Below are 115,343 nucleotides of genomic sequence, written 5' to 3' on the forward strand. Positions count from 1 at the left end.
AAACGCCCGGTTACATTTCGAACCCGGAAGCTAAGCCTTACAGCGCCGATGGTACTGCAGGGGGGACCCTGTGGGAGAGTAGGACGCCGCCGAACAATCATTCAAAGGGTTGGACCCTGAACTTCGGTTCAGGGTCCAACCCTTTTTTGTTCTGCGTCACTTGAAGTTCACGTTGTGCAACAACCATCCGCAGCATGGGTACTGCTGCAATGCTCAGGGCCGCCGGCGTAGGGCTCGGTGACGAGGTCGTCGTACCGGCCTTCGGGAACGTCGAGGTCGCTCAGGCCGTCACCATGGCCGGAGCGCTGCCGGTGTTCGCCGACATAGATCCGGTGACGTACTGCATCGATCCGTCCGCCGTCGAGGCGGCTGTAACTTCGCGGACGGCGGCGGTCGTTGTCGTCCACCGCTTCGGCCGGCCGGCCGATATCGCTCGGCTGCACGGAGTGGGGCAGCGGCGCGGGCTCCTGGTGCTGGAACAGGGGGAGTCCGAGGTGCCGTACGACGAAGTGGCTCAGCGCAGGGAGCGGGCGGCTTATCTCGACGCCAAGTTGAGGGGTGTGCGCACGCCCGACGGTGGTGACGGGCATACGTACCAGCAGTACATCGTGCGGGTGCCGGGCAATGGGCGGCCGGACCGGGACGCGTTCGCCCGGGCCGTGCGGGCCAGGGGAGTTGAGGCTCGGGTGCCGGTGAAGACGCCTGTGCACCGGCTGCCGGAATTCCGCCGCTGTGTGGCCTTGCCGGAGACCGAGCGGGCCGCCGACGAGACGCTCGCGCTGCCGGTGGACGCCGGGTTGACGAAGCGGGACATGCAGCGGATCGTCGGTGCGTGCAACGCGCTGGGCGGACTGCTTCAGCCTGCCTTCTGAGCAGGTGTGCGGGACGGGATCAGGCGGTTGGGAGCACCCGTCCCTACGGGGTATGATCTATTCCGTTGCCGCGGGGGGAACCCCGAAAAGGTGACAGGCCCCTATAGCTCAGTCGGTAGAGCGTCTCCATGGTAAGGAGAAGGTCAACGGTTCGATTCCGTTTGGGGGCTCCAGTCGAAAGGCCCCGCCCAATTGGGCGGGGCCTTTTCCGTGTTCGGGGACCGTTCAGTCCTTGTGCAGGCCCGGTACCCGCATCGCCAGGATGGCCATGTCGTCGGACGGTGCGTCGGAGGCGAAGCGCTCGACCGCGCGCATGATCCGGGCCGCGACCGCGCCGGCCGTCAGGCCCGTGCAGGTTGTGAGCACGTCTGCGAGGCCGTCGTCGCCCAGCATGCGGGTGCCCTCGCGGCGCTCCGTGACGCCGTCCGTGACGCAGAGGAGGACGTCGCCCGGGTCGAGGGTGACCGTCTGCTCGTAGAGCTCGAGGTCGTCCATGACGCCGAGCAGCGGCTGGGGTTCGGCGGCCGGTTCGACCGTGCCGTCCTGGCGCAGGCGCAGCGGGAGCGGGTGGCCGGCGCAGACCACCTTGAGCTGTGCGCTGCCGTCCTCCTGCGGCCTCAACTCGCCGTAGAGGAGCGTCAGGAAGCGGCTGCGGGCGCCCTCGTCGAGAATGGCCGAGTTCAGTCGCTCCAGGACCGCCGGGCCGCTGAGGCCCTCGCGGGCCAGCAGGCGCAGGGCGTGCCGGGCGAGGCCCGTGACGGCGGCCGCGTTGGGGCCCGTGCCGCAGACGTCGCCGATGGCGAAGCCGTAGGCGCCGTCGCTGATCGGGAAGAGGTCGTAGAAGTCGCCGCCGACCTCGTTGCCCTCGCCGGCCGCGCGGTAGATGACCTCGACCTCGACGCCGCCGATCTCGGGGAGCTCGGGCGGCAGGAGGCTGCGCTGGAGGGACTGGCTGATGGCGGTGCGCTCCGAGTACAGGCGGGCGTTGTCCAGCGCCAGGGCCGCTCGGCGGCTCAAGTCCTCGGCCAGTTCCAGGATTTCCTGACGGAAGTGCTCGTCGGTGGGCTTGCCGAGGGTCAGCATGCCGATGACGCGGTTGCGCGCCACCAGCGGGAGGACGACGGTCTCGCCGCCCACGGCGGAGGCCGTGGCGAGCGTGGGGCCGATGCCTGAGGCGATCTGGTGGGTCGGGCCGCCGCTGAGGCCCAGGCTGCGCATGGAGCTGCGCAGGGCCGCCCGGTGGGCGACCTCGCCGGGGGCCGTCCAGACGCGGGCGCCGGGGGTCGGCACCGGGTCGGGTGCCGGGACCTTGGAGAGCAACGACTTGATGCCGTCGATGAGTTCCTCGTCCTCGTGCAGGACGTACGACAGGTACGGCTCGGAGGCTTGGTCGGCGATCGTGTAGACGGCGCACCAGGTGGCGAGGGTGGGGACCGTCATCTGCGCCATCAGCGCGAGGGTCTGGTCGCGGTCCAGGGTGCCGGCGAGGAGGTCGGAGGCCTCGACGAGGAAGCTCAGGGAGCCTCGGCGAAGGCGTTCCAGCTCGCCGAGGCGGGCCGACTCGACGGCCAACGCGATGCGGTCGGCGGCGAATTGGAGGCGCAGGGCCTCCTCGTTGGAGTATCTGCCCGCGCTCTCGGCGGCCACGCCCAGGGAGCCGGTGAGTCGTCCCTCGACCTTCAGGGGGACCGTGACGACCGAGCGCATGCCGGTGCCGCTGAGGAGCGGGACCGCTCCGGGGACGGCCGAGAGGTCGTCGTGGACGGCCGGCATGCGGGCCGAGCCGTAGCGGCCGGGGCCCGCCTCGACGGGCACGCGCGCGAAGCGCTGGCGGGCGGAGGGCAGGCCCGTGGAGGCGCGGACCTCCAACTCCGTTTCGTCGTCGGTCGCGAGGAGCAGGAAGGCGGAGTCGGCGTCGAGCATGTCGCGGGCGCGCTCGACCGTGCGTTGCAGGAGGCCGTCGAGGTCGTCGGGGGCGGGGGAGCCGATGAAGACCTCGAAGGGGTCGTTGCTCTGGCCCTCGCCGCCGGCGACGTTGTCCGACGGCGGCATGCGCAACGGGGTCTGGAGAACGGCCCGTTCGTGGTCCCGGACGAGGAGGCAGACCGTGGACGGTTCGCCGCCCGTGTCACGGACACGGAGGTGTGAGGCGTACACCGGGAGGACGCGGCCGCCGGCATCTCTTATGCCGTAACTGCCCTCCCAGCGCGAGAGTTGGAGCGCCTCAGCGATGCCCGTGCTGGTGCCCGGGGTGTGCGGCCAGGCGGCGAGGTCGGTGAGGGGCTTGCCGGTGACCTGTTCGGCCGGGTAGCCGAAGAGCTCCTCCGCGTCCTCGTTCCAGGCCGTGATGGAGCCGGTGCGGTCGATCTGGACGACCGCGACGCGGACCCGGCCGTCGGCGACCGGGAGGAGGGCGGAGGGCAGGGACGGGCCCGCGGCGCGGGTGCCGACCGCGCGCTCGGGGAGGTCCAGCTGGAACCAGACCTGCTTGTGCGTGGGCGTGTACTCGACGCCCCAGCGGCCGGCCAGCGCCGCGCAGAGCTGGAGGCCGCGGCCTCCCTCGCGGTCCGGGCTGCCCATGGTGACGGGGGAGCCCTGGAGGGGGATCTCGCGCTCCGGGTAGTGGTCGGCGACCTCGATCCGTACACCTTCGTCGCTGCGCAGACACAGAACGTCGGCGGAGGTGCCCGCGTGCACGACGGCGTTCGTCACGAGTTCGCTGGTCAGGACCACAGCGTCGTCGACGATGTCGGCGAAGCCCCAGCCCTGGAGAGTGTCGCGGACGAACGATCGGGCGGTCGCGACCGATCGCCCGACGGGCTCGAAGCTGGCGGCCGCACGCGCGGTGATCACAGAACTCCTCGTCCGGTTGTCGACGGGCAGGGCTGCCTGGCCGACCGGCTCGTGCCGCTGATGCGGCAGACCGCCCGTCGGCCGGGGGTCCGGGGGCTGTTCCCCCGGGATCAGTCCGGTGGTCATGTTGTGCGGCCGCCCTCCGATGCCCGCTCGTGCTCGTGCCACCGCCCAGGCCGGACGGACCGGCGTGGCTGGACAGCCGCATGCAAGGTTACTTACCTTCGCCGTCCATGCGGATGCCGGTCTGCAGTGTTTCCGCCCAGAGGGTGTGCGGACGATGTGCGAAGCTGCCGAACTGTTATGGCCGGGTTCAAGCAGGGTGAAACACTGGGCAAGCTTCTTGTGAAGGTCCGGGCAGGCCGAGTGACTTCCGCGCGCAGTGGGCAGCAGCCCGGGGTGTGGCCTGGTATATCCGGCAGGAATACGCAGCAGTAACTGGTACGTCGAACGGAAGTACCGGAGCACAGCAGTAACGGTCGACCCCTGCGGGAGGGACACAGTGGAGTCTGGCGCAGCGACGCGGGGCACTAAAACGCGCGCGAAAGGCGGACAGTCCCTGAGCAATCAACGCAAACCGCGCGGCGGCACCACTTCGGTGGACTCGGCGTCCCTGAACCGGCTGATGGCGGCTCTTGTGGCGATGCGCGACGGGAACTTCCGAAAGCGGCTCACGGTGTCCGGGGACGGCGTGATGTCGGAGATTGCTGCGGTTTTCAACGAGGTCGCCGACCGCAATCTGCATCTGACCGGTGAGCTGTCGCGGGTGCGGCGCATGGTGGGCCGCGAGGGCAAGCTCACGGAGCGGCTGGAGACGGGCGCCTACGAGGGTTCCTGGGCCGCCGCCATCGAGGCGTCCAACGCCCTCGTGGACGACCTCGTACGGCCCGTCTCCGAGGTCGGACGGGTGCTCACCGCGGTGGCCGACGGTGACCTGTCGCCGCGTATGGAGCTGCGGACGCAGGCGCCGGATGGGACCGGGCATCCGCTGCGCGGGGAGTTCCTCAAGGTCGGCCGTACGGTCAACAATCTCGTCGACCAGCTGTCGACGTTCACCGACGAGGTCACGCGCGTGGCCAGCGAGGTGGGCACCGAGGGCAAGCTGGGCGGCCAGGCACGCGTGCGTGGCATGTCGGGTTCGTGGAAGGACCTCACGGACTCCGTCAACACCATGGCGTACCGCCTGACGGCCCAGGTGCGGGACATCGCCCTGGTGACGACCGCGGTGGCCAAGGGCGACCTGTCGCGGAAGGTCACCGTTCATGTCGCCGGCGAGATGCTGGAGCTGAAGAACACCGTCAACACGATGGTCGACCAGCTGTCGTCGTTCTCCTCCGAGGTGACGCGGGTCGCGCGCGAGGTGGGCACCGAGGGCGAGCTCGGTGGCCAGGCGCAGGTGCCGGGTGTGGCCGGTGTGTGGAAGGACCTCACCGATTCGGTGAACCTCATGGCCGGCAACCTCACGGCCCAGGTGCGCGGGATCTCCCAGGTGACCACCGCGGTCGCGAACGGCGATCTGTCGCAGAAGGTCACCGTGTCGGCACGTGGCGAGGTCGCGCAGCTCGCGGACACGATCAACCAGATGACCGAGACGCTGCGGATCTTCGCGGACGAGGTCACGCGCGTGGCCAACGAGGTCGGTGCCGCGGGGCAGCTGGGCGGTCAGGCGAACGTGCCGGGCGCCGCGGGCACCTGGAAGGACCTGACGGACTCCGTCAACACGGTCTTCCGGAACCTCACGATCCAGGTGCGGGACATCGCCGCGGTGACGACCGCCGTGGCCAACGGTGATCTCTCCCAGAAGGTCACCGTCGACGTGGCCGGCGAGATGCTCGAGCTGAAGAACACCGTCAACGGGATGGTGGACCAGCTGTCGTCCTTCGGTTCCGAGGTCACGCGCGTGGCGCGCGAGGTCGGTGTCGAGGGTGAGCTGGGCGGACAGGCGCAGGTGCCGGGTGCTGCCGGTACCTGGAAGGACTTGACCGACTCCGTCAACACTGCATTCCGCAACCTCACCGGGCAGGTCCGCAACATCGCCCAGGTGACGACGGCCGTGGCCAACGGTGATCTGTCGCAGAAGGTCACCGTGGACGTCTCCGGCGAGATGCTCCAGCTGAAGAACACCGTGAACACGATGGTGGACCAGCTGTCGTCCTTCGCCGACCAGGTGACGCGGATGGCCCGGGACGTGGGCACGGAGGGCCGCCTCGGCGGTCAGGCGGTCGTACCGGGCGTCGCCGGTACGTGGAAGGAGCTCACCGACTCCGTCAACGGCATGGCCGGGAACCTGACGGCCCAGGTGCGCAACATCGCCCAGGTCACGACCGCGGTGGCGCAAGGTGACCTGTCGCAGAAGATCGACGTGGACGCGCGCGGGGAGATCCTGGAGCTGAAGAACACCATCAACACGATGGTCGACCAGCTCTCCGGGTTCGCCGACCAGGTGACCCGGGTGGCGCGCGAGGTGGGCACGGAGGGCCGCCTCGGCGGTCAGGCGCAGGTGCCCGGCGTCGCCGGCGTGTGGCGGGACCTGACGGATTCCGTGAACGGCATGGCCGGGAACCTCACGGCCCAGGTGCGCAACATCGCCCAGGTCGCCACCGCGGTGGCCCGAGGTGACCTGTCGCAGAAGATCACCGTGGACGCGCGCGGGGAGATCCTGGAGCTGAAGAACACCCTGAACACGATGGTCGACCAGCTGTCGTCGTTCGCGGAGGAGGTCACCCGGGTCGCCCGCGAGGTGGGCACGGAGGGCCAGCTCGGCGGTCAGGCCGAGGTCCAGGGTGTCTCCGGCACCTGGAAGGACCTCACGCAGTCCGTGAACTTCATGGCGAACAACCTGACCATCCAGGTGCGCAACATCGCCGAGGTCACCACGGCGGTCGCCAAGGGCGACCTGTCGAAGAAGATCACTGTTGACGCCAAGGGCGAGATCCTTGAACTCGTCACGACGGTCAACACGATGGTCGACCAGCTGTCCAGCTTCGCCGAGCAGGTGACCCGGGTGGCCCGTGAGGTGGGCACCGAGGGCATCCTCGGCGGCCAGGCGCACGTGCCGGGCGTCGTCGGCATCTGGAAGGACCTCAGCGACAACGTCAACCTCATGGCCAAGAACCTGACCGTGCAGGTGCGCAACATCTCCCAGGTCGCGGCGGCGGTCGCCAACGGCGATCTGACGCGGACGGTGACGATCGAGGCGCGCGGCGAGGTCGCGCAGCTCGCCGACACCTTCAACACCATGGTGAAGACGCTGAGTTCGTTCGCCGACCAGGTCACCAAGGTGGCCCGTGAGGTGGGCACGGACGGCATCCTCGGCGGCCAGGCGCACGTACCGGGTGTGTCCGGCACGTGGAAGGACCTCACCGAGTCCGTGAACCAGATGGCGTCCAACCTGACCGGCCAGGTGCGCAACATCGCCATGGTCACCACGGCCATCGCCAAGGGTGACCTGACCAAGAAGATCGACATCGACGCCCGCGGCGAGATCCTCGAGCTCAAGACGACGATCAACACGATGGTCGACCAGCTGTCCAGCTTCGCCGAGGAGGTCACCCGGGTCGCCCGCGAGGTGGGTACGGAGGGTGCGCTCGGCGGTCAGGCACGCGTGCGTGACGTCGACGGCACCTGGCGCGACCTCACCGAGTCCGTGAACGAGATGGCCGGGAACCTCACCCGGCAGGTGCGCGCCATCGCGCGCGTGGCGACCGCGGTGACCCGCGGCGACCTGAACCTGAAGATCGACGTCGACGCGTCCGGCGAGATCCAGGAACTGCAGGACTACATCAACAAGATGATCGCCAACCTGCGCGACACCACGATCGCCAACAAGGAGCAGGACTGGCTCAAGGGCAACCTCGCCCGCATCTCCGCGCTGATGCAGGGCCGGCGCGACCTGCAGGACGTGGCCTCGCTGATCATGAGCGAGCTGACGCCGGTGGTCTCCGCGCAGCACGGCGCGTTCTTCGTGGCGATGCCGCTGGTCGACGGCAAGGACCTCAGCGCCGAGAGCGAGGACGCGTACGAACTGCGCATGCTGGGGTCGTACGGCTACTCGATGGGCTCCATGCCGACGTCGTTCCGGCCGGGCGAGGCGCTGATCGGGACGGCCGCCGAGGAGAAGCGCACCATCCTGGTGGAGAACGCGCCCAGCGGCTATCTGAAGATCTCCTCCGGCCTCGGCGAGGCGCCGCCCGCGCAGGTGATCGTCCTTCCGGTGCTGTTCGAGGGCAAGGTGCTCGGCATCATCGAGCTGGCCTCGTTCACGCCGTTCACGCAGATCCAGAAGGACTTCCTGAACCAGATCGCGGAGATGATCGCGACCAGCGTCAACACCATTTCGGTCAACACCAAGACCGAGCAGCTGCTGAAGCAGTCGCAGGAACTGACCGAGCAACTGCGGGAGCGTTCCGCCGAGTTGGAGAACCGGCAGAAAGCCCTCCAGGCGTCCAACGCCGAACTGGAGGAGAAGGCCGAGCTGCTGGCCCAGCAGAACCGTGACATCGAGGTGAAGAACACCGAGATCGAGGAGGCTCGGCAGGTCCTGGAGGAGCGCGCCGAGCAGCTCGCGGTCTCCATGCGCTACAAGAGCGAGTTCCTCGCCAACATGTCGCACGAGCTGCGTACGCCGCTCAACTCCCTGCTGATTCTGGCCAAGTTGCTCGCCGACAACGCGGACGCGAACCTCACGCCGAAGCAGGTCGAGTTCGCCGAGACCATCCACGGCGCCGGGTCCGACCTGCTCCAGCTGATCAACGACATCCTCGACCTGTCGAAGGTCGAGGCGGGCAAGATGGACGTCTCCCCGACGCGTATCGCGCTCGTCCAGCTCGTCGACTACGTGGAGGCCACCTTCCGGCCGCTGACCGCCGAGAAGGGCCTGGACCTGTCCGTACGGGTCTCTCCCGAGCTGCCCGCCACGCTGCACACCGACGAGCAGCGGCTGCTCCAGGTGCTGCGGAACCTGCTGTCGAACGCGGTGAAGTTCACCGACTCCGGCTCGGTCGAGCTGGTGATCCGGCCGGCCGGCCGGGACGTCCCGGTGAGGATCAAGGAGCAGCTGCTCGAGACCGGCTCGCTGAGCGATCCGGACGCGGGCCTGATCGCGTTCTCGGTGACCGACACCGGTATCGGCATCGCCGCCAGCAAGATGCGGGTGATCTTCGAGGCGTTCAAGCAGGCGGACGGCACGACGAGCCGCAAGTACGGCGGCACCGGCCTGGGGCTGTCGATCTCGCGGGAGATCGCCCAGCTGCTCGGCGGCGAGATCCACGCACAGAGCGAACCGGGACGCGGTTCGACGTTCACGCTGTATTTGCCACTGCATCCGAGCGAACTGCCGCCGCAGGGCTACCAGCAGGCACTGCCGGCCCTGGAGGCGGGCGATCTGGTGTCCGCCTCGGACCTGGCCCAGCTCGCGCAGGCGGAGATCGAGACGCCGGCCGAGGTGAAGTCGTACCGCGAGACGCAGAACGGCGCCGCCGCGCTCTTCCGGCGCCGCCGCAGGAGCGGCCTCGACGCGGAGCGGATCACCGCTTCCCCGGAGCAGTGGTCGGCCGAGCAGATGACCACCACGCCGCAGCCGCACCGCGGCGTCCGGTTCGGCGGCCAGAAGGTGCTCATCGTCGACGACGACATCCGTAATGTGTTCGCGTTGACCAGCGTCCTGGAGCAGCACGGACTCTCGGTGCTGTACGCCGAGAACGGCCGTGAGGGCATCGAGGTCCTGGAACAGCACGACGATGTCGCGGTCGTCCTGATGGACATCATGATGCCCGAGATGGACGGGTACGCGACGACGACGGCGATCCGCAGGATGCCGCAGTTCGCGGGCCTGCCGATCATCGCGCTGACGGCGAAGGCGATGAAGGGCGACCGGGAGAAGGCGATCGAGTCGGGCGCTTCCGACTACGTGACCAAACCGGTCGATCCCGATCACCTGCTGTCGGTGATGGAACAGTGGATGCGAGAGGAGTGACGGGAACCATCGATGTTCACTCGGAGTTGCTGACTCAGTGTGGCCGACGCCGTGTAGAAGTACGGGATTCGGGGAACCTTCTGATCTCCCGCTACGTTTCTGCTACGTGCACAGTGACATCGCGGTGACAGGGTGTGGCGACGAGCGGGGTGCGGCTACGATGACCGGCACAAGGACGGGCGGCGAAAGGGAGTCGTCCCCAGGGGCGGCGCCCGGTGCACAGCCGGGGCGAGGAGGGCGGGCCATGGTGCAGAAGGCCAAGATCCTCCTGGTCGATGACCGGCCGGAGAATCTGCTGGCGCTGGAGGCCATCCTCTCTGCGCTCGATCAGACGCTGGTGCGGGCATCGTCCGGGGAGGAAGCGCTCAAAGCACTGCTCACGGACGACTTCGCGGTCATTTTGCTGGACGTCCAGATGCCGGGCATGGACGGCTTCGAAACAGCCGCGCACATCAAGCGGCGAGAACGGACCCGGGACATCCCGATCATCTTCCTCACCGCGATCAACCACGGCCCCCACCACACCTTCCGGGGGTACGCGGCCGGCGCGGTGGACTACATCTCGAAGCCGTTCGACCCCTGGGTGCTGCGCGCCAAGGTCTCCGTCTTCGTCGAGCTGTACATGAAGAACTGCCAGCTGCGGGAGCAGGCGGCGCTGCTTCGGCTCCAGTTGGAGGGCGGCGGCAAGGCCGCGGTCGGTGAGGCCAAGGAGCCGGCCGGTCTGCTCGCCGAGCTGTCGGCGCGGCTCGCGGCGGTCGAGGAGCAGGCCGAGGCCCTGTCCAAGCAGCTCGACGACGAGTCGGCGGATGCGGCGGCGGTGGCCACCGCAGCCCATCTCGAACGCAAACTCACGGGTTTGCGGCGGGCACTGGACGCCCTGGAACCGGGTGCCGGCAGCGCCTCGTCGGTGTCCTCGCAGAACTGACGTTCCGGCGCGGACCAGTTGCGTATGAGGACGCGTCAGTTCCGCGCCCGCTTCAGGGCGACACGAACGGGTGAAGCAGTGGGCACACGTGTCGGTTGGCGTCTCCACCGGTAACCTCACACCTATGGCCTCACGTCCCTCCGCTGCCAAGAAGCAGCCCGCGAAGAAGGCGGCGGCTCCGGCGAAGAAGGCCGCCGCGAAGAAGGCTCCGGCGAAGAAGGCGACCGCCAGGAAACCCGCCGCGAGGAAGGCGGCGCCGCCCCCGAGGCCGGCACCGAGTCCGACCGGCGGCGTCTACAGGCTGGTGCGCGCCCTCTGGCTGGGCCTCGCGCACGCCGTCGGCGCCGTGTTCCGCGGCATAGGGAACGGCGCCAAGAACCTCGACCCGGCGCACCGCAAGGATGGCGTCGCGCTGCTGCTGTTCGGCATCGCGCTGATCGTCGCCGCGGGCACCTGGGCCGATCTGCGCGGCCCGGTCGGCGATCTCGTCGAGATCCTGGTGACGGGTTCCTTCGGCCGTCTCGATCTGCTCGTGCCGATACTGCTCGCGGTCATCGCCGTGCGCTTCATCCGGCATCCCGAACAGCCCGAGGCCAACGGCCGCATCGTGATCGGCCTGTCCGCGCTCGTCATCGGCGTGCTCGGTCAGGTCCACATCGCCTGCGGCGCGCCCGCCCGCAGCGACGGCATGCAGGCCATAAGGGACGCCGGCGGCCTCATCGGCTGGGGCGCGGCGACCCCGCTGACGTACACGATGGGCGAGGTGCTCGCCGTACCGCTGCTGGTGCTGCTGACGATCTTCGGTCTGCTCGTCGTCACGGCCACTCCCGTCAACGCCATCCCGCAGCGGCTGCGGCTGCTCGGCGTGAAGCTCGGCGTCCTGCACGACCCTGAGGACGACGACTTCGCCGAGGACGACGAGCGCTACGACGACCAGTGGCGCGACGGGCTGCCCGCGCGCCCGCGCAGGCGCGGTCCGGCCCCGAAGTCCTACGACCCCGACACGGCGGAGCAGGACGCCCTCTCCAAGCGCCGTGGCCGGCCCAGGCGCTCCGCGGTGCCGCAGCCCGACATGGCGCGCCCCATGGACGCCGTGGACGTCGCCGCGGCGGCCGCCGCCGCGCTCGACGGCGCGGTCATGCACGGGATGCCCCCCTCGCCGATCGTCGCCGACCTCACCCAGGGCGTGAGCGTCGGGGACCGCGAGGAGAGCACGCCGACACCGGCTCCGGTTCCGGCTCCCAAGGCCGTGCCGGCGGCCCGTCCCAAGCAGGAGAGGCTGAAGGTCGAGGTCGCGGACCTCACCAAACCCGCGCCCTCGGAGCCCGGCGACCTGCCGCCGCGCGCCGAGCAGCTCCAGCTGTCCGGGGACATCACCTACTCTCTGCCCTCGCTCGACCTCCTCGAGCGCGGCGGCCCCGGCAAGTCGCGCAGCGCCGCCAACGACGCGGTGGTCGCCTCGCTCACCAACGTCTTCACCGAGTTCAAGGTCGACGCCTCCGTCACCGGTTTCACCCGCGGGCCGACGGTCACGCGCTACGAGGTCGAACTCGGCCCCGCCGTGAAGGTCGAGCGGATCACCGCGCTGACGAAGAACATCGCCTACGCCGTCGCCAGCCCGGACGTGCGGATCATCAGCCCGATCCCGGGCAAGTCCGCGGTCGGCATCGAAATCCCCAACACCGACCGGGAGATGGTCAACCTCGGCGACGTGCTGCGCCTCGCGGCGGCCGCCGAGGACGACCACCCGATGCTGGTCGCGCTCGGCAAGGACGTCGAGGGCGGCTACGTGATGGCCAACCTGGCGAAGATGCCGCACGTGCTGGTGGCCGGAGCCACTGGTTCCGGCAAGTCGTCGTGCATCAACTGCCTGATCACCTCCATCATGGTCCGCGCCACTCCCGAGGACGTCCGTATGGTCCTCGTCGACCCCAAGCGGGTCGAACTGACCGCCTACGAAGGCATTCCGCACCTGATCACGCCGATCATCACCAACCCGAAGCGGGCCGCCGAGGCGCTCCAGTGGGTCGTACGGGAGATGGACCTCCGGTACGACGACCTGGCCGCGTACGGCTTCCGGCACATCGACGACTTCAACGAGGCCGTGCGCAACGGCAAGGTGAAGCCGCCGGAGGGCAGTGAGCGCGAGCTCCAGCCGTACCCGTATCTGCTGGTGATCGTCGACGAGCTCGCCGACCTGATGATGGTCGCCCCGCGCGACGTCGAGGACGCGATCGTGCGCATCACACAGCTCGCGCGTGCGGCCGGCATCCACCTGGTGCTGGCCACGCAGCGGCCGTCGGTCGACGTCGTGACCGGTCTGATCAAGGCGAACGTGCCCTCGCGGCTCGCCTTCGCCACCTCCTCGCTCGCCGACAGCCGCGTCATCCTCGACCAGCCCGGCGCCGAGAAGCTGATCGGCAAGGGCGACGGGCTGTTCCTGCCGATGGGTGCGAACAAGCCGACGCGTATGCAGGGCGCCTTCGTGACCGAGGAGGAGGTCGCGGCCGTCGTCCAGCACTGCAAGGACCAGATGGCGCCGGTCTTCCGGGACGACGTCACGGTGGGCACCAAGCAGAAGAAGGAGATCGACGAGGAGATCGGCGACGACCTCGACCTGCTGTGCCAGGCGGCCGAACTGGTGGTCTCCACGCAGTTCGGCTCGACGTCCATGCTCCAGCGCAAGCTGCGCGTCGGCTTCGCCAAGGCCGGGCGGCTCATGGACCTCATGGAGTCGAGGAACATCGTGGGGCCCAGCGAGGGTTCGAAGGCTCGTGACGTTCTTGTGAAGCCTGACGAGCTGGACGGCGTGCTCGCGGTGATCCGCGGGGAGGCTTGAGAGAAAGGCGCGATCGAAGGGGCGAGCGATGTCGGATCGTGACTCACCCGTAAGGGATCATTGAGCAACCGTTTCCCTTCGGCGTACGTCAAGTTGAGGGAAGCGGCAAGTGTGTACACCGCCATCGGCGTGTCCGGCCATACCGATGGGCTAACAAGCTCCTCCGCCCGGTTGCCCCACCCATTTGTACCCCCCCTAGACTGAACCTCCAGCACAGGTGGCTAACGCTCGAAAGGCGCCCCCGTGTCCATCGGCAACTCTCCTGAAGACGAGCGTCCGTTCGAAGACGAGCGCGAGGAAGCCCGCCTCTCCATCGGTCATGCTCTCCGGCAGGCCCGTATCGCGGCCGGGCTGACCGTCGACGACGTCACCAACGCCACCCGGGTCCGGATCTCGATCGTGCACGCCATCGAGGCGGACGACTTCGCACCCTGCGGCGGAGACGTCTACGCCCGGGGTCACATCCGGACCCTGGCCAAGGCCGTCCATCTCGATCCGGCCCTGCTGCTCGCGCAGTACGACGCCGAGCACGGCGGCCGTCCGGCGCCGACCCCGGCGGCCCCCCTCTTCGAGGCGGAACGCATCCGCCCCGAGCGGCGCGGGCCCAACTGGACCGCGGCCATGGTCGCCGCCATCGTCGCCGTGGTCGGCTTCGTCGGGTTCACCGCGTTCAAGGGCGGCGACAACGGCGGTGGCAAGGCGCAGGTCGCCGAGGGATCGACGCCCTCGACCAGCAAGTCCGCCTCGCCCACGCCGAAGAAGAGCAAGTCCGACAACCCGAAGACGAATCCCTCGGACAGCGCCATCGCGGCCGCGCCCCTGGACAAGGTGACCGTCCAGGTGAGCGCCGCCGACGGCCGCAGCTGGATCTCGGCCAAGGACCACAACGGCCGGCTCCTGTTCGACGGGCTCCTCAAGCAGGGCGACTCCAAGACCTTCCAGGACAGCCAGAAGATCAACCTCGTCCTCGGCGACGCGGGCGCGATCCAGCTCTTCGTCAACGGCAAGAAGATCGACAACAGCTTCCAGCCCGGTGCGGTGGAGCGTCTGACGTACACGAAGGGCGACCCACAGGTCGGCTAGCTGATGCGGTGCCGCGGGGCCGGCGAAGATCGCCAGCCCCGTCGACGTGGGCTGTCGGAGAGACAAAGTAGTCTTGAGCGCATGCCTGAACGCCGTACCGTCGCACTCGTCACCCTTGGCTGCGCCCGTAACGAGGTGGACTCGGAGGAGCTCGCAGGCCGCTTGGAGGCGGACGGCTGGGACCTCGTGGAGGACGCCGCGGACGCGGACGTCGCGGTCGTCAACACCTGTGGCTTCGTGGAAGCCGCCAAGAAGGACTCCGTCGACGCCCTCCTGGAGGCCAACGACCTCAAGGGACAGGGCAGAACCCAGGCCGTCGTGGCGGTGGGCTGCATGGCCGAGCGGTACGGCAAGGAGCTCGCCGAGGCCCTGCCCGAAGCCGACGGCGTGCTCGGCTTCGACGACTACACGGACATCTCCGACCGCCTGCGGACCATCCTCGGCGGCGGCATCCACGCCTCACACACCCCGCGCGACCGGCGCAAGCTGCTGCCGATCAGCCCCGCCGAGCGCCAGGAGTCCGCGGCCGAGGTCGCGCTGCCCGGGCACGGCCCCGTGGACCTGCCGGAGGGGCTGGCGCCCGCCTCCGGCCCGCGCGCGCCCCTGCGCCGCCGGCTGGACGGCTCCCCGGTCGCCTCGGTGAAGCTCGCCTCCGGCTGCGACCGGCGCTGCTCCTTCTGCGCCATCCCGTCCTTCCGCGGCTCCTTCATCTCCCGCCGCCCGAGCGACGTGCTGAACGAGACGCGCTGGCTGGCCGAGCAGGGCGTGAAGGAGATCATGCTGGTCTCCGAGAACAACACCTCCTACGGCAAGGACCTGGGCGACATCCGCCTGCTGGAGTCGCTGCTGCCGGACCTGGCGGAGGTGGACGGCATCGAGCGCGTGCGCGTCAGCTACCTCCAGCCGGCCGAGATGCGACCGGGCCTGATCGACGTGCTGACCTCCACGCCGAAGGTCGCCCCCTACTTCGACCTCTCCTTCCAGCACTCCGCGCCCGGAGTGCTGCGCGCCATGCGCCGCTTCGGCGACACGGACCGCTTCCTGGAACTGCTCGACACCATCCGCGGCAAGGCGCCCCAGGCGGGCGTCCGCTCGAACTTCATCGTCGGCTTCCCGGGCGAGAGCGAGGCCGACCTGGCCGAGCTGGAGCGGTTCCTGAACGGCGCGCGGCTGGACGCCATCGGCGTCTTCGGCTACTCCGACGAGGAGGGCACGGAGGCGGCGACGTACGAGAACAAGCTGGACGAGGACGTCGTGGCGGAGCGGCTGGCACAGGTTTCCCGGCTGGCCGAGGAACTCGTCTCGCAGCGCTCCGAGGAACGCCTGGGCGAGACGGTGCACGTGCTCGTGGAGTCCGTGGACGAGGACGGCGTACACGGGCGCGGGGCGCACCAGGCGCCGGAGACGGACGGGCAGGTGCTGCTCACGAGCGGCGCGGGTCTCGAGCCCGGCCGTATCGTCGAGGCCAAGGTGGTCGGTACGGAGGGCGTCGACCTGGTGGCCGAGCCGCTGACGGGTCCGTTCGGATGTAGTGAGGAGGCGGGCAGATGACCGGAGTACCGGCATCGGCGGCGAACGGCCCCTCCAAGGCGGAGCCCTCGCCGCCCGGCCCCGCCGCCTCCGACCGGCAGAACGACAGGTCCCCGAGGGGCGGGAAGCTGGCGGCCGCGGCCGTGAACCAGGCCAGCGTCTGGAACGTCGCCAACCTGCTCACCATGCTCCGGCTGCTGCTGGTGCCCGGCTTCGTCGCGCTGATGCTGGCCGACGGCGGGTACGACCCGGCGTGGCGCTCGCTCGCCTGGGCGGCCTTCGCCGTCGCCATGATCACCGACCTGTTCGACGGCCATCTGGCGCGCACCTACAACCTCGTCACCGACTTCGGGAAGATCGCCGACCCCATCGCCGACAAGGCGATCATGGGGGCGGCGCTGATCTGTCTCTCCGCCCTGGGCGACCTGCCGTGGTGGGTGACGATCGTCATCCTCGGCCGGGAACTCGGCATCACGCTGCTGCGTTTCCTCGTCATTCGGTACGGCGTCATCCCGGCCAGCCGCGGTGGCAAGCTCAAGACGCTCGTCCAGGGCGTGGCCGTCGGGATGTACGTCCTGGCGCTGACCGGCTGGCTGGCCACCCTGAGGTGGTGGGTGATGGCGGCCGCCGTCGTGCTGACCGTGGCGACCGGGTTCGACTATGTGAGACAGGCCATTGTGCTGCGCAGGCAGGGAATCGCGGAGCGCAAGGCCGCGTTGGAGGAGACGGAAGGGTGAGTCCTGCGGCTGCCGACGTGGTGCGACTACTGACAGTGAGGGGCGAGACCCTCGCGGTCGCCGAGTCGCTCACCGGCGGGCTGGTCGCGGCGGACATCACGACGGTGCCCGGGGCCTCCAAGGCGTTCCGCGGTTCGGTGACCGCCTACGCCACCGAGCTCAAGCACGAGCTGCTGGGCGTCGACGCCGCTCTGCTCGCACAGCGCGGGGCGGTGGATCCGCAGGTCGCGGCCCAGATGGCGGCGGGAGTGCGCAAGGCGCTCGGCGCCGACTGGGGCCTCGCGACCACCGGTGTGGCGGGCCCGGAACCGCAGGACGGCAAGCCCGTCGGGACGGTGTTCGTGGCCGTGGCCGGCCCCTTGGGAAGCCATTCTCATTCTGCCGGTGGCGGAAAAGTGGAGGCCCTGCGGTTGAACGGCGACCGGGCGGAAATTCGTATGGAGAGTGTACGGAGCGTACTCGCACTGCTTCTGAAGGAGCTTGCGGGCGAACAGACCGGGAATGAGCTGGCACAGGATACGGAACAGAACGGGGGGTTTTGATGTTTGCAGCCCTGAGTGAACACGACATCGCTCCCCGCACGGCCGCAGCGCGAGGCGGTACGGTGGGGCGTGAAGGATGCGGTTACGCGGTCCGAGGAGGGAGCCACCGATGATTCTGCTCCGTCGCCTGCTGGGTGACGTGCTGCGTCGGCAGCGCCAGCGCCAGGGCCGTACTCTGCGCGAAGTCTCCTCGTCCGCCCGAGTTTCACTCGGCTATCTCTCCGAGGTGGAGCGGGGGCAGAAGGAGGCTTCCTCCGAGCTGCTCTCCGCCATCTGCGACGCGCTGGACGTACGGATGTCCGAGCTCATGAGGGAAGTGAGCGACGAGCTCGCCCTCGCCGAGCTGGCCCAGTCTGCTGCGGCCACCGAGTCTGTCCCCACGCCGGTTCGTCCGATGCTGGGTTCCGTTTCGGTGACCGGTGTGCCACCGGAACGGGTGACCATCAAGGCGCCCGCCGAGGCGGTGGACGTGGTCGCCGCGTGACGATCACGCGCGTGCCTGCGTGAACCGACGTGCATATGCAAGGCCCCGGCCGGGGTCTCTCCAGGGGGAACTGGAGAGGAGCGGTCGGGGTTTTCGCGTTTCCGGGAGCTCTCCTACGGCCCTGCCGGTCCGTTTGCCGGTGCGGCCGGGGGCGGTCATGGTGGAGGCTCGCAGTGCGTTGCGCCCGTATGCCGCCGGTGCGCCCTCCCTGGGGGTGACGGCGGTCTGGCTTCGGGGCTGGAGGTGGCGTCCATGGCACGGCCGATAGTGCGCCGGGGGGCGGTTCTCGGGCTCGGGGTGTTGTGGTGGTGGGCCGTGCTGCGGCTGGCGTTCGCGCCCGGCGCCGGAGTGCTGGAGGGGGCGGTGGCCGCCGGGGGATGGGGACTGAGCCTGCTGCCGGTGCACTGCGTGCCGAAAGCGCGGGCGGCCGGGGCTGTGGGGCCGGAGTGCTGGCGGGACGCCTGGCGGGCGGCCCGGGCTACCACGGCATCGCCACCCCGCCGTTCGGGCGCAGGATCTGGCCCGTGGTGAAGGACGACGCGTCGGAGGCCAGGTACAGCACGGTGTGGGCCACGTCCGCCGGCTCGCCGACCCGGCCCAGCGGCGCCATGCGGGCCATCATCGCCTCGGTCTGCGCCTGGGCCTCGGCCTCGTGGCGGTCGGTCATGGGTGTACGGATCCAGCCCGGCGCGACCGCGTTGACCCGGATCCCGTGCCGGCCGACCTCGTTCGCCAGCGTCTTCGTCAGCTGGACGACGGCCGCCTTGGCCACGCCGTAGCAGAGCAGTCCGGGGCGGCCGGTGTCCACGGCGCCCGAGGCCATGGTGACGATGCTGCCGCCGGTCCCCGCTTCGAGCATCAGGCGTGCGGCCTCCTGGCAGGCGTACAGCACCCCCTTGAAGTTGACGCTCAGCACCCGGTCGAGGTCCTCGTCCCGGGTCTCCAGGACCGGGCTGGTGTGCATGATCCCGGCGATCGCGGCCATCACGTCCAGGCGCCCGCAGGACTCGACGGCCCCTCTCAGCTGCGCCCGGTCGGTGACGTCGAGCTGGTGGGTACGGGCGGTCCCGCCGCTGTCCTTGATGAGCGTCGCCGTCCCGTGCAGGCCCTCCGCGTCGCGATCGGCGCAGTGGACGGTGGCGCCGGCCTCGGCGAGCAGCACGGCCGATGCGCGGCCGATGCCGCCGGCGGCCCCGGTGACGAATGCGGTGCGTCCGGTGAGGTCGTACGCCTTGACGGGCATGCAGGGACCGTACGAGGGTTTCTGACGATCCGTCAATTAGTCGTACGGCGTGGAGTTCTGGAGCTTCGGGACGTGCTCGGGGCCGGTCCTGTCTGGCAGTTGGGGCACCAGTAGGTGGGGCGTTCGCGGGAACCGTCGCCCTGCTCGGCGACGCGGATCGACGTGCGGCAGCGCAGGCAGGGGCGGGGTGCGCGGCCGTAGACGAACAGGTCCTGGCCGCGGCGGCCCGTCGTCGTGCGGACCGGGCGTTCGCGGTTCGCCTCGAGGAGCTTCCTGGCCAGCTCGGGCAGCTTCGCGGCGCGGTCGGCGGGCAGCGCGCCGACGGGGAGCCACGGGGTGACGCCGAGCAGGAAGCAGAGCTCGCTCTTGTAGACGTTGCCGATCCCGGCGAGATTGCGCTGGTCGAGCAGGGCCTCGCCGAGGGGGCGGGCGGGGTCGGCGAGAAGATTGGCGAGGGCCTGCTGCGGGTCCCAGTCTGGGCCGAGGAGGTCAGGGCCGAGGTGGCCGACGACCCGCTGTTCGTCGGGGGTCCTTATGAGCTCGAGGACGGGGAGGCGGTAGCCGACCGCTGTGAGTTCCGTGTTGCCCAGGATGGCGCGGATCTGGTGGGAGGGGCCGCCGGTCCAGCGCCGGCCGTTCGCGAACACCTTCCAGGAGCCGTCCATCTTCAGGTGTGAGTGGAGCGTCAGACCGCCCTCGATACGGGTCAGCAGGTGCTTGCCGCGCGGAGTGACGTCCAGGACGGTACGGCCCGTGAGGTCCGCCGTGGCGAACCTGGGCACCCGGAGGTCGCTGCGGGTCAGCACCTTGCCCGCGAGGGCGACGTGCAACCGCCTCGCGGCCTGCCAGACGGTGTCTCCTTCGGGCATGGGTCAAGGGTTGCACGGTGTGCGCCCGTGCGGTGATCGGTGATCGGTGGGCGGAGTCTGCCGACTCATGCGCGAAGCCGCAGGCCGCGCGGGGTGGCGATGAAGCCCGATCCTTCCAGGAGGGTGCCGATGGGGGACGTCAGGGCCGAGGCGCCGTTCACCCGCTCCACGGTGACCGTGCCGAGCGAGCCCGCCTTCGCGGCGGCGGCCAGGGCCTGGGCGGCTGCCTGGAGGCGGGGGTCGTCGGTCGCCTTGCCGTCGGGGTCGGCGGGCCAGGCCAGCAGGGTCTTGCCGCCGCGCTCCATGTAGAGCGTCAGCTCGCCGTCGACGAGGACCACCAGGGAGCCCGCCTTCCGGCCGGGCTTGTGACCCGCTCCGGTCGGGGGCTCCGGCCACGGGAGGGCTGCGCCGTACGCGTTCGCCGGGTCGGCGGCGGCCAGGACGACGGCCCGGGAGTCGGAGGCGGGGGTGCGGCGGCCGGAGCCGTACGCCGTGTGTCCGAAGCCGGGCCGTGAGCCGCGCGGGCCTGCCGCGGCGAAATCGCGGGGCGAGGTGTATTCGTGGGCGGCGGTACGGGGGGTGTCGGGGGCGAAGCCGTCGGCGGGGGATGCCTCGAACTCGGTGCCGAACGGGTCGTTGAACTCGACGCCGAATCGGGCGTTGAAGTCGGTGCTGATGTCGGTGCCGAACTCATTGCCGAACGGTGCGTCGGCTCCGTCGGGCGAGGGCTGCGGCGGCAGGGCCTCGCCGCGGTCGCGGGCGTTCGACACCGCGCGCAGGCGGTCCACCGCGCCGTCCATCGCGAACTGCGCCGCGCCGAGCCCCTCCACCACATAGCCGCGCCGGGCCTGACCGCTCTCCTCGAAGACGGACAGGATGCGGTACGTCGCCGAGAAGCCGCCCTCGACGCCCTCCGCGGCGACGGCGCCCCGGGTGACCACGCCGTGCCGGTCGAGGAGGGTGCGGGCGAGGGCGTGGGCGCGCACCGTGGGGTCGGCCTCGGGTGCCGGGAGCAGGGACCAGCGACCGGCGACGGTGGGCGGGCCGCTGCGGGAGGCCGAGCGGGCGGCTGCGGTGAGGGAGCCGTAGCGCCCGCGCGGGACGTTGCGCTTGGCGCGGTGGGCCGTGGAGCCCGCGGTGCGGCCCGAGCCGAGCAGGGAGCGCATGGGGGACAGCGTGTCGTTGGTGAGGCGGCCGGACCAGGCCAGGTCCCAGACGGTGTCGGCCAGTTGGGGATCGGTGGCGTCGGGGTGGGTGGTCGCGCGGACCTGGTCGGCGATCTGGCGGAAGAACAGGCCGTAGCCCCCGGAGAGGGCGTCCAGGACCGACTGATGGAGTGCCGTCAGCTCCAGGGGGTGCGGCGGAGGCGCGAGCAGCGGTGCGGCGTCCGCGAGGTACAGGGAGACCCAGCCGTCCTTGCCGGGGAGGGCGCCCGCGCCGGCCCAGACGAGTTCCCCGGCGGAGGTGAGCTCGTCGAGCATCGCGGGCGTGTAGTTGGCCACGCGGGACGGCAGGACCAGCTTCTCCAGGGCCGACGCGGGTACGGACGCGCCCTGCAACTGCTCGACGGCACGCACCAGTCCGTCGATGCCGCGCAGCCCGTGCCCCTTGCCGATGTGCTGCCACTGCGGGAGGAACTGGGCGAGGGCGGCCGGCGCCACCGGCTCCAGCTCGTGCCGCAGGGCGGCCAGGGAGCGGCGGCGCAGTCGGCGCAGCACGGCGGCGTCGCACCACTCCTGGCCGATCCCGGCGGGGTGGAACTCCCCTTGCACGACACGGCCGTTCGCGGCGAGGCGCTGCAGCGCGCCCTCCGTGACCGCCACGCCCAGGCCGAAGCGGGCGGCCGCGGTGGTCGACGTGAAGGGGCCGTGGGTGCGCGCGTACCGGGCGAGGAGGTCGCCGAGCGGGTCCTTGACGGGCTCTGTGAAGGCTTCCGGGACGCCGACCGGCAGAGCGGTGCCGAGGGCGTCACGCAGGCGGCCCGCGTCCTCGATCGCCGCCCAGTGGTCGGCGCCGCCGATGCGGACCTTGATCGCGCGGCGGGCGCCGGCCAGCTCCTGGGCCCACTGAGCCTCGGCGCCCCGCTCGGCCAGCTCGGCGCCGGTGAGGGGCCCGAGCAGGCGCAGGAGGTCCGCGACGCCCTCGGCGTCCTTGACGCGGCGGTCCTCGGTGAGCCACTGCAGCTCGCGCTCCAGCTCGGTCAGCACCTCGGCGTCGAGCAGCTCGCGCAGCTCCGCCTGCCCCAGCAGCTCGGCCAGCAGCCGCGAGTCCAGGGAGAGCGCGGCGGCACGGCGCTCGGCGAGCGGGGAGTCCCCCTCGTACAGGAACTGGGCGACGTACCCGAACAGGAGGGAGCGGGCGAAGGGGGACGGCTCGGGGGTGGTGACCTCGACCAGGCGCACCTTGCGGGACTCGAGGTCGCCCATCAGCTCGACGAGCCCGGGGACGTCGAAGACGTCCTGGAGGCACTCGCGGACCGCCTCCAGGACGATCGGGAACGAGCCGAACTCGCTGGCCACCTGGAGCAGTTGGGCGGCGCGCTGGCGCTGCTGCCACAGGGGCGTGCGCTTGCCGGGGCTGCGCCGGGGCAGCAGCAGCGCGCGGGCGGCGCACTCGCGGAAACGGGAGGCGAACAGGGCCGAGCCGCCGACCTGGTCGGTCACGACCTGGTCGACCTCGCCCTTGTCGAAGACGACGTCCGCCGCGCCGACGGGTGCCTGGTCGGCGTCGACCGCCGTGAAGTGAGCGCCCGGCTTCGCCGGTTCCTGGTCGAGCAGGTCCAGGCCCATGAGGTCGGCGTCCGGCAGGCGCAGCACGATGCCGTCGTCGGCGTGCATGACCTGGGCGTCCATGCCGTACCGCTCGGAGAGCTTGGCGCCGAGGGCGAGGGCCCACGGGGCGTGCACCTGGGCGCCGAAGGGGGAGTGCACGACCACGCGCCAGTCGCCGAGCTCGTCGCGGAAGCGCTCGACGACGATGGTGCGGTCGTCGGGGATGTGGCCGCAGGCCTCCCGCTGCTCGTCCAGGTACGACAGGACGTTGTCCGCGGCCCAGGCGTCCAGGCCCGCCGCGAGCAGGCGGAGCCGGGCGTCCTCCTTGGGGAGCGAGCCGACCTCGCGCAGGAACTGGCCCACCGCGCGGCCCAGTTCGAGCGGGCGGCCCAGCTGGTCGCCCTTCCAGAAGGGGAGCCGTCCCGGTACGCCCGGCGCGGGGGAGACCAGGACGCGGTCGCGGGTGATGTCCTCGATGCGCCAGGAGCTGGTGCCGAGCGTGAAGACGTCGCCCACGCGCGACTCGTAGACCATCTCCTCGTCGAGCTCGCCGACGCGGCCGCCGCCCTTCTTGGGGTCGGCACCCGCGAGGAACACACCGAAGAGGCCGCGGTCCGGGATCGTGCCCCCGGAGGTGACGGCGAGGCGTTGGGCTCCGGGCCGGCCGGTGACCGTGCCGGCGACGCGGTCCCACACCACGCGCGGGCGCAGTTCGGCGAAGGCGTCGGACGGATAGCGGCCCGCGAGCATGTCCAGGACCGCTGTGAACGCCGACTCGGGGAGGGACGCGAAGGGGGCGGCGCGGCGGACCGTGGCAAGCAGGTCGTCGACCTGCCAGGTGTCCAGCGCCGTCATGGCCACGAGCTGCTGGGCCAGGACGTCCAGGGGGTTGGCGGGGACCCTCAGGGACTCGATGGAGCCGGTGCGCATGCGCTCGGTGACCACCGCGGCCTGGACGAGGTCGCCGCGGTACTTCGGGAAGACCACGCCGGTGGAGACCGCGCCCACCTGGTGTCCCGCGCGGCCGACGCGCTGCAGGCCGGAGGCGACGGAGGGCGGGGACTCCACCTGCACGACGAGGTCCACCGCACCCATGTCGATGCCCAGCTCGAGGCTGGAGGTGGCGACCACGGCGGGCAGCCGGCCCGCCTTGAGGTCCTCCTCGACGAGCGCGCGCTGCTCCTTGGAGACCGAGCCGTGGTGGGCACGCGCGATGACGGGCGGGGCGCCCTGGGCCGCTCCGGAGCCGCCCATGAGCTCGGCCGGGGCGTGGTGCTCGTCCATGGGTTCGCCGGTGGCGCGCTCGTAGGCGATCTCGTTGAGCCTGTTGCACAGGCGCTCCGCCAGGCGGCGGGAGTTGGCGAACACGATCGTGGAGCGGTGGGCCTGGACCAGGTCGGTGATCCGCTCCTCGACGTGAGGCCAGATCGACGGCCGCTCCGTGCCCTCGGAGCCGTCGGCGACCGGGGAGCCGCCCAGTTCGCCCAGGTCCTCGACCGGGACGACCACCGAGAGGTCGAACTCCTTGCCCGACGTCGGCTGGACGATCTCCACCTTGCGGCGCGGCGAGAGGTACCGCGCGATCTCGTCCACCGGGCGGACGGTCGCCGAGAGGCCGATGCGGCGGGCCGGCTTCGGCAGCAGCTCGTCCAGGCGCTCCAGGGAGAGCGCGAGGTGGGCGCCGCGCTTGGTGCCCGCCACGGCGTGCACCTCGTCGAGGATCACCGTCTCGATGCCGGTCAGCGCGTCGCGCGTGGCCGACGTCAGCATCAGGAACAGGGACTCAGGGGTCGTGATCAGGATGTCCGGGGGGCGGGTGGACAGGGCGCGGCGCTCGGCGGCGGGGGTGTCGCCGGAGCGGATGCCCACCTTCACCTCGGGCTCGGGCAGGCCCAGGCGCACGGATTCCTGGCGGATGCCGGTCAGCGGACTGCGGAGGTTGCGCTCGACGTCGACCGCGAGGGCCTTCAGCGGCGACACGTACAGGACGCGGCAGCGCTTCCTCGGGTCGGCCGGCGGGGGCGTCGAGGCCAGCTGGTCCAAGGCGGCGAGGAAGGCGGCCAGGGTCTTGCCGGAACCGGTCGGGGCGACCACCAGCACGTCCGAACCCGCACCGATGGCCTGCCACGCGCCCGCCTGGGCCGCCGTGGGCGCGGAGAAGGCCCCCGTGAACCAGCCGCGGGTCGCGGGGGAGAAGCCGTCGAGGGCCCGGTGTGCGGAGCTGACCATGCGTCCATCCTGCACCCGTCCACTGACAATGGCTCTGACCTGCGGTGACGTGCCGCCGTGGAGGGGCTGGGGCAAGCCGTCCCCGGCCTCGCGGAGAATGGGGGCATGGCAGGTTCGGGGAAGGAGGCCGCGCGGCACTGGCAGTACGCCGAGCTGCCCGGGGTCGATCTGCTGCGCGCCCGGTACATCCGCAAGACGTTCGTGCGGCACACTCACGAGAACTTCGTCATCGCCGCCATCGCGGACGGGGTCGAGGTCTTCCATCACCGTGGCGCCGACCAGTACGCCGGAGCCGGGGCACTCGCGCTCGTCAACCCGGACACCACGCACACCGGGCGGGCCGGAGTGCCCGAGGGATGGCGTTACGGCGCTGTCTACCCGTCGCCGCAGGTCGTGGCCGAGATCGCGGCGGAGACCACCCTCATACGCGGGACACCGGGATTCGTCAGCCCGGTGCTCGACGATCCCCGCACCGTGCAGCTCGTGCACCGGGTGCTGCGGGCCACGGAGGACGGCAACGCGCTCGCCGCCGACACCCTGCTGCGCCTCACCGTCACCAGGCTGCTCCGGCTGAACGGCGGGCCGCTGCCGCAGCGGGAGGTGCGGACGGCGGGGGCGAGGATCGCGGCACGCGCGCGTGCCGCGCTCGAGGAGCGGATGGCCGGCCCGCCGACCCTCGAAAAGCTCGCGGCCGACCTCGGCACCAGCCCGTTCGCTCTGCTGCGGGCCTTCCGGGACGCCTACGGGATGCCGCCCCACACCTGGCTCACCGACGCCCGGGTGCGGCAGGCGCGACGGCTGCTGGACGCCGGTACGACGCCCGCCGAGGCAGCCGTCGCCGTGGGGTTCACCGATCAGCCCCACCTGAACCGGCACTTCACCCGCATCGTCGGCGTACCGCCAGGGGCGTACCGGCGGGAGCGCAAGAACGTACAAGACGCGCGAGGGCGACTGCTTCTACCGTCCGAGGCGTGGCAGAACAGACAGCTCTCGCAGACATACGCCCCGAGGACGACGGGAAGGCCGATGCCGCCGTCGTCCGGGACGCCCTCGGCGTAGGCGTCGCCGTAGGACTCTCCGGCTTCGCCTTCGGGGTGACCTCGGCCGGCAGCGGGCTCACACTGCTGCAGACCTGCGCGCTCAGCCTCCTGGTGTTCACCGGCGCGTCCCAGTTCGCCCTGGTGGGCGCGCTCGCCGCCGGCGGCAACCCGCTCACGGCGGCGGCGGGCGCCTTCTTCCTGGGCGTCCGCAACGCCTTCTACGGGCTGCGCCTGTCCCAGCTGCTGGCCCTCCCGCGCGCGGTGCGGCCGTTCGCCGCCCAGTGGGTCATCGACGAGACCACGGCGGTCGCGCTGGCCCAGCCCACGCGGCGGGCCACGCGGATCGGGTTCACCGTCACCGGGCTCAGCCTGTACGCGCTGTGGAACCTCACCACGCTGCTCGGCGCACTGGGCGCCCAGGCCATCGGGGACACCCGCGCATGGGGCCTCGACGCGGCCGGTCCCGCCGTCTTCCTGGCGCTGCTCGCGCCGATGCTCAGGACCGGCACCGAGCGCGCCGTCGCCGGCCTCGCCGTCCTCCTCGGGCTCGGCCTGCTGCCCGTACTGCCCGCCGGGGTGCCCGTCCTGCTGGCCGCCCTCGCGGCGCCCGCCGTCCTCTTCCTGGAGGGCCGCCGCAGGGGCACCTCCGGCACCTCCTCCGACCACGCACACGAGAACAACGACGTACCAGAGGAAGACCGTTGAACACCTGGATCGCGATCGGTGCGACCGCCGTCGGCTGCTACGCCGTCAAGCTCGCCGGACTGCTCGTGCCCGCGGGCGCTCTCGAGAAGCCGCTCGTCAGGCGGCTGGCCGCGCTGCTGCCGGTGGCGCTCCTGGCCGCGCTGACGGCCCAGCAGACCTTTGCCGACGGGCACGCGCTGGTACTCGACGCACGGGTCGCGGGGCTCGGCGCGGCCGCCGTGGCGCTGGTCCTGCGCGCCCCGTTCCTGCTCGTGGTGGCCGCCGCCGTGCTGGTGACCGCCGGGGTGCGGGCCATGGGCGGCTGACGACACCCTGGTCAGCCGATGGAACGCCCGTGCGCCCTCAGCGTGCGCAGCGCCTCGATGGTCACCATGGGGCGTGTCTCCAGGGCGATGCCCGGTGCCCACGCGCGCTGGGGATGCCATCCGCGCGTGGAGGAGTGGGGCAGGATCGGCCAGCCGCCGTCCTCCTGCTGCGCGTCCGCGAGGTGGTCCAGGGAGCGCGCCATCTCCGCGTCCGTGAACCACGCGCGCGCGAGGGAGCTCGGCGTCTTCGCGTAGTCGTGCGGGAAGTGCTGCTCGCCGGGCAAATAACCGGTGGCTACGGGATACGTGTCGAGGCGGTTCGGTTCCAGCGCCGCGAGCCGCTGTTCGCGCACCAGGCGGCCGAGGCGGGCGGCGGCCGCCTCCGCGCGCGTGCGGTCGCGAGCGGAGTCCAGGAAGGCCACGGCGGCCTGGACCTCGTAGGGGTGCGACTTGTCCAGGGAGTCGACCGCCTGCCAGCAGAAGTCCGTCGCCCTGAACAGCCAGGCGTGCCACACCGCGTTGCGGTGCAACAGGCCCACCACCGGCCCCGTGGTGAGGAGTTCGCTCGGCGGATCGTCCACGACCGGGAGGAACGGGGCCGCCGGATAGCCGCGCTGGCCGGGATGGATCGCCGGCAGCGCGCCGTCCGCCGTGGAGACGGCGGTCAGGTACCGGCACACGCGTTCCACGCGCTGCCCGCCGCAGCGCTCGATGGCGTCCAGGACGCGCAGCGCGTGCCCGGTGTGCAACGGCTGGCTGACCGGGCCGCGCAGATTCGGCTCCAGGGCGTGGCCGTACCCGCCGTCCTCGTTGCGGTAGGCGTCCAGCGCTGTCTCCACCGCGTCCGCGCCGCCGTTCAGGAAGTGGTGTGCGAAAAGACGCTGTTCCAGCACGCGCGCGGTGAGCCAGACGAAGTGCTCGGCGCGGAAGAGCGGGGAGCGCGCCGGGGACGTGGCGGGGAGTGGGGAGGCTCCTGTTTCGGACATGCGACAGACCGTAAAGCGGAAAGCGGTCTCGGCAACGGGTACCGGCCGAGGCCCACCCCCTGAGGCGGGATACTGGAGTCATGCGGTTGACGGTCTTCTGGCAGCGGATGGCGGATCACTTCGGTTCGGGGTACGCCGACACCTTCGCGCGCGACCACGTGATGGCGGAGCTCGGCGGCCGCACGGTGCACGAGGCGCTGGACGCGGGATGGGACGCCAAGGACGTGTGGCGAGCGGTCTGCACAGTCATGGACGTTCCGCGGGAGAAGCACTGATCGGTCACGAAGATCGCAGGACGCCAGTTGATTGTCGGACCGGTGGGCGAGACTTGATCCGTGGCACCCACTGACGAGACCGGGCAGACGCCCCGGCAGGCATCCCCCTTCGGCACGACGCCGCCCGGCCGGCCCCCGGCCGACCCCGCCGCCGATTCCGCCGCCGGGCCGGGCGTCGGCATGCCGCGCTGGCTGCCGCGCGCCGTGGTGCTCGTACTCGGCCTCTACGCCGCCTTCCAGCTGGGCACCTGGGCCTTCCACCAGCTCACCGGCCTGCTGATCAACATCCTCATCGCGTTCTTCCTGGCCCTCGCCATCGAGCCCGCGGTGAGCTGGATGGCCTCCCGCGGAATGCGCAGAGGGCTGGCCGCCGCCATCGTCTTCGTCGCCGTGATGATCGTGTCCGCGGGGTTCGTCGCACTGCTCGGCTCCATGCTGGCGGGCCAGATCATCAAGATCGTCGAGGAATTCCCGAACTACCTCGACTCCGTCATCAACTGGATCAACACCCACTTCCACACCGATTTGAAGCGGGTGGACGTCCAGGAGGGGCTGCTCCGATCCGACTGGCTGCGCAACTACGTGCAGCACAGCGCCACCGGCGTGCTGGACGTGTCCGCCCAGGTCCTCGGCGGTCTCTTCCAGTTGCTGACGATCGCCCTGTTCTCGTTCTACTTCGCCGCGGACGGCCCCCGGCTGCGGCGCGCGATCTGCTCCGTGCTGCCGCCCGCGCGGCAGGCCGAGGTGCTGCGCGCGTGGGAGATCGCCGTCAACAAGACCGGCGGCTACATCTACTCGCGCGGCCTGATGGCCCTGATCTCCGGCATAGCCCACTACATCCTGCTGCAGATCCTGGGCGTCCCCTACGCGCCCGTGCTCGGCGTCTGGGTGGGGCTGGTCTCGCAGTTCATCCCGACCATCGGCACCTACCTGGCGGGCGCCCTGCCCATGCTGATCGCGTTCACCGTCGATCCCTGGTACGCGCTGTGGGTGCTGATCTTCGTCGTGATCTACCAGCAGTTCGAGAACTACATGCTCCAGCCCAAGCTGACCTCGAAGACCGTCGACATCCACCCCGCCGTCGCCTTCGGCTCGGTCATCGCCGGCACCGCCCTCCTCGGCGCCGTCGGCGCGCTGATCGCCATTCCGGCGATCGCCACACTGCAGGCGTTCCTGGGGGCGTACGTGAAGCGGTACGCGGTCACCGACGACCCCCGGGTCCACGGGCACCGGCGAGGGGGACCGGGGACCGGCCTGCTCACGCGCGCGAGGCTGCTGTGGGGGCAGCGGACGGTGGCCACGAGGGAGGAGACGGGGGAGCCGGGGGATCCGGAAGAGGGTTCCTCTGAGGCGTTGACGCGCTGATGAGACGTTGTCGCGCTAAGGCGTTGACGCGCTGAGGCGTTGAGACCCGCCCTCACCAAGCTGGCCGGCACATGGTCGGTACTGACCGGCACTGGTCAGTACGTGAGAACCGCCCACACCCCGGCGCCGACGACAGCCACCACGTAGCACCCGGTCGCCGCCGCCACGATCCGCCGCCGGACCGGCTCGCTCCAGGACGTGCGGGACAGCAGCCAGGTCAGCGCCGGCAGAACCAGGACCGCATGCAGGCTGACCCCGTGCAGCGGCTTGAGCGGGGCCGTCGAGTGGTACGCGGCCTCCTGGTGGCCGGTACGGGTGAGTACGACACCGCGCGCGATCATCGCCGCCCCCGAGGCGAGTCCCACCAGCAGGATCGCAAAGCCGGAGCGAACCGCGAGGGCCATCCCCGCGGGGCCCGTGGGCCGCTGCCGGAACGAGGCGACGGCGAACACGGTGAGCAGCACCACGAGGACGCCGCCGCCCACCGCGAGCGTCATCGACACCGCCGTGTCGAAGGGCGTCTCCATGTCGAGGTGCGAGGGCACCCGGCGCCAGGCCTGAAGCGTGATGCCGCCGACCTCCACGACGCAGTCGGCGGTGAACACCGCGAGCAGCAGGGCACGCAGCCGCGCGCTGATGCGCAGAGACGACGTCACCCAGGTGACCGCGATCAGCGTCGCCCCGAAGGACAGCCCGAACGTGACGGGCTTGCGCCAGGAGACGGGCCCGTACCAGGGGCCGCCGTCGACGGCGAACACCCCCAGGTGCACCAGGCCGGAGAGGATCAGGGCGAGGCCGACGGAGCAGGCGACTCGGGTGCTCTTCTCGATCTCCATGCCCTCAGCCTCGCGAGAGACACCCTCCCCGTCGTCGTCCGGCCGAAGACATCCGGTGTACGCCGGGGGAAGTACCGGCGGGGCGTAGCGACCGCATGGGGCGGCGGGGGCGGTGCAGGGCGCCAACTCCGCCCGGACACGGTCCCGGTGTGCCGCGTGGTGCGCTTGACATGAAAATCGAACATCCATTCTTATGGAGACTCCGGCGAGGTTCTCGACGGGTGGTTCGACCCGGTTCGGACGGAGAAGTGCCCGAGTTATCCACAGGCCGGACGGGCGTCAGGGCGCATTGTCAGTGGCAGGCGTTAGCGTCTTTGACGTGAAGCGATCGACTCAAGCAAATCGGGTGGAACCCATGGCAGGAACCGACCGCGAGAAGGCCCTCGAAGCCGCTCTCGCACAGATTGAACGGCAGTTCGGCAAGGGCGCGGTCATGCGCATGGGCGAGCGGCCGAACGAGCCCATCGAGGTCATCCCCACCGGGTCGACCGCGCTCGACGTGGCGCTCGGCGTGGGCGGCATTCCGCGCGGCCGAGTGGTGGAGGTGTACGGACCGGAGTCCTCCGGCAAGACGACCCTGACGCTGCACGCGGTGGCGAACGCCCAGAAGGCCGGCGGACAGGTCGCCTTCGTGGACGCGGAGCACGCCCTCGACCCCGAGTACGCGAAGAAGCTCGGCGTCGACATCGACAACCTGATCCTCTCCCAGCCGGACAACGGCGAGCAGGCCCTGGAGATCGTGGACATGCTGGTCCGCTCCGGCGCTCTCGACCTCATCGTCATCGACTCCGTCGCCGCGCTCGTCCCGCGCGCGGAGATCGAGGGCGAGATGGGCGACAGTCACGTCGGTCTGCAGGCCCGTCTGATGAGCCAGGCCCTGCGGAAGATCACCAGTGCGCTCAACCAGTCCAAGACCACCGCGATCTTCATCAACCAGCTCCGCGAGAAGATCGGCGTGATGTTCGGCTCCCCGGAGACCACGACCGGTGGCCGGGCGCTGAAGTTCTACGCCTCGGTGCGCATGGACATCCGCCGCATCGAGACCCTGAAGGACGGCACGGACGCCGTCGGAAACCGCACGCGGGTCAAGGTCGTCAAGAACAAGGTCGCGCCGCCGTTCAAGCAGGCCGAGTTCGACATCCTCTACGGCCAGGGCATCAGCCGCGAGGGCGGCCTGATCGACATGGGCGTGGAGCACGGCTTCGTCCGCAAGGCCGGCGCCTGGTACACGTACGAGGGCGACCAGCTCGGCCAGGGCAAGGAGAACGCGCGCAACTTCCTCAAGGACAACCCCGACCTGGCCAACGAGATCGAGAAGAAGATCAAGGAGAAGCTGGGCGTCGGTGTGCGTCCGGAGAAGCCGACCACGGAGCCCGGTGCGGACGCCGCTGTCTCGGCCACCGCGGACGACGCCGCGAAGTCGGTGCCCGCCCCGGCGATCAAGGCGACCAAGGCAGCCAAGGCTCCGGCTGCCAAGAGCTGACGCATGACACGGCGAACCGACTGGGCCGAATACGCCTACCAGGACGCCGCGGGGGAGCGGAACGGCGGGGACTACGGGGGATCCGCCGAGCCGGGCCGCCGCGCGTACGGAGACGACGCGGGTCCGGTGCACGGCGCGGACGGGGGACACGGCCGCGCGGCGCCGTACGGTGCGGGGGGCTCGTACGGCGCCGATGGGCCGTTCGGTGACGACGGCTCGTACAGCGACGGGTCGGGCGGCGGAGAGTGGCGTGACGACGGGGCACCGGAGGGTTTCGGCTCGTCCCGTGGCCGCTCACGCCGGGGCGGTGGGGCTCGTGACGGGGCCCGTGGCGCCGGCGCCTCCCGCGGTCGCCGGCGGCGGCGTCGCGACGAGGCGTCCGATCAGGACGGGGGTTCCTCCTCCTCGTCGAGGGCCGAGCAGGAGGAGTCCTCAGGGGACCCGGTGGAGCGGGCGAGGGCGATCTGCCTGCGTCTGCTCACCGGGACCCCGCGTACGCGCAAGCAGCTCGCGGACGCCCTGCGCAAGCGGGAGATCCCCGACGACGTCGCGGAGGAGGTGCTGTCGCGGTTCGAGGAGGTCGGGCTGATCAACGACAGCGCGTTCGCGGACGCCTGGGTGGAGTCCCGGCACCATGGCCGAGGTCTGGCCCGGCGCGCGCTGGCCCAGGAACTCCGGACCAAGGGCGTCGACTCCACGCTGATCGACGAGGCCGTCTCCCAGCTCGACTCCGAGCAGGAAGAGACGACCGCGCGTGACCTGGTCGCCCGCAAGCTGCGCGCCACGCGCGGCCTCGACCGCGACAAGCGGCTGCGCCGCCTCGCGGGCATGCTCGCCCGCAAGGGCTACCCCCAGGGCATGGCCCTACGGGTGGTTCGCCAGGCGCTGGAGGAAGAGGGCGAGGACACGGAGTTCCTCGGGGACGAGGGCTTCTGACGCGGGTCGGACACGGGTCTGACACGGCGGGAGCCCTTCGCGTCCCATGGCCACGGGGCACGGCCGGTCCGCCTACGACGTCACCGGCAGCCCCGCCGCCTTCCACGCCTGGAATCCGCCGACCAGATCGGTTGCCCGGGCGAGCCCCAACCGGTGCAGGGACGCTGCCGCGAGGCTCGAGGCGTAGCCCTCGTTGCAGATCACCACGACCCGCACCTCGTGACCGGTGGCCTCGGGTACGCGGTGGCTGCCCTGAGGGTCCAGACGCCACTCCAGTTCGTTGCGCTCGACGACGAGGGCGCCCGGGATCACACCGTCCCGCTCGCGCAGGGCGGCGTAGCGGATGTCGACGAGGACCGCTTCGCCGGCCTCGGCGGCGTCGTACGCCTCGCCGGGCTCGATCCGCTCGTAGCCCTGGCGCACCCGCTCCAGCAACTCGTCGATGCCGACGGGCCGTTCGCCCGTGCCGTTCGCCGACTCGCTCACTGCCAGTCCTCCGGGCGCTCGACCTGCTCCAGGCGGAGCACTTGCCCCACGCGACTGTAGCGGCGGATCTGCGGCAGGGGCGGGTAGTAGGCGTGGACGGAGATCGCATGCCGTTCGGTGGACTCGTTGAGCACCTCGTGGACGTGATGGCGGCCGAAGGCGCGCCCCCGGCCGGCCGGCAGCCGGCGCTCGCGGTCGACTCCGTCGTTGAGTTCCAGCGTCCTCCAGCCGTCGGCGGGCAGCCGGACGGCGAGCGAGTTCTCCTTGAGCTCACCGGCCGCCGTCAGGAAGGCGCCGACGGATTCGGCGTGGTCGTGCCAGCCGGTGCCCGTGCCGGGCGGCCAGCCGATCAGCCAGGCCTCGCTGCCACCGGGACCCTCCAGGCGCACCCAGGTGCGGCCCTCCGGGTCGAGGGGGAGCGAGGCGATCAGCTCGGCGTCGGCGGCCGTACGCCGCACGAAGTCGAGGAGGTCCGCTTGCGTCGGCCCCTGGGCGACGGGTGCGGAGGCAGGGGGAGAGGAGGGCGCAGGGGAGGAGGCAGACATGGGACACCGTCCTGGAGAGTTCGCGAGGGGGCGCGCGGAAGCACTGAGGCGCGCGCGGGAAAAAGGGGATGCGAATTCAGCAGGACGGGCGACACACACAGCCTGCATAGCGGACGAGGTCCATATGGACCCGCCGCCACAGGCGCGTAAAGGTGTCGGTCACGATCCGGAGTAGACCATCGACGGTGCGGGCCGGTCAACTCACCGTCACTATCTGGACCACAGGGTGACGGTGAGTACGCTCACTTCGCGGCCGAGCCGGCCGTGGCCTCCTCCTTCGCCGGACCGCCCAGCGTGGCTTCCGCCGCCGCGTACAGGTCGGCCGGGCGCACGCCGCTCAGCGCCGTGACCAGGTGACCGTCGGGGCGCACCAGCAGCACCGTGTGCGGGGCCGCACCCGGGTAGCTCTCGGCGACCAGCAGCTCGGCGCGGTGCGGCAGCGCGGCCACCGCGGCCGCGAGCCTCGGCATGATCCCGGCGCTGACCCAGTGCTTGCGCTCCCACACCCCCGTGCCCGGCGCGACCAGCACCACCAGCAGGGCACCGCGGCCGAGCCGCTCCCTCAGCTGCACGAAGGAACCGTTCTCGGCGGTGACGCGCACATCGGTGACCGCGGCGCCGGGCGCCGTGTCCACCGGGACCTCCGCCTCCAGATGCCGGGGCGCCAGCGGCGAGTGGTCGTACGCCCCCGGCGCACCGAGCGCACCGCGCCCCAGGTGACCGTCCGTGAGCAGCGCGTCGTGGCCGCGGGCCGAGCCGGGCACGTACGCGCGCAGCCCTCCGCCGCCACGCAGCAGCGGCAGCACCTGGTCGGCGGCGCGCAGCCGGGCGGCGACGATTCCGCGCCGCTCCGCCTGATAGCTGTCGAGCAGGGCCTCGTGCGGTCCGTGATGCCAGGCCAGCGCCAGCTTCCAGGCCAGGTTGTCGGCGTCCCTCAGTCCTTCGTCGAGCCCCTGCGTGCCCAGCGCGCCGAGCAGGTGCGCCGCGTCTCCGGCGAGGAACACCCGGCCGACCCGCCACCGGCGGGCCAGCCGGTGATGGACGGTGTGCACGCCGGTGTCGAGGAGTTCGTACGCCGGTGCCGAGCCGCCCGACCAGCCGCCGAGCGTCTCCCGGACGCGCGCCAGCAGCAGCTCGGGCGTGACCAGGTCCTTGCCCGGCGGCAGCAGCCAGTCCAGGCGCCATACGTCGTCCGGGAGGGGGCGGGCGGTCACTTCCCCGGCCGAGGGCCTGGACGTCCGCCACGGCGGCATCCGATGGAGCAACGCTTGGTCCGGCCACGGAAGTTCCGTACGCAGCGTGGCCACGGCGTGTCGCTCCACCGCCGTACGGCCCGGGAAGCGGATGTCCAGGAGCTTGCGCACGGTGGAGCGCGGGCCGTCGCAGCCGACCAGGTAACTGCCGCGCCAGTACGTGCCCTTGGGGCCGCGGGTGTGCGCGGTGACCCCCGAGGTCTCCTGCTCGAGGCCGTCGAGTCGGCTGTCCACGACGACCTGGACGAGGCGCTCGGCGGCCAGGGCCTCGCGCAGGGCGCCGGTCAGGACATGCTGCGCGATGTGCAGGGGAGGGGGCTCGGTGTCGCCGAACGTGACCTCGCGCATCACCTGCTTGCGCCGCACAGACCGCCATGCGGCCCAGTGGGCGCCCTCGCGCGCGAGCGGCATGCCCGTCAGCCGCTCCATCAGCGCGGCGGTCTCCTCGCGCAGGACCACGGTGCGCGCGGGGCGCTGTTCGTCCTTGCCGGAGCCCTCGTCCAGCACGACGGCAGGCACTTCCTGACGGGCCAGCGCCAGGGCGAGCGTGAGCCCGACGGGCCCCGCTCCGACGATGATCACCGGGTCCACGGCGTAGCGCCCCCTGCCCGCGGCGATGTCCTCGCGGACGCATGTGAACAGAGAGTTGGAGCAGGGTGCACGATCACAGAACGTATGCAACCCATTGGCGAGGTTTGCGTCAAGCGACGGAGGCAGTGGCGATCATGCCACTGCCTCCGTGCGCCGTTCACGCCACTTGACTGATCATCAGGTACTGGCACCGGTTCCGTGCGAGCCGCCTACCTCGGCAGGGTTGAGCTCGACGTCCTCGGCGCCGAGGACCGCGCCCGTGCTCTTCTTGCTGCGCCTGAGCCTGGCCTCCAGCCAGCTCGCGAAGCTCGTCAGCGAGAAGTTGACGAGGATGAAGATCACGGCCACGACCGTGAAGCTGGCGATGGTGTTGCCGTAGTAGCCGATCATCGTGTTCGCCGACGAGAGCAGTTCCGGGAACGTGAGGACCGCGCCGCCGAGGGCCGTGTCCTTCACGATCACGACGAGCTGGCTGACGATGGCCGGCAGCATCGCGGTGACCGACTGCGGCAGCAGGATGAGCCGCATGACCTGGTTCTTGCGCAGGCCGATCGCCATCGCTGCCTCGGACTGCCCCTTGGGCAGGGCCAGAATGCCGGCCCGGACGATCTCCGCGAGAACAGCTGCGTTGTACAGCACGAGGCCGGTGACCACGGCGTAGAGCGGGCGGTCGTCCGAACTGATGTTGGTGTACTTCGCGTAGAGGGCCACCCCGAAGATCATCAGGACCAGCACGGGGATGGCTCGGAAGAACTCCACCACGACCGAGGCCGGTACACGGATCCAGGCATGGTCGGACAGCCGGGCTATGCCCAGGATCGCACCGAGCGGCAGCGCGATGATCATCGCCAGTGCCGCCGCCTTCAGCGTGTTCTTCAGACCTGGCCAGATGTACGTGGACCAGGCTTCGGTGCCGCTGAAGAACGGCTTCCACAGCGCCCAGTCGAGCTGGCCCTTGTCGTCGAGGCTGTTGACCACCCACCACACCACCGCCGCGAACGCGACGACGAAGATGCCCGTGAAGAGCACGTTGCGCCGTTTGGCGCGGGGCCCCTGGGCGTCGTAGAGAAGGGAGGTCATCGCTTCACCGCCAGCTTCTTGCCCACCCAGCCGAGGATCAGGCCGGTCGGCAGGGTCAGGATCACAAAGCCCAGGGCGAAGACCGCGGAGATCGGGATGAGTTGGGCCTCGTTCTCGACCATCGTCTTCATCAGGGTGGCCGCCTCCGCGACGCCGATCGCGGCCGCCACCGTGGTGTTCTTCGTGAGCGCGATCAGGACGTTCGTCAGCGGGCCGACGGACGATCGGAACGCCTGCGGCAGCACGATCAGCCGCAGTACCTGGGAGAAGCTGAGGCCGATCGCCCTCGCGGCCTCCGCCTGCCCGACCGGCACGGTGTTGATGCCTGACCGCAGCGCCTCACACACGAACGCCGACGTGTACGCGACCAGACCGAGGACGGCAAGACGGAAGTTGACCGTGTCGATGACCTTCGAGCCGAGGTCGATGCCCAGGGTGTTGTGCAGGCCCAGTGACGTGAACAGGATGATCACGGTCAACGGGATGTTCCGCACGGTGTTCACGTAGAACGTGCCGAAACCGCGCATCAGTGGCACGGGGCCGACCCGCATGGCGGCCAGCAAAGTGCCCCAGACCAGGGAACCGACGGCGGCGAGCAGCGTCAGCTGCACTGTCGTCCAGAAGGCACCCAGTACGTCGTAACCTTCAAGAAAGTCGAACACGATCTCCCGCGCTTCCGCGTGTAGGGACGCCCCGGTGCGCCGCCCGGGAAGGCGGCGCACCTGTCAGGCGTTGCTTCAGCTCTTGACGACGCCGATCTTCGGCGCGGGCTCGTTCTTGTAGCTGGCCGGACCGAAGTTCTTCTTGACGGCCGTGTCCCACGAGCCGTCGGAGACCATGGCCTCCAGGGCCGTGTTGATCTTCGCCTTGAGGGCGCTGCCCTTCTTGACGCCGATGCCGTAGTTCTCGTTGGTCATCTTGAAGCCGCCGAGCTTGAACTTGCCCTTGTACTGGGCCTGGGCGGCGTAGCCGGCGAGGATCGAGTCGTCGGTGGTGAGGGCGTCGATGGCGCCGTTCTGGACACCGGTCAGGCAGGCCGAGTAGGTCGGGTACTGCTGCAGCTGGGCCTTGGGTGCGAGCTTGTCCTTGACGTTCTGCGCCGAGGTCGAGCCGGTCACCGAGCACAGCTTCTTCTTGTTGAGGTCCGCCGGCGACTTGATGGAGTTGTCGTCGGAGCGGATCAGCACGTCCTGGTGGGCCAGCAGGTACGGGCCGGCGAAGTCGACCTTCTGCTGGCGCTCCGGCGTGATCGAGTAGGTGGCGGCGATGAAGTCGACGTCACCGCGCTGCAGCATGGTCTCGCGGTCGGCGCTCTTCGACTCCTTCCACTCGATCTGGTCCGCGCTGTAGCCGAGCTTCTTGGCGACGTACGTGGCGACGTCGACGTCGAAGCCGGAGTAGCCCTGCGGCGTCTTCTGACCGAGGCCCGGCTGGTCGAACTTGATGCCGACGCTGATCTTCTTGCCGCCGCCGGAGGAGGACCCGCTGTCCTTGTTGTCGCTGGACCCGCACGCCGTGGCGGCCACGGCGAGGGCGAGGACGGCGGCCGAGGCGGCGGTGACCTTGCGGAGCTTCATGGTGAACATCCTTTGGGTGGTGACGAGATGAGAGCCGGCATGAAGACGAGGGCCGGCGATGGCTGGGCGGCGCGGACCGGCTGTCAGTGGTGACGGGCGGCGCGGACCGGCTGTCAGTGGTGAAGGATCTTCGACAGGAAGTCCTTGGCGCGGTCGCTGCGCGGATTGCTGAAGAACTGGTCGGGCGCAGCCTCTTCGACGATCCGGCCGTCCGCCATGAAGACCACTCGGTTTGCAGCCGATCGTGCGAAGCCCATCTCATGGGTGACGACGATCATGGTCATGCCGTCCCGGGCGAGCTGCTGCATGACCTCGAGGACCTCGTTGATCATCTCCGGGTCGAGCGCCGACGTCGGCTCGTCGAAGAGCATGACCTTCGGGTCCATGGCCAGGGCGCGCGCGATGGCGACACGCTGCTGCTGGCCGCCGGAGAGCTGCGCGGGGTACTTGTCCGCCTGCGTGGCCACGCCAACCCGGTCCAGCAGGGCCCGGGCCTTCTCCTCGGCCTTCTTCTTGTCGGCCTTGCGGACCTTGATCTGGCCCAGCATCACGTTCTCGAGCACGGTCTTGTGCGCGAAGAGGTTGAAGGACTGGAAGACCATGCCGACGTCGGCGCGCAGCCGGGCCAGCTCCTTGCCCTCCTGGGGCAGCGGCTTGCCGTCGATCGCGATCGAGCCCGAGTCGACGGTCTCGAGCCGGTTGATGGTGCGGCACAGCGTGGACTTGCCGGACCCGGAGGGCCCGATGACCACGACGACCTCGCCGCGGGCGATCGTCAGATCGATGTCCTGCAGTACGTGCAACGCGCCGAAGTGCTTGTTGACGCTCTTCAGGACGACAAGATCGCCTGCACTGGCCACGTCTTCCTTGGCCACCGATACTTCGGTCATCGCTCTCAGGCTCCGTCCTCCTCGGTTTCGGAGGACAGTAGTTACCGGCGACGACCAGCGTCATTACATCTGAGGGGAATCTGAGCATCACGATCCGATAGCAATCGGATACGTGTCGTAGCAGTTCCCGGCGGGGGCGTATCGGCCGGATAACGGAAGCCGCGCGCAAACGGAACCCTCTTGACGCCGTCGTCGTCCATCAGCGTGACTGCGTTGGTGCACGCGCGCGTGCACGCATTTTTTGCGCATGCTGATCGTACGGCCGATGAATCGAAGGAGGACCGGATGAGGCTGCTCCTCGTCGAGGACGACAACCACGTGGCCGCCGCTCTTTCTGCGGTTCTGGCCCGGCACGGTTTCGACGTCACGCACGCGCGTAGCGGCGAGGAAGCTCTGCAGGCGCTGGTTCCGGAGAGTGACTGCTTCGGCGTCGTCCTGCTCGACCTGGGCCTGCCCGACCAGGACGGATACGAGGTCTGCGGAAAGATCCGCAAGCGCACCAGCACCCCGGTGATCATGGTCACCGCCCGCTCCGACGTGCGCTCCCGTATCCACGGCCTCAACCTCGGCGCCGACGACTACGTGGTGAAGCCGTACGACACCGGTGAGCTGCTCGCGCGGATCCACGCCGTCAGCCGGCGCACCGCCCACGAGGACGCGGCGGGCGGCGGCGACCACGAGCTGCGTCTCGGAGCGGTGCTCATCGAGCTGCCCACCCGGCAGGTCAGCGTGGACGGTTCGGTTGTCCAACTGACCCGCAAGGAGTTCGATCTGCTCGCCCTGCTCGCGCAGCGCCCCGGGGTCGTCTTCCGCCGGGAGCAGATCATCAGCGAGGTGTGGCGCACCAGCTGGGAGGGGACCGGACGCACCCTGGAGGTGCACGTCGCGTCCCTGCGCGCCAAGCTGCGCATGCCGGCCCTGATCGAGACCGTGCGCGGCGTCGGCTACCGGCTCGTCGCCCCGGCTTCGTAGCCTGCACGGGTGCGTACACGTCTTCTTCCGCTGCTCATCGTCCTGATGGCGGCCGTACTGCTCGCGCTCGGCGTCCCGCTCGCCGTCAGCGTGGCCGCAGCCCAGCAGCAGAAGGTCGTCGTCGACCGGATCGACGACACGGCCCGCTTCGCGTCCCTGGCGCAGTTCGTCACCGACGCGTGCAGCTCCACCCGCACGTCCACGGACGAGCGCCTCGACACCCTCACCACCGAGCTGACCAGCTACTACGGCGTCTACGGCATCAGGGCCGGCGTCTTCTGCCGTACCGACGTCCCCATGGCCCAGGCGCCGCAGAACTTCTTCCTCCCCGAGACGGGCGAGGTGCGCGAGGCGTTCGCCGAGGCGCTGCTCAGCCGCCGCAGTCACGACCCCCGGCAGGTGTGGCCATGGCAGCGCGGCAGGCTGGTCGTCGCCTCCCCGGTCATCCGGGACGGTGACGTCGTCGCCGTCGTCGTCACCGACTCGCCCACCGGGCAGCTGCGCTCACGGATCCTGCACGGCTGGCTGATCATCGGCGTGGGCGAGATCGCCGCGATGCTGCTCGCGGTCGGCGCCGCGCTCCGGCTGACCGGCTGGGTGCTCAGGCCCGTGCGCGTGCTGGACGCCACCACACACGCGATCGCGAGCGGCCGGCTGAAGTCCCGGGTCGCGGCCGCGGGCGGACCGCCGGAACTTCAGCGCCTGGCACGGTCGTTCAACGAGATGGCGGACAACGTCGAAGACGTGCTGGAGCAGCAGCGCGCCTTCGTCGCCGACGCCTCGCACCAGCTGCGCAACCCGCTCGCCGCGCTGCTGCTGCGCATCGAACTGCTCGCGCTGGAACTGCCGGAGGGCAACGAGGAGGTGGCATCGGTACGCACCGAGGGCAAGCGCCTCGCGGAAGTCCTCGACGACCTGCTCGACCTGGCCCTGGCCGAGCACACCGAGGCCGACCTGCGGGTCACCGACATCGGCGCGCTGACCGCCGAGCGCGTCGCGGCATGGACACCCACCGCCGAGGCCAAGGGCGTGCGGCTGGTGGGCAGTTGCCCGGCGACCACCGCCTGGGCCGACCCTGTCACCCTCTCCAGCGCCCTGGACGCGGTGATCGACAACGCGGTGAAGTTCACGCCCGAGGGCGAGCGCGTGGAGGTGTCGGTCACGGCCGACGGCGGCACCTCGACCGTCGTGGTCAGCGACCACGGCCCAGGCCTGACCGAGGAGGAGCTCGGCCGCGTCGGCGACCGCTTCTGGCGCAGCGGCCGCGATCAGAACGTCAAGGGCTCCGGGCTCGGCCTGTCCATCTCGCGCACGCTGCTCGCGGCGGGCGGCGGCTCCATCTCCTACACCCACCACGAACCGCACGGCCTGACGGTGACGGTGGCGGTGCCGAGGAACAGTCCCACGGCCTGATGGACGGCTCTGTGAGGTGGCTGACGGCTCTGTGAAGAGCCCTACGGCTTGACCGAGCGGTAGTACCGCCTGGCGCCCTCGTGCAGCGCCAGCGGGTCGGTGTAGATCGCGGTGCGCAGGTCGACGAGCTGGGCGGAGTGGACGCGGGTGCCGATCCCGTCACGGCTCCTGATGACGGTCCGGGTCACCCACTCGGTGAGCCGCGGGTTCATGTCCGTGCGCGTCATCAGAAGGTTGGAGACGGCGATCGTCGGTACGGCGACGCCGTTCTGGACGCTGGGGTAGGCCGACTCCGGCATGTTGGTCGCGCGGTAGTAGCGGGTTGCACCGCCCTGCTCGTGCAACTTGGCGACGAGGCCGGCCCCGATCGGTACGAACCGGAAGGTGAAGCGGTCGGCGAGCTGCTGCAGCCCCTGCGTCGGCAGTCCGCCCGACCAGAAGAACGCGTCGATCTTGCCCTGCCGCAGCCGGTCGGGACCGGTGTTGATGCCGTCGGCGAACGGCGTTATGTCCTTCTCCGCGTCGATGCCGGCCGCCTTGAGCACGCGGTCGGCGATGAGCCGCACACCCGAGCTTGGCGGCCCCACGGCCACCCGCTTGCCCTTCAGGTCCGCGACGGAGTCGATGTCCGAGCCGCGCGGGACGACGAGCTGCACGTAGTCGTCGTAGAGCCGGGCGACGCCGCGCAGGTGGCCGGCGTTGGGCCGGTGCTGGAGCTTGTACGTCTCGACGGCGTCGGCCGCGGCGATGGTGAAGTCGGCGTCGCCGTTCGCCACGCGCGTGACGTTCTCCTGTGAGCCGTCGCTGGTCCGCAGCGTCACCTTCAGATCGGGCATGTCCTTGTCGAGCGCGGTGCGCAGGAGCTTGGCGTACTGCTGGTAGACGCCCGCCTGCGTGCCCGTGCTGATGGTGATCGCGCCGCTCGGAGCCGCCTCGCCCAGGGGCAGCAGCCACCACAGCAGCAACCCGAGGGAGACGATGCCGGCTGTCGCGCCCTCCAGGGCCCGGCGCCGGCCGATCCGGCGGAACATCTTGGACATGCGTGGGATCCTGCCAGCCGGTACGCGGTGCTGACCAGGGCCGGAGTCACAACGGGGTCGCAACTCGATCACGAGGGGCGTTGTCAGTGCCGGTCGATAGGGTCGCCGTATGAGTTCATCGCCCGCCGACCTGGTCCGCCGGTTCCACCACGCCGTCGGCCTCGACACCCGCACCACGCCCACCGAGGTCCCGGCCCCGCTGGCCGCGCAGCGCGGGAAGCTGCTCGCTGAGGAGGCGGCGGAGGTCGCCGAGGTCTCGGTCACCGGCCCACTCGACAAGCTGGCACATGAACTCGCCGACGTCGTCTACGTCGCCTACGGCACGGCCCTGGTCCACGGCATCGACCTCGACGCCGTGATCGCCGAGATCCACCGCTCCAACATGACCAAGCTGGGCCCCGACGGCCAGGTCCGGCGGAGAGCCGACGGCAAGATCCTCAAGGGCGACAACTACGAGGCCCCCGACGTGTCGGCGGTGCTGCGGCGCCAAGGGTGGATACCGGGCGGGGAGTGAGCTGCACGGCTCGTCGGACGTCGCGTCGGCCGGCCCGAGGCCTGGGCTGCGGCCCGAGGGCGGCGGGTTACCCACTGAGGCAGGTGTCTTGGCGCCGGTGAGGGGCGGACCAGTCGCCGACGGGACGGCGGCCGGCCCATCGTCAGCACGGACGGACAGGACGGCCGGTCAGGACGGACGGTCGTCAAGACGGCCGGTCGCCCACCGACGCAGGTGTCTCCGCCGGTGGCGAGGGCTCCGTGCGGGCCGTTCGGCGTCCGGTCAGGCGGCGGGCCAAGGGTTCGGTGTAGCGGGCGGTGAGAGGGCCGACGACGACCAGGATCAGGACGTAGGCCGTGGCGAGGGGGCCGAGCGAGGGTTCGATGCCCGCGCTCACCGCGAGCCCGGCGATGACGATCGAGAACTCGCCCCGGGCCACCAGGGCGCCGCCTGCGCGCCAGCGGCCCTTGACGGAGATGCCGACCCGCCGCGCCGCCCAGTACCCGGTGGCGATCTTCGTCGCCGCGGTGAGCAGGGCGAGTGCCAGGGCGGGCAGCAGGACGGGCGGGATGCTCGCCGGATCGGTGTGCAGCCCGAAGAAGACGAAGAAGACCGCGGCGAACAGGTCGCGCAACGGGCTCAGCAGGGTGTGCGCGCCCTCCGCGACCTCACCGGACAGCGCGATGCCGACCAGGAAGGCGCCCACGGCCGCCGACACCTGGAGCTGCTGCGCGACCCCCGCGACCAGGATCGTCAGACCCAGCACGACGAGCAGCAGCTTCTCCGGATCGTCGCTGGAGACGAACCGCGAGATGACGCGCCCGTAGCGCACGGCCACGAACAGGACCAGCCCCGCCGCCCCCAGCGCGACCGCCAGTGTCACGCTCCCGGCCAGCAGCCCGGCCCCGGCCACCAGCGCGGTCACGATGGGCAGGTACACCGCCATCGCCAGGTCCTCCAGCACGAGGACGCTGAGGATCACCGGGGTCTCCCGGTTGCCGACCCGCCCCAGATCGCCGAGCACCTTCGCGATGACCCCGGACGACGAGATCCAGGTGACGCCGGCCAGCACGACCGCGGCCACCGGCCCCCAGCCGAGCAGCAGCGCCGCCACCGCGCCCGGCACCGCGTTGAGCGCGCAGTCGACCAGGCCCGAGGGGTAGTGCGCCTTGAGGTTGGTGACCAGATCGCCGGCCGTGTACTCGAGGCCCAGCATCAGCAGCAGCAGAATGACGCCGATCTCGGCGCCGATGGCGACGAACTCCTCGCTCGCCCCGAGCGGCAGCAGACCGCCCTCGCCGAAGGCCAGTCCGGCCAGCAGGTACAGCGGAATGGGGGAGAGCCGGAAGCGGCCGGCGGCCCGGCCGAGCAGACCGAGGCCGAGGAGGATGGAACCGAACTCGATCAACAACACCGCGGAGTGCACCCGTTCACTCCCGCCCGAGTATCGCCGCGGCGGCGTCGACGCCCTCGCGCGTGCCGACGACGATCACGATGTCACCGCCCGCCAGCCTGAAGTCCGGCGTGGGCGACGGGATCGCCTCGGCCCGGCGCAGCACCGCCACCACGGACGCCCCCGTCTCGGTCCGCATCCGGGTGTCGCCCAGCACCCGCCCGTTCCAGCGGGACGCCGCGGCCACCTCGATCCGCTCGGCGACCAGGCCCAGGTCGGAGGTGTACAGCAGGCTCGCGCTGTGGTGGGTCGGCTTCAGCGCGTCGATCAACGCGCCCGCCTCGGAGCCGGTCAGCCGCAGCGAGTGGGCGCAGGAGTCGGGATCGTCGGTCCGGTAGACGTTCACCGTGCGGGCACCGTCGCGGTGCGCCACCACCGACAGATGGCGTTGGTCACGGGTCACCAGGTCGTACTGGACCCCGATACCCGGCAGCGGCGTCGCCCTCAGTCGTGGCGCAGGCACGTTTCTCCCCTTGTTCCGGCGGCATGGTCATGAGCTGCCGGTGATCACCGGGCCCGTTCGCATGCTGTCATTCGGCCGTACGGTGGCGACATGGGTGACGTGACGGATATACGCGGCCGGGGACGGACGGCGAGGCTGACCGGAGCCGTGCCGCAGGCGCCGGTGACGAGCACGCCGGAAGCGTCCGCGAAGAGAGCGAGAGGGAAGACCGTGTCGCTGTTCTGGCGGATCTTCTCCCTCAACGCCGCGGGCCTGACCGTGGCCGCCGCCCTGCTCCTGGGCCCGGTCACCGTCTCGACGCCCGTCCTGCCGGCCGAGGCACTGGTCGTCGTCGCGGGCCTGGCCTTCCTGCTGGTCTGCAACGCGGTCGTGCTGCGCCTCGGGCTCACTCCGCTACGACGGCTCGGCCGGGCCATGGCCACGGCGGACCTGCTGCGTCCCGGTGCCCGGGCGGTCGTCGGCGGTCCGGCGGAGGCGGCCGAGCTGATCACGACGTACAACACCATGCTCGACCGGCTGGAGAGCGAGCGCGCCGCCGGTGCGGCCCGTGCCCTGTCGGCACAGGAGCGCGAACGGCAGCGCATCGCCCGCGAGTTGCACGACGAGGTCGGCCAGACCCTTACCGCGGTGCTCCTCCAGCTCAAGCGCGTCGCCGACCGGGTCCCCGAGGAACTGCGCGCGGAGGTGGGGCAGGCGCAGGAGGCCACCCGCGCGGGCCTGGACGAGATCCGCCGCATCGCCCGCCGGCTGCGCCCCGGCGTTCTGGAGGAGCTCGGCCTGGTCAGCGCCCTGCGCTCGCTCGCCGCCGAGTTCACCACGCACGGTCTGACGGTGCGCCACAGCGTCCCCGGCGATCTGCCCCCACTGACCGAGGAGTCCGAACTGGTCGTCTACCGCGTGGCCCAGGAGGGCCTCACCAACACCGCCCGGCACGCGCGTGCCGACCGCGCCGAGGTCCGGCTCCGGCCGTTCGGCGACGGCGTCGAACTCCTCGTCCGCGACAACGGCAAGGGCCTCGGCAGGGCCCCGGAGGGCGCAGGAATCCGCGGCATGCGCGAACGCGCGCTGCTCATCGGCGCAGACCTCTCGCTCGAACCCGGCCCCGAGGAGGGCACCGACGTGCGCCTGCGCGTACCCGTCGCCGAAGGAGACCGACGATGACCGCCCCCGCGCGCGTGCTGCTCGCCGACGACCACGCCCTCGTACGCCAGGGAGTGCGCCTCATCCTGGACGGCGAACCGGACCTGACGGTCGTCGCCGAGGCCGGGGACGGAGCCGAGGCGGTCGAGCTGGCACGCACGCGTGAGGTCGATCTGGCCGTCCTGGACATCGCCATGCCCCGGATGACCGGCCTCCAGGCGGCCCGCGAACTCTCCCGCCGCCTGCCCGGCCTGCGCATCCTCATCCTGACGATGTACGACAACGAGCAGTACTTCTTCGAGGCGCTCAAGGCCGGAGCCAGCGGCTACGTCCTCAAGTCCGCCGCCGACCGCGACCTGGTCGGGGCGTGCCGTGCGGCCGTCCGCGACGAGCCGTTCGTGTACCCGGGAGCGGAGCGCGCCCTCGTCCGCTCCTACCTTGAGCGCCTGCACCGAGGCGACGACCTGCCCGCGCGCGCGGTCACCGAGCGCGAGGAGGAGATCCTCAAGCTGGTCGCCGAGGGGCACACCTCGAAGGAGATCGGCGAGCTGCTCTTCATCAGCGCCAAGACGGTCGAGCGCCACCGCGCGAACCTGCTCCACAAGCTGGGCATGCGCGACCGCCTGGAACTGACCCGGTACGCGATCCGCGCCGGCCTGATCGAACCCTGAGCCCCCGGTTGTCCACAGGGCTGCGGGAGGCACTTCCGGCACCGCCTACCCTTGTCACATGAGCAGCATCGACCGGAGCCCGGCCGTGGGCGTGAAGACCTACGAAGTGCGCACCTACGGGTGCCAGATGAACGTCCACGATTCCGAGCGATTGTCAGGCCTGCTCGAAGACGCCGGTTACGTGCGCGCGCCGGAGGGTTCGGACGGTGACGCGGACGTCGTCGTCTTCAACACCTGCGCGGTCCGTGAGAACGCCGACAACAGGCTGTACGGCAACCTCGGCCACCTCGCCCCGAAGAAGGCCTCGCGCCCCGGCATGCAGATCGCGGTCGGCGGCTGCCTGGCGCAGAAGGACCGGGACACCATCGTGAAGAGGGCGCCCTGGGTGGACGTCGTCTTCGGCACGCACAACATCGGCAAGCTCCCGGTCCTGCTGGAACGCGCGCGCGTGCAGGAGGAGGCGCAGGTCGAGATCGCCGAGTCCCTCGAGGCGTTCCCCTCCACCCTGCCGACCCGGCGCGAGAGCGCGTACGCGGCGTGGGTGTCGATCTCCGTCGGCTGCAACAACACCTGCACCTTCTGCATCGTCCCGGCCCTGCGCGGCAAGGAGAAGGACCGCCGGCCCGGCGACATCCTCGCCGAGGTGGAGGCCCTGGTCGCCGAGGGCGTCTCCGAGATCACACTGCTCGGCCAGAACGTCAACGCGTACGGCTCCGACATCGGCGACCGCGAAGCCTTCAGCAAGCTGCTGCGCGCCTGCGGGCAGATCGACGGCCTGGAGCGCGTCCGCTTCACCTCCCCGCACCCCCGCGACTTCACGGACGACGTGATCGCGGCCATGGCCGAGACCCCGAACGTGATGCCGCAGCTGCACATGCCGCTGCAGTCCGGCTCGGACACGGTCCTGAAGGCGATGCGCCGCTCCTACCGGCAGGAGCGCTACCTCGGGATCATCGAGAAGGTGCGGGCCGCCATCCCGCACGCGGCGATCACGACGGACATCATCGTGGGCTTCCCGGGCGAGACCGAGGAGGACTTCGAGCAGACGATGCACGTCGTCCGCGAGGCCCGCTTCGCCCAGGCCTTCACCTTCCAGTACTCCAAGCGCCCCGGAACCCCGGCCGCGACCATGGAGGACCAGATCCCCAAGCAGGTCGTCCAGGCGCGGTACGAGCGTCTCGTCGCCCTCCAGGAGGAGATCTCCTGGGAGGAGAACAAGAAGCAGATCGGCCGCACCCTGGAGCTGATGGTCGCCGAGGGCGAGGGCCGCAAGGACGGCGCCACCCACCGTCTCTCCGGCCGGGCCCCCGACAACCGTCTGGTCCACTTCACCAAGCCGGAACAGGAGGTGCGCCCCGGCGACGTGGTCACGGTCGAGATCACCTACGCCGCCCCGCACCACCTCCTCGCCGAGGGCGCCGTCCTCGACGTGCGCCGCACGCGCGCGGGCGACGCCTGGGAGAAGCGCAACGCGGCCGAGGCGGCCAAGCCCGCGGGCGTGATGCTGGGCCTGCCGAGGATCGGGGCGCCGGAGCCGCTGCCGGTGGTGACCGGAAGCGGCTGCGGCTGCGACTGACCGGCCCGGCCGGACGACCGACGACGATGTGAACACGGGGGAGAACACCTGATGGCGCGATGGGCGCTGCTGCTGGACAAGCCGCCGGGCGAGGGACCGTACCGCAGGCAGTACGAGCTGATGGCGACGATCGACGGCTCGCGCGAGGAGGCGGAGACGCGGTTCGGGGAGCTCGTCCGGCTGTACCAGCCCAAGCATCCGCGGTATCCCCTGCGGATGCGGCGCTTCCGTACGGCCGAGGGCTGGATGCTGGTCGGGGACGGCTCGTCCGGCGGCGTGTTCACGTACCAGTTCCTCTTCACCGAGCTGGAGTGGGACTCGGGCCCCATCACGTACTGACGGCGTACGCTGCCGATCATGCTTGTCGCCGCCGCAGTCTGCCCGTGCCCGCCCCTGCTCGTGCCCGAGGTCGCCGCGGGCGCCGCTCCCGAACTGGACGGCGCCAGGACGGCTTGCTCCGACGCGCTCGGGGTGCTCGCCGCGTCCCGGCCCGGCCTGCTCGTGGTCCTCGGGCCTGCCGAACAGAGCGGGCGCGGCACGCACCCGGAGGGCACGCGAGGCTCTTTCAGCGGCTTCGGCGTGGACGTGGACGTACGGCTGGGCGCACGGCAGGGCGCCGAGCCGGAGCGTGTTCTGCCGCCCTCCCTCGCCGTCGCCGCGTGGCTGCTGGAGCGGACCTGGTGGTCGGACGCCCCGATCGAGGGACTCGGTGTGGGGGAACCTCTCGCGCCCGAGCGGTGTATCCAAGTCGGAAGGGACATCGCAGCCCGGGCCGAGCGGGTGGCGCTGCTGGTGATGGGCGACGCCAGCGCCTGCCGCACGCTCAAGGCCCCCGGTTACCTCGACGAGCGGGCGGCCCCCTTCGACGCGGAGGTCGCGCGTGCGCTGGGCGCGGCGGACGTGGCGGCGCTCAAGGAGCTGGACCCCGAGCTGGCGTACGAACTGAAGGCGTCGGGCCGGGCCCCCTGGCAGGTGCTCGCGGGCGCGGCCGAGGGCGCGGGCCTGAGCGGCGCCCTGCTGTACGAGGACGCGCCGTACGGCGTGGGGTACATGGTCGCGACCTGGTCCTAGCGCACCGGTCGCGACATGGTCGCAGCGCACCTGCCGCGACGGGCGAGGGAAGCGGAAGCGGCGGACGGCCGGGAGCCCTGGGCCCCGCGGCCGTCCGTCGATGTGCCGTGCTGCCGCTCAGGATGCGGGCGGTGGTGAGTCGGTCGGCGCGGTCGTGCCGCCGCCCGTCCCCGGGGCGTTCTTGTGCGCGAGCTTGTCCATGGCGTCCTTGGCCTTGCCCGTCCCCGTGTGGATCCGGTCGCTGTACTTGCCCTTGGTCTTCTCGTCGACGACCTTCGCGGCCTTGTCGAGTCCCTGCGTGATCCTGCCCCCGTGCTGATGAGCGAGCCCGGAGACCTTGTCCTTGGCCGGGGAGAGCCTGGCCTTGAAATTGTCCAGAAGACCCATCGTCCACCTTCCGTCGTTCCCGGGCTGGTTCGCCGCGGGGACTACCGCCGCGCCGCCGTCGGCCCACTCGCGCACGGAACGATCACGTACGGGCGTCCTCGCCGGCCTCGCTGTCGGCCGCCTGCTCGCCGGACTGCTGCTTGGGGATCTCGACGCCCTCGGCGGAGGCGTCGTCCGCGCCGGAGGCGCCATCCTCGCCTGAGGCGTCCTCCGCGGTCTCCGGCTTCGCCGGCTCGCCCTCGGGCCGGTCCTCGGCCCGGACCGGCCCCTTCGCCTCTGCCGCCTCCGTCGCAGCTTCGGCCGCCTCGGGCTCGGCCGTCGGTGTGCCCGCCTGTGCCCCGGCGGTTGACGCCTCCTCCGTGGTCTTCGACCTCCGGATAAGTCGTGCGAAAACTCCCATATCCACTCCATACGTTACTTGTGCGGGCGAAATCCCGCGTCGTCCGGTGCGCCTGTTTGCGCCGCCCGGGTCGCCGCCTCCCGAAACCGGCGGCGAGAACCTCGCAACGGGCAACGACCCCACCTCCGCCCCGTCACGTAACTCGTTCGAGGAGCGCCCTCGGCGTTTGCGAGACTGGTGCGGTGAGCAGCGCACCCCCCACCCCCCGAGTCATCGCCGTCGTCGGACCCACGGCGGCCGGAAAGTCCGATCTGGGCGTCTTTCTCGCCCAGCGCCTGGGCGGGGAGGTCGTCAACGCCGACTCCATGCAGCTCTACCGGGGGATGGACATCGGGACGGCCAAGCTGACGCCCGAGGAGCGCGGCGGCATTCCGCACCACCTCCTGGACATCTGGGACGTGACGGTCACGGCGTCCGTCGCCGAGTACCAGAAGCTGGCCCGCGACAAGATCGACGCCCTGCTCGCCGAGGGCCGCTGGCCGATCCTGGTCGGCGGCTCCGGTCTGTACGTCCGCGGGGCCGTCGACAACCTGGAGTTCCCCGGCACCGACCCCGTGGTCAGGGCGCGTCTCGAGGAGGAGCTCACGCTGCGTGGCTCGGGCGCGCTGCACGCCCGGCTGGCCGCCGCCGACCCCGAGGCGGCGCAGGCGATCCTGCCGAGCAACGGCCGCCGTATCGTCCGGGCCCTCGAGGTGATCGAGATCACCGGTCAGCCCTTCACGGCCAACCTCCCGGGACACGACTCGGTCTACGACACCGTGCAGATCGGTGTCGACGTGGCCCGTCCCGAACTCGACGAGCGCATCGCCCGCCGGGTCGACCGGATGTGGGACGCGGGGCTCGTGGAGGAGGTGCGCGCGCTGGAGGCGCAGGGACTGCGGGAGGGGCGCACGGCCGCCCGCGCGCTCGGCTACCAGCAGGTGCTCGCGGCGCTCGCGGGGGAGTGCACCCTCGAGCAGGCTCGGGCCGAGACGGTACGCGCCACCAAGCGCTTCGCCCGCCGTCAGGATTCCTGGTTCAGGCGCGACCCGCGGGTGCATTGGCTCAGTGGGGCTGCGGCGGATGTCACAGAACTTCCGGAGCTCGCACTGGCGTTGGTCGAACGACCGGTTACAGCCTGATCACGTGATGGCATCGGGACGCTCCGGCCGCCATCCGGGCCTCCGGGGCCGTGCCATCATCGAGCTTCGATCGACCAAGTGGAGTCCTAGTTGGGAGGGCGCGTGGCGATGGAGGCCGGCCCTCGCGACACCGCACACGGCACCGAGCCCCTCACCGTCGACAGCGGTGAACTGGAGCAGGACGAGGACCGTCTGAGCTCCGACGGGCCCGATGACACACAGGGCGGAGTGACCGCGGACGGCCCCGAGCCCGACGAGATGTTCGCCGGCGGCCCGGAGGTCGAGGTCGAGCTGCGTCCGCAGCGCCGGCTGCGCATCTGGCAGCTCGCCCCGATCGTCGCCCTGGCCGCGGTCGGCTCCCTGATGTTCGCCTTCCCGCTCGCCTTCGACTTCGGCGACAGCGGTGCCGTGATCGCCATGCTGGGGCTGCTGATCTGCTCCTGCGCGGCCGGCTGGGGCATGATGGCCGCCCGCCGCGTGGGTTACACGTGGCCCGGGCTCCCGCAGCGCGGCTCCGGACGCAGACCGGACTGGCGGGTCGTGCTCGCGTACGTCGTGCTCGTCGCGGCGGTCGTGGTGCTCGCCGTGTGGCGTGTGGCCCGGCTGCGCTGACGATCACGCGCGCGTGGGGTTGTCCTACCCACCCCGTACGATCGAGGCATGAGCACGCGCACGCGGATCGTCTTCCTCAAGGGCCACGGCACGGAGAACGACTTCGTGATCGTCCCGGACCCCGAGAACGCCGTCGACCTGCCGCCGTCCGCCGTCGCCGCCCTGTGCGACCGCCGCGCGGGCATCGGCGGTGACGGTCTGCTGCACGTGGTGCGGTCCGCCGCCCACCCCGAGGCGCAGGACATGGCGGCCGAGGCGGAGTGGTTCATGGACTACCGCAACGGCGACGGCTCGATCGCGGAGATGTGCGGCAACGGCGTGCGCGTGTTCGCGCGCTACCTCCAGCGCGCCGGGCACGCCGGAGAGGGTGACCTCTCGGTCGCCACGCGCGCGGGCGTGAAGAGCGTGCACATCGCCAAGGACGGTGACGTCACCGTCGGCATGGGCAGGGCGCGGCTGCCCGAGGGGGACGTCACGGTGAGCGTCGGCGAGCGCAGCTGGCCCGCGCGGAACGTGAACATGGGCAATCCGCACGCCGTCGCGTTCGTCGAGGACCTCGCGCACGCCGGGAATCTCTACGCCCCGCCGCCGTTCAGCCCGGCCGCTGCCTACCCGGACGGGGTGAACGTGGAGTTCGTGGTCGACCGCGGCCCCCGGCACGTCGCCCTGCGCGTGCACGAGCGCGGCTCCGGCGAGACCCGCTCGTGCGGCACGGGCGCGTGCGCGGTCGCCGTGGCCACCGCCCGCCGGGACGGCGCCGACCCGGCCGTCACCGGGAGCCCGGCGACGTACACCGTCGATGTGCCCGGCGGAACCCTGGTCATCACCGAGCGGCCCGACGGCGAGATCGAGATGACCGGCCCCGCGGTGATCGTCGCCGAAGGCGAGATCGACGCCGAGTGGCTGGAATCGCTCGTCCGCTGACGGGCGGGTGGCTTGGGATCGCAGGCGCGTGTGCCGGGTGGTGCATGTGTCAACTACCGTTGCGGCGACCGGGCGTTCGAAAGCACGGTGGGTCACTTGTCACATGGCGCAAAATCGTAAACCTCGATCCCTTCGCTCGAATGGGTGATCCGTTTCACGCTCGGCGAGAGGCGGTCGGTCGCACGTGATGGGCTCGGTAGCATCAAGCACCGGCCCGGGCGGGGGACCGTTGCATCCCCTGAGCCGTGTCCGTCCAGGGGCACCCCCGTCCGCCGGTCCATGCAGCCGGAGGTGCCCATGAGTGCGGAGGCGACGAACCCCGCGACCCCAGGTCCGGTAGCGGGCTCCGCGGCGCGCTGGCGGGCGCGCATCGACCTGCGCCGCCTCGGCCGTGCCGCCCTGCTCGGCCCCACCGCACGTGACCGGCTGCCCAGCGCCATCAGCCATGTCGTCGACGCCCATCGCGCCCACTATCCGGGCGCCGATCTCGAACCCCTGCGCCGCGCCTATGTGCTGGCCGAGTCCTCGCACCGCGGCCAGATGCGCAAGAGCGGTGAGCCGTACATCACGCATCCCCTCGCGGTGACCCTGATCCTCGCCGAACTCGGCGCCGAGACGACCACTTTGACGGCCTCTTTGCTCCACGACACCGTCGAGGACACGGACGTGACCCTCGATCAGGTGGGCGAGCAGTTCGGCGCGGACGTCCGCTATCTGGTCGACGGCGTCACGAAGTTGGAGAAGGTCGACTACGGCGCCGCCGCCGAGCCCGAGACCTTCCGCAAGATGCTGGTCGCCACCGGCAACGACGTCCGCGTGATGTCGATCAAACTCGCCGACCGGCTGCACAACATGCGCACCCTCGGCGTCATGCGCCCCGAGAAACAGGCGCGCATCGCCAAGGTCACCCGAGACGTCCTCATCCCGCTCGCCGAACGACTCGGCGTCCAGGCGCTCAAGACCGAACTGGAAGACCTCGTCTTCGCGATCCTGCACCCCGAGGAGTACGAGCACACGCGGGAGTTGATCGTCGACAACGCCTCCCGCGCGGACGACCCGCTCGCCGAGATCGCCGACGAGGTGCGCGGCCACCTGCGCGAGGCCGACATCGCGGCCGAAGTCCTCATCCGGCCCCGGCACTTCGTCTCCGTCCACCGCGTCGCCCGCAAGCGCGGCCAGCTGCGCGGCGCCGACTTCGGCCGTCTGCTGGTGCTGGTGAACGAGGACGCGGACTGCTACGGCGTCCTGGGCGAACTGCACACCTGTATGACGCCCGTGGTCTCGGAGTTCAAGGACTTCATCGCCGTCCCCAAGTTCAACCTGTACCAGTCGCTGCACACGGCGGTCGCCCACTCCGACGGCCAGGTCGCCGAAGTCCTCATCCGCACCCACCAGATGCACAAGGTCGCGGAGGCCGGCGTCATCGCGCTCGGCAACCCGTACGCGCCCGCGCCCGACGACCCGGCCGACGGCGAGCGCATCGACCCCACACGCCCCGGCTGGCTCTCCCGCCTCCTCGACTGGCAGGAGGGCGCGCCCGACCCCGACACGTTCTGGTCCACCCTGCGCGAGGACCTCGCCCAGGACCGCGAGATCACCGTCTTCCGGCCCGACGGCGGCACGCTCGGCCTGCCCGAGGGTGCCAGTTGCGTCGACGCCGCGTACGCCCAGTACGGCGAGGACGCGCACGCGTGCATCGGCGCCCGGGTCAACGGCCGCCTGGCGACGCTGAGTACGGTCCTGCGTGACGGCGACACGGTCCAGCTCCTCATGGGCCAGGACCCGGCCTCCGAGCCCTCCAGGGAGTGGCTGGAGCACGCGCACACGCCCGCCGCCCGCATCGCCATCCAGCGCTGGCTCGCGGCTCACCCGGCCGCGGACGACGCCCCGGGGCAGCAGGACCACGCCCGGGAGCAGCAGGAGGAGCCGCCCGCGGCCACGCTCAGGCCCACCACCGAAGGCTCGGTCCTCCGCTCCACCACGGCCGACATCATCGTCGAGCAGCCCGGCGCGACCGTACGCCTGGCCGGCTGCTGTACACCCGTGCCGCCCGACGAGGCGACCGGGTTCGCCGTACGCGGAGGTGTGGTCACCGTCCACCGGGTGGAGTGCGCCGCAGTGGAGCGCATGAAGAGCGCCGGGCGCGCGGAGGTCGGTGTGCGCTGGGGAGACACCACCGAGTGCCGGGTCACGCTGCTCGCCGAATCGTTCGTCCGCCCCCATCTGCTGGCGGATCTGACCGAGGCCATGGCCCTCGAAGGCGCCGAGATCGTGTCCGCGACGGTCGAGCCCCCGACCCAGCAGCGCGTTCGGCACACCTACACCCTCCAGCTCCCGGACGCGGCGCACCTGCCCGCGCTGATGCGGGCGATGCGGAACGTGGCGGGCGTGTACGACGTGAGCCGGGCGCACACGCCGGGAGCGTGAGCGTGAGCCGGAGCGTCGCGAGAGCCGCACGCCGTCACCGATCTACCCGTTCGGGTGGGCCGGACGCGCGTCGCCGCCGTCCGGGGCGTACGCGCTGATAGCGGTGATCCATGCTGCTCACCCCCCGCTCCCAGACCCGGACGACCCCCTCCAGCGGCCCCCGGCCCGGCGTCCCCTCCCGCCTCCGCCTTCAGCTCCGCGGCCGTCGCCGTCTGCGGGCGACCGCGCTGCTCGCCTCCGCCGTCTCCGTCTGCCTCCTCGCCGCCGGCACGCCCGCCACCCCCGTGGGCGTCGGCGACCGTCTCTTCCCGTACCTCGGCAACCCCGGATACGACGTCCAGTCGTACGATCTCGCGTTCACCTATCCCGGCAGCAACAGCAAGCCGCTGCAGGCGGTCACCACGATCAACGCCAGGACGACCGCGGCGCTGGACCACTTCAACCTCGACTTCGCCCACGGCAAGGTCGAGTCGGTCCGGGTCGACGGCGAGCCGGCCACCTTCACCAGTGCGGGCGAGGACCTCGTCGTCACGCCGGACAAGGTGCTGCCCGCGGGCAGCTGGACGCGGATCACCGTGCGGCACACCAGCGACCCGGTGCCCGCGAAGGGCCAGGACGGCGGCTGGGTGCAGACCTCGGACGGGCTCGCGATGGCCAACCAGGCGGACGCCGCGCACCTGGTGTTCCCGTGCAACGACCACCCGTCCGACAAGGCGCTGTTCACCTTCCGGATCACCGCCCCCGACGGCTACACGGCCGTCGCCAACGGTCTGCCGGCCGACCGGGAGAAGATCGGCAAGGCGACCACCTGGACGTATCGCACACGGCACCCCATGGCCACCGAGCTCGCCCAGGTGTCCATCGGCCGCTCCAGCGTGCTGCACCGCACCGGACCGCACGGCCTGCCCGTACGCGACGTCGTGCGCACCGAGGACCGCAAGGAACTCGAACCCTGGCTCGCCAAGACCCCCGGCCAGATCGCCTGGATGGAGAGCAAGGTCGGCCGCTACCCCTTCGAGACGTACGGCATCCTCATGGCGGACGCCTCCACCGGCTTCGAACTCGAGACGCAGACGCTCTCCCTCTTCGAGAAGGAGCTCTTCGCCGGGAACACCTATCCTGCCTGGTACGTCGAGTCGATCATGGTGCACGAGCTGTCCCACCAGTGGTTCGGCGACAGCGTCAGCCCGCGCACCTGGTCCGACCTGTGGCTCAACGAAGGGCACGCCACGTGGTACGAGGCCCTGTACGCCGAGGAGAAGGCCGGCAAGCCCATGGAGAAGCGCATGAAGGCCGCCTACGCCGCTTCCGACGGCTGGCGCGCGGCCGGGGGCCCGCCCGCCGCCCCCGACGGTCCTGAGCCGGGTCAGAAGATCAGCATCTTCCGGCCGAACGTCTACGACGGCGCCGCGCTCGCCCTCTACGCCCTGCGCCAGGAGATCGGCCGCCCCGCCTTCGAGCAGCTGGAACGGAGCTGGGTGAGCCTCCACCGCGACGGTACGGCCGACACCGCCGACTACGAGCGCCTCGCCTCCCAGATCTCCGGACGCGACCTGAGCGGCTTCTTCAAGGCGTGGCTCTACGGCGACAAGACCCCGCCGATGCCCGGCCACCCCGACTGGAAGTCGGACGCGCCCGACGCCAAGGGCGGCAAGGGGCGGTCCGGCAAGGCCGCGCAATAAGGCGATGACGAGACGGGCCGTACCGTGCGACCATCTTCAGGTCCACGACGCGGGGTCGCGGGAATCTCCCGGGGTACTCCTACGTTGTGATTACTGACGCAATCCCCATCGACGTAAGGATCCAATGACCTCCTCTTCATCCCCTTCCCAGGACTCTGAGCGCTTCGCGCACGACTACGCCGAAGGTCTTCGGGCCGATGCCCTGATGGAAGAGGACGTCGCCTGGAGCCAGGAGATCGACGGAGACCGGGACGGCGATCAGTTCGACCGCTCCGAGCGCGCGGCCCTGCGCCGCGTGGTGGGCCTCTCCACCGAACTCGAGGACGTCACCGAGGTCGAGTACCGACAGCTCCGCCTGGAGCGCGTCGTGCTCGTCGGTGTGTGGACCTCGGGGACCGTGCAGGACGCGGAGAACTCCCTCGCGGAGCTCGCCGCCCTCGCGGAGACCGCGGGCGCGCTCGTGCTCGACGGCGTGATCCAGCGCCGTGACAAGCCGGACGCCGCCACGTACATCGGCTCCGGCAAGGCCGGTGAGCTGCGGGACGTCGTCCTCGAATCGGGCGCGGACACCGTCATCTGCGACGGTGAACTCAGCCCTGGCCAGCTCATCCACCTCGAGGACGTCGTCAAGGTCAAGGTCATCGACCGTACGGCCCTGATCCTCGACATCTTCGCCCAGCACGCCAAGTCCCGGGAGGGCAAGGCGCAGGTCGCGCTCGCGCAGATGCAGTACATGCTGCCGAGGCTGCGAGGCTGGGGTCAGTCGCTGTCCCGTCAGATGGGCGGCGGCAAGGGCGGCGGCCTCGCCACCCGTGGTCCCGGTGAGACCAAGATCGAGACGGACCGGCGGCGGATCCGCGAGAAGATGGCGAAGATGCGCCGGGAGATCGCGGACATGAAGACCGGCCGCGAGATCAAGCGCCAGGAACGCAAGCGCCACAGGGTGCCGTCGGTCGCCATCGCGGGCTACACCAACGCAGGCAAGTCCTCGCTGCTCAACCGCCTCACAGGCGCCGGCGTCCTGGTCGAGAACGCGCTGTTCGCGACCCTGGACCCGACCGTCCGCCGCGCGGAGACGCCCAGCGGCCGCCTGTACACGCTGACGGACACGGTCGGCTTCGTCCGGCACCTGCCGCACCACCTGGTCGAGGCGTTCCGCTCCACCATGGAGGAGGTCGGCCAGGCCGACCTGATCCTGCACGTGGTGGACGGCTCGCACCCGGACCCGGAGGAGCAGCTGGCCGCCGTGCGCGAGGTGGTCAGGGACGTCGGCGCCACCGACGTGCCCGAGATCGTCGTGATCAACAAGGCGGACGCGGCCGACCCGCTGACCCTTCAGCGGCTCCTGCGGATCGAGAAGCGGTCCATCGCCGTCTCGGCCCGCACCGGCCGGGGCATCGCCGAACTGCTCGCGCTGATCGACAACGAACTGCCCAGGCCGTCCGTCGAGATCGAGGCACTGGTGCCGTACACCCACGGCAAGCTGGTGGCACGCGCCCATGACGAGGGCGAGGTGATCTCCGAGGAGCACACCCCGGAGGGCACCCTGCTCAAGGCGCGGGTGCACGAGGAACTGGCCGCGGAGCTCCAGCCGTACGTGCCCGTTCCGGCCGTCTGATCCACAGCACGAAGGCCCGCCCCCTGCGACAGGGGGCGGGCCTTTCGCGTTCCGGCGTCACTGACCGCCGTAGGTCCTGCTCATGTTCTGGTAGAGCGCCTCGGCGCCCTTGCCGAGCTGCGGGCCCGCGAGCCAGGTGTTGTTGGACGGGCCGATGGAGGTGTTGGACACCAGCGCGGTCCTGCCGTTCACCACGCGGAACCAGCCGCCCCCGGACGAACCGCCGGTCATGGTGCAGCCGATGCGGTACATCGTCGGCAGCGAGGGGCTCAGCGAGAGCCGGCCGGGCCGGTCGATGCACCTGAACATCTTCAGGCCGTTGAACGGCGGCGCCGCCGGGTAGCCCCAGGCGCCCATGCTCGACGCTGCCCGCGGCGCCGGGGCGGAGAAGTCGACAGGGAGAGCCGCGCCGACCGTCTCCTCCAGCGACTTGGAGCCCTGCTCCGGCTTCACGTGCAGCACGGCGTAGTCGTACGGGGCACCCGCGCCGCCCGTCTCCGAACCGCCCTTGATCCACTGGTTGGAGGTCGAGGCCCAGTCCGCCCACCACTGGCCGTACGGAGCGACCTGGGAGGCGTCGGCGCTGCGCAGCTGCGACTCCGACTTGCCGAGGTCGTTGTAGGCGGGCACGAAGGCGATGTTGCGGTACCAGCCGCCGTTCGCCCCGGCGTGCACGCAGTGGCCGGCCGTCCATACCAGGTTCGACTTGCCAGGGTGGTTGACGTCCTTGATCACCGTGCCCGAGCAGACCATCGAGCCCTCGGGGCCGTCGAAGAAGACCTTGCCGACCGGGGCCGCGTGCCGGTGGTACGGCGTCCTCTCGGCGAGGGCCTGGATGGGCGCCGGCTCAGGGTCGCTGATGCCCTGGTCGGCGGATGCGTCCTTGGTCGAGAGCGTCTTGTTGGCCTCCTTCGCGGACTGCATCCGCTCCGGCTTCCACAGCCCCTCGATCACCGGGTTGACGAAGTCCTTGGCCGCGCTGAGCCACTTGTCCTTGTCCCAGTTCTTCCAGCCGCCCTTGGCCCACTGGTCGACGTCGATGCCGTGGTCCTTGAGCTTGCTCGCGATGTCGGACGGCACCGTGAGCTTGCCGTTGCCGCCGCTCGCCGAAGCGGTGATGGTGGCGTTCGGCTTGTTGCCCGAGTTGCTGTCCGAGCCGTTGCACGCGGTCGCGGTCAGCGCGAGCGCGGCGACGAGGCCGGTGGCGGCGAATGCGGTGCGACTGGTCCGCCGGCCGCGTGGTGACCCTGCGGGCGTACGTGTGGAACGCATGGTGCGAAAACCCCCGTCGGAACGTATATCTGTCATGTGCTTGCCAGTTCTGCGTCGAGCCTGTCCCTGGGAAGCGACACCCCACTATGCCCGTGGAGTTGAGGGCGAACGGGGTCGGGACGGTGAAGGTTCCTGTGACGGGCCCGCCCCCGTCTGTGCCTACCGGCCGGTCACTGCCCTGCGAACTTCTTGCTTACAGAGTCGTACACACCCTTGGCCACGTCACCCAGTCGTGGTCCGGCCAGCCAGCCCGTGGTCACCGGGCCGATCGAGGTGTTGGACACCAGCGCGGGCTTGCCGTCCGAGCCCGCGGCGACCCAGCCACCGCCGGACGAACCGCCGGTCATGGTGCAGCCGATGCGGTACATCGTCGGAGCCGCGGTGTTGATCGACAGCCGGCCCGGCTTGTCCGTGCACCGGTACAGCTTCTGGCCGTCGTACGGGGCGGCGGCCGGGTAGCCGGTCGCGGTGATGCTGGGAACCTTCGGCACGGCCGGGGCGTTGAAGTTCACAGGAAGCGCCGAACCGACCGTCTCCTCCAGCGACTTGCCGTTGCCGCCCTTCTCCGGCGTCACGTGGATGACGGCGTAGTCGTACGGTGCGCCGTCGCCGCCCGTCTCACCGCCCTGCTCGATCCACTGCTGCGAGGTCTGCGCCCAGTCGGCCCAGTAGACGCCGTAGGGAGCGACCTCTGCCCTGGTCGCGTTCTGCAGTTGGGCGGTGCTCCTGCCCGCGTCGTTGTACGACGGCACGAACGCGATGTTGCGGTACCAGCCGCCCTTCTTGCCGGCGTGCACGCAATGGCCCGCCGTCCAGACGAGGTTCGACTTGCCGGGGTGGGCCGGGTCCTCCACGACCGTTGCCGAGCAGACCATCGTGCCTTCGGGGGAGTCGAAGAACACCTTGCCGGCCGTCGCCGCGTTGGCGTGGTAAGTAGGCGCCACGGCCTTCGCGTCCACCGGCGCCGGCGTCGGGTCGGTCACTCCCTGGTCACCGGAGAGGTCGTTGTTGTCGACGCTCTTGCCCGGGTCGTTGGCGCCCCGCATCCGGTCCGGGTCCCACAGACCCTTGATGATCGGGTTGACGAAGTCGTCGGCCTCGCGCAGCCAGTCGTCCTTGCTCCAGTTCTTCCAGGCCCCGTGCTTCCACTTGTCGATGTCGATCCCGTGCTCTTTGAGCTTGTTCCTGATGTCGTCCGGGATCTTGATCTTGCCGTCGCCCGTGCCCGTGCCCGTGGCGTCGGCCGCGGAGGCGGATGCGGCCGTCTGGCCGTCGGCCTTGTCGCCGCCCGAGTTGCAGGCCGTGGCGGTGAGCGCCAGCGCCGATGTGAGGACCACGGCAGCGAGAACGGGGAAGGTCCTGCGGCGCGTACTCCTGTCTCGCCGGACGTGGAACGACGGCCGTATGGATCGCATGGTCTGAACTCCCCGTGAGATGAACGAACTGAGCTTGTCTGGTGTGTCAGGCCTGTCTGACAACGGCACCACACACTATGCGCTCGCTGTGGGTGAGCACCCACGGAACGGCAACGGTTTCGCTACGGAGTGCCTGATCAGCTAATTCGTCCTGGAAGGGGGCCAGTTGGGGTCGGATGCGGTTGGTTGGGGGTGGCTCTGAGGAGGTGGAGCGCGGGGGCTGGGCGCCGGTGGGGGCGGGGAGGCGCTGGGGTAGCGCAAGGTGGGTTGAGAGGGCGTGGCGTGCGCCAAGGATCTTGAATCAGCCCGTAACCCGGTCGGCCATGGGGTGTTGGTAGCGGTGGGGGGTCTGCTGTCCGTGGGCGGTCCCCTGTTCCTGTGTGGGCGGGAGGACTGGGAGCCGTGGCCGAGCCTGCGTGTGAGGGGAGTGCGTCGGAGGGGGCCCGCCGGGGCCGTGCGACCGACGTGAGCGCCGGGGGCCGGGCTGCCGGCTGCGCTTCCGGGGCGGCAGGGGCAGCGCACGAGGGGATGTGGCGGCGCCAGTCGGCACGCGAGTCGGCGGCACGGACCTATGCACGAGCCCTGCCGATCGTGCCCGTACGAGCACGGGGAATGACCATCGAGGGCGCCGACGGCCGCCGCTACCTCGACTGCTCCTCCGGCGCCGGAGCTCTCGCCCTCGGCCACAACCACCCCGTCGTGCTGGAGGCGATCCGCAGGGCCCTGGACTCGGGCGCGCCCCTGCAGGCGTTCGACCTCGCGACGCCCGTCCAGGACGCCTTCGTGGCCGAGCTGTTCCGCACGCTGCCGCCCGGGCTCGCCGGTCACGCGCGCGTGCGGTTCTGCGGGCCGGGGGAGACGGACGCGGTGGAGGCCGCGTTCACGCTGGTACGGGCCGCGACCGGCCGCACCGGAGTGCTGGCCTTGTCCGGCGACCGCCATGGCGTGACCGCCGAAGCGGCGGCGTTGCTCGGTGCGGCCGGCGACGTCCAGGTCGCCCGACTGCCCGGTCCGCGGGACCGCCGCCGCCCTGTTGGCCTCGGCGGCCCTCAGGGCGCCGAACTCGCCGCCCGCTGGAATGAGTCCGCCTTCGACGACCCCGAGCCGGGCGCGCCGCGCCCCGCTGGGGTGATCCTCGAACCGGTCCAGGGCGAGCGCGGTGTGATCCCCGCGCCGGACGCCTGGATGCGGCGGATGCGGGAGATCACCACCGCCCGCTCCATTCCGCTGATCGCCGACGAGGTGCAGACGGGCGTCGGACGCACGGGAGCCTTCTGGGCGGTGGAGCACAGCGGCGTCACCCCCGACGTCATGGTGCTCTCCAGGGCCATCGGCGGCAGCCTCCCGCTCGCCGTGCTGGTCTACCGCGACGAGCTCGACGTCTGGCAACCCGGCGCCCCCGCAGACACGTTCCGCGGCAACCAGCTCGCCATGGCAGCGGGTACGGCCACCCTGGCCTACGTCCGCGAAAACCACCTCGCCGCCCGGGCCGCCACCCTTGGCGCCCGCATGCTTGATCAACTCCGTGCGCTGCAGCCGGAGTTTCCCTGCGTGGGGGATGTGCGGGGGAAGGGGTTGATGATCGGCGTCGAGTTCGTGGAGTTCGCGGAAGCGGAGGATGGTGGGGATCTTGCCGTCGCGGCGGATGCCCCGGCCTACGACGGACTCGGTCCGGCGCCACCGGCGCCGGCTGCCGACTCCCCTCACCCGCCCGCTCCGGGCATCGCGAACGCCGTCCAGCGGGAGTGCCTGCGCCGTGGCCTGATCGTCGAGCTCGGCGGACCTCACGCGAACGTCGTGCGGCTGCTCCCGCCCCTGACGGTCAGTGACGAACAGGCGACCGCGGTACTCGACCGCCTGGCCGACGCCGTCCGGACGGTGGCCCGCGCCCACGCCGGCAGGCCCTCCGGAGCCGGTCGGCCGCGGGACGCCGGCTCTGGGCTCCGGCGCCAGGAAGACCGCGCCAAGAGGGCGGTCCGGCGCGGCAGTTGACGCCTGCCCGCAGCCGTACGCCCAGCGCGACGTCGTCGTCCACGCGCCGCACCACACGCTCGCCACCGCGCAGGACCCGGAACCACTCACGAGGACCGCTTTGAACACCACCCGCACACCTGGCGCCGACGCCCACCGACCGGAGTCCGGCTCCTCCGCCGAACGTCCCCCCAACGAGAAGCCGCAAGCACCACGGCCCGGTCCACCGGAGCACGACGGGTCACCCGAGGGAGACGCGGTCCCCGGACAGAGGAAACTCCCGATCACCGACCCCTTCCATCTCACCGGTCCCGACCCCCTCGAAGATCCTGACCCGACCACCGCAGCAGACGCCGCGACCACCGAGAACCTGCTGCGCTGCTGGGTACGAGAGACCGACCTCCCGGCCCCCGCCGACGGCATGCTCCGCATCCCCCTCTCCGCCAGCGGCACGACGCTGCTCACCCCCGTTCACCACTGGTCCCCCACGGGCTGGCACCGCTTCGGCCGCCCGCACTTCGAAGGCACTCCCGACCAGTCCTCACCCGCCGACGCGGTCACCATCGCCGCCCTGCTCGCCCGCGAGACGTCGGGCACCGATGCCACGACCATCCCGGAACTGGACCTGGTCTCTCGCGTCGTCGACTCCCTTCGCCGTACCGCCACCTTCATCAGCGAGCGCCGCGCGCACCCGTCCGACGGGACCGATCGCTTCCTCTCCGCCGAGCAGGCACTCGTGCTCGGACACCCGCTGCACCCGACGGCGAAGAGCCGCGAAGGTCTTTCGGAGGCCGAAGCATCCCTGTACTCACCGGAGTTGCGCGGTTCCTTCCCCCTCCACTGGCTGGCTGTCGCCCCCTCCCTTCTCGCCACCGACTCCGCCTGGACCGAGCGTGGCCGCGCCGTCCCAGCACCGCAGCTCACCGCCCGCCTCGCCGAAGCCGAACTTCCCCTGCCCGACGGCTACGCAGCGCTCCCCATGCATCCCTGGCACTTCCACGAGGTCTACCAACGTCCAGAGGTCGCGGCGTTGATCGACTTCGGACTGCTCCGCGACCTCGGTACAGCCGGCTCCCCCTGGCACCCCACCTCCTCGGTACGCACCGTCCACCGGACCGGCGCCCCCGCCATGCTCAAACTGTCGCTGGGCCTGCGGATCACCAACTCCCGCCGTGAGAACCTCCGCAAGGAGCTGCACCGGGGCGTCGAGGTCCACCGCCTGCTGCGCAGCGGTCTGTCACGGCAGTGGCAGGCCACGCACCCGGGGTTCGACATCGTCCGCGACCCGGCCTGGCTCGCGGTCGACGCGCCGGACGGCACCCCGGTGCCCGGCCTCGACGTGATGATCCGGCACAACCCCTTCAGTCCCTCGGACGACGTCTCCTGCGTCGCCGGGCTCGTCACGCCCCGGCCACAGGCCGGGCCGGTCGACCTCGCAGACTCCACATCCCGCCCGGCATGGGCACCCCACCCGGACGCCGAGTCACGGATCCTGCGATCCCGCCTGGCCACGGTGATCACCGGTCTCGCGGACCGCACCGCCCGGCCCCGGGGCGCCGTGGCCGCCGAGTGGTTTCTGCGTTACCTCGAGCAGGTCGTCCGCCCTGTGCTGTGGCTGGACGCGGAGGCGGGGATCGCCTTGGAGGCGCACCAGCAAAACACCCTGATTCTGCTGGACTCCGACGGCTGGCCCGCGGGCGGCCGCTACCGCGACAACCAGGGCTACTACTTCCGCGAGTCTCGGCGTGCCGAACTCGATGCCCGGCTGCCCGGTATCGGGGAGCGCAGCGACACCTTCGTCTCCGACGAGGTCACCGACGAGCGCTTCGCCTACTACCTCGCCATCAACAACGTGTTCGGCCTCATCGGTGCCTTCGGTTCGCAACGCCTCGCCGACGAGCGACTGCTGCTCGCCGCCTTCCGCCGCTTCCTCGGCGACGTCGTGTCCGGCCCCGCCCGGCTGCGCACCTCGCTCCCGGCCCACCTGCTCGACTCACCCGTCCTGCGCTGCAAGGCCAACCTGCTGACCCGGCTGCACGGCCTGGACGAACTCGTCGGCCCGGTCGACACCCAGTCCGTCTACGTCACCATCGCCAATCCCCTCCACTCCTGACAGTTACTTCCCTCTCCTGACAGCCACTTCCCTCTCCTGAGAGCCACGGCCCCCTCCTGAAGACCACCGCCCACATCTGACAGCCACTGCGGGTCATCACCGACTCCTGCCGGCCATCGTGAGCCTCCGCCGACCCTCGCCAACTCCCTTCCGCTCTGAGGAACATGCCCCACCCCGACTTCTGAGAGGAGTGTCGTCGTGCCTCCCACCGACGCCACCGCCCACGCAGCCACCACCGCCACCGACACCGGCGCTGATCCGAGCCCTGGTACGGCTGGCGGCAGCGCCGCCGAGGGCACGGACAGCGAGGACACGCTGGACCTGCGGCTGCCCGACGAGCTGATCGCGCTCTTCGCGGCGGAAGCCGACACCGGCGAGGCACGCAGCCGCGCGCCCATGGCCTCGCCCGCCTCTATGGCCGCGCCCGCCTTCGTTTCCGCACCCGCCTTCGTAGCCGTCCCCTTCGTAGCCGTTCCCCCCTTCGTCGCCATGGCCGACGACGATCTCCTCGACCATGTCGCCGACTGGGGTCCGGCTGTCACACCCGCGGGCGTGTTCCAGCTGGTCCCCGTGCAGGTGGACCGGGATCTCCCCCTCATCGACCGCTGGATGAACGACCCCGCCGTCGCGGAGTTCTGGGAGCTGGCCGGCCCTCGGGCCGTTACCGAGAGCCACCTGCAGGCCCAGCTCTCCGCGGACGGACGCAGCATTCCCTGCCTCGGGGTGCTGGAGGGCACGCCGATGAGTTACTGGGAGATCTACCGGGCGGACCTCGACCCGTTGGCCCGGCTTTTTCCCCTTCGACCTCATGACACCGGAATCCACCTCCTCATCGGTGAAGTCGCCGACCGTGGCCGCAAGCTCGGCAGCACCCTTCTCAGAGCGGTCGCCGACCTCGTGCTCAACAAACGCCCCGCCTGCGCACGCGTCATCGCGGAACCCGACCTTCGCAACACCCCCTCCGTCGCCGCCTTTCTGAGCGCCGGCTTCCGGTTCTCCGCCGAGATCGACCTGCCCGCCAAGCGGGCCGCTCTCATGATCCGGGACCGGTCCTTGCGCAATCTGCTGTGACGCCGTGCCACGGCATCGTCACTTTTGGTACACCGCTCACGCCGATCCGGTTCCCATCGATCCCGAGACCCGTCGATCCGGGGACCCGTCGCGCCGGAGACTCATCTCGCCGGGGACCCATAGAGCCGGAGTCCCATCGAGCCGGAAACCCGTCGACTACGAGCTGCTCTCATCGCACCGACGTCCTTGGCAAACGACCGCACCCAGGCGCCGCCCCGATCCGCCCCGGCCCCGACCGCCCCGCCCCGCCCCGACCCGCCCCGAGGAGCACCCGGTCTTGATCCCGTCCCTCGTCCTCGCCTTGATCGCCCCTTTGTCAGTGCCGGGCCGTAGGGTGGTCGAGCTATGACGAAGCCCTCACTCCCCGAACTCCTGCATGCTGCCGTCACCGCCGTCGGCGGTACGGAGCGCCCCGGCCAGGTGACCATGGCCGAAGCCGTCGCGGAGGCGATCGACGACAGCTCCCATTTGCTGGTCCAGGCCGGCACCGGCACCGGAAAGTCGCTGGGCTATCTCGTGCCGGCCCTCGCGCACGGGGAGCGCGTCGTCGTGGCGACGGCCACCCTCGCTCTGCAACGCCAGCTGGTGGAGCGGGACCTGCCGCGCACCGTCGAGGCGCTGCACCCCTTGCTGCGCCGCCGCCCGGAGTTCGCGATGCTGAAGGGCAGGTCGAACTACCTCTGCCTGCACCGGTTGCACGAGGGCGTTCCGCAGGACGAGGAGGAGGGGCTCTTCGACCAGTTCGAGGCGGCCGCGCCCACCAGCAAGCTGGGCCAGGACCTGCTGCGGCTGCGCGACTGGTCGGACGAGACGGAGACCGGGGACCGCGACAACCTCACGCCCGGAGTGTCCGACCGCGCCTGGGCGCAGGTGTCGGTCTCCTCGCGTGAGTGCCTGGGTGCCACGAAATGCGCGTACGGCGCCGAGTGCTTCGCCGAAATGGCGCGCGAGCGCGCCAAGCTCGCCGAGGTCGTCGTCACCAACCACGCGCTGCTCGCGATCGACGCCATCGAAGGCGCCCCGGTCCTCCCGCAGCACGAGGTGCTGATCGTCGACGAGGCGCACGAACTGGTCTCGCGCGTCACGGGCGTCGCCACGGGCGAACTCACGCCCGGCCAGGTCAACCGCGCGGTGCGCCGCGCCGCGAAGCTGGTCAACGAGAAGGCGGCCGACCAGCTCCAGACCGCCGCCGAGGGCTTCGAGCGGCTCATGGAGCTGGCCCTGCCCGGCCGCCTGGAGGAGATCCCGGAGGACCTCGGGTACGCGCTCATGGCGCTGCGCGACGCCTGCCGCACGGTGATCTCCGGGATCGGAGCCACTCGCGACAAGTCCGTCCAGGACGAGGACGCGGTGCGCAAGCAGGCGCTGGCCTCCGTGGAGTCGGTGCACGATGTGGCGGAGCGGATCACGAACGGCTCCGAGTGGGACGTCGTCTGGTACGAGCGCCATGACCGATTCGGCGCCTCCCTTCGCGTCGCCCCGATGTCCGTGTCGGGACTGCTGAGGGAGAAGCTTTTCGCGGACCGCTCCGTCGTGCTGACCTCCGCGACGCTGAAGCTGGGTGGCGACTTCAACGGCGTCGGTGCCTCGCTCGGGCTCTCGCCGGAGGGCACGGAGGGTGAGGACCTTCCGCAGTGGAAGGGCGTCGACGTCGGCTCGCCCTTCGACTACCCCAAGCAGGGCATCCTCTACGTGGCCAAGCACCTGTCCCGCCCCGCGCGCGACGGCGACCGCGCGGACATGCTGGACGAGCTGTCGGAGCTGATCCAGGCTGCGGGCGGCCGCACTCTGGGCCTGTTCTCCTCCATGCGGGGTGCCCAACTCGCCGCCGAGGAGCTGCGTTCCCGCATTCCGGAGTTTCCGATCCTCCTCCAGGGCGAGGAGACGCTCGGCGAGCTGATCAAGAACTTCGCCGCCGATCCGAAGACGTGCCTCTTCGGCACGCTGTCGCTCTGGCAGGGCGTCGACGTTCCCGGTCCGAGCTGCCAGTTGGTCGTCATGGACAAGATCCCGTTCCCGCGTCCGGACGACCCGCTGATGAGCGCCCGCCAGAAGGCGGTGGAGGACGCGGGAGGCAACGGCTTCATGGCGGTCGCCGCCACACACGCGGCGCTGCTCATGGCTCAGGGCGCCGGCCGCCTCGTACGGGCGTCGGGGGATCGCGGCGTGGTCGCCGTACTGGATCAGCGTCTGGCCACGGCCCGGTACGGGAGCTACCTCAAGGCCTCGATGCCGGACTTCTGGTACACCACGGACCGTAACCAGGTCCGCAGGTCACTGGCGGCGATCGACGCGGTGGCGAAGAAGACGGAGGAGCAGACAGAGGAGCAGACAGAGGCGGAGTGACCAGGGGTTAGCCTGACGCGGCGCCGCGTCAGGCTAACCCCTGGTCACAAGCCGGTCAGTCGCGGGGGTCAGGTCATTCACCTGCCACGCATGGCCCCGGGACAACACAGGGCCCCGGAACCGGCGCAGGGGTCCCGGGGCCCGGATCAGAGGGCGGCTCGTAGGCACCGCCCGCCGCAGCCGTCATACACGGCGCAGCACTGCCACCACCTTGCCGAGGATGGTCGCGTCGTCGCCGGGGATCGGCTCGTAGGCAGCGTTGTGCGGGAGGAGCCAGACGTGGCCGTCCTCGCGCTTGAAGCGCTTGACCGTGGCTTCGCCGTCGAGCATGGCCGCGACGATGTCGCCGTTCTCGGCGACGGGCTGGCGGCGGACCGTGACCCAGTCGCCGTCGCAGATCGCGGCCTCGATCATGGAGTCGCCTACGACCTTCAGCACGAACAGTTCGCCGTCACCGACCAGTTGGCGGGGGAGGGGGAACACGTCCTCGACCGACTCCTCGGCGAGGATCGGGCCACCGGCGGCGATACGGCCGACCAGCGGCACGTACGACGCGGCGGGCTTGCCGGCGGTGTCGGTGGGCTGCACCGAGGTGCCCTGGTCGGATCCGCGGACCTCGTACGCGCGCGGGCGGTGCGGGTCACGCCGCAGGAAGCCCTTCCGCTCCAGTGCCATCAGCTGGTGCGCGACCGAGGAGGTGCTGGACAGACCCACCGCCTGACCGATCTCTCGCATCGACGGCGGGTAGCCGCGCCGCTGCACGGAGTCCCTGATGACCTCGATCACCCGGCGCTGTCGGTCGGTGAGCCCGGAGCTGTCCGCCCGGATGCCTGGAGGTCGCCCCGGCAGGGAGCGCTTGTGCCCCTCAGGGTTCACGGCTTCGTTCATCGCATGCACCGGCTCGAGTCGGCCCTGGGAGCGGTCCTGGGCAGTGATGGTGGCACTGTCTGCGGTGGTGGTCACGTCGGCGGCCCCTCTCGATGGTCTCCCTGCTGGACAACGGTAGTTGGTTTCGAAAGGTTGCGCCAAACACACGTTCGAGTGAAAAACCGTGGATAGCCTGACTTGATCATGTGTCTGGGTGTATAGCTAACGCCGCACCTGGCGGGCAAAAGGGCCCATTGTTGTACTCTTCACCGCCGGGCGCCGACCTCGTGGGTTCCTGCCCAGTCTGCCATCCGGCATTCCGTCAACAGGGGGCAGACTCCCATCTCTGCGGGAGCCCCACGTCCTCTCCCTGCGGCGCCCACGGTATCTCCGCATGTGCCGTAACGGTACGCCCGTGCACCTGCGGATCCGGTGTGCCGCCGCAGGCTCCTGGCACATGCCAATACGTGCGCGACACGCGCGCGTGGCGTGTATGGCTGGCCCAACACCACATCTAGTGGTTGGATTTCATCAGCAGCCCAGAAGTTGTGTTCCCCCGGGTCTTCGGGCGCCGAGAGATCGCCTATGCTTAGGGCTGCTTCGAGGGGCGCGTGACGCCCGGCGAGGCTATTGAGTCTGCTGTGAGGAGGGTTGGGACGTATGCACTGCCCCTTCTGCAGGCACCCCGACAGCCGCGTCGTCGACAGTCGTACGACCGACGACGGCACGTCGATCCGCAGACGCCGCCAGTGTCCGGACTGCTCCCGTCGTTTCACGACCGTGGAGACGTGCTCGCTCATGGTGGTCAAGCGGTCCGGGGTCACCGAGCCGTTCAGCCGCACCAAGGTCATCAACGGCGTGCGCAAGGCATGCCAGGGACGGCCGGTCACCGAGGACGCACTCGCCCAGCTCGGCCAGCGGGTCGAGGAGGCGGTGCGGGCCACGGGTAGCGCCGAGCTGACCACCCACGACGTGGGACTGGCCATACTCGGCCCGTTGCAGGAGCTCGACCTCGTGGCGTTTCTGCGATTCGCCTCCGTCTACCGGGCGTTCGACTCGCTCGAGGACTTCGAGGCCGCCATCGCGGAACTCAGGGAGGGGACGCGACCCGCCGCCGCGGACGACGAAGACCGCGGGGATGCCGTCGCAGAGGAAGTCGCAGGGGAACAGGAAGACCAACGCGGGCGCGGAGGGACTTTCGAAGTCCCCGAGCCCGCCCACGCTGCCGACTGACGGGCGGGCCGGAACCGGGCCGAGGCCCCGTACCAGGCCGCGAGGCGGCGACCGAAGACCTGTTGCGGAGGGCAGTGCGAGCTGCCCGCAACACCAGACACAACACCGTGCCACGGGAACAACGGGGCACTTCAGGGCGTTTTAGTGCCTACAGGGAGGCGGCATGACAGAGACGGCGAGCGGTCCGGCACGGAGTTCCCGAGCCAAGGGCAGCAAGGCGGCCAAGGGACTGCGTATCGAGCGCATCCACACCACCCCCGGCGTGCACCCGTACGACGAGGTGGCCTGGGAGAGCCGTGACGTCGTCATGACCAACTGGCGCGACGGCTCGATCAACTTCGAGCAGCGCGGCGTGGAGTTCCCCGACTTCTGGTCGGTGAACGCGGTCAACATCGTCACCAGCAAGTACTTCCGCGGTGCTGTCGGCACCCCCCAGCGCGAGACCAGCCTCAGGCAGCTGATCGACCGCATCGTGAAGACGTACCGGAAGTCCGGCGAGGACAACAGGTACTTCGCCTCGCCCGCCGATGCCGAGATCTTCGAGCACGAGCTGGCCTACGCCCTCCTGCACCAGATCTTCAGCTTCAACAGCCCCGTCTGGTTCAACGTCGGCACCAAGCAGCCCCAGCAGGTCTCCGCCTGCTTCATCCTGTCCGTCGACGACTCCATGGAGTCGATCCTCGACTGGTACAAGGAAGAGGGCATGATCTTCAAGGGCGGCTCCGGCGCCGGCCTGAACCTCTCCCGTATCCGCTCCTCCCGGGAACTGCTCTCCTCCGGTGGCAACGCCTCCGGTCCGGTCTCCTTCATGCGCGGCGCGGACGCCTCCGCCGGCACCATCAAGTCCGGTGGTGCCACCCGCCGTGCCGCCAAGATGGTCATCCTCGACGTCGACCACCCGGACATCGAGGGCTTCATCGAGACCAAGGTGAAGGAGGAGGAGAAGATCCGCGCGCTGCGCGACGCGGGCTTCGACATGGACCTGGGCGGCGACGACATCACGTCCGTCCAGTACCAGAACGCCAACAACTCGGTCCGCGTGAACGACGAGTTCATGAACGCGGTCGAGCAGAGCGGCAAGTTCGCCCTCCGCGCGCGGATGACCGGCGAGGTCATCGACGAGGTCGACGCCAAGTCCCTGTTCCGCAAGATGGCCGAGGCCGCCTGGGCCTGTGCCGACCCCGGCATCCAGTACGACGACGTCATCAACCACTGGCACACCTGCCCGGAGTCCGGCCGTATCAACGGCTCGAACCCCTGCAGCGAGTACATGCACCTGGACAACACGTCCTGCAACCTCGCCTCGCTGAACCTGATGAAGTTCCTGAAGGACGACAGCAAGGGCAACCAGTCCTTCGAGGTCGAGCGCTTCGCGAAGGTCGTCGAGCTCGTCATCACCGCGATGGACATCTCGATCTGCTTCGCGGACTTCCCGACCCAGAAGATCGGCGAGAACACGCGCGCGTTCCGCCAGCTCGGCATCGGCTACGCCAACCTCGGCGCCCTGCTGATGGCGACCGGCCACGCCTACGACTCCGACGGTGGCCGCGCCCTCGCCGGTGCCATCACCTCGCTGATGACCGGCACCGCGTACAAGCGCTCCGCCGAACTCGCCGCGGTCGTCGGCCCGTACGACGGCTACGCACGCAACGCGAGCGCCCACAACCGGGTCATGAAGCAACACTCCGACGCCAACGGCGTGGCCGTCCGCGTGGACGACCTCGACACTCCGGTGTGGGCCGCGGCCACCGAGGCCTGGCAGGACGTGGTGCGCCTCGGCGAGAAGAACGGTTTCCGTAACTCGCAGGCGTCCGTGCTCGCGCCGACCGGCACCATCGGTCTCGCGATGTCCTGCGACACCACCGGTGTCGAGCCCGACCTCGCCCTGGTCAAGTTCAAGAAGCTGGTCGGCGGCGGCTCGATGCAGATCGTCAACGGCACGGTCCCGCAGGCCCTGCGCCGCCTGGGCTACCAGGAGGAGCAGATCGAGGCGGTCGTCGCCCACATCGCCGAGAACGGCAATGTGATCGACGCCCCCGGCCTGCGGCCCGAGCACTACGAGGTCTTCGACTGCGCCATGGGCGAGCGCGCCATCTCCCCGATGGGCCACGTCCGCATGATGGCCGCGATCCAGCCGTGGATCTCCGGCGCCATCTCCAAGACGGTCAACATGCCGGAGTCGGCGACCGTCGAGGAGGTCGAGGAGATCTACTTCGAGGCCTGGAAGCTGGGCGTCAAGGCGCTCGCCATCTACCGCGACAACTGCAAGGTCGGCCAGCCCCTCTCCGCCAAGACCAAGGAGAAGGAGAAGACGGAGATCACGGAGAAGGCCGAGGCGGCCATCCGCGAGACGGTCGAGAAGGTCATCGAGTACCGCCCGGTCCGCAAGCGCCTCCCGAAGGGCCGCCCCGGCATCACGACGTCCTTCACGGTCGGCGGAGCCGAGGGCTACATGACCGCCAACTCCTACCCGGACGACGGTCTCGGCGAGGTCTTCCTGAAGATGTCCAAGCAGGGCTCGACGCTCGCCGGCATGATGGACGCCTTCTCCATCGCGGTCTCCGTCGGTCTGCAGTACGGCGTTCCCCTGGAGACGTACGTCTCGAAGTTCACCAACATGCGCTTCGAGCCGGCCGGCATGACCGACGACCCGGACGTGCGGATGGCGCAGTCGATCGTCGACTACATCTTCCGCCGCCTGGCGCTGGACTTCCTGCCCTTCGAGACGCGCTCCGCGCTCGGCATCCACTCCGCCGACGAGCGCCAGCGTCACCTGGAGACCGGTTCGTACGAGCCGGCCGACGACGAGGTCGACGTCGAGGGTCTGGCGCAGTCGGCGCCGCGTGCCCAGGAGCTGAAGGCCGTGGCCACGCCGCGTGCCGAGGTCGAGGCGGCCAAGCCCGCCCCGCAGCAGGCGCACACCAGCGCCGAGCTGGTGGAGATGCAGCTGGGCATCCAGGCCGACGCCCCGCTCTGCTTCTCCTGCGGTACGAAGATGCAGCGGGCCGGTTCCTGCTACATCTGCGAGGGTTGCGGCTCGACGAGCGGCTGCAGCTGACGGCGGGCGGGGTGACGCCCCGTCCGACAGGTGGTCCCTGACAGATGAGGGGTGCCGGCCACGGGCCGGCGCCCCTCATCTCCGTACTGCTCCGTACCGCTCTCGTCAGGACTGGTGCGCCCGGCCCATGACCCTGGTGAACGTCGCCGGGTCGTCGTCGAAGCCGTGGATGCCGGGGCGGAACTGCCAACCGCCGGACTCCTCGCGTACGAACTCGCCGATCGTGGCCGCAGTCGCCCCGAGGACGCTGCCGAAGTCGTCCTCGGCCAGGACGGTGTAGCCCTCCCGGATCCGCAGACCCGGGTTGCGCACCCCGACAAAGGTCCGCTGCACCGCGCGCTGCTGGATGATGACACCGATCACCACGCGCGCGTACCGGCCGTCCAGCCGGTCGAGTTCGAGGGTCATGACCTCGTCCCAGCCGAAGCCCTTGCCGTCCTTGCTGTCCCGGTTGAGGTAGATGGTGCCGTCGGGGGAGCGGCTGTCGAAGTGCACCGCGTAGACGGGCTCGCCGTACGGATCGCTCGCCAGATACGTGGCGGCGATGATGTCGAGATCGGTGGGCGGTTCTCCCGTCGGACTGGGGTCCCATTTCACTGCGACTTCGGCCTTGCGGATCGCTTTGTTGAGGCCGTTCACCAAACTTCCCCTTCTCCGTTGCCCATGCACTGCATCCGCCCTGAACTGCGGGGCGGACAAGGCCGGTTGTCCATCCTGCCACGCAGGCACGGCGATGCGCCGCTGTGCTGTCCGCCGGAGCGTGACCGACGCCACGCTCCGTGGCCTTACCATGGCGCGGTGCTGGTCAAGTGGATTCGCTGCACCGTGGTGGACCGCCGCGGCTTCGAGCGGGGGCAGCGAAAGTGGGCGGGGCTTCTGGGGGAGCCGGGATTTCGGGGACAGGGTGGTGGCTGGAGTCGGGGACGGACAGGTGTGGCCCACATTTTCGCCTTCTGGGAGAGTCGTGCCTTCTACGACTCCTTCATGGCCCGCTCCCACGACCGGCTGGCGGCTGCCCAGGTGGGCACCTTCAAGGATGCGCAGGTCAAGCTCTTCGACTACCGCTTCGACGTGAAGACCGGCTTCGAGCCACGCTTCACGGACGCCGACCTGGTGCGGGTCGCCCACTGCCGGGTCCACGAGGACCGCGCCGAGCACTTCACGCTGATGCAGGAGAAGGTGTGGAACCCGGCCATGGCCGGTTCGCCGGGCATGATCCGCGGGTTGTTCGGTGAGGCGCCGGGACATGAGTTCCTGATCCTTTCGATGTGGCGCTCGTCCGCCGAACACGGCAAGTACCGCACGGAGCGCGTGGAGCGGCTGGCGCTGCGGGCCCAGACGGAGGCGGACGTCGCGGCACTCGCCGGCGACATCGTCGAGCTCGAGCCGACCTGGACGGTTTGAGAACTGGATCCTCCTGCCGTTGTTCGTGCGCCCTGGCGTGGCCTGTGGTGCAGGAAATGTGTGACCTACGCCGTATGGAGCCCGTTCGGGTGCTCGATCGGCCGTCACCCGATCTAGGGTTTTGGCATGGCAAGACCACGGCGCATCGTCCTTGTCCGGCACGGAGAGTCAACGGGCAATGTTGATGACACCGTCTACGAACGTGAGCCCGATCACGCGCTGGCGCTGACCGAGCGCGGATGGCGACAGGCCGAGGAGACCGGCAAGCGGTTGCGGGACGTCTTCGGCCGTGAGCGCGTCAGCGTGTACGTGTCGCCGTACCGCCGTACCCACGAGACCCTGCGCGCCTTCCATCTCGACCCCGAGCTGATACGTGTGCGCGAGGAGCCCAGGCTGCGCGAGCAGGACTGGGGCAACTGGCAGGACCGCGACGACGTACGCCTTCAGAAGGCCTACCGGGACGCGTACGGCCACTTCTTCTACCGCTTCGCCCAGGGGGAGTCCGGCGCCGACGTCTACGACCGGGTGGGCGGCTTCCTGGAGAGCCTCTTCCGCAGCTTCGAGGCCCAGGACCCTCCCTCGAACGTGCTGCTGGTGACCCATGGCCTCGCCATGCGGCTGTTCTGCATGCGCTGGTTCCACTGGACGGTCGCGGAATTCGAGTCGCTGTCGAACCCCGGGAACGCGGAGATGCGGATGCTCGTTCTCGGGGAGGACGGCAAGTACACGCTCGACCGGCCCTTCGAGCGCTGGCGGGAGCCGGAACCGTACGGGATCACCGGATAGAGTGGCGAAGCGATGACCCCTGATTCCTCTCCCGACGGGCGCCTGGACCGCGCACTGGCGAGCCTGCGTGGACTCGCGGTCGGGGATGCGCTGGGTTCGCAGTTCTTCGTTCCGGCGAACCTCCCACTGCTCAAGCGACGCGAGCTGCCGCCCGGCCCCTGGCAGTGGACGGACGACACGGAGATGGCCTGTTCCGTGGTCGGCGTCCTGCTCACCCACCGCCGCATCGACCAGGACGCCCTGGCGCACTCCTTCGCCGAGCATCACGACTTCGACCGAGGGTACGGCCCTGCGGTCAACCGCCTGCTGCGGCTGGTCCGGGAGGGCGGTGACTGGCGCGAGCTGGCCGCGGCCCTCTTCAAGGGACAGGGATCGTGGGGCAACGGCGCGGCGATGCGGATCGCTCCCCTCGGCGCCTGGTACGCGGACGACCCGGAGCAGGCGACCCACCAGGCGGAGATCTCCGCCTATCCCACGCACCAGCACCGCGAGGCCGTCGTCGGCTCCATGGCGGTCGCGGCGGCCACCGCGCTGGCGGCCGCTCCGGGGGGCCCGCCGGGCCCTGAGGCGCTCCTCGACGGCGTCGTCGCGCTCATCCCCAAGAGCGCTGTGGGCGCGGGCCTGCGGCGCGCGCGGGACATGCTCGACTACGGCGACGCGGGCACCGTCGCGGCGGTCCTGGGCTGCGGACGGCGTACGTCGGCCCATGACACCGTGCCGTTCGCGCTCTGGTCGGCCGCGCGATCGCTCGGCGACTACGAGCGGGCGTTCTGGACGACCGCACAGGTCGGCGGCGACGTGGACACGACCTGCGCCATCGTGGGCGGCGTGCTCGGCGCGGGGAAAGCGGGAACGCCGCCGGCCGAGTGGGTGGAGCGGACCGAGGATCTGCCGGCCTGGGTCCGGGCGTCTGCCTGAGGGCGGCTTGCGGGACTGGCTGCGGGTGCTTGCCTGAGGGCGGCTTGCGGGACTGCTTCCGGGCGCTTGCCTGGCGGCGGTGGCCTGAGGCACGGGCGTCCGGATGGACGGTGGCCTGAGGCCTCGAAACTCTCTGTGTCCGTCGGGAACTCTCCGTGACCGCCCGACCGTTGTTCCGGCATCGACCGTGCGGTTCACGAGTCGGTGCGGTTCACGAGTCGGTTCGGGCGGGAGTCACACGAGAGTTCCGGGGGTGGGGACATGCAGTTCGTGGCGGTGTCGGCGGCGCTTCTGGTCCTGACCGTGGTCTCCGCTGCGCTCTGCACTGCGCTTCGCACCGCGCTCCGCCTTCCACCGCGAGTGCGGGTGACCGGACCGGCGTCCTCGCCATCGGTCCCCTGGACCCGGTCCGGCCACCATCCGCGGTTCGATGCGGGCGCGTCGCCCGGATCAGCCGACCGGCACGGCAGCCGCGCCGGAGAGTGCCTCCAGATCGCTCTTGCGGACCCGAATCACGAACCATGCCGTGGCGAGGGCGAGAACGGCCATGGCCGCGGCGGCGACGAAGGCCATCGAGATGCCGTGGGCGAGCACCTCGTGGCCCCATGTGCCGGACAGTTGGTGCGACTTGGCGAACTCCGCCTTCTGCTCCGGCGAACCGCCCGTGAGGAACTTCGGCAGCTGCTTCTCCGCCTCGTTCCTGCTGGCCGAGCCGAACACCGTGGTCAGGATGGACAGGCCGAGCGAACCGCCCACCTGCTGCATGGCGTTGAGCAGTCCGGAGGCCGCGCCGGCCTCGTGCTGGGCGACACCGGAGACCGCCGTGACGGTCAGCGTCACGAAGTTCAGGCCCATGCCGAAGCCGAACACCAGCATCGGACCGAGCACTCCACCGACGTACGTGCTGTCGGAGCTGATCAAGGTCTGCCAGGCCAGGCCGATCACTGCCAGAGCCGAGCCGGTGAGCATGAAGGGCTTGGGTCCGAGTACGGGCAGGAACCGCTGCGAGAGACCCGCGCCGATGGCGATCACGACCGTCACCGGCAGGAAGGCCAGGCCGGCCTGGATTGGCGTGTACCCCAGCACGTTCTGCACGAAGAGCACGATGTAGAAGAACATGCCGAACATCGCGGCGGCCAGGGTCAGCATGATCACGTATGTGCCCGAGCGGTTGCGGTCGGCGAACATCCGCAGCGGGGTGATCGGCTCCTTGGCCCGGGACTCGATGAGCGCGAAGGCCACCAGCAGGACCGCGGCCGCGGCGAACGAACCGAGGGTCAGGCCGTCCCGCCAGCCCTTGTCGGCTGCGCGGATGAATCCATAGACGAGGGAGGCCATGCCGACCGTCGAGGTCACGGCGCCCGCGATGTCGAAGCGGCCCCCGTGCCGTTGCGACTCGCTGATGTACATCGGCGTGAGCACGGCGATCAGGACACCGATCGGCACGTTGACGAAGAGCACCCAGCGCCAGTCGAGCCACTCGGTGAGCATGCCGCCCGCGAGCAGACCGATCGCGCCACCGCCCGCGGAGACGGCGGCGAAGACGCCGAACGCCCGGTTCCGTTCCGGGCCTTCGGGGAACGTCGTGGTGATGAGTGCCAGAGAGGTGGGCGACGCGATAGCGCCACCCATGCCCTGCAGGACACGTGCGGCCAGCAACTGCCAGGGTTCCTGGGCGAGTCCGCCGAGCAGGGAGGCGAAGGTGAACAACAGGATGCCGGTCATGAAGACCCGGCGGCGGCCGAGGATGTCACCGGCCCGGCCGCCCAGAAGCAGCAGGCCGCCGAAAGTCAGTGTGTAGGCGCTGACGACCCAGGTGAGGTCGGTGGTGCTGAACTCCAGCGCATTCTGAATGTGCGGGAGCGCGATGTTCACAATCGTCGCGTCGAGTACGACCATGAGTTGGCAGGCCGCGATGACGGCGAGCGCGATGCCGGGGTGTCCTTCCCGGCGAGCCGCACCTGGCTTCTGTTCCTTGATCAGTTGAGAGGTTGTCACTATGCATCCCCCACGAATACGGTAGTGAACGCTCGCGTTCACTGTCCCGCCCAAGGTAGTGAGTCCCCAATAGAGAACGCAAGCGTTCACTTAAATTGGTGTGTCGCGTGACGAATCCCCCGACGTCGCCGCGTGGCGCCACTCCATCCCCGAAAATTCCCGCTCCTCATGCCAGCTGGAGACACTCAGATGGTTACCTCGCGCTGGACGGCCGCCCCCGCTCAGGCGGCCTCCCTCCGTCGGCGCGGCGCCGTGCTCGAACGCGCGATCCTCGAAGCCGCCCTGGAACAGCTCAGTACGGTCGGCTGGAACGGCCTCACCATGGAGGGCGTCGCCGCCGGCGCCCAGACCGGCAAGGCCGCGGTCTACCGCCGCTGGCCGTCCAAGGAGGATCTGGTCGCGGACGCGCTCCAGGCCGGATTGCCGCGTCTCGAGCAGGCTCCCGACACGGGCAGCGTCCGGGAGGATCTGCTCGCGCTGTGCCGTGGAGCCCGGGATGCGATGTTCTCCCGTCCCGGTTTCGCTGTTCGCGCCGTGATTCACGAGTGCGATCCGATCCAGGCGGAGCGCTTCCACGCCGTGATCTTCGACGGCATCGTGGAACCCTTGCTCACGCTGCTCCGCGAGATCGTCGCCCGTGGAGTAGAGCGCAACGAGGTCCGCTCCGACGCCGCGAACGACTACGTCTTCGACGCCATCCCGGCCATCATGATGTACCGCAACAAGATGCGCGGAAGCGAATGGGGCGATCGTGATCTCGAGGAGATGGTCGACCAGTTGATGCTTCCGCTGCTGCGGCCGAGCGGAGGCTGAGGGCGCCTCGCGGCGGCCGGGAACCGACTGACGGAAACCGGGGTGTCGCCGGGTGATCCACGGGGCGTAGGCTAAGGGCGCCATGCCGTACGAACCGCCTACTCACACCGTCGAGCGCTCACTCCGCGCCACGACCGGAGCGAAGATCATTGCCGGTGTCGACGAGGTGGGGCGCGGCGCCTGGGCCGGCCCTGTCACCGTCTGCGCGGCGGTCACCGGTCTGCGTCGGCCCCCCGAAGGTCTCACCGACTCCAAGCTGCTCACCGTCAAGCGGCGTACCGCTCTCGCGGTGGTGCTGGAGACGTGGGTGACGTCGTTCGCGCTGGGGCATGCCTCTCCCGAGGAGATCGACGACCTGGGCATGACCGCCGCCCTGCGTCTGGCGGCCGGGCGTGCCCTCGGGGCGCTGCCGGTCCGTCCCGACGCGGTGATCCTCGACGGGAAGCATGACTATCTCGGCTCTCCCTGGCGGGTCCGCACGGTGATCAAGGGCGACCAGTCGTGTGTGGCGGTCGCGGCGGCATCGGTGATCGCCAAGGTTCAGCGCGACAAAATGATGGCCGAACTGGGTATCGACCATGCAGACTTCGCTTTTGCGGACAACGCCGGGTATCCGTCGCCCGTGCACAAGGCCGCACTGGCGGAGCGGGGCCCCACCCCGTACCACCGGTTGTCGTGGGCGTATCTTGATGCGCTGCCCCAGTGGCGGCATCTCAAGAAGGTCCGCAGTTGGGCGGACGGAGGCGTTCCGGAGATCGAGGGTCAGCTCGGCTTCGACTTCTGACGATTCCGCTCGCACTTGTGTGCCACCCGCCGACGCGAGCCGTACCAACGTTTGATAAATATCAGCTCATGCCTCTCATTCCCGAGGAGCCTCAGATTCACGAGAGTGCCCAGGGTCCCCGCGCCACGCCGGCCAGCGGCCGCACCGCGCCGACCCCCCGTCCCGTACCCGGTCCGCGTCCCGCGGCTCCGCCGCGTCCCGGTCGTCCCGGGCCGCTGCGGCCCGCGCCTCCGGCGCAGCGCTCGTCGCGTGACGCGGCCACGGTGCAGCCCGGGCCTTCGGCCTCGGCTGCTTCGGCCACCCCGCAGATCCAGTTGATCCCGGCTCCGGTGGGCGGTGCGCTCGACGCCGCCGACGAAGCCGTGGACCTGCTTCTGGACTCGGGGCGCGCCCCCGGCGAAGTGCTGGTGATCACCACCGGCGAACAGCACCCGTGGGCCGCCCACGAGCTGTCCTTCGGCGAAGCTTCCTACTGGGCGCAGCACGACGCGGGCGACGACGTCTTCTACATGGACGCCGATGTCGCCGGTCGCGCCGCCGCCCGTCCCGTGGTCGTGGTCGCCGTCAACGGCGGTTCCGACGCGACCGCCGCCACCGCGCTGCCGCTGGCCCTCTCCCGGGCCGGTGCCCTGCTGATCGTCTGCGGTGACCCGCAGCAGATCAACTCGGTTCTGGGCGCGGGCGTCTGAGCCTTTTCCGGCCCGTCCGTAAGGACACCGGAACGGCTTGGTCGCGGTAGCGGCTTGGACGCCGTAGCGGCGGATAGGCACAGCGGGCGGTTCGCCATGCGCCGATGATCCCGGCCGACCCGGCGAACGTGCGCGTTCGCCGCTGGTTGCGGGGGGTTTCGGTGGTCGCGCGGAGTTCTAAGCTCGGAGTGCCGATACCGCTCGGCGGGCGGAGTGCGGGTACCGCCCGGCGGTGCTCTCAGCGGGCCGCCGCGCGGCGCAGGACCTCTGAGGCGGCACCGCCGGTCCGCGGCAGCGGGGGCGGCGCCTCGGATGAGCCGAGGGGCTCCGGTGTCGACCCCGCGTGGGGACGGCGTCCGCCGCGGCCCTCGCCGAGGACCTGCCAGCCATCGCGCGTCAGCGTGATGTACGCGCCGCAGCGCAGTCCATGCAGGGTGCACGCGTCACGCAGCCCCCACATCCATGCGCCGTCCTCCTCGGTCCAGCGCGCGTCGCCGTCACGGCAGTAGAGCAGCACGGCGGTGCGCACCGGTGAGCGGCGCCGCAGGTCGTGCGGGATGACCCGGCGCAGCTGCGCGAGCAGCGTGTTGCGGAACATCCAGCCGTCGGCCGCGGCTGCGCGGCGGGTGAACGAGGCGCTCGCGCACAGCCGTTCGTCCGGATCGAGCACGGCCACCACGGCGGTCGCCGGCCGGGGATGATGGCGGGCGTGCAGCCCGCTGACGACCTCCCGGGGGTTTCGCAGCAGGGGAATTCCGGCTGCGGCCCACTCCGCGGGTTCGAGCATGCGGGCGAGGGGGTTGGCGGACAGGTCGGCCGATGCTGAAGCGGCCGCCGAGGACGGAGCGAATCCGAAGGTCACGGTCCTCCCTTCGGCTACACGCCCGCACTACGGGCGGAGGTCTTGTACGTGGGAGCGCGCACCGCAAACAGAGCCCTGCCGGGCCCACGGACAAGCCGTGCGGGGAGCGGACTTCAATTCTTGCGGTCGAACTTGGATGCGGCAACGAGCAATTGGGGCCACTGACCGGAATCTGGCGGTGTGTGGTTTATATCCCTACCCAGAGTGTTGCGCCACGACCCATGGGACGGCCGTTCACCTCAGGTTCGTACATCGTTGGGGTGGGCGTGGTCCAGAGGGCCGGTCCGTCTCTCGTCCGGGAGAGGTCCGTCGCCGACCCGCCACGTGATCGTCACTCAGGGTGAGGTGGCTGATTGTCAGTGCTGTCGGGTTGCATGGGGGCATGGACGAAGTGGAGCTCCGTACCGAAGCCGATGCCATCCTCGCTCAGCTGGTGGGTGATCCCGGCGGTTCCGCGCGCTTGCGGGAGGACCAGTGGCAGGCGGTCGAGGCCCTGGTACGTGATCACCGGCGGGCCCTGGTGGTGCAGCGCACCGGCTGGGGCAAGTCGGCCGTGTACTTCGTCGCCACCGCTCTGCTGCGCCGGCGCGGCTCAGGTCCGACGGTGATCGTCTCGCCGCTGCTGGCGCTGATGCGCAACCAGGTCGAGGCGGCGGAGCGGGCCGGCATCCGCGCGCGGACCATCAACTCGGCCAACCCGGAGGAGTGGGACACCATCCACGTGGAGGTGGAGCGCGGCGAGACGGACGTCCTCCTCGTCAGTCCGGAGCGCCTCAACTCCGTTGATTTCCGCGACCAGCTGCTGCCCAAGCTCGCCGCCACGACCGGCCTGCTGGTGGTGGACGAGGCACACTGCATCTCCGACTGGGGCCATGACTTCCGGCCGGACTACCGCAGGCTGAGGGCAATGCTCGCCGACCTCGCACCTGGCGTGCCGGTGCTGGCCACCACCGCGACTGCCAACGCGCGCGTCACGGCGGACGTGGCCGAGCAACTGGGTACCGGCTCCGGCGAGGCCCTGGTGCTGCGCGGCCCCCTGGACCGGGAGAGCCTGCGGCTGGGTGTCGTGCAACTGCCGGACGCCGCGCACCGCCTGGCCTGGCTCGCCGAGCACCTGGACGAGCTGCCCGGGTCCGGGATCATCTACACGCTCACCGTCGCCGCGGCGGAGGAGACCAGCGTGTACCTGCGCCAGCGCGGCTTCCCGGTGGCCTCCTACACGGGGCGCACGGAGAACGCCGACCGGCTTCAGGCCGAGAACGACCTCCTCGCCAACCGGGTCAAGGCACTCGTTGCGACCTCGGCGCTGGGCATGGGTTTCGACAAGCCGGATCTGGGCTTCGTGCTCCACCTCGGCTCGCCGTCCTCGCCGATCGCCTACTACCAGCAGGTGGGCCGCGCGGGCCGCGGCGTCGAGCACGCCGACGTACTGCTGCTGCCGGGCAAGGAGGACGAGGCCATCTGGCGCTACTTCGCCGATACGGCCTTCCCGCCCGAGGCGCAGGTACGGCAGACCCTCGCGACCCTCGCCGACGCGGGCCGTCCGCTCTCCGTGCCCGCACTGGAGGCAGCGGTCGATCTTCGGCGCAGCCGACTCGAGACCATGCTGAAGGTGCTCGACGTCGACGGCGCGGTCAGGCGCGTGAAGGGCGGCTGGACGACCACGGGCGCCGACTGGGTCTACGACACCGAGCGCTACACCTGGGTGGCGCGGCAACGTGCCGCCGAACAGCAGGCCATGCGCGACTACGTGAGCGCGACCGGGTGCCGGATGGAATTCCTGCGCCGCCAACTGGACGACGAGGGGGCACGTCCGTGCGGCCGCTGCGACAACTGCGCGGGCCCCTGGGCCGATTCCTCCGTTTCGACGGAGACTCTGACTGCGGCGACGAAGGAACTTGACCGCCCCGGGGTGGAGATCGAACCACGCCGGATGTGGCCGACGGGGATGCCCGCCCTGGGCGTCGAACTCAAGGGCCGTATCCCGGCCGGGGAGCAGTGCTCCACGGGGCGTGCTCTGGGCCGGCTGTCGGACATCGGCTGGGGCAACCGGCTTCGCCCCCTGCTGGCGGAGAACGCGCCCGACGGGCCGGTCCCCGCCGATGTGCTGCAGGCCGCGGTGGCCGTCCTCGCCGACTGGGCGCGCTCTCCGGGTGGTTGGGCGCCGGACGTCACGGATGCGATGCCCCGGCCGGTGGGGATCGTCGCCGTACCGTCCCTGACCCGCCCGCAGCTGGTGGGTTCGCTCGCCCAGGGGATCGCGACCGTCGGCCGCCTGCCGTTGCTGGGTGCCCTGACGTACGGCGGAGCGGGAGGTGCGCACGCGGTACGGCGCAGCAACTCAGCCCAGCGACTGCGGGCGTTGTCGGGCGCGTTCACCGTCTCGGAGGAGCTGGAGGCTGCTTTGGCCGGGTCTTCCGGGCCTGTCCTGCTGGTGGACGACTACACCGACTCCGGGTGGACCCTTGCCGTTGCGGCGCGGCTGCTCCGTCGGGCGGGCAGCGGACAGGTGCTTCCGTTGGTTCTTGCCGCGACGGGCTGAGGCTCGGCGTGAGCGAGGGCCCTCGGCGCCGAGGGAGAGGTGAGGAGGCTAGGGCCGAGGAGGCTCGGGCCGTGCTCGGGCCGAGGCTCGGGCCGAGGCTCGAATTGTCGTGTCCCTGGCCCGACTTATCCACAGGGCAAAGCGGAGTCTCGTGATCCGCGAGATCGTCAGGCCATGACGAATCACAGCGAAACCACTGGATCCCCCGAAAACGGCAAGGCTGCGGAGCGTGACGAGCACGATTTCGGCAATGCGGCTCTGGGGCCCTTCGGCGAGGGATGTCCGAGCCGCTTCGATGACGAAGACTCGGCACGCTGCGACGACGAGGCTTCGGGGCGCTTGGACGACGAGCGTCCGGGCCAGCCGGGCCCGCGCCCGGGCCAAGGCGACTGCACCGCCTACGACAGCCACGGTGCCCAGCATCAGGTGACGCTCCGCACCCCGGCCGAACTGGCCGACGCACTGCCGTATCTGCTCGGATACCGCCCCGAGGACAGCATCGTCCTGGTCGCCCTGCACGACCGGGACGAACGCGGCCGGTTCGGCGGCCGCGCCCGGCTCGGCATTCCCGCCGGCGCGGACGACTGGGGTTCCGTGGCACGGCAGTTGGCACAGGGGCTGGTGAAGGGAAGCGAGCGCAGGGGAGCCCGGCCCGAGCAGATGGTCGCCTACCTCTGCCAGGAACCGGCGAAGGGTGAGTCGGGGCGGGACGTCATGGAGCGGTTGCGCCCGCTGGCCCAGAAACTTCGCGTCGAATGCGGCCTCCTCGACGTGCCCGTGATCGAGGCCCTGTGCATCGCGGACGGCCGCTTCTGGTCGTACTGCTGCGTGAACGAAGCCTGCTGCCCTCCCGAAGGCATCCCCATGGGGCTGCCCGGCACTTCGGTCCTGGCCGCCGCGGCCACCTACGCCGGTCTTCAGGTGCGCGGCACCCTGCGTGAGCTGCGAGCCAGGCTGCAGCCCTGGGAGACCGCCGCCGCCCTGGAGCAGGAGAGCGCCCTGGATGCCGCGAGCATGGCGCTGGTTCCCAGGATTCTCGACGACGTCAGTCGCGCGGGCGTGGCCGACGAGACACTGGAGTTGGCCGCACGGATCATGCATCGGCTGGCGGACGCCCCGCCCACGTCCGGACTGCTCTTGTCGGATCTACGCGATGACGAGCTTCTCGGACACGACGAGGCCGCGACAGTGATTCTCGGCCTGCAGGACCGTCTGACCCGGGACCGGGCGGCCGAATGGATGGAAGGCGACGAGGCCGCGTCGGCACTCCGGCTCTGGCGGGCGCTGGCCCGCAGGTGCGTCGGGTCCTACGGCGAGCACGCGGCGGCGCCCTTGACGCTGGCCGGTTGGGTCGCCTGGTCCATGGGCGACGACTTGGAGGCCCGCGAGGCGCTGGCCATGGCGCTGGGCGCGGATCCCGGTTACCTGTTCGCTCGCCTGCTCCATCAGGCATGCAACGAGGGGCTGGACCCGGAGTCGATCCGCCGCTGCCTGCGGGCGGAGCGGAAGGACCGCGACCGCGGGCAGGTGGCGGCACAGGTACCGCTCGGCGCGGACGAAGACCTCGGCGAGGACGAGACGTTCAGCGGGGACGAGGAGCTCTGCGAGCACGAAGAGCTCTGCAAGAACGAGGGGCTTGGCAAGATCGAGGGACTCGGCAAGATCGAGAGGAAGGCGACTGCGGAGCCGTCGGCAGCCGAGGCCGTCGAGGCGGAGCCAGTACCGGGAACTCCTGAGGTGCCTTCCCGTTCTCGACGTCGGGTCCGTCAGCGCGGCGCGGTGGGCGGCCATCCGCGCTCGGTGACATCAGAGGGGCGGGGGAGCGGAGCGAAGGTTCCTCGCCCGCGGACGGCCGCGGCAGACGGCACCCGCCCCGGCGCCGCACAGGCGGAGCACACGCGCCCGCGTACCTCGGGGAAGGGCGCTGCGCGCCGCCGCGGCAGCCGGCCCGGGGACCTGCACACCGGCCCCGGGGACCGGCATGCCGGAAGCGGCGGCACCGAGGGCAAGACGTGAGCGCGTGCCGGGGAAGCGCTGGCCGGTGGGGCCGGATCGCATTCAGCCGCGGGCCGACGTGAGCGTGACCCGAAGGACCCCCCTTCCGTTCACCTGTGTGGCGGAGCACCCGGATGCCCGTGCCTCCACCTCGTCACGTCCGTCCGGACCTCCCACCCGGCGCCGCACCCGCCCGAGGCGCACCGAGCGCAGAAGAAGCCACGCCATGCATCAGCTGACTCAGCCTTCCGCTGCCGACGACGACAGTTCGGTCGACCGGCCCGGTCTGTCTCCCGGGACGGGGGCCGATCCACCGACACACAAGGAGCATGCCGGTCGGCCCGAGTTCCGGTTCACGACCGACGCCCCGCGCGTCTTCTCACCCATCGGTCAGGAGGGGCACGCGTCCGCAACGCCGGACGGGCCCGGGAATACACCCGCGTCCACACCGACGCACCCGGTCCGTCGCGTCACCGGGTCGGCCGGCCCGGCCCACCACTCCGAGCCACGTCCGGACCGTCCACATCCGTTGCCGCCCTCGACAGGCACGGGCCGACCGCTGCCCCCACCCGCGGTTCAGGTCCCGACCCCGCCCTCACCAACCCGTCGGCCCATCGATCTGCCCCCCACCCACACCACCATGATCTGCGTCGCTCTCCCCGCCCTCGCCATCTCGACGGACCAGGGACAGATGACGGGCCAGGGACTGGAGGGGTTCTACCGTTCAGGGCGACGCCTGCTCTCCCGTTGCCGGCTCCGCGTGTCCGGACGCGAACCGCTGGCCGTGCAAGCCCGCATGATCACAGCCGACAGCGCCCGGTTCGTGAGTGCGATGCGTGCTTCCCCGCACTCGGGTCCTGACCCGGACGTCGTCGTCGAGCGCATCCGCCACGCGGACGGGACGGAGCGGATCACGCTGCACAGTGCGGCACTTCGCCCCCTGCGCGTGCCGGTCGAGGTCGCCCTCGGCACCGACATGGCGGACCTGGGCGCGATCGCCTCCGGCGCGGCGGGGCCCGAACTGCCCGCCAGCGTCTACGACTCGGGCCTGCGCTGGTCATGCACGACCGGGATTTCCTCGGTCACGGCGGATCCGCCGCCCATGGACGCGCTGGCCTCCGCGGGTCTGCTGCGCTGGGAGTTCGAACTGCCTCCCGGCGGCAGCAGAAGCGTGGAGTTGCGGGTACGCCCGGACGGAGCGGGACCCGTCCGGGCCCTGGGCCGCACGGCCACGAGCCCTCTCGCCGGCGCTCAGGCATCCGGCGACGACCCCCGGCTCCAGCCGCTGCTGCGAACAAGCGTCGAGGATCTGAACGCCCTCCTGCTGCGCGATTCCGCGCACCCGGCTGACATGCATCTCGCGGCAGGAGCCCCCTGGCGCTGTGGACCGGCCCCGGCCGACGCACTGGCCGCCGCCCGGATGACACTGCCCCTCGGCACCCGGCTCGCAGCAGGCACACTGCGTATCCTCGCCCGCACCCAACTCCGGGGCACAGGACCGCAGTCGGGCATGATCCCCGGCCCACGGCGGGACGCGGGCACCCACCTGCCCCCGGCCTGCACCGGTGCGGAAGCCACCCTGCTCTTCCCCGCCCTTCTCGCGGAGGCCCGCCGTTGGGGCCTGCCCGATTCCGAGACGGAGGAGCTGCTGCCGACGGCCGAGCGCTGTCTGGCCTGGCTGCGGACGACCGCCGGTGACGGGACCTATCTGTGCGACCCGCACCCCGGCGGGCCCGTCCGCTGCGAGACCCAGGCCCACGCCCACCGTGCCGCCCTGCTGGGTGCCGATCTGCTCGACGCCTGCGGCAGACCCGGCGGCCCCGGGCTGCGTCAATGGGCCCAGGCATTGCGGACGGCGTTCCGGGAGGACTTCTGGATCGACGACCTGGGCGGGGGCAGACCCGCGGCCGCCCGCACTCCCGACGGCACCCCGGTACCGCACCTGGGCGCGGCCGCCGTCCATCTTCTCGACACCGGCCTGCTCGGCGGGGGCGAGCTGGCACCCGGGCTGCTCGGCAAGGTGCAGACCGAACAGCTGGCACGGCTGCTTGGGGGCCCGGCCATGGACTCGGGCTGGGGTCTGCGCGGGCTGGCGGTGAAGGAAGCCGGATACAACCCGTTCGGTCACCGCACCGGAGCCGTCCGGGTCCACGAAACTGCCATCGCCGTGGCGGGCCTCGCCGCCGCCGGCTACGAGAAGGAGGCGAGCTCGCTGCTGAGGGGCGCTCTGGCCGCGGCCGAGTCCTTCGGGTACCGGCTGCCCGAGATGTACGCGGGAGAGCAGCGCACCGACGGAAGCGCCCCCCTCCCGCACCCGGCGGCCTGCCGCCCCGCCGCCACCGCGGCGGCCGCCGGCGTCCTGCTGCAGGTGACACTCGCGGGCATCCGCCCCGACGCCCCCGCCCGAACGGTCACGCTGCGCCCTGTGCACAGCGCCCCCCTGGGGGAGCTCGTCCTGACAGGGCTCCGGATCGCCGGCGCCCCCTTCTCCGTACGGGTCAGCAGGCTCGGCCTCGCCATGGTCGAGGAGGCTGCCGACGGACTGCAACTGGGGGTGTGACCACGGCCGACGCACCGTCGCGCAACGGCCCGGACCCCGTGTGGGGCGTATATCGGACCGATGTGGATCAGCCACCGAAGCGACCGGCGAAGGGAGTGTTTATCGTCAAGCAGACGACTATGATCGCCGCATGCCCTACGACCCGTCAGCATTTCCGCCCTTCGCCGTCACCGTGGACCTGGTCGTGCTGACCGTGCGCCGTCATGCCCTGTGCGCGTTGGCGGTACGCCGGGGCGAACCACCGTTTCAGGGGCGCTGGGCGCTCCCCGGCGGCTTCGTACGGGCCGACGAAGACCTGTCGCAGGCCGCCGCCCGTGAGCTGGCCGAGGAGACCGGGCTGCGCGCCCATGAGCCGTCCGTCCCCGCTCAGGACAACGGCGCTCACCTGGAGCAGCTCGCCACCTACGGCGACCCCAAGCGGGACCCGCGCATGCGCGTCGTGAGCGTCGCCCACCTGGCGCTCGCTCCCGACCTGCCCGCACCCCGCGCGGGTGGAGACGCCAGCAACGCACGCTGGGCGCCGGTCGAGGAACTGCTGCAGCAGGGCGGTTACGGCCGTGACAGCGAACCGGTGGCACCGCTCGCCTTCGATCACGCCCAGATTCTGTCCGACGGTGTGGAGCGCGCCCGGTCCAAGATCGAGTACTCCTCGCTCGCCACGGCGTTCTGCCCCACCGAGTTCACCGTCGGCGAGCTGCGCCGGGTCTACGAGGCGGTGTGGGGCGTGGCCCTCGACCCGCGCAATTTCCACCGCAAGGTCACGGGCACACCGGGCTTCCTGGTCCCCACTGGCGGGACCACCACGCGTCAGGGCGGACGCCCGGCGCAGTTGTTCCGGGCGGGCGGCGCCACGCTGCTCAACCCCCCGATGCTGCGCCCCGAAGTGTGACGGCGGAGTCCGAACTCGGCGCTGCGGCTTCGGCGGAGAGCGGCGAACAGCGTCCGAGCGGTCCTGTCACGGACTGCCGAGTGGGCGAGCGATCCACGTAAAACAGGACATAGCGCGCTATCTTGCTGCCGTGATCCAGGTCTTCGGGTTGACCAGCATTACCCGCAAGGGGCTTCCGTGCGCCGTCGACGACGTGTCCTTCGACGCGCACTCGGGCCGCATGACCGCGTTGCTCGGTGCGCCGGGGGCGGGTAAGACGACGTCCCTCAGACTCATGCTCGAACTCCAACAGGGCCGCGGCATCACCTACTTCAGGGGTCGGCCCCTGCACCGGATCGCGCATCCGTCGCGGGAAGTCGGTGTGCTCCTGGGGGACGTGCCGGGGCATCCGTCCCGCAGCGTCCGCGGTCACCTCCGCATGCTCTGCGCCGCAGCGGGAGTCACCGTCCGCCGTGCCGACGAGATCATCGAGGCGGTGGGTCTTGCCGCACTGCGTGACGAGCGCCTCGGCACACTGTCACGCGGCATGGACCGCCGCCTCGGGCTGGCCTGTGCCCTCCTGCCCGATCCGCACACCCTCGTACTCGACGAACCCGCCGACGGCCTCTCCGCCCGCGAGACCCGCTGGCTGTACGGCATGCTGCACGCGCACGCGGCCCGGGGCGGCACGGTCCTGCTCACCACGGCCGATCCAAAAGAGGCAGCCCGCAGCGCCGACCGGGTCGTCACGCTGGAGCAGGGCAGACTCGTCGCCGACCAGGACGCCGGCGACTTCGCCCGTACCCGGCTGCGCCCTCGCGTCGCCGTCCGCAGCCCGCATGCCCCGCGCCTCGCCGCCCTCCTCACCAAGGAGGCCCGCGGTGCACAGCGTTCCGTCGAGGTCGTGCGCGAGGGCGGCAACCGTCTCTCCGTGTACGGCAGTAGCTGCGCGGACATCGGCGAGACGGCCTTCCGGCACGGCGTCCTCGTGCATCAACTGGCAGACGAGGTGGGAGACATGGGGCCCGGGGCGACGGACACCCTCGTCCGGCAGCCGGTCACCGTCACGGACACCCTCGTCCGGCAGTCGGTCACCGTCGAGGAGCCGCAGGCGCGTGCGGAGATGCCCCACGTGCACGTGGACCGGGACGCCGGCACGACGCCATCTGGCCCGGCCCTGGTCGACGAGCCCCATCCGGCAAACGCGGAGCCGCATTCCACGAATCCGGCCGGCTCTTCCCGCCGAGCGCATCCCGAAGCGCTTGGCCCGGCTCAGGGCGACGACGCTTCTCACCTTCCCCCGCCCATCTCCCCCCGCCCCGCCCCCTCCCCCCTCCGCCCCCTGCGCTACGAAATCCGTCGCGCAACCGGTATCGGCACCGGTTTCCTCACCGCCGCGGCCGTGCTCGTCGTATCCGCCCTCACCGCCGTCCTCCTGGCCCGGACCGGGCACACCCCACAGGCGCGGTTGCTGGCCGCGTGGCCGCGGGAACTGCCGCTGCCGCCCGCCGCGCTCGGTGCGGGACTTCTCGGTGCGCTGGCCTTCGGCGATGAGTTCCGCCACCCCGCGCTGGCGGCGGACCGCGGCACCGTGCCCCGCCGGCTGGGGCTGCTCGCCGCGAAACTCTTCGTCGCCACGGCCACCGCACTGATGCTGGCCTTCACCACGCTTGGCTGCGACGCCGAAATGCTCTACATCGTCTACGGACGGGAGCTCACGCAAGTTCCCGCGGACTGGTTGTCGCTGAGCGCGAATTGGCTCGGGCTGGTCGTCGGATGTGCTTGGGCCGGGGTATTGGCCGCGGGTGTTTTCCGGTCCACAACTGCGGGACTTGCGGCCGTGCTCGCGGTACCGGTGGCCGTCGTTCCGCTCGTACAAAAGGCCTTGGTGGGATCGTCGGTTCGTACGGCGGCCGGATTTCCGCTGCGGCTTCGGGAGGTGCTCATGGCGCAGTGGCCCTTCGGGGGTGAGCGCTATCTGTACGCCGTGGCACGGGTGATCGCCCAACCTGTCGGAGGTGCCCTGACGTTGTCGCTCACCGCTCTGCTCTGCGCATATCTGCTCACCACGTTGCGCAGCCGGGCTCGATGACGACCGTCCGTACACATACGCTCCCACCCTGTGCACAACTCCCGGAGGGAAGCCGATTTCTTTCCGATAAGGCGTCAATTGAGGCGAAGTGAGCGATCACCCTTTCGTGTGCTTTTCACCAAAGCCCTCAAGGGAGTTGGGAAGGGCGCCGACAAAAGTTCCGTGAGTACCCTTGCGCACACCATGATGACCGCCGCCCGCTCCGCAGACTCCGGTCTCGCCGGCCCGGGCGAACTCGACCGCTATCCCTACGCGGAGACCCCCATGGTCGACCGTGTCGGAGCTCCTGCCTGGGAGGGCGCGGAACCCGAGCTGGGCCGCGTGGGCCGACGTGCCGCAGGCAGCCGCGGACGCGGGCTCCACGGCCAACTCGTGCAGCAGCTTGGCCAGATGATCGTTTCCGGTGATCTGGGCGCCGACCGTCCGCTGGTGCCCGAGGAGATCGGGCAGCGTTTCGAGGTCTCCCGCACCGTTGTCCGTGAGTCGCTCCGCGTCCTCGAGGCCAAGGGCCTGGTGAGTGCCCGCCCGAACGTCGGCACGCGCGTGCGACCCGTCAGCGACTGGAACCTCCTCGACCCGGACATCATCGAATGGCGCGCCTTCGGACCGCAGCGTGACGACCAGCGCCGCGAGCTGAGCGAACTGCGCTGGACGATCGAACCGCTCGCCGCCCGCCTCGCCGCGGGGCACGGGCGCGAGGAGGTCCAGCAGCGGCTCGTCGACATGGTGGAGATCATGGGGCACGCCATGGGGCAGGGTGACGCGATCACCTTCTCCCGTGCCGACAGTGAGTTCCACTCCCTGCTGATCCAGGTCGCGGGCAACCGGATGCTGGACCACCTCTCCGGGATCGTCACCGCCGCCCTCCAGGTGTCCGGCGGTCCGGTCACCGGCTGTGACCGGCCCAACGAGACGTCGCTGGGGCACCACGGCCGGATCGTCGATGCAATCGCGACCGGGGACGGCGCGGGAGCCGAGTCGGCCATGCGCCAACTGCTGACCGTTCATCCCGAGGTGGAGCGCGTCGTCCCCGCGCCGCGCGAACACTGACCTCACCTCGCGGGCGGCGCGGCCGGGAGATGTCTTCTTCCCCCTGTGGCATCGCACGGCCGCCGAACCGCCTCCGTCGGACCCGGCAGGATCCGCGAGATCCTGCCGGGTCCGACGGCGTGACGGGCAGCGAGACTCTGGCAATGCAGCAATCCGGCCCCGGGACGACCTCTTCTGTGCGTATCCGTCCGCTTTTGAGCGCTTACGGGCTGTGACTCGGGCCACGTAGATTGGGCGTAACACTCGTGGAAACAGCGCGATGACCTAAGAGGTGACTACCGAGGAGGGAATACGGACGCCGCTTGCGGCGCTGTGCATCTTCCCGGCCCCCGCCCGCGCCGTCGGCCCGATCCCCAAAGCCGACGGTCGGCCCCTGTCCGCCGTGGACGGGGCCGGAAGCCGTTTTCCAACGTTCCGAGAGGTTGTTCGTGTCGGCCAGCACATCCCGTACGCTCCCGCCGGAGATCGCCGAGTCCGTCTCTGTCATGGCTCTTATTGAGCGGGGAAAGGCTGAGGGGCAGATCGCCGGCGACGATGTGCGTCGGGCCTTCGAAGCTGACCAGATTCCGGCCACTCAGTGGAAGAACGTACTGCGCAGCCTCAACCAGATCCTCGAGGAAGAGGGTGTGACGCTGATGGTCAGTGCCGCGGAGCCCAAGCGCACCCGAAAGAGCGTCGCAGCGAAGAGTCCGGCCAAGCGCACCGCCACCAAGACGGTCGCGGCGAAGACGGCGACGGCCAAGAAGGCCACCGCCGCCGCCCCGGAGACGCCGCCCGCCGTCGACACGCCGGTCGAGGACGACCCCAAGACGGTCGCTGCGAAGAAGGCGGTCGCCGCCAAGAAGCCGGCAGCCGCGAAGAAGACGGTCGCCAAGAAGACGGCGGCCAAGAAGACCGGCGCGAAGAAGGACGACGCCGAGGCCGTCGAGGAAGAGACGGCCGAGGAGACCCCCAAGGGTGCCGACGAGCCCGAGGGCGCCGAGAGCGCCGGCTTCGTACTCTCCGACGAGGACGAGGACGACGCGCCGGCCCAGCAGGTCGCAGCCGCGGGCGCCACGGCCGACCCGGTCAAGGACTACCTCAAGCAGATCGGCAAGGTCCCGCTGCTCAACGCCGAGCAGGAGGTCGAGCTCGCCAAGCGCATCGAGGCGGGCCTGTTCGCCGAGGACAAGCTGGCCAACGCCGACAAGCTGGCGCCGAAGCTCAAGCGTGAGCTCGAGATCATCGCCGAGGACGGCCGCCGCGCCAAGAACCACCTCCTGGAGGCCAACCTCCGTCTGGTGGTCTCCCTGGCCAAGCGTTACACCGGCCGCGGCATGCTCTTCCTGGACCTCATCCAGGAGGGCAACCTCGGTCTGATCCGCGCGGTCGAGAAGTTCGACTACACCAAGGGCTACAAGTTCTCCACGTACGCCACCTGGTGGATCCGTCAGGCGATCACCCGCGCCATGGCCGACCAGGCCCGCACCATCCGTATCCCGGTGCACATGGTCGAGGTCATCAACAAGCTCGCGCGCGTGCAGCGCCAGATGCTCCAGGACCTGGGCCGCGAGCCCACTCCGGAGGAGCTGGCCAAGGAACTCGACATGACCCCGGAGAAGGTCATCGAGGTCCAGAAGTACGGCCGTGAGCCCATCTCCCTGCACACCCCCCTGGGCGAGGACGGCGACAGCGAGTTCGGTGACCTCATCGAGGACTCCGAGGCCGTCGTCCCGGCCGACGCCGTCAGCTTCACGCTCCTGCAGGAGCAGCTCCACTCGGTTCTGGACACCCTGTCCGAGCGCGAGGCCGGTGTCGTCTCCATGCGGTTCGGTCTCACCGACGGTCAGCCGAAGACCCTCGACGAGATCGGCAAGGTGTACGGCGTGACGCGCGAGCGCATCCGCCAGATCGAGTCCAAGACCATGTCGAAGCTGCGCCACCCGTCGCGTTCGCAGGTGCTGCGCGACTACCTCGACTGAGTCACGGTCGTACGACACCGAAGGCCCGGTTCTCCCCAGGAGGACCGGGCCTTTCGTGTCGTCCCGCAGGTGCGGGCTGCCGCGGGCTGGATGACTCTGGGTCTCCCAGGATCAACCCGGAGTAAGGAGCCTGCATGCGTCGACTCTTTGTCCAGGCACTCGCCCGGCCGCTGGCTCTTGCGGCTGCAGCGACCGCAATACCTTTGCTGTCCGCCGCCCCTGCGGCCGCCGACAGCGTTGTCATAGGGAGTTTCCCCATCGATGTGTCCGAGAGCCCGTGGACGGTGGCGCTGGCCAGCCGTGACCGGTTCGGGGGTACGCGGGCCGGGCAGTTCTGCGGCGGCGTGGCCATCGCCCGTACGACCGTGCTCACGGCCGCCCACTGCATGGGTGAGGACGTCCTGGGGGCGTCGCCGAAGCGCGTCAGCGACCTGAAGGTCATCGCGAACCGTACGGACCTGCTCTCGCACCGCGGCCAGGAGATCCCGGTGCGCGCGGTCCGGGTGAACCCGGACTACGACAGCGGCACAAACGCCGGTGACTTCGCTCTGCTCACCCTCGCCGATCCGCTGCCGCAGAGTTCGGTGATCGGGATGGCGGCCGCCGGCGATCCCGCCTACAAGCCGGGCACGGGCGCCATGGTCTCCGGGTGGGGAGATCTCACCGGCGGCGGCGACTACGCGCGCAGTCTGCGGGCGACACGCGTGCACGTGCTGTCCGACACCCGCTGCCGGCAGGCGTATCCGGGCAGTGCCGAAGGCGCCTACCTGGCCGGGAGCATGCTGTGTGCCGGGGAGACGGGCGGCGGCCACGACGCGTGCCAGGGGGACAGCGGTGGCCCCCTGGTCGCCCAGGGGAAGCTGATCGGGCTCGTGTCCTGGGGGAGCGGCTGCGGCCGTGCGAAGAATCCCGGCGTCTACACGCGCGTCTCTGAGGTCGTACGGGCGCAGGGGCGGAGTGTCGCGGCGAGCGGGCCCGGCGGGGCCGCTGAGGGAGCCTGAGCGGCGTTTCAGACACGAGCACGGGCGGCGCAGTCCCTGGAAGCAGGGGCTGCGCCGCCCGTGTCCCGGCCTGTGCCGGATCTGGCTCGTCGTGGATGCGAGGTGTCAGCGCTCTTCTTCAGAGGCGGATGCCGGAACGGTCGTGAGCCGCTCCGTCTCGTCCTGTATCTCAGCGGCGATCTTCTTGAGTTCCGGCTCGAACTTGCGACCGTGGTGGGCGCAGAAGAGCAGCTCTCCGCCGCTGAGCAGGACAACGCGCACGTAGGCCTGTGCGCCGCAGCGGTCGCACCGGTCAGCGGCCGTCAGCGGGCTCGCGGGGGTCAGAACAGTAGTCACGTCGCCTCTTCTCTAGCTCGACGAGCTGTCGTACCAGGGTCAACATCCAACCAGCCCCAAAACGTTCCCGCCCCGGGCTTCTCCTCGAAAAAAATCTTCGAGGACGGCTGTCTGCTGGCGGTTGGCGGCGAATGTGCCGTATTGCGTGTCAGTCGTGTCTTACGGTTTCGCGCGGTTTGTCATGGTCTAGCCCTCCCGGCTGGGTTGCCGGTTGTTCATGAGGACGTGCCCGGAGCCTAAATGGTTCATGCCTGGAAGGGAACGTGATATGTACTTCACCCCATCGAGGGATCGAACACGTATGCGATACTGGTCTACTCTTAACTTCAGCCCGAGGGTGGCGTTACAACGGCTCTACCAGGGCTCGGTACCCTCTTGACGGCTACCGAAGCCGCGCCCTTACCCACCAGGGCCCCACCTGAAATTCAGCGAGGAGCGAACCGCGTGACCGCCGAGACGTCCGTGCCGTCCACAGCGCTGCTGGCAGGAGCAGACCGGGACGGTTCCAACTACACCGCGCGGCACCTGCTCGTCCTCGAGGGGCTCGAGGCCGTGCGGAAGCGCCCGGGCATGTACATCGGGTCCACCGACAGCCGTGGCCTGATGCACTGCCTCTGGGAGATCATCGACAACTCCGTGGACGAGGCCCTCGGGGGCTACTGCGACCACATCGACGTGATCCTCCACGACGACGGCTCGGTGGAGGTGCGGGACAACGGCCGGGGTATCCCGGTCGACGTCGAGCCCAAGACCGGCCTGTCCGGCGTCGAGGTCGTCATGACCAAGCTGCACGCCGGCGGCAAGTTCGGCGGCGGCTCCTACGCCGCCTCCGGCGGTCTGCACGGGGTGGGCGCCTCCGTGGTGAACGCCCTCTCGGCCCGCCTGGACATGGAGGTGGACCGGGACGGGCACACCCATGCGGTCAGCTTCCGGCGTGGTGTCCCCGGTGCGTTCGCCGCGGACGGCGACAACGCCAAGTTCGAGGCGAAGAGCGGCCTGCGCAAGGTCAAGAAGATCCCCAAGACCCGCTCCGGCACGCGCACGCGTTACTGGGCCGACCGCCAGATCTTCCTCAAGGAGGCCAAGCTCTCCCTGCAGACGCTGCACCAGCGCGCCCGTCAGACGGCGTTCCTGGTGCCCGGCCTGACGATCGTTGTCCGTGACGAGCTCGGCCTCGGTGAGGGCGGCAGCAAGGGCGAGGAGTCGTTCCGCTTCGACGGCGGCATCAGCGAGTTCTGCGAGTACCTGGCGAGCGACAAGCCCGTCTGCGACGTCCTGCGCCTGTCCGGCCAGGGCACCTTCAGGGAGACGGTCCCCGTCCTGGACGAGCACGGGCAGATGACGCCCACCCAGGTCACCCGGGAACTCGAGGTCGACGTCGCGCTGCGCTGGGGTACGGGGTACGACACGACCCTCAGGTCGTTCGTGAACATCATCGCCACCCCCAAGGGCGGCACCCACGTCGCGGGCTTCGAGACGGCCGTGACCAGCACGATCAACGAGGTCCTGCGCGCCAAGAAGATGCTGCGCGTCGCCGAGGACGACATCGTCAAGGACGACGCCCTGGAGGGTCTCACCGCGGTCGTCACGGTGCGTCTGGCCGAGCCGCAGTTCGAGGGCCAGACCAAGGAGGTCCTCGGCACCTCCGCGGCCCGGCGCATCGTGAACGGTGTGATCTCCAAGGAGCTCAAGGCGTTCCTGACCTCCACCAAGCGGGACGCCGCCGCGCAGGCGCGTGTCGTCATGGAGAAGGCGGTCGCCGCCGCTCGTACGCGCATCGCCGCCCGCCAGCACAAGGACGCGCAGCGCCGGAAGACGGCCCTGGAGTCCTCGTCGCTGCCGGCGAAGCTCGCGGACTGCCGCAGCGACGACGTGGACCGCAGCGAGCTGTTCATCGTCGAGGGAGACTCCGCGCTCGGCACGGCGAAGCTCGCCCGGAACTCCGAGTTCCAGGCGCTGCTGCCGATCCGCGGCAAGATCCTCAACGTCCAGAAGTCGTCCGTGACCGACATGCTCAAGAACGCCGAGTGCGGCGCGATCATCCAGGTCATAGGGGCCGGTTCGGGCCGGACGTTCGACATCGACGCGGCCCGCTACGGCAAGATCATCATGATGACCGACGCCGACGTCGACGGCTCACACATCCGCACTCTGCTGCTGACGCTGTTCCACCGCTACATGCGGCCCATGGTCGAGGCGGGCCGGGTCTTCGCCGCTGTGCCGCCGCTGCACCGCATCGAGATCGTCCAGCCGAAGAAGGGCCAGGACAAGTACGTCTACACGTACTCGGACCGGGAACTGCGCGACAAGCTGCTGGAGTTCCAGAGCAAGGGAATCCGGTACAAGGACTCCATCCAGCGCTACAAGGGCCTCGGCGAGATGGACGCCGATCAGCTGGCCGAGACGACGATGGACCCGCGCCACCGGACCCTGCGCCGGATCAACCTCTCCGACCTCGACTCGGCCGAGTCCGTCTTCGATCTGCTGATGGGCAACGACGTCGCGCCGCGCAAGGAGTTCATCTCCAGCTCGGCGGCGACGCTGGATCGGTCGCGCATCGACGCGTAGGCGCTGTGCCCGGCCCGGCCGGTCCGGCATGGTCGGCCCCGGCCGGTACCAGCGGTGTCGTACGTCGGCTCCACCCATGGGTGGAGCCGACGGCGGTCACCGGTTCCACCCACGATCCACCCCGGCTCCGATTTGCTGACCTGCGGATCTCCGTAGCGTCGAAGGCGTCGGCAGCACTCGCTGCCGCGAATCCCTTCTTCGCTCACGGAGGCAGTGATGTCCGGGCTCGTCAACGCGCTGATGATCGCGGCCGTGGTCGTCGTAGTGATCGTCCGGCAGTTCCGCGCGCAGCAGATAGGCGCCGGGAGGCGCTGGTGGCTCGTGCCCCTGATTCTCGCCGTCGTCGCGCTGCGCGAGCCAGGAATCCTGGACGTCCATCACCGCACCGCGTCGGCCGTCCTGCTCGGCGCCGAACTGCTCATCGGCCTCGCCACCGGAGCCGGCTGGGCCTGGACCACCCGGATATGGGCGCAGCCCGACGGCTCGGTGTGGAGCAAGAGCACCAAGGCGAGCGTGACCGTCTGGGTCATCGGCATCGCCCTGCGCGTCGGTCTCTACGCGCTCGGTGCGGCCGTGGGCGTCCACCAGGACAGCGCCGCCCTGCTCGTCGCCCTCGCGGCCACCCTCCTGGTCCGCTCGGGAATCCTCATATGGCGGGCCCAGACCGTAGCCCCGGCCGCGGGTTCCACCGCGGCGTACGGTGACCCCATGGTCCGCTCCGCGCGGAAGGAGCGCGTGTGACGGAGAACGTCTGGACACGCTGGCCCTCGAGGGAGGCGCTGGGGCGGGCAGGCACGTCACAGCCGCGGCGCATGATCGCCTGGGTCGTGCGGCTGGCCGCCCTCGGCTTCCTGCTGTGGGCCGCCTTCCACAGCAGCCGGGTCCACGGCTGGGTACTGGTCGCCGGCGGCGTGGGCGTGGTCGTCGCCGCGTTCCTCGCCTGGGCCTTCTACCGCACCACCCTGCAGCACAGGTTGTGGCCGTCCCTGGCCTGCATGCTCCTGCTGCTGGGGCTGGCCGTGGCGGCCCAGGCCGGGGGATTCCAGGGGCCCGCCCTCGTCCTCTGGTGCGGCTGCGCCGTCACCGCTCTCGAGCGGCTGCCGCTGGCGGTCGCCCTGCCGATGGCCTCGGTCGCCCTGTCCTCGTACGCCGCGGTGAACAACGACGTGTGGCTGACCACGGCGGCCACCACGGGAGGTCTCGCCCTGGCCGGATACGTGCTGCGGCTCGACGCCGAGGCGCGGGGCAATGCCCAGCGGCTGCTCGCCCAGGAGCGGGCCGCCCGGGCCGCCGAGGCGGAGTCGGCGGCACTGGCGGAGCGGGCCCGGATCGCACGGGAGATCCACGACGTGCTCGCGCACAGCCTCTCCGCACAGCTCGTGCACCTGGAGGCGGCGCGGCTGCTGATCGAGCGGGGTGCCGGCCGGGAGCAGATCCTGGACCGGGTGGTGGCGGCGCGGGGCATGGCGCGCGACGGTCTCGACGAGACGCGGCAGGCGCTGTCCGCGCTGCGCGGAGAGCTGACGCCGCTGGAGGAGTTCCTCTCGCAGCTCGCCGGTACGACGGCGGGCGCCGAGGTCACCATTACGGGTGAGCGCAGACAGCTGCCGGCCGAGGCCTCGCAAGCCGTGCGCAGGGTTGCGCAGGAAGCCCTGACGAACGTCCGCAAGCACGCGCCGGGGGCCAAGGTGCAGGTACGGCTGGACTACACCGACCAGCAGGTGACGCTGGACGTGAGGGATTCCGGCGGCTCGCCGGGCGAGCTCGCCGGGTCGGGCGCCGGGTACGGTCTGCTCGGCATGCGGGAGCGGGCCGAGCTGCTGGGTGGCTCGCTGGAGGCCGGGCCGGACGAGGAGGGGTTCGTGGTGACGCTGAAGGTGCCCGCATGACGGAAGCGGCCGGGAAGCGGCCTGCGCGGGTGGTGGTCGCGGACGACCAGACGGTCGTGCGTGAGGGGATCGTGATGCTGCTGGGCCTGCTGCCCGGGATCGAGGTGATCGGCGCGGCGGGGGACGGGGACGAGGCGGTGCGGCTCGTCGCCGAACTCGCCCCGGACGTGGTGCTGATGGACCTGCGGATGCCCCGCTGCGACGGCGTGGAGGCGACCCGGCGGATTCGCGCCGAGCATCCCGGTACTCAGGTCGTGGTGCTCACGACGTACGCGGACGACGAGTCCTTGTTCCCGGCGTTGCGGGCCGGCGCACGGGGCTATCTCACCAAGGACGCGGGCGGGGACGAGATCGTACGGGCCGTGCAGAGCGTGCTTTCCGGGGACGCGGGTCTGTCGCCGAGCATCCAACGGCGGCTGCTGGAGAGGCTGTCGGACCCGGCACCGGAGCTCCAGCCGGTGGCCGCGACCGAGCCGCCGGACGGGCTCACCGCGCGCGAGAGCGAGGTGCTGCTCCTGATCGCCGAGGGCCTCAGCAATCAGGAGATCGCCCGCAAGCTGCATGTCTCGACAGCGACGGTGAAGACTCACATCAACAACCTCTTCGCGAAGACCGGGCTCAAGGACCGTGCTCAGGCGGTGCGTTACGCGTATGCGAAAGGGCTGGCGAGACCGCCGGCGGGGTGAGTCACCTGATGGGGTGAAGAGCGCGGGGAAGAAGGTCGGGGATCTTCCCGTTCTGTCCATCCTTGGGCATGCAGTCAAGCAACAGCCGTCCCCGCGTAGGCGGGGGTGGCGCCGATGGTGCGGCCGAGCACCGTGAGGGACACGATCCGTCGCCTGCCGAGGCGTCCGGGCGTGTGAGGTACGACGACCCCTGGTACGACGCGCTCGCCTCCGGCTGGGGCGAGTCGGACGGCCCGGGCGGACGGGCTCCTGTGCCGAAGGATGTTCCCGCGCGTCGCGCGAGCGAGGACGAGACCGCGGCCGGCGTCTACCTCGAGGTGCAGCGCAGCGCGGCGTTCCAGGAGGTGCGCAGTGCGTACCGCAGGTTCGTGGTGCCCGGGGTCGCCGTGTTCTTCGTCTGGTACGTCGGATACGTCGTGACGGCCACGACCGCCCCCGGGCTGATGGCACGTCCCGTGGCCGGCTCCGTGAATGTGGCGATGCTCGCGGGGCTCGCGCAGTTCCTCACGACGTTCCTGTTCGCCTGGGCCTACGCCCGGCATGCGCGGCTGCGCAGGGACCGGGCGGCCCTCGAACTGCGGTGGGACACACAGGAGCTGACGCGCGGGATGCAGGGCGGGGTGTCGTGACGGGCAACCATCAGACGCTGGCACTCTGCCTGTTCAGCGCGTTCATCGTGGTCACACTGGCGATCACCACCTGGGTCGGTCGTAACCGGCAGGGCTCCGCGGAGGAGTTCTACGCGGGTGGGCGTCTCTTCTCACCCATGGAGAATGGATTTGCCATCGCGGGCGACTACATGTCGGCCGCCTCCTTCCTGGGCCTGACGGGCCTCATCGCGCTGTTCGGGTACGACGGGCTGCTGTACGCGGTCGGATTCCAGGTCGCCTGGCTGGTCGTGCTCTTCCTGGTCGCCGAACTGGTGCGCAACTGCGGGCGGTTCACCCTGGCCGACGTGGTCGCGGCGCGGATGAGTGAGCGGCCCGTGCGGATCGCGGCGGGAACTTCGTCGGTCACCGTGTCCGTTCTCTATCTGGTGGCGCAGATGGTCGGGGCGGGGAGCCTGGTCGCGCTGCTGCTCGGCGGGACGAGCCCGGCGGCGCGGGCCTGGACCGTCATCGGCGTCGGCGCGCTCATGGTGATCTATGTGTCGCTGGGCGGGATGCGGGCCACCACCTGGATCCAGATCGTCAAGGCGGTCCTGCTGCTCGCCGGTACGGTTGCCCTGACCGTGCTCGTCCTGCTGCGGTTCCACGGCGATGTCGACCGGCTGCTGCTGACGGCCGCCGAACGCAGCGGCCACGGCGACGCGTTCCTGGCACCGGGGCTGAAGTACGGCGGCGACTGGACCGCCCGCTTCGACTTCATCAGCCTCGGTCTCGCCCTGGTGCTGGGCACGGCGGGGCTGCCGCACATCCTGTCCCGCTTCTACACCGTGCCCACCGCCCGGGCAGCACGGCGCTCGGTGCTCTGGTCGATCGGGCTCATCGGCGGCTTCTACCTGATGACGTTCGTCCTCGGCTTCGGCGCGGCGGCGATCGTCGGCCCCGAGGCGATCCGCGGGGCGAACGCGGCAGGCAACACGGCGATCCCGCTCCTGGCGCTCGACCTGGGCGGCGGCGCCAACTCCACCGGAGGAACGGTTCTGTTCGCGGTCGTCGCCGCCGTCGCCTTCGCCACGATCCTCGCGGTGGTCGCCGGCATCACGCTCGCTTCCTCGGCGTCCGTGGCGCACGACCTGTACGCGTCCCTGCGGCGCGGCCGTGCGAAGCAGCGCAGCGAGGTGGCCGTGGCACGCGTCGCCTCGGTCGGCATCGGCGTGGTCGCCATCGCCCTCGGCCTGCTGGCCCGTGACCTCAACGTCGCCTTCCTGGTCGGCCTCGCCTTCGCGGTCGCCGCATCGGCGAACCTCCCCGCGCTGCTCTACTCGCTGTTCTGGCGCGGCTTCACCACCCGCGGTGCGGTGTGGGCCGTCTACGGCGGGCTGATCCCCGCGCTGGTCCTCGTCGTGCTGTCACCGGTGGTCTCCGGCAGTCCGGAATCGCTCTTCCCCGGCGTCGACTTCCAGTACTTCCCGCTCCAGAACCCCGGTCTCGTGTCGATCCCGGCAGGCTTCCTCGCGGGCTGGCTCGGCACGGTCACCTCCTCCGAGACTCCGGACGAGGCCAAGCACGCGGAGACCGAGGTGCGGTCGCTGACGGGGGCGGGGGCCGCGTAGGAACGGCTGCTTCTCAACGCCGTGGGACACGGGGCACCGCCGACCGTAGGGCACGGCTCACCGCCGTAAGACATGGCTCATCGCCTCACGCGGCGATTTCTCAGCCTCGTACGGCGCACGGTGCGGTGTGCGGGCTACGGCGCCACCCATGCGTACAGGTGCTCCGGTCTCCCCGTGTCGCCGTACTTGAGGGAGAGGCGGAGGCGGCCGGCCTGTTCGAGGTGCCGTAGGTAGCGCTGCGCCGTGGAGCGGCTCAGGCCTGTCTCCGCGGCCACCTCGTGGGCCGAGAGCGGGTGGTCGGCGTCGTGCAGGACATGGCAGATCAGGTCGCTCGTCGGCTCCGTGTGCCCGCTGGGCAGGCCCGGTGACGAGGCGGCCGGGGCGGTGCGCAGCGCGCCGAAGATCCGGTCCACCTGGTCCTGGCCGGCGATGCCGCGGCCGCCGACCCGGTCGACGGTGCGGCGCAGGGCGGCGTACGAGTCGAGGCGGGTGCGCAGGGCGGCGAAGGTGAACGGCTTGACCAGATAGTGCAGTGCGCCGACGCGCATCGCGGCCTGCACGGTGCCCACGTCGCTGGCCGCCGTGATCATGATGACGTCCGTGCCGAGGCCCTGTTCCCGCATGCGCTGGACGAGTTCGAGCCCCGTGCGGTCGGGCAGGTAGTGGTCGAGCAGGACGAGGTCGATACCCCCGCGCTGCACGCTGGCCAGCGCCTGAGCAGCACTGTGTGCGCGGTCGGCCACCCGGAAGCCGGGAACCTTTCCCACGTACTTGGCGTTGATCTCAGCGACGCGGAAGTCGTCGTCCACGACCAGGACGTCAATCATCGGGCCTCTTTCTGTCAAGGCCTGGCGAACGTTTCGCCTGTGTTTCGGCTCCGCAGTTCTAGCGCGAGCAAAATGAGCACAACAGGCTGTTGCGAGCAAAAGAACGGCATGCGCCCACAAGGCTGCTGCTGTGGCCCGGACCACATCTACCGTCCCCGGCCATGAGCGCAGACACCAGCCCCGCCATCCAGCTACGGGGCGCGAGCAAGATCTTCAAGACCCCGTCGGGGGGTCTGCACACGGCCGTCAGGGAGCTGGACCTCACGGTCGGGCGCGGCGAGTTCGTGGCGGTCGTCGGCCCCACGGGCTGCGGCAAGTCGACCACGCTGACCCTGGTCAGCGGCTTGGAGGAGCCCACCGAGGGCGAGGTCCTGGTCGCCGGGGAGCCGGTCGAGGGCGTCGGCGACAAGGTCGGTTTCGTCTTCCAGCAGGACGCCACCTTCCCCTGGCGCACGGTCCTGTCCAACGTCATGGCGGGCCCGCGTTTTCGCGGTGTGCCCAAGGCGGAGGCGAAGGAGAAGGCGCGCGAGTGGCTGGCCCGGGTCGGGCTGGCGGCCTTCGAGGACCGCTACCCGCACCAGCTCTCCGGCGGCCAGCGCAAGCGCGTGGCGCTCGCCGCGACCTTCGTCAACGACCCCGAGATCCTGCTGATGGACGAGCCCTTCTCGGCGCTCGACGTGCAGACCCGGGCGCTGATGTCGGACGAGCTGCTGGAGCTGTGGTCGGGCACGGGCGCCTCCGTCGTGTTCGTCACGCACGACCTGGAGGAGTCGATCGCGCTCGCCGACAAGGTCGTCGTGATGACCGCCGGTCCCGCCACCGTCAAGCACGTCTTCGACATAGACCTGCCGCGTCCGCGCAAGGTCGAGTCCGTGCGTCTCGAGCCGCGCTTCATCGAGATCTACCGCGAGATCTGGGAGTCCCTGGGCGAAGAGGTCCGGATCACCCGTGAGAGGGGTGCCGCCAATGTCGCCTGAGGTTCTCAGCACGCCGGTCGTCGACACGGTCAAGGCGCCGGACCGCACACAGACACGCGCGCGTGCCGCCCGCAAACGCAAGATCGTCGTCACCGCCGCCCGCGTCCTGCTCCTGGTCGCCGTCCTCGGACTGTGGGAGGCGCTCTCCCGGGCCAAGGTCATCGACCCGTTCAACTTCTCGATGCCGTCGAAGATCTGGGACCAGATCTGGACCTGGCTGACGCACGGGACCGCCATCGGATCCCTGGGCGAGCAGATCTGGTACACGCTGTACGAGGCGCTGCTCGGCTGGGTGCTCGGTGTGATCGCCGGTGTCGTGTTCGGCATCATCCTCGGGCGGATCACCTTCCTCGCCGATGTCCTTGGTCCATACATCAAGGTGCTCAACTCGATACCCAGGATCGTCCTCGCCCCGATCTTCGTGATCTGGTTCGGGCTCGGCCCGGCCTCCAAGGTCGCCTCGGCCGTCGTCCTGGTCTTCTTCCCCGTCTTCTTCAACGCCTTCCAGGGCGCCCGCGAGGTCGACCGCAACCTCGTCGCCAATGCCCGGATCCTCGGCGCGAGCAACCGGCGCGTGACGCTCCAGGTGGTCATCCCCTCCGCCACCTCGTGGATCTTCACCAGCCTCCACGTCAGCTTCGGCTTCGCCCTGATCGGCGCGATCGTCGGCGAGTACATCGGCGCGACCAAGGGTGTCGGCCTGCTCATCGCGCAGTCGCAGGGCACCTTCAACACGGCCGGTGTGTACGCGGCGATGGTCATCCTCGCCGTCGTGGCACTCGCCGCCGAGGGGCTGCTGACCTTCGCCGAGCGCCGCATCTTCCGCTGGAAGCCGTCGGGTTCCGACAGCTGAACCGGCCCCCCAGCCCCCACTTCTTCCTGCACCGCCCTCTCACAAGGACGTGAACCGCCATGCGCAAGTCCGTCAGATACTCCACCCTGGCCGCCGCCGGTCTGCTCGCCGCCTCCTCCCTCACCGCCTGTGCCAACGACGCGGCCAGCACCGCCTCCACCGGCTCCGGCAGCAAGGGGGACGGCAAGGGTACGAAGGTCAAGATCATGGTCGGTGGCCTGGACAAGGTCATCTACATGCCGGCGATGCTCACCCAGCGGCTCGGCTACTTCGACGCCGAGGGCCTCGACGTGGAACTGCTGAGCGAGCCGGCCGGTGTCCAGGCCGAGACCGCGCTCGTCTCCGGGCAGGTCCAGGGGGCCGTCGGCTTCTACGACCACACCCTCGACCTGCAGACCAAGGGCAAGGCCGTCGAGTCCGTCGTGCAGTTCTCGCAGGCGCCCGGCGAGGTGGAGATCGTCTCCAACAAGGCGGCGGGAGACATCAAGTCGCCCAAGGACTTCAAGGGCAAGAAGCTCGGCATCACCGGGCTCGGGTCGTCGACCGACTTCCTGACCAAGTACCTCGCCGTCAAGAACGGCGTGAACGTCAACGAGTTCACGCCGGTCGCCGTCGGAGCGGGACCGACCTTCATCTCCGCGCTCCAGAAGGGCTCCATCGACGGCGGCATGACGACCGACCCGACCGTCGCCACGATCCTCGACAAGAAGGCAGGCAAGGTCCTGCTCGACATGCGGACCCCGGAGGGGTCCCAGGAGGCGCTCGGCGGTCCTTACCCGTCGTCAAGCCTGTACATGCAGACGGACTGGGTCAACAGTCACAAGGACACCGTCCAGAAGTTGGCCAATGCATTCGTCAAGACGCTCAAGTGGATGTCCACCCACAGCTCTTCGCAGATCGCCGCCAAGATGCCCGCCGACTACTCCCAGGGCAACAAGCTCCTCTACGCCGCCGCCATCGAGAGCACGCTGCCGATGTTCACCAAGGACGGCGTCATGCCCAGCAACGGCCCCGAGACCGTCGAGAAGGTGCTCAAGGCGTTCAACCCCAACATCAAGAACGCCAAGGTGGATCTGAGCAAGACGTTCACTACGGAGTTCGTGGAGAAGGCCAAGGGCTGAGTCCGTATGTATGAAGGGGTACGGCCCCTTCCCCCGCCCCCACAGGCCGTGCCTCAGGCGCGGGTCGCCCACACGTAACGGTGTTCAGGGCGGCCCGCGTCGCCGTATTTCAGGGTGAGCCGGGCCCGTCCGGTGCGCTCCAGGAGCTTCAGATAGCGCTGGGCGGTCTGGCGGCTCACCCCGGTCCGCTCGGCGATCTCCTGTGCCGACAGCGGGCCTTCGGCGTTCATCAGGGACTGGCGCACCAGCTCCGCGGTGGTGGGGGAGTGGCCCTTGGGCAGCCCAGGCTCCGAAGTGGCGGACAGGGCCCCGAAGATGCGGTCCACCTCAGCCTGCTCTGCCTCGCCGCCGCCGTCGAGCGTGCGGCGCAGCTTCGCGTACGCCTCCAGCTTGGTGCGCAGTCCCGCGAAGGCGAACGGCTTGACCAGGTACTGCAGCGCACCGTGCCGCATCGCGGCCTGCACGGTTGCCACGTCGCGTGCCGCCGTCACCATGATCACATCCGTCTGGTGGCCGCGGCGTCGCATCTCCCGCACCACCGACAGGCCCGTCTCGTCCGGCAGATAGTGGTCCATGAGGACCAGGTCGAGTTGGGCCAGCGACTCCAGCTGACGCAGCGCCTCGGCGGCGCTGTGCGCCTCACCGGCGACGTGGAAGCCCGCCACCTTCTCGACGTAGGCGGCGTTGACGGCCGCAACCCTGGTGTCGTCATCCACGACCAGGACCTCGATCATCGCGACTCCTCCTGGACGGTCGTCTCCGCGGGTACGGTCAGGGCCGGCTCCGGCGCCGGGTCGGTGAGCGCCTCCGGGAGGACGATCGTGAACTCCGCGCCGCCGCCGTGGGCTTCGCCGACCGAGGCGCTGCCGCCTTGCCGTTCGGCGAGCCTGCGCACCAGCGAGAGCCCGATGCCACGCCTGCGGTGGGCCGGCTGCTCCTTCGTGGACCATCCGTCGGTGAAGACCAACTCGCGCTGTTCCTCCGGGATCCCGGGGCCCGTGTCGCGCACCCTGAGGACGGCCGTACGCCCTTCGGCGCGCAACTCGATCTCCACGCGCGCGTGGAGGGTGCCCGCGACCGCGTCGAGCGCGTTGTCCACCAGGTTCCCGACGACCGTGACGAGCCCGCGGGGATCGATCAGCCGGTTCGGGAGCCACGTTCGGTCCGAGACCCACAGGGCGACGCCGCGCTCGGCGGCGACCGTCGCCTTGCCCACCAGCAGGGCGGCGAGCAGTGGGTCATGGATCTTCTCCGTGACCTGCTCCGCGGTGGCCCGGTGGTCGCCGACCACCTCTCCGACGAAGTCCACGGCGTCGTCGTACATCTCCAGTTCGAGCAGACCCAGGAGCGTGTGCATGCGGTTGGCGTGCTCGTGGTCCTGTGCGCGCAGGGCGTCGATCAGGCCGCGCGTGGAGTCGAGCTCCCGGCCGAGCTGCTCCAGTTCGGTGCGGTCGCGCAGGGTGGCCACCGCGCCGCCGTCGTCGGTGGGCATGCGGTTGGCTACGAGCACGCGCTGGCCGCGGACGGTGAGCAGGTCGGTGCCCGTCACCCGGCCGCCCAGGATGTCGGCGGTACGTCCATCGCCGAGCGCCTCCTCGGGAGACCGGCCGATGACCTCGTCGTCGATGCTCAGCAGACGGTGCGCCTCGTCGTTGAGGAGGCGGATGCGCCCGGAGGGGTCCAGCGCGACGACACCCTCGCGGATACCGTGCAGCATCGCCTCACGCTCCGAGAGCAGGGCCGAGATGTCCGAGAAGGCCAGGTCGCGGGTCTGCCGCTGGACCCGCCGCGAGATCAGCCAGGCGGCCAGCGCACCGACGGCCAGGGCGCCGCCGGCATAGGCGAGCAGCTCGGGGATGGCGCCGATGAGCTCGGCCCGCACGCTGTCGTACTTGATCCCGACCGACACCGCACCGATGATCCTGCCGTCGGAGTCCCTGAGAGGCACCTTGCCTCGGGCCGAGCGGCCCAGGGTGCCCCGGTCGATCTCCATGACCTCCTTGCCGCCCAGGGCGTCGCGGGGATCGGTGGAGACGCGGTGGCCGATCTCGCTCGGGGTGGGGTGCGACCAGCGGATCCAGTGCCGGTTCAGGACCACGATGTACTCGGCGTGCGTGGCCCGCCGGATCCGCTCCGCTTCCTTCTGCACCGGACCGTTCCGTGTCGGCGAGGTGGTCAGCACCCCCTCCGCGACCTGCGGGTCCTGGGCCGTGGTCTCCGCGATGGCCAGGGCCCGGCGCATCGCCTCCTGGTCCAGCTGCTTGCTCAGAGGGGCGAGGAAGAGTCCCGTCGCGAGCACCGCGACCCCCGCGGCGATCACCAACTGCATCAGCAGTACCTGCGAGAACACCCGTTTCGGCAGACCGAGGCGCAGACGGCGTGCGGGGGGAGTGGGACTCATGACCACGACGGTACGTGGACCGGCCGGAACAGCCGTAGTGGGTGTGGCATGGATCTCTTGATCAATGCCGCACGGGGCGGCCCGAAGCGTTGATCGGCATTGATCAACCGGCATCAACTGGCGAGTGCGGCGGTCCGCAGCTCGTGCACCGCCACGACCTCCATGCGCGCGGGCGAGCCCAGGATCGACGTCCCGCAGCTCTCCGGGCGGGGCGGCAGCGATGCGCCCTGGGCCACCTCGACGGACCACCGGCGTCCGTCCACGTGCGCGACGGTCACGTGCCAGTGGGGTGCGGCCCCGCTCGTCGCCACGACTCGCAGGGCGTCCGCCCCGTACTCGTGCACGGCCGTGCGCACGGCGAGCTCGGCCGCCTGACCGGGCCGCTCCCAGGCGCTGCTCCCGCGGCACCCTTCCACGACGATCCGCCCCTCCTGGACGCCGCTCAGGACTTCCTTGACGGCGTGGGCCTGGGCGCGGCCGTACGCGTAGCCGTACGGCAGCACGAGCAGCGTGGGCGAGAAACGATGGCCACCCAGATGAGTGACCTCCCAGACGCCCTCCACCCCGGAGGCGGCGAGTTCGGCCGCGAGCGGACGGCCCAGCAGGGCGCAGCAGCGGTCGCGCTTGCCGTTGGTGCAGACGAGGGCGAGCGGGCCACCGGTGTGGGGCCGGCCCGCGAGCGCCGCATCGAAGGTGTGCTGGTCGCCCCTGCCGAGCGCGGCGAAGTCGAGGTCGAGCAGGGCGCGCGGATCGTCGACCGTGGCGGAGTGCAGCCAGGCGCTGCCGGGGGCCGTGTGGGCCGCGTAGACCTGCCGGGCGGCTGACGTGCCGTAGTCGGCGTGGCGGCCCGGGCGGCGGATCAGTGCGATGCGCACGCCCGTGCCCTCGGCGGCCGCCTCCAGCGCGCGGCCGAGCGCCGGATCGAGGTGGCTCGACGTGAGCGCCTTGGCGCCCCAGGGGCCCGGCTGCTCCAGCAGCAGCCAGGTCCTCGCGGTGGCCGCGGTGCCCGCGATCGGCTCGGCGAGCTCCTGGGAGACGGTTGAGCACGTACTCACAGAGGTGAGCCTAACCTGACTTGTCGCTCCGCGACTTCCCGGCCGTCCCCGTGTCCCCCTCCGGCAGTGGCTGAGGCGCCCTCGGGCCGACGTAGTGCCCGCTGGGCCGCAGGCGCAGGGGGCGTTCGCCGTACTCCTCCAGCGCATGGGCGATCCAGCCCGCCGTACGTGCCACGGCGAAGATCGTCTCGCCCGCCGTGGCCGGCATGCCGCTGGACGCGGTGAACACGGCCAGGGCCAGGTCGACGTTGGCGTGCAGCGGGGTGTGGCGGGCGGTCGTGGCCACGATGTCGCGGGCCGCGGCGAGGGCGGGGGCGGCCTGGGGGATCTCCTCCAGGAGGCCGAACAGCACACGCGCGCGTGGGTCTTCGCCGGGGTAGAGCCGGTGGCCGAGTCCAGGGATGCGGCGGCCCGCGCGCAGCTCCTCCGCGATCACGGGGGCCGCGTCTCCCTCGTCGAGCACGTCCATCAGCAGACGGTGGGCGAGCCCGCTGGCCGCCCCGTGGAGGGGGCCTTCGAGCACGCCGAGCCCGGCGGAGACGGCTGCGTAGGCGTGGGCCCGGGCCGAGGCGGCGACGCGCACCGCGAGGGTCGAGGCGGCGAGGTCGTGGTCGACGAGGAGGGCGAGCGCGGTGTCGATCACGCGCAGCGAGGCCTCGTCGGCCTTCTTTGCGCTCAGGCACGTCCACAGGCGGCGGGCCAGCGGACCGTCGTCGTGGCGGCCGCGCCGGGACGCCGGCGGCAGCGCGGCGACCAGGGTGGGGATGAGCGTGCGCGCCGTGCCGAGCACGTTGTCCTCGGAGAGGTCGAAACGCAGCGGGTCCGCCACCGCCGCCGCGATCGCCGCGATCCGCAACCGGTCGGTGGGACCGGTGTGTTCCGGCAGCGCGTCGACGGCCTGGCGGGCCGCGGCGACGGACGCCTCCGGGGCGGTGAACGTGATGCCTGGGCGCAGATGGCCGGTCCACAGCCACTCGGCGACCTCTTCGTAGGTGTGGCGCGTGGCCAGTTCGGTGGCGTCGACGCCTCGGAAGTAGTACGCGCTCGGCTCGATGAGGGTGATCCGGGTCCGGACGGAGAGCTCGCCTCCGGAGGGCGAACTCCCGCTGCTCTCACGTCTGTTGCGCTTCGCGAGCGCCTCCACCTCCTGGGCGTCGAAGGTGCTGCCCCGGCCGCCGGGCACACGTCGGCTGCCGAGTTGGCCGCGGCTCACGTACGCGTACACGGTCTCGGGCTTCACGCCCAGCAGTTCGGCGGCTTCCTTGGTGGTCAGCCGCCGTTCGGCGTGACCGGGAGAGGGGTCTTGATCGCGCATGGGGGTCACCGTATCGGCATGACGATGCATGGATGCATGCTGTTGATGGACGTTGATTGAATCAATATTGACAGAGTAGAAGTCAAGCATGGACAGTCGAATCAAGTCCAGGGAGGAAATCATGTCCGTCAACAGGTCAGCTGCCGCCACCATTGATGTGCCGCGTGGGCTCGCCGGAGTCGTCGTAACCGACACCGAGATCGGGGACGTCAGGGGGCTCGAGGGCTTCTACCACTACCGGCAGTACTCGGCCGTCGAACTCGCGCAGACCCGCGGCTTCGAGGACGTCTGGCATCTCCTGGTCCACGGCGAACTGCCGGACGCGGCGCGGCGCGCGGTGTTCGTCGCCGAGACGGCCACCTTGCGGAGGCTGCCGGACGAGGTGCGGGCGGCGCTGCCGGCGATCGCGGCGGCGAGCGGTGGGTCCGGGCCGCTGGCCGGGATGCGGACGGCTCTGTCGCTGCTCGGATCGGCGAAGGGTTTCCGGCCGGTGTACGACATCGACGCGGGAGTACGGCGTCGGAACACGCTCGTGGCGGTCGCGGCCGTGCCCACGCTGCTCACGGCGCTGTACCGGCTGGGGCGCGGGCTCGATCCGGTGGAGCCGCGCGAGGATCTGTCCTTCGCGGCCAACTACCTCTACATGCTGACCGGTTCGGAGCCGGACGCGGCTCGGGCGCGGGCGGTCGAGCAGTACTTGATCTCAACCATTGATCACGGCTTCAATGCATCAACCTTTACGGCGCGGGTGATCGCGTCGACGGGAGCGGACGTGGCCGCGTGCCTGGTGGGGGCCGTGGGGGCGCTCTCCGGTCCGCTGCACGGGGGTGCGCCCAGCCGTGCGCTGGACACTCTGGACGCGATCGGCACCCCTGACCGCATTGACCCCTGGATTCGCGAACGCGTCCTCGCCGGCGACCGCATCATGGGCTTCGGACATGCCGTCTACCGCACCGAGGACCCCCGCTCCCGCATGCTCCGCGAGGTGGCGCAGAGCTTCGGTGGCCCGCGCGTCGAGTTCGCCGTGGAGGTGGAACGCCATGTGGAGGCGATCCTGGCCGAGTTGAAGCCCGGACGGGAGCTCCACACCAACGTCGAGTTCTACGCGGGCGTGGTCATGGAACTGTGCGGCCTGCCCCGCGAGATGTTCACCCCGACCTTCGCCGCGGCCCGGGTGGTGGGCTGGAGCGCGAACATCCTGGAACAGGCGGAGGACCGGAAGATCATCCGGCCGGTGGCGCGGTATGTGGGGCCGGGGGCGCCGGTGGCGGTGCCGCTGTTCTGACGGGCGCCGCTGTTCTGACGGGCTTCCCTGACTCCTGTCGGGGTGTTTGTCTCCCCGTAAGGCCGAAATGGAGAGACTTCGACAACTTCGGTCACTCTTGGGGCCTTCATTCGGCCTGTAGGCGTAACTCGCTCGCTTGGTGATAACAAACCAATAAACGGCCGTACCCTGGCGGGCCGGGGGAGTGTTCACTACGGGGGCATGGGCACCATCGGTGCTCTGCCCGAGTGTTTCTGCCCGCACCATGCGGCGGGGTGAAGAGCCTGCGTGCCAGAGATTGCGCTCAGACCTGCAAGGATGCCACCGCGCACGGCAGCGCGTGCGCAGGTGTTTGGTCGCCTTGTTGGCATGAGATAGGAACTTCAACAGTGAGTCAGATCGTCCGCCGCCTTGGCGTGGCTCCACGCCATCGAGGTAGCACCACCGGGGCCACTTGCCCCGATATCTTCGAATTGGCGGATGGGAATTTCGCCGTAATCGGCACGGATGTGACCGATTCGCTGGAATCCCAGCTTCCCCCTGATGCGGCACGTGCTGACTATGAGCGCATTGTCGTGATTACCCGCGAAACTTTGGTCAAGGCCAAGACGGACATCCCGGACGCCTAGGTCGGTCTCGTAGAGGGTCGGCCCGAGCGACACACCTCCGCTCCGGGCCGGTCCGAGGCGTCATCCGCCGCTCGGCTCGCCGGGTGGTTCCCCCACCACCCACCACTCCTCGGTGTCCGCGTCCTCGAGTTGGCGCAGCAGGTCGTCCACCAGCAGACCGAGCTCTGCCTCATCGGTGTCCGCAATGCTCGCCCTGTGCTGCTGAGTGGCGTACCAGTATTCTCTGACGATCGGGTTCTGGAGCATCCCTCGCACGTGCTTGAAGAACTCGTCCCTGCTCAGATTGCCGATGCGGTAGTAGAGAAGCAGGTTGGTGTAGAGCGCGTTCGCGAAGAGGTACTGGCGGCGCTGCTTGTGGGAGACAGGCGGTTCGTAGAGGTCCAGGACCTCGGCGAGTTCGGGATCGTCGATCGCCTTGCTGAGGAGCTCCCAGTGCTGGCGCTGCTGGGTGGCGAGGTTGGCTGCTTGCCGGGTGTGTGCGGTCTGCTCTGCGTGTGCGGTCTGCTCTGCTTGTGCGTTCTGCTCCAGGTGCTCCAGGCGGGTGCGCAGTGCTTCGAGCCCTTGGCGCTGTACGAGCAGCGTGGCGAGGACCCCCGCCACGACACCTATGCCGACTGCGGCGGCAGACCTCAGTCCCCGCGGACCCATGTTCTGTGTGGCCATGTCAACCCCCGAATCAGGCGGCCGTCCGCCGGTCGTCGGGGTGCGGGTCGACTGTGGGGGACCGGCGAGCGGTGGGCGGCGCTTGCCGTCTCCCAGGATGCCGAG

Annotated in this window: 94 protein-coding genes, 1 tRNA gene and 1 rRNA gene; 64 read left to right on the plus strand and 32 right to left on the minus strand. The window is 70.4% G+C overall.

What is annotated here, in order from left to right; all coding sequences use genetic code 11:
• From rrf to ACIBN2_RS05650, 3 genes are all read left to right on the plus strand, one after another.
• A 5S ribosomal RNA gene (gene rrf, locus ACIBN2_RS05640) occupies positions 1-95 on the plus strand; the annotation flags it as partial.
• A 114-nt stretch (positions 96-209) separates the two neighbouring features.
• A complete protein-coding gene (locus ACIBN2_RS05645; protein WP_399133943.1) occupies positions 210-872 on the plus strand; it encodes a DegT/DnrJ/EryC1/StrS family aminotransferase in 663 nt (220 codons plus the stop codon).
• A gap of 97 nt (positions 873-969) precedes the next feature.
• Positions 970-1,045 (plus strand) — tRNA-Thr (locus tag ACIBN2_RS05650).
• A 52-nt stretch (positions 1,046-1,097) separates the two neighbouring features.
• On the opposite strand, the gene ACIBN2_RS05655 is transcribed toward ACIBN2_RS05650, so the two are convergent.
• Positions 1,098-3,851: a SpoIIE family protein phosphatase gene (locus ACIBN2_RS05655; RefSeq protein WP_399132899.1), complete on the minus strand. Its 2,754-nt coding sequence runs from the start codon at positions 3,849-3,851 to the stop codon at positions 1,098-1,100.
• Positions 3,852-4,227: 376 nt separating this feature from the next.
• Here ACIBN2_RS05655 and ACIBN2_RS05660 point away from each other — a divergent pair, with 376 nt between their 5' ends.
• From ACIBN2_RS05660 to ACIBN2_RS05700, 9 genes are all read left to right on the plus strand, one after another.
• On the plus strand, positions 4,228-9,699 hold the full coding sequence (locus ACIBN2_RS05660; RefSeq protein ID WP_399132900.1) for a HAMP domain-containing protein: 5,472 nt from the start codon (positions 4,228-4,230) through the stop codon (positions 9,697-9,699).
• 244 nt (positions 9,700-9,943) lie between these two features.
• Positions 9,944-10,624, plus strand: coding sequence for a two-component system response regulator (locus ACIBN2_RS05665; protein ID WP_399132901.1), 681 nt, complete (start codon positions 9,944-9,946; stop codon positions 10,622-10,624).
• A gap of 124 nt (positions 10,625-10,748) precedes the next feature.
• Positions 10,749-13,463 carry a DNA translocase FtsK gene (locus ACIBN2_RS05670; RefSeq protein WP_399132902.1) on the plus strand — a complete coding sequence of 905 codons (2,715 nt, stop codon included), beginning with the start codon at positions 10,749-10,751 and terminating at the stop codon, positions 13,461-13,463.
• A 243-nt stretch (positions 13,464-13,706) separates the two neighbouring features.
• Positions 13,707-14,546: a helix-turn-helix domain-containing protein gene (locus ACIBN2_RS05675; protein ID WP_399132903.1), complete on the plus strand. Its 840-nt coding sequence runs from the start codon at positions 13,707-13,709 to the stop codon at positions 14,544-14,546.
• Between the two features lie 81 nt (positions 14,547-14,627).
• On the plus strand, positions 14,628-16,097 hold the full coding sequence (gene rimO, locus ACIBN2_RS05680) for a 30S ribosomal protein S12 methylthiotransferase RimO (protein WP_399132904.1): 1,470 nt from the start codon (positions 14,628-14,630) through the stop codon (positions 16,095-16,097).
• Positions 16,094-16,813, plus strand: a complete 720-nt coding sequence (gene pgsA, locus ACIBN2_RS05685) for a CDP-diacylglycerol--glycerol-3-phosphate 3-phosphatidyltransferase (RefSeq protein ID WP_399132905.1) — start codon at positions 16,094-16,096, stop codon at positions 16,811-16,813. The genes rimO and pgsA overlap by 4 nt, the downstream gene beginning before the upstream one ends.
• On the plus strand, positions 16,810-17,355 hold the full coding sequence (locus ACIBN2_RS05690) for a CinA family protein (RefSeq protein ID WP_399132906.1): 546 nt from the start codon (positions 16,810-16,812) through the stop codon (positions 17,353-17,355). The genes pgsA and ACIBN2_RS05690 overlap by 4 nt, the downstream gene beginning before the upstream one ends.
• A gap of 109 nt (positions 17,356-17,464) precedes the next feature.
• Positions 17,465-17,839: a helix-turn-helix domain-containing protein gene (locus ACIBN2_RS05695; RefSeq protein WP_019981938.1), complete on the plus strand. Its 375-nt coding sequence runs from the start codon at positions 17,465-17,467 to the stop codon at positions 17,837-17,839.
• 252 nt (positions 17,840-18,091) lie between these two features.
• Entirely contained in the window at positions 18,092-18,370 is a 279-nt protein-coding gene (locus ACIBN2_RS05700; protein WP_399132907.1) for a hypothetical protein, read from the plus strand.
• Here the strand turns inward: ACIBN2_RS05700 and ACIBN2_RS05705 are convergent.
• The 3 genes from ACIBN2_RS05705 to ACIBN2_RS05715 all read right to left on the minus strand — a co-directional run bounded on the left by ACIBN2_RS05705 (position 18,318) and on the right by ACIBN2_RS05715 (position 24,951).
• The gene (locus ACIBN2_RS05705) at positions 18,318-19,082 is read right to left on the minus strand and encodes an SDR family NAD(P)-dependent oxidoreductase (protein WP_399132908.1); all 765 of its coding nucleotides are present in this window, start codon (positions 19,080-19,082) and stop codon (positions 18,318-18,320) included. The genes ACIBN2_RS05700 and ACIBN2_RS05705 overlap by 53 nt on opposite strands.
• Positions 19,083-19,114: 32 nt before the next feature.
• On the minus strand, positions 19,115-19,951 hold the full coding sequence (locus ACIBN2_RS05710; protein ID WP_399132909.1) for an Fpg/Nei family DNA glycosylase: 837 nt from the start codon (positions 19,949-19,951) through the stop codon (positions 19,115-19,117).
• Positions 19,952-20,016: 65 nt separating this feature from the next.
• Positions 20,017-24,951 carry an ATP-dependent helicase gene (locus ACIBN2_RS05715; RefSeq protein ID WP_399132910.1) on the minus strand — a complete coding sequence of 1,645 codons (4,935 nt, stop codon included), beginning with the start codon at positions 24,949-24,951 and terminating at the stop codon, positions 20,017-20,019.
• A 105-nt stretch (positions 24,952-25,056) separates the two neighbouring features.
• On the opposite strand from ACIBN2_RS05715, the gene ACIBN2_RS05720 reads away from it, so the two are divergent.
• Genes ACIBN2_RS05720 through ACIBN2_RS05730 form a run of 3 tightly spaced genes read left to right on the plus strand, consistent with a single transcriptional unit; the run spans position 25,057 to position 27,001 of the window.
• A complete protein-coding gene (locus tag ACIBN2_RS05720) occupies positions 25,057-26,010 on the plus strand; it encodes an AraC family transcriptional regulator (protein ID WP_399132911.1) in 954 nt (317 codons plus the stop codon).
• Positions 25,923-26,696 (plus strand): AzlC family ABC transporter permease, encoded by a 774-nt coding sequence (locus ACIBN2_RS05725; protein ID WP_399132912.1) that lies wholly within the window; start codon positions 25,923-25,925, stop codon positions 26,694-26,696. Before ACIBN2_RS05720 ends, ACIBN2_RS05725 begins: the two co-directional genes overlap by 88 nt.
• On the plus strand, positions 26,693-27,001 hold the full coding sequence (locus tag ACIBN2_RS05730; protein ID WP_399132913.1) for an AzlD domain-containing protein: 309 nt from the start codon (positions 26,693-26,695) through the stop codon (positions 26,999-27,001). Before ACIBN2_RS05725 ends, ACIBN2_RS05730 begins: the two co-directional genes overlap by 4 nt.
• An 11-nt stretch (positions 27,002-27,012) precedes the next feature.
• Here ACIBN2_RS05730 and ACIBN2_RS05735 read toward each other — a convergent pair whose 3' ends face one another.
• Positions 27,013-27,987, minus strand: coding sequence for a hypothetical protein (locus ACIBN2_RS05735; protein WP_399132914.1), 975 nt, complete (start codon positions 27,985-27,987; stop codon positions 27,013-27,015).
• 80 nt (positions 27,988-28,067) lie between these two features.
• On the opposite strand from ACIBN2_RS05735, the gene ACIBN2_RS05740 reads away from it, so the two are divergent.
• Together ACIBN2_RS05740 and ACIBN2_RS05745 are read left to right on the plus strand one after the other, a co-directional pair.
• A complete protein-coding gene (locus tag ACIBN2_RS05740) occupies positions 28,068-28,262 on the plus strand; it encodes a DUF3046 domain-containing protein (RefSeq protein WP_399132915.1) in 195 nt (64 codons plus the stop codon).
• A 60-nt stretch (positions 28,263-28,322) separates the two neighbouring features.
• Positions 28,323-29,627 carry an AI-2E family transporter gene (locus tag ACIBN2_RS05745; protein ID WP_399132916.1) on the plus strand — a complete coding sequence of 435 codons (1,305 nt, stop codon included), beginning with the start codon at positions 28,323-28,325 and terminating at the stop codon, positions 29,625-29,627.
• A 95-nt stretch (positions 29,628-29,722) separates the two neighbouring features.
• On the opposite strand, the gene ACIBN2_RS05750 is transcribed toward ACIBN2_RS05745, so the two are convergent.
• Complete coding sequence (locus ACIBN2_RS05750) at positions 29,723-30,463, minus strand: hypothetical protein (protein ID WP_399132917.1); 741 nt, start codon at positions 30,461-30,463, stop codon at positions 29,723-29,725.
• A 355-nt stretch (positions 30,464-30,818) separates the two neighbouring features.
• Here ACIBN2_RS05750 and recA point away from each other — a divergent pair, with 355 nt between their 5' ends.
• Positions 30,819-31,946, plus strand: coding sequence for a recombinase RecA (gene recA, locus ACIBN2_RS05755; protein WP_399132919.1), 1,128 nt, complete (start codon positions 30,819-30,821; stop codon positions 31,944-31,946).
• 3 nt (positions 31,947-31,949) lie between these two features.
• Entirely contained in the window at positions 31,950-32,882 is a 933-nt protein-coding gene (gene recX, locus ACIBN2_RS05760) for a recombination regulator RecX (protein WP_399132920.1), read from the plus strand.
• Between the two features lie 72 nt (positions 32,883-32,954).
• Here recX and ACIBN2_RS05765 read toward each other — a convergent pair whose 3' ends face one another.
• The 8 genes from ACIBN2_RS05765 to ACIBN2_RS05800 form a co-directional block, all read right to left on the minus strand.
• Complete coding sequence (locus tag ACIBN2_RS05765; RefSeq protein ID WP_399132921.1) at positions 32,955-33,368, minus strand: rhodanese-like domain-containing protein; 414 nt, start codon at positions 33,366-33,368, stop codon at positions 32,955-32,957.
• Positions 33,365-33,913, minus strand: coding sequence for a cysteine dioxygenase (locus ACIBN2_RS05770; RefSeq protein ID WP_399132923.1), 549 nt, complete (start codon positions 33,911-33,913; stop codon positions 33,365-33,367). The genes ACIBN2_RS05765 and ACIBN2_RS05770 overlap by 4 nt, the downstream gene beginning before the upstream one ends.
• Positions 33,914-33,989: 76 nt before the next feature.
• The gene (locus ACIBN2_RS05775; protein WP_309506048.1) at positions 33,990-34,037 is read right to left on the minus strand and encodes a hypothetical protein; all 48 of its coding nucleotides are present in this window, start codon (positions 34,035-34,037) and stop codon (positions 33,990-33,992) included.
• 118 nt (positions 34,038-34,155) lie between these two features.
• Positions 34,156-35,757, minus strand: coding sequence for an FAD-dependent monooxygenase (locus ACIBN2_RS05780; RefSeq protein ID WP_399132924.1), 1,602 nt, complete (start codon positions 35,755-35,757; stop codon positions 34,156-34,158).
• 177 nt (positions 35,758-35,934) lie between these two features.
• Entirely contained in the window at positions 35,935-36,837 is a 903-nt protein-coding gene (locus ACIBN2_RS05785) for an amino acid ABC transporter permease (protein ID WP_399132925.1), read from the minus strand.
• Positions 36,834-37,499 (minus strand): amino acid ABC transporter permease, encoded by a 666-nt coding sequence (locus ACIBN2_RS05790; protein ID WP_399132926.1) that lies wholly within the window; start codon positions 37,497-37,499, stop codon positions 36,834-36,836. The genes ACIBN2_RS05785 and ACIBN2_RS05790 overlap by 4 nt, the downstream gene beginning before the upstream one ends.
• 75 nt (positions 37,500-37,574) lie before the next feature.
• Positions 37,575-38,414 (minus strand): glutamate ABC transporter substrate-binding protein, encoded by an 840-nt coding sequence (locus ACIBN2_RS05795; RefSeq protein ID WP_399132927.1) that lies wholly within the window; start codon positions 38,412-38,414, stop codon positions 37,575-37,577.
• Positions 38,415-38,527: 113 nt separating this feature from the next.
• Positions 38,528-39,304, minus strand: a complete 777-nt coding sequence (locus ACIBN2_RS05800) for an amino acid ABC transporter ATP-binding protein (RefSeq protein WP_399132928.1) — start codon at positions 39,302-39,304, stop codon at positions 38,528-38,530.
• 285 nt (positions 39,305-39,589) lie between these two features.
• Here ACIBN2_RS05800 and ACIBN2_RS05805 point away from each other — a divergent pair, with 285 nt between their 5' ends.
• Both ACIBN2_RS05805 and ACIBN2_RS05810 read left to right on the plus strand, forming a co-directional pair.
• Positions 39,590-40,276 (plus strand): response regulator transcription factor, encoded by a 687-nt coding sequence (locus tag ACIBN2_RS05805; protein ID WP_399132929.1) that lies wholly within the window; start codon positions 39,590-39,592, stop codon positions 40,274-40,276.
• Between the two features lie 9 nt (positions 40,277-40,285).
• Positions 40,286-41,689, plus strand: a complete 1,404-nt coding sequence (locus tag ACIBN2_RS05810; RefSeq protein WP_399132930.1) for an ATP-binding protein — start codon at positions 40,286-40,288, stop codon at positions 41,687-41,689.
• A gap of 41 nt (positions 41,690-41,730) precedes the next feature.
• On the opposite strand, the gene ACIBN2_RS05815 is transcribed toward ACIBN2_RS05810, so the two are convergent.
• Positions 41,731-42,729, minus strand: coding sequence for a TAXI family TRAP transporter solute-binding subunit (locus ACIBN2_RS05815; RefSeq protein ID WP_399132931.1), 999 nt, complete (start codon positions 42,727-42,729; stop codon positions 41,731-41,733).
• Positions 42,730-42,838: 109 nt separating this feature from the next.
• Here ACIBN2_RS05815 and ACIBN2_RS05820 point away from each other — a divergent pair, with 109 nt between their 5' ends.
• A complete protein-coding gene (locus ACIBN2_RS05820; RefSeq protein ID WP_399132932.1) occupies positions 42,839-43,243 on the plus strand; it encodes a MazG nucleotide pyrophosphohydrolase domain-containing protein in 405 nt (134 codons plus the stop codon).
• A gap of 184 nt (positions 43,244-43,427) precedes the next feature.
• On the opposite strand, the gene ACIBN2_RS05825 is transcribed toward ACIBN2_RS05820, so the two are convergent.
• Positions 43,428-44,648: a cation:proton antiporter gene (locus tag ACIBN2_RS05825; protein ID WP_399132933.1), complete on the minus strand. Its 1,221-nt coding sequence runs from the start codon at positions 44,646-44,648 to the stop codon at positions 43,428-43,430.
• 4 nt (positions 44,649-44,652) lie between these two features.
• The gene (locus tag ACIBN2_RS05830; protein ID WP_399132934.1) at positions 44,653-45,138 is read right to left on the minus strand and encodes a cation:proton antiporter regulatory subunit; all 486 of its coding nucleotides are present in this window, start codon (positions 45,136-45,138) and stop codon (positions 44,653-44,655) included.
• A 210-nt stretch (positions 45,139-45,348) separates the two neighbouring features.
• On the opposite strand from ACIBN2_RS05830, the gene ACIBN2_RS05835 reads away from it, so the two are divergent.
• Genes ACIBN2_RS05835 through ACIBN2_RS05855 form a run of 5 tightly spaced genes read left to right on the plus strand, consistent with a single transcriptional unit; the run spans position 45,349 to position 49,596 of the window.
• Positions 45,349-46,299 carry a sensor histidine kinase gene (locus ACIBN2_RS05835; RefSeq protein WP_399132935.1) on the plus strand — a complete coding sequence of 317 codons (951 nt, stop codon included), beginning with the start codon at positions 45,349-45,351 and terminating at the stop codon, positions 46,297-46,299.
• The gene (locus ACIBN2_RS05840) at positions 46,296-46,949 is read left to right on the plus strand and encodes a response regulator (RefSeq protein ID WP_399132936.1); all 654 of its coding nucleotides are present in this window, start codon (positions 46,296-46,298) and stop codon (positions 46,947-46,949) included. Before ACIBN2_RS05835 ends, ACIBN2_RS05840 begins: the two co-directional genes overlap by 4 nt.
• A 58-nt stretch (positions 46,950-47,007) precedes the next feature.
• Positions 47,008-48,525, plus strand: a complete 1,518-nt coding sequence (miaB, locus tag ACIBN2_RS05845) for a tRNA (N6-isopentenyl adenosine(37)-C2)-methylthiotransferase MiaB (protein WP_399132937.1) — start codon at positions 47,008-47,010, stop codon at positions 48,523-48,525.
• Positions 48,526-48,576: 51 nt separating this feature from the next.
• A complete protein-coding gene (locus ACIBN2_RS05850; protein ID WP_399132938.1) occupies positions 48,577-48,864 on the plus strand; it encodes a hypothetical protein in 288 nt (95 codons plus the stop codon).
• An 18-nt stretch (positions 48,865-48,882) separates the two neighbouring features.
• Entirely contained in the window at positions 48,883-49,596 is a 714-nt protein-coding gene (locus ACIBN2_RS05855) for a class III extradiol dioxygenase subunit B-like domain-containing protein (protein WP_399132939.1), read from the plus strand.
• Positions 49,597-49,713: 117 nt separating this feature from the next.
• Here ACIBN2_RS05855 and ACIBN2_RS05860 read toward each other — a convergent pair whose 3' ends face one another.
• Positions 49,714-49,983 (minus strand): antitoxin, encoded by a 270-nt coding sequence (locus tag ACIBN2_RS05860; RefSeq protein ID WP_399132940.1) that lies wholly within the window; start codon positions 49,981-49,983, stop codon positions 49,714-49,716.
• A gap of 82 nt (positions 49,984-50,065) precedes the next feature.
• Positions 50,066-50,383, minus strand: coding sequence for a hypothetical protein (locus tag ACIBN2_RS05865; RefSeq protein ID WP_399132941.1), 318 nt, complete (start codon positions 50,381-50,383; stop codon positions 50,066-50,068).
• A gap of 182 nt (positions 50,384-50,565) precedes the next feature.
• Here ACIBN2_RS05865 and miaA point away from each other — a divergent pair, with 182 nt between their 5' ends.
• The 6 genes from miaA to hflX all read left to right on the plus strand — a co-directional run bounded on the left by miaA (position 50,566) and on the right by hflX (position 58,767).
• Positions 50,566-51,504: a tRNA (adenosine(37)-N6)-dimethylallyltransferase MiaA gene (miaA, locus tag ACIBN2_RS05870; RefSeq protein WP_399132942.1), complete on the plus strand. Its 939-nt coding sequence runs from the start codon at positions 50,566-50,568 to the stop codon at positions 51,502-51,504.
• Positions 51,505-51,612: 108 nt separating this feature from the next.
• A complete protein-coding gene (locus ACIBN2_RS05875; protein ID WP_399133944.1) occupies positions 51,613-52,116 on the plus strand; it encodes a hypothetical protein in 504 nt (167 codons plus the stop codon).
• A 48-nt stretch (positions 52,117-52,164) separates the two neighbouring features.
• Positions 52,165-53,040: a diaminopimelate epimerase gene (gene dapF / locus ACIBN2_RS05880; protein ID WP_399132943.1), complete on the plus strand. Its 876-nt coding sequence runs from the start codon at positions 52,165-52,167 to the stop codon at positions 53,038-53,040.
• A 297-nt stretch (positions 53,041-53,337) separates the two neighbouring features.
• Complete coding sequence (locus ACIBN2_RS05885) at positions 53,338-55,467, plus strand: RelA/SpoT family protein (protein ID WP_399132944.1); 2,130 nt, start codon at positions 53,338-53,340, stop codon at positions 55,465-55,467.
• Between the two features lie 110 nt (positions 55,468-55,577).
• A complete protein-coding gene (locus ACIBN2_RS05890; protein ID WP_399132945.1) occupies positions 55,578-57,149 on the plus strand; it encodes a M1 family metallopeptidase in 1,572 nt (523 codons plus the stop codon).
• A 124-nt stretch (positions 57,150-57,273) separates the two neighbouring features.
• Positions 57,274-58,767: a GTPase HflX gene (hflX, locus tag ACIBN2_RS05895; RefSeq protein ID WP_399132946.1), complete on the plus strand. Its 1,494-nt coding sequence runs from the start codon at positions 57,274-57,276 to the stop codon at positions 58,765-58,767.
• Between the two features lie 57 nt (positions 58,768-58,824).
• On the opposite strand, the gene ACIBN2_RS05900 is transcribed toward hflX, so the two are convergent.
• Both ACIBN2_RS05900 and ACIBN2_RS05905 read right to left on the minus strand, forming a co-directional pair.
• On the minus strand, positions 58,825-60,039 hold the full coding sequence (locus ACIBN2_RS05900) for a trypsin-like serine peptidase (protein ID WP_399132947.1): 1,215 nt from the start codon (positions 60,037-60,039) through the stop codon (positions 58,825-58,827).
• A 170-nt stretch (positions 60,040-60,209) separates the two neighbouring features.
• Positions 60,210-61,454 carry a trypsin-like serine peptidase gene (locus ACIBN2_RS05905; protein ID WP_399132948.1) on the minus strand — a complete coding sequence of 415 codons (1,245 nt, stop codon included), beginning with the start codon at positions 61,452-61,454 and terminating at the stop codon, positions 60,210-60,212.
• Positions 61,455-61,982: 528 nt separating this feature from the next.
• Here ACIBN2_RS05905 and ACIBN2_RS05910 point away from each other — a divergent pair.
• The 4 genes from ACIBN2_RS05910 (at position 61,983) to ACIBN2_RS05925 (ending at position 68,955) form a co-directional block, all read left to right on the plus strand.
• The gene (locus ACIBN2_RS05910; RefSeq protein WP_399132949.1) at positions 61,983-63,446 is read left to right on the plus strand and encodes an aminotransferase class III-fold pyridoxal phosphate-dependent enzyme; all 1,464 of its coding nucleotides are present in this window, start codon (positions 61,983-61,985) and stop codon (positions 63,444-63,446) included.
• 100 nt (positions 63,447-63,546) lie between these two features.
• A complete protein-coding gene (locus tag ACIBN2_RS05915) occupies positions 63,547-65,538 on the plus strand; it encodes an IucA/IucC family protein (protein ID WP_399132950.1) in 1,992 nt (663 codons plus the stop codon).
• 198 nt (positions 65,539-65,736) lie between these two features.
• Positions 65,737-66,609 (plus strand): GNAT family N-acetyltransferase, encoded by an 873-nt coding sequence (locus ACIBN2_RS05920; protein ID WP_399132951.1) that lies wholly within the window; start codon positions 65,737-65,739, stop codon positions 66,607-66,609.
• Positions 66,610-66,954: 345 nt separating this feature from the next.
• A complete protein-coding gene (locus ACIBN2_RS05925; protein WP_399132952.1) occupies positions 66,955-68,955 on the plus strand; it encodes an ATP-dependent DNA helicase in 2,001 nt (666 codons plus the stop codon).
• Between the two features lie 183 nt (positions 68,956-69,138).
• On the opposite strand, the gene lexA is transcribed toward ACIBN2_RS05925, so the two are convergent.
• Positions 69,139-69,918 carry a transcriptional repressor LexA gene (gene lexA / locus ACIBN2_RS05930; protein ID WP_384265518.1) on the minus strand — a complete coding sequence of 260 codons (780 nt, stop codon included), beginning with the start codon at positions 69,916-69,918 and terminating at the stop codon, positions 69,139-69,141.
• A 564-nt stretch (positions 69,919-70,482) separates the two neighbouring features.
• Here lexA and nrdR point away from each other — a divergent pair.
• Together nrdR and ACIBN2_RS05940 are read left to right on the plus strand one after the other, a co-directional pair.
• The gene (gene nrdR / locus ACIBN2_RS05935) at positions 70,483-71,055 is read left to right on the plus strand and encodes a transcriptional regulator NrdR (protein WP_399132953.1); all 573 of its coding nucleotides are present in this window, start codon (positions 70,483-70,485) and stop codon (positions 71,053-71,055) included.
• Positions 71,056-71,218: 163 nt separating this feature from the next.
• Positions 71,219-74,113, plus strand: coding sequence for a vitamin B12-dependent ribonucleotide reductase (locus ACIBN2_RS05940; protein WP_399132954.1), 2,895 nt, complete (start codon positions 71,219-71,221; stop codon positions 74,111-74,113).
• Between the two features lie 105 nt (positions 74,114-74,218).
• Here ACIBN2_RS05940 and ACIBN2_RS05945 read toward each other — a convergent pair whose 3' ends face one another.
• Complete coding sequence (locus ACIBN2_RS05945) at positions 74,219-74,752, minus strand: TerD family protein (RefSeq protein WP_399132955.1); 534 nt, start codon at positions 74,750-74,752, stop codon at positions 74,219-74,221.
• Positions 74,753-74,911: 159 nt separating this feature from the next.
• On the opposite strand from ACIBN2_RS05945, the gene ACIBN2_RS05950 reads away from it, so the two are divergent.
• The 3 genes from ACIBN2_RS05950 to ACIBN2_RS05960 all read left to right on the plus strand — a co-directional run bounded on the left by ACIBN2_RS05950 (position 74,912) and on the right by ACIBN2_RS05960 (position 77,221).
• Positions 74,912-75,517 (plus strand): YdbC family protein, encoded by a 606-nt coding sequence (locus ACIBN2_RS05950; protein WP_399132956.1) that lies wholly within the window; start codon positions 74,912-74,914, stop codon positions 75,515-75,517.
• A gap of 126 nt (positions 75,518-75,643) precedes the next feature.
• Positions 75,644-76,303 (plus strand): histidine phosphatase family protein, encoded by a 660-nt coding sequence (locus ACIBN2_RS05955; protein ID WP_399132957.1) that lies wholly within the window; start codon positions 75,644-75,646, stop codon positions 76,301-76,303.
• Positions 76,304-76,315: 12 nt separating this feature from the next.
• Complete coding sequence (locus ACIBN2_RS05960) at positions 76,316-77,221, plus strand: ADP-ribosylglycohydrolase family protein (protein WP_399132958.1); 906 nt, start codon at positions 76,316-76,318, stop codon at positions 77,219-77,221.
• Positions 77,222-77,671: 450 nt separating this feature from the next.
• On the opposite strand, the gene ACIBN2_RS05965 is transcribed toward ACIBN2_RS05960, so the two are convergent.
• On the minus strand, positions 77,672-79,219 hold the full coding sequence (locus tag ACIBN2_RS05965) for an MFS transporter (protein ID WP_399132959.1): 1,548 nt from the start codon (positions 79,217-79,219) through the stop codon (positions 77,672-77,674).
• A 189-nt stretch (positions 79,220-79,408) separates the two neighbouring features.
• Here ACIBN2_RS05965 and ACIBN2_RS05970 point away from each other — a divergent pair, with 189 nt between their 5' ends.
• From ACIBN2_RS05970 to ACIBN2_RS05980, 3 genes are all read left to right on the plus strand, one after another.
• On the plus strand, positions 79,409-80,032 hold the full coding sequence (locus ACIBN2_RS05970) for a TetR/AcrR family transcriptional regulator (protein WP_399132960.1): 624 nt from the start codon (positions 79,409-79,411) through the stop codon (positions 80,030-80,032).
• 82 nt (positions 80,033-80,114) lie between these two features.
• A complete protein-coding gene (locus tag ACIBN2_RS05975) occupies positions 80,115-80,816 on the plus strand; it encodes a ribonuclease HII (protein WP_399132961.1) in 702 nt (233 codons plus the stop codon).
• A 68-nt stretch (positions 80,817-80,884) separates the two neighbouring features.
• Positions 80,885-81,505, plus strand: a complete 621-nt coding sequence (locus ACIBN2_RS05980) for a hypothetical protein (protein WP_399132962.1) — start codon at positions 80,885-80,887, stop codon at positions 81,503-81,505.
• Positions 81,506-81,743: 238 nt separating this feature from the next.
• Here the strand turns inward: ACIBN2_RS05980 and ACIBN2_RS05985 are convergent, their stop codons facing one another.
• On the minus strand, positions 81,744-82,367 hold the full coding sequence (locus ACIBN2_RS05985) for a hypothetical protein (RefSeq protein ID WP_399132963.1): 624 nt from the start codon (positions 82,365-82,367) through the stop codon (positions 81,744-81,746).
• A 382-nt stretch (positions 82,368-82,749) separates the two neighbouring features.
• Here ACIBN2_RS05985 and ACIBN2_RS05990 point away from each other — a divergent pair, with 382 nt between their 5' ends.
• From ACIBN2_RS05990 to ACIBN2_RS06025, 8 genes are all read left to right on the plus strand, one after another.
• Positions 82,750-84,909, plus strand: a complete 2,160-nt coding sequence (locus ACIBN2_RS05990) for a RecQ family ATP-dependent DNA helicase (protein WP_399132964.1) — start codon at positions 82,750-82,752, stop codon at positions 84,907-84,909.
• A 174-nt stretch (positions 84,910-85,083) separates the two neighbouring features.
• Positions 85,084-86,925, plus strand: coding sequence for a DUF4192 domain-containing protein (locus tag ACIBN2_RS05995; RefSeq protein WP_399132965.1), 1,842 nt, complete (start codon positions 85,084-85,086; stop codon positions 86,923-86,925).
• A gap of 619 nt (positions 86,926-87,544) precedes the next feature.
• The gene (locus ACIBN2_RS06000) at positions 87,545-89,464 is read left to right on the plus strand and encodes a glycogen debranching N-terminal domain-containing protein (RefSeq protein WP_399132966.1); all 1,920 of its coding nucleotides are present in this window, start codon (positions 87,545-87,547) and stop codon (positions 89,462-89,464) included.
• A 130-nt stretch (positions 89,465-89,594) separates the two neighbouring features.
• Positions 89,595-90,353 (plus strand): NUDIX domain-containing protein, encoded by a 759-nt coding sequence (locus tag ACIBN2_RS06005; RefSeq protein WP_399132967.1) that lies wholly within the window; start codon positions 89,595-89,597, stop codon positions 90,351-90,353.
• Positions 90,354-90,483: 130 nt separating this feature from the next.
• A complete protein-coding gene (locus tag ACIBN2_RS06010; RefSeq protein WP_399132968.1) occupies positions 90,484-92,424 on the plus strand; it encodes an ATP-binding cassette domain-containing protein in 1,941 nt (646 codons plus the stop codon).
• Between the two features lie 162 nt (positions 92,425-92,586).
• Positions 92,587-93,474, plus strand: coding sequence for a FadR/GntR family transcriptional regulator (locus tag ACIBN2_RS06015; protein ID WP_399132969.1), 888 nt, complete (start codon positions 92,587-92,589; stop codon positions 93,472-93,474).
• Between the two features lie 428 nt (positions 93,475-93,902).
• Complete coding sequence (locus ACIBN2_RS06020) at positions 93,903-95,435, plus strand: RNA polymerase sigma factor (RefSeq protein WP_399132970.1); 1,533 nt, start codon at positions 93,903-93,905, stop codon at positions 95,433-95,435.
• Positions 95,436-95,569: 134 nt separating this feature from the next.
• On the plus strand, positions 95,570-96,436 hold the full coding sequence (locus ACIBN2_RS06025; RefSeq protein ID WP_399132971.1) for a serine protease: 867 nt from the start codon (positions 95,570-95,572) through the stop codon (positions 96,434-96,436).
• A 105-nt stretch (positions 96,437-96,541) separates the two neighbouring features.
• On the opposite strand, the gene ACIBN2_RS06030 is transcribed toward ACIBN2_RS06025, so the two are convergent.
• Positions 96,542-96,772, minus strand: coding sequence for a hypothetical protein (locus tag ACIBN2_RS06030; RefSeq protein WP_030790025.1), 231 nt, complete (start codon positions 96,770-96,772; stop codon positions 96,542-96,544).
• 444 nt (positions 96,773-97,216) lie between these two features.
• On the opposite strand from ACIBN2_RS06030, the gene ACIBN2_RS06035 reads away from it, so the two are divergent.
• The 6 genes from ACIBN2_RS06035 to ACIBN2_RS06060 all read left to right on the plus strand — a co-directional run bounded on the left by ACIBN2_RS06035 (position 97,217) and on the right by ACIBN2_RS06060 (position 104,133).
• The gene (locus ACIBN2_RS06035; protein ID WP_399132972.1) at positions 97,217-99,340 is read left to right on the plus strand and encodes a type IIA DNA topoisomerase subunit B; all 2,124 of its coding nucleotides are present in this window, start codon (positions 97,217-97,219) and stop codon (positions 99,338-99,340) included.
• A 216-nt stretch (positions 99,341-99,556) separates the two neighbouring features.
• Positions 99,557-100,081, plus strand: coding sequence for a DUF1453 domain-containing protein (locus tag ACIBN2_RS06040; RefSeq protein WP_399132973.1), 525 nt, complete (start codon positions 99,557-99,559; stop codon positions 100,079-100,081).
• Positions 100,078-101,229 (plus strand): sensor histidine kinase, encoded by a 1,152-nt coding sequence (locus tag ACIBN2_RS06045; RefSeq protein ID WP_399132974.1) that lies wholly within the window; start codon positions 100,078-100,080, stop codon positions 101,227-101,229. The genes ACIBN2_RS06040 and ACIBN2_RS06045 overlap by 4 nt, the downstream gene beginning before the upstream one ends.
• On the plus strand, positions 101,226-101,915 hold the full coding sequence (locus tag ACIBN2_RS06050) for a response regulator (RefSeq protein ID WP_399132975.1): 690 nt from the start codon (positions 101,226-101,228) through the stop codon (positions 101,913-101,915). Before ACIBN2_RS06045 ends, ACIBN2_RS06050 begins: the two co-directional genes overlap by 4 nt.
• A 68-nt stretch (positions 101,916-101,983) precedes the next feature.
• Positions 101,984-102,544 (plus strand): DUF485 domain-containing protein, encoded by a 561-nt coding sequence (locus ACIBN2_RS06055; RefSeq protein WP_399132976.1) that lies wholly within the window; start codon positions 101,984-101,986, stop codon positions 102,542-102,544.
• Complete coding sequence (locus ACIBN2_RS06060; protein ID WP_399132977.1) at positions 102,541-104,133, plus strand: cation acetate symporter; 1,593 nt, start codon at positions 102,541-102,543, stop codon at positions 104,131-104,133. Before ACIBN2_RS06055 ends, ACIBN2_RS06060 begins: the two co-directional genes overlap by 4 nt.
• 134 nt (positions 104,134-104,267) lie before the next feature.
• Here the strand turns inward: ACIBN2_RS06060 and ACIBN2_RS06065 are convergent, their stop codons facing one another.
• Complete coding sequence (locus ACIBN2_RS06065; RefSeq protein ID WP_399132978.1) at positions 104,268-104,960, minus strand: response regulator; 693 nt, start codon at positions 104,958-104,960, stop codon at positions 104,268-104,270.
• A gap of 161 nt (positions 104,961-105,121) precedes the next feature.
• Between ACIBN2_RS06065 and ACIBN2_RS06070 the strand changes: the two genes are divergently transcribed.
• The 3 genes from ACIBN2_RS06070 to ACIBN2_RS06080 are packed head-to-tail and all read left to right on the plus strand — an operon-like array spanning position 105,122 to position 107,911.
• A complete protein-coding gene (locus ACIBN2_RS06070; RefSeq protein ID WP_399132979.1) occupies positions 105,122-105,937 on the plus strand; it encodes an ABC transporter ATP-binding protein in 816 nt (271 codons plus the stop codon).
• Positions 105,927-106,790: an ABC transporter permease gene (locus ACIBN2_RS06075; protein WP_399132980.1), complete on the plus strand. Its 864-nt coding sequence runs from the start codon at positions 105,927-105,929 to the stop codon at positions 106,788-106,790. Before ACIBN2_RS06070 ends, ACIBN2_RS06075 begins: the two co-directional genes overlap by 11 nt.
• A gap of 59 nt (positions 106,791-106,849) precedes the next feature.
• On the plus strand, positions 106,850-107,911 hold the full coding sequence (locus tag ACIBN2_RS06080; protein WP_399132981.1) for an ABC transporter substrate-binding protein: 1,062 nt from the start codon (positions 106,850-106,852) through the stop codon (positions 107,909-107,911).
• Positions 107,912-107,964: 53 nt separating this feature from the next.
• Here the strand turns inward: ACIBN2_RS06080 and ACIBN2_RS06085 are convergent, their stop codons facing one another.
• From ACIBN2_RS06085 to ACIBN2_RS06100, 4 genes are all read right to left on the minus strand, one after another.
• Positions 107,965-108,645 carry a response regulator gene (locus ACIBN2_RS06085; protein WP_399132982.1) on the minus strand — a complete coding sequence of 227 codons (681 nt, stop codon included), beginning with the start codon at positions 108,643-108,645 and terminating at the stop codon, positions 107,965-107,967.
• On the minus strand, positions 108,642-110,312 hold the full coding sequence (locus ACIBN2_RS06090; protein ID WP_399132984.1) for an ATP-binding protein: 1,671 nt from the start codon (positions 110,310-110,312) through the stop codon (positions 108,642-108,644). Before ACIBN2_RS06090 ends, ACIBN2_RS06085 begins: the two co-directional genes overlap by 4 nt.
• A gap of 113 nt (positions 110,313-110,425) precedes the next feature.
• Positions 110,426-111,367, minus strand: coding sequence for a sucrase ferredoxin (locus tag ACIBN2_RS06095; RefSeq protein ID WP_399132985.1), 942 nt, complete (start codon positions 111,365-111,367; stop codon positions 110,426-110,428).
• A gap of 10 nt (positions 111,368-111,377) precedes the next feature.
• The gene (locus ACIBN2_RS06100) at positions 111,378-112,682 is read right to left on the minus strand and encodes a citrate synthase (protein WP_399132986.1); all 1,305 of its coding nucleotides are present in this window, start codon (positions 112,680-112,682) and stop codon (positions 111,378-111,380) included.
• Between the two features lie 121 nt (positions 112,683-112,803).
• Here ACIBN2_RS06100 and ACIBN2_RS06105 point away from each other — a divergent pair, with 121 nt between their 5' ends.
• Complete coding sequence (locus tag ACIBN2_RS06105; RefSeq protein WP_399132987.1) at positions 112,804-113,967, plus strand: citrate synthase/methylcitrate synthase; 1,164 nt, start codon at positions 112,804-112,806, stop codon at positions 113,965-113,967.
• Between the two features lie 368 nt (positions 113,968-114,335).
• Complete coding sequence (locus ACIBN2_RS06110) at positions 114,336-114,575, plus strand: hypothetical protein (RefSeq protein WP_399132988.1); 240 nt, start codon at positions 114,336-114,338, stop codon at positions 114,573-114,575.
• A 60-nt stretch (positions 114,576-114,635) separates the two neighbouring features.
• Here the strand turns inward: ACIBN2_RS06110 and ACIBN2_RS06115 are convergent, their stop codons facing one another.
• Positions 114,636-115,238, minus strand: a complete 603-nt coding sequence (locus ACIBN2_RS06115) for a DUF6082 family protein (protein WP_399132989.1) — start codon at positions 115,236-115,238, stop codon at positions 114,636-114,638.
• Positions 115,239-115,343 lie beyond the last annotated feature (105 nt).

This window comes from Streptomyces sp. NPDC050534, from assembly GCF_044457745.1.
Lineage (GTDB): Bacteria > Actinomycetota > Actinomycetes > Streptomycetales > Streptomycetaceae > Streptomyces.

Bases quoted from the DNA above. Each gene is read 5' to 3' on its own strand.
- ACIBN2_RS05645 (WP_399133943.1), top strand. From the start codon at position 210: ATGCTCAGGGCCGCCGGCGTAGGGCTCGGTGACGAGGTCGTCGTACCG.
- ACIBN2_RS05655 (WP_399132899.1), bottom strand. From the start codon at position 3,851: ATGACCACCGGACTGATCCCGGGGGAACAGCCCCCGGACCCCCGGCCG.
- ACIBN2_RS05665 (WP_399132901.1), top strand. From the start codon at position 9,944: ATGGTGCAGAAGGCCAAGATCCTCCTGGTCGATGACCGGCCGGAGAAT.
- ACIBN2_RS05670 (WP_399132902.1), top strand. From the start codon at position 10,749: ATGGCCTCACGTCCCTCCGCTGCCAAGAAGCAGCCCGCGAAGAAGGCG.
- rimO (WP_399132904.1), top strand. From the start codon at position 14,628: ATGCCTGAACGCCGTACCGTCGCACTCGTCACCCTTGGCTGCGCCCGT.
- pgsA (WP_399132905.1), top strand. From the start codon at position 16,094: ATGACCGGAGTACCGGCATCGGCGGCGAACGGCCCCTCCAAGGCGGAG.
- ACIBN2_RS05695 (WP_019981938.1), top strand. From the start codon at position 17,465: ATGATTCTGCTCCGTCGCCTGCTGGGTGACGTGCTGCGTCGGCAGCGC.
- ACIBN2_RS05700 (WP_399132907.1), top strand. From the start codon at position 18,092: ATGGCACGGCCGATAGTGCGCCGGGGGGCGGTTCTCGGGCTCGGGGTG.
- ACIBN2_RS05705 (WP_399132908.1), bottom strand. From the start codon at position 19,082: ATGCCCGTCAAGGCGTACGACCTCACCGGACGCACCGCATTCGTCACC.
- ACIBN2_RS05710 (WP_399132909.1), bottom strand. From the start codon at position 19,951: ATGCCCGAAGGAGACACCGTCTGGCAGGCCGCGAGGCGGTTGCACGTC.
- ACIBN2_RS05715 (WP_399132910.1), bottom strand. From the start codon at position 24,951: ATGGTCAGCTCCGCACACCGGGCCCTCGACGGCTTCTCCCCCGCGACC.
- ACIBN2_RS05720 (WP_399132911.1), top strand. From the start codon at position 25,057: ATGGCAGGTTCGGGGAAGGAGGCCGCGCGGCACTGGCAGTACGCCGAG.
- ACIBN2_RS05735 (WP_399132914.1), bottom strand. From the start codon at position 27,987: ATGTCCGAAACAGGAGCCTCCCCACTCCCCGCCACGTCCCCGGCGCGC.
- ACIBN2_RS05740 (WP_399132915.1), top strand. From the start codon at position 28,068: ATGCGGTTGACGGTCTTCTGGCAGCGGATGGCGGATCACTTCGGTTCG.
- ACIBN2_RS05750 (WP_399132917.1), bottom strand. From the start codon at position 30,463: ATGGAGATCGAGAAGAGCACCCGAGTCGCCTGCTCCGTCGGCCTCGCC.
- recA (WP_399132919.1), top strand. From the start codon at position 30,819: ATGGCAGGAACCGACCGCGAGAAGGCCCTCGAAGCCGCTCTCGCACAG.
- recX (WP_399132920.1), top strand. From the start codon at position 31,950: ATGACACGGCGAACCGACTGGGCCGAATACGCCTACCAGGACGCCGCG.
- ACIBN2_RS05770 (WP_399132923.1), bottom strand. From the start codon at position 33,913: ATGTCTGCCTCCTCCCCTGCGCCCTCCTCTCCCCCTGCCTCCGCACCC.
- ACIBN2_RS05785 (WP_399132925.1), bottom strand. From the start codon at position 36,837: ATGACCTCCCTTCTCTACGACGCCCAGGGGCCCCGCGCCAAACGGCGC.
- ACIBN2_RS05795 (WP_399132927.1), bottom strand. From the start codon at position 38,414: ATGAAGCTCCGCAAGGTCACCGCCGCCTCGGCCGCCGTCCTCGCCCTC.
- ACIBN2_RS05800 (WP_399132928.1), bottom strand. From the start codon at position 39,304: ATGACCGAAGTATCGGTGGCCAAGGAAGACGTGGCCAGTGCAGGCGAT.
- ACIBN2_RS05805 (WP_399132929.1), top strand. From the start codon at position 39,590: ATGAGGCTGCTCCTCGTCGAGGACGACAACCACGTGGCCGCCGCTCTT.
- ACIBN2_RS05815 (WP_399132931.1), bottom strand. From the start codon at position 42,729: ATGTCCAAGATGTTCCGCCGGATCGGCCGGCGCCGGGCCCTGGAGGGC.
- ACIBN2_RS05820 (WP_399132932.1), top strand. From the start codon at position 42,839: ATGAGTTCATCGCCCGCCGACCTGGTCCGCCGGTTCCACCACGCCGTC.
- ACIBN2_RS05840 (WP_399132936.1), top strand. From the start codon at position 46,296: ATGACCGCCCCCGCGCGCGTGCTGCTCGCCGACGACCACGCCCTCGTA.
- miaB (WP_399132937.1), top strand. From the start codon at position 47,008: ATGAGCAGCATCGACCGGAGCCCGGCCGTGGGCGTGAAGACCTACGAA.
- ACIBN2_RS05850 (WP_399132938.1), top strand. From the start codon at position 48,577: ATGGCGCGATGGGCGCTGCTGCTGGACAAGCCGCCGGGCGAGGGACCG.
- ACIBN2_RS05855 (WP_399132939.1), top strand. From the start codon at position 48,883: ATGCTTGTCGCCGCCGCAGTCTGCCCGTGCCCGCCCCTGCTCGTGCCC.
- ACIBN2_RS05860 (WP_399132940.1), bottom strand. From the start codon at position 49,983: ATGGGTCTTCTGGACAATTTCAAGGCCAGGCTCTCCCCGGCCAAGGAC.
- ACIBN2_RS05865 (WP_399132941.1), bottom strand. From the start codon at position 50,383: ATGGGAGTTTTCGCACGACTTATCCGGAGGTCGAAGACCACGGAGGAG.
- ACIBN2_RS05875 (WP_399133944.1), top strand. From the start codon at position 51,613: ATGGAGGCCGGCCCTCGCGACACCGCACACGGCACCGAGCCCCTCACC.
- dapF (WP_399132943.1), top strand. From the start codon at position 52,165: ATGAGCACGCGCACGCGGATCGTCTTCCTCAAGGGCCACGGCACGGAG.
- ACIBN2_RS05885 (WP_399132944.1), top strand. From the start codon at position 53,338: ATGAGTGCGGAGGCGACGAACCCCGCGACCCCAGGTCCGGTAGCGGGC.
- ACIBN2_RS05890 (WP_399132945.1), top strand. From the start codon at position 55,578: ATGCTGCTCACCCCCCGCTCCCAGACCCGGACGACCCCCTCCAGCGGC.
- hflX (WP_399132946.1), top strand. From the start codon at position 57,274: ATGACCTCCTCTTCATCCCCTTCCCAGGACTCTGAGCGCTTCGCGCAC.
- ACIBN2_RS05900 (WP_399132947.1), bottom strand. From the start codon at position 60,039: ATGCGTTCCACACGTACGCCCGCAGGGTCACCACGCGGCCGGCGGACC.
- ACIBN2_RS05905 (WP_399132948.1), bottom strand. From the start codon at position 61,454: ATGCGATCCATACGGCCGTCGTTCCACGTCCGGCGAGACAGGAGTACG.
- ACIBN2_RS05910 (WP_399132949.1), top strand. From the start codon at position 61,983: ATGTGGCGGCGCCAGTCGGCACGCGAGTCGGCGGCACGGACCTATGCA.
- ACIBN2_RS05925 (WP_399132952.1), top strand. From the start codon at position 66,955: ATGACGAAGCCCTCACTCCCCGAACTCCTGCATGCTGCCGTCACCGCC.
- nrdR (WP_399132953.1), top strand. From the start codon at position 70,483: ATGCACTGCCCCTTCTGCAGGCACCCCGACAGCCGCGTCGTCGACAGT.
- ACIBN2_RS05940 (WP_399132954.1), top strand. From the start codon at position 71,219: ATGACAGAGACGGCGAGCGGTCCGGCACGGAGTTCCCGAGCCAAGGGC.
- ACIBN2_RS05955 (WP_399132957.1), top strand. From the start codon at position 75,644: ATGGCAAGACCACGGCGCATCGTCCTTGTCCGGCACGGAGAGTCAACG.
- ACIBN2_RS05960 (WP_399132958.1), top strand. From the start codon at position 76,316: ATGACCCCTGATTCCTCTCCCGACGGGCGCCTGGACCGCGCACTGGCG.
- ACIBN2_RS05970 (WP_399132960.1), top strand. From the start codon at position 79,409: ATGGTTACCTCGCGCTGGACGGCCGCCCCCGCTCAGGCGGCCTCCCTC.
- ACIBN2_RS05975 (WP_399132961.1), top strand. From the start codon at position 80,115: ATGCCGTACGAACCGCCTACTCACACCGTCGAGCGCTCACTCCGCGCC.
- ACIBN2_RS05980 (WP_399132962.1), top strand. From the start codon at position 80,885: ATGCCTCTCATTCCCGAGGAGCCTCAGATTCACGAGAGTGCCCAGGGT.
- ACIBN2_RS05990 (WP_399132964.1), top strand. From the start codon at position 82,750: ATGGACGAAGTGGAGCTCCGTACCGAAGCCGATGCCATCCTCGCTCAG.
- ACIBN2_RS05995 (WP_399132965.1), top strand. From the start codon at position 85,084: ATGACGAATCACAGCGAAACCACTGGATCCCCCGAAAACGGCAAGGCT.
- ACIBN2_RS06000 (WP_399132966.1), top strand. From the start codon at position 87,545: ATGATCTGCGTCGCTCTCCCCGCCCTCGCCATCTCGACGGACCAGGGA.
- ACIBN2_RS06005 (WP_399132967.1), top strand. From the start codon at position 89,595: ATGCCCTACGACCCGTCAGCATTTCCGCCCTTCGCCGTCACCGTGGAC.
- ACIBN2_RS06025 (WP_399132971.1), top strand. From the start codon at position 95,570: ATGCGTCGACTCTTTGTCCAGGCACTCGCCCGGCCGCTGGCTCTTGCG.
- ACIBN2_RS06040 (WP_399132973.1), top strand. From the start codon at position 99,557: ATGTCCGGGCTCGTCAACGCGCTGATGATCGCGGCCGTGGTCGTCGTA.
- ACIBN2_RS06050 (WP_399132975.1), top strand. From the start codon at position 101,226: ATGACGGAAGCGGCCGGGAAGCGGCCTGCGCGGGTGGTGGTCGCGGAC.
- ACIBN2_RS06055 (WP_399132976.1), top strand. From the start codon at position 101,984: ATGCAGTCAAGCAACAGCCGTCCCCGCGTAGGCGGGGGTGGCGCCGAT.
- ACIBN2_RS06065 (WP_399132978.1), bottom strand. From the start codon at position 104,960: ATGATTGACGTCCTGGTCGTGGACGACGACTTCCGCGTCGCTGAGATC.
- ACIBN2_RS06070 (WP_399132979.1), top strand. From the start codon at position 105,122: ATGAGCGCAGACACCAGCCCCGCCATCCAGCTACGGGGCGCGAGCAAG.
- ACIBN2_RS06075 (WP_399132980.1), top strand. From the start codon at position 105,927: ATGTCGCCTGAGGTTCTCAGCACGCCGGTCGTCGACACGGTCAAGGCG.
- ACIBN2_RS06080 (WP_399132981.1), top strand. From the start codon at position 106,850: ATGCGCAAGTCCGTCAGATACTCCACCCTGGCCGCCGCCGGTCTGCTC.
- ACIBN2_RS06085 (WP_399132982.1), bottom strand. From the start codon at position 108,645: ATGATCGAGGTCCTGGTCGTGGATGACGACACCAGGGTTGCGGCCGTC.
- ACIBN2_RS06090 (WP_399132984.1), bottom strand. From the start codon at position 110,312: ATGAGTCCCACTCCCCCCGCACGCCGTCTGCGCCTCGGTCTGCCGAAA.
- ACIBN2_RS06100 (WP_399132986.1), bottom strand. From the start codon at position 112,682: ATGCGCGATCAAGACCCCTCTCCCGGTCACGCCGAACGGCGGCTGACC.
- ACIBN2_RS06105 (WP_399132987.1), top strand. From the start codon at position 112,804: ATGTCCGTCAACAGGTCAGCTGCCGCCACCATTGATGTGCCGCGTGGG.
- ACIBN2_RS06115 (WP_399132989.1), bottom strand. From the start codon at position 115,238: ATGGCCACACAGAACATGGGTCCGCGGGGACTGAGGTCTGCCGCCGCA.